Source organism: Paenibacillus sp. Y280 (assembly GCF_056786335.1).
The window spans coordinates 57,672-156,140 of the sequence record NZ_JBXCIW010000013.1 but is presented as its reverse complement, the minus strand read 5'-3'; the positions used below and the strand labels follow the sequence as shown (position 1 = coordinate 156,140).

The 98,469-nt window shown below is 46.0% G+C and carries 81 protein-coding genes, 1 tRNA gene and 7 pseudogenes (1 of these 89 cut by a window edge); 22 read left to right on the top strand and 67 right to left on the bottom strand.

The window, feature by feature from the left end; translation table 11 throughout:
* Positions 1–104: 104 nt before the first annotated feature.
* The 4 genes and pseudogenes from AC1TPC_RS17800 to AC1TPC_RS17785 form a co-directional block, all read right to left on the bottom strand.
* Positions 105–2,219, bottom strand: coding sequence for an ABC transporter permease (locus tag AC1TPC_RS17800; RefSeq protein ID WP_482068144.1), 2,115 nt, complete (start codon positions 2,217–2,219; stop codon positions 105–107).
* 2 nt (positions 2,220–2,221) lie between these two features.
* Positions 2,222–2,925: pseudogene (locus AC1TPC_RS17795) on the bottom strand (ABC transporter ATP-binding protein).
* A gap of 912 nt (positions 2,926–3,837) precedes the next feature.
* Positions 3,838–4,014, bottom strand: coding sequence for a DoxX family protein (locus AC1TPC_RS17790; RefSeq protein WP_482068143.1), 177 nt, complete (start codon positions 4,012–4,014; stop codon positions 3,838–3,840).
* Between the two features lie 101 nt (positions 4,015–4,115).
* Complete coding sequence (locus AC1TPC_RS17785; protein WP_482068142.1) at positions 4,116–4,949, bottom strand: hypothetical protein; 834 nt, start codon at positions 4,947–4,949, stop codon at positions 4,116–4,118.
* 154 nt (positions 4,950–5,103) lie between these two features.
* Here AC1TPC_RS17785 and AC1TPC_RS17780 point away from each other — a divergent pair, with 154 nt between their 5' ends.
* Positions 5,104–5,376: a DUF4372 domain-containing protein gene (locus tag AC1TPC_RS17780; protein ID WP_482068141.1), complete on the top strand. Its 273-nt coding sequence runs from the start codon at positions 5,104–5,106 to the stop codon at positions 5,374–5,376.
* Positions 5,373–6,254, top strand: a pseudogene (locus AC1TPC_RS17775) (IS4 family transposase). Before AC1TPC_RS17780 ends, AC1TPC_RS17775 begins: the two are co-directional and overlap by 4 nt.
* A 481-nt stretch (positions 6,255–6,735) precedes the next feature.
* Here the strand turns inward: AC1TPC_RS17775 and AC1TPC_RS17770 are convergent.
* The 8 genes and pseudogenes from AC1TPC_RS17770 to nrdR form a co-directional block, all read right to left on the bottom strand.
* A complete protein-coding gene (locus AC1TPC_RS17770) occupies positions 6,736–7,878 on the bottom strand; it encodes a hypothetical protein (RefSeq protein ID WP_482068140.1) in 1,143 nt (380 codons plus the stop codon).
* Positions 7,875–8,399 (bottom strand): RNA polymerase sigma factor, encoded by a 525-nt coding sequence (locus tag AC1TPC_RS17765; protein ID WP_482068139.1) that lies wholly within the window; start codon positions 8,397–8,399, stop codon positions 7,875–7,877. The genes AC1TPC_RS17770 and AC1TPC_RS17765 overlap by 4 nt, the downstream gene beginning before the upstream one ends.
* 667 nt (positions 8,400–9,066) lie before the next feature.
* Positions 9,067–9,405: a hypothetical protein gene (locus AC1TPC_RS17760; protein WP_482068138.1), complete on the bottom strand. Its 339-nt coding sequence runs from the start codon at positions 9,403–9,405 to the stop codon at positions 9,067–9,069.
* A 224-nt stretch (positions 9,406–9,629) separates the two neighbouring features.
* Positions 9,630–9,965, bottom strand: a pseudogene (locus tag AC1TPC_RS17755) (DMP19 family protein); the annotation flags it as partial.
* 573 nt (positions 9,966–10,538) lie between these two features.
* Positions 10,539–11,186, bottom strand: coding sequence for a hypothetical protein (locus tag AC1TPC_RS17750; RefSeq protein WP_482068137.1), 648 nt, complete (start codon positions 11,184–11,186; stop codon positions 10,539–10,541).
* A 152-nt stretch (positions 11,187–11,338) separates the two neighbouring features.
* A complete protein-coding gene (locus tag AC1TPC_RS17745) occupies positions 11,339–12,130 on the bottom strand; it encodes a S8 family serine peptidase (protein ID WP_482068136.1) in 792 nt (263 codons plus the stop codon).
* Between the two features lie 983 nt (positions 12,131–13,113).
* A tRNA-Ala gene (locus AC1TPC_RS17740) sits at positions 13,114–13,189 on the bottom strand.
* Positions 13,190–13,232: 43 nt separating this feature from the next.
* On the bottom strand, positions 13,233–13,715 hold the full coding sequence (gene nrdR / locus AC1TPC_RS17735) for a transcriptional regulator NrdR (protein WP_053377232.1): 483 nt from the start codon (positions 13,713–13,715) through the stop codon (positions 13,233–13,235).
* Positions 13,716–13,858: 143 nt separating this feature from the next.
* Here nrdR and AC1TPC_RS17730 point away from each other — a divergent pair, with 143 nt between their 5' ends.
* Positions 13,859–14,077, top strand: coding sequence for an alpha/beta-type small acid-soluble spore protein (locus tag AC1TPC_RS17730; protein ID WP_169085206.1), 219 nt, complete (start codon positions 13,859–13,861; stop codon positions 14,075–14,077).
* A 106-nt stretch (positions 14,078–14,183) separates the two neighbouring features.
* Here AC1TPC_RS17730 and AC1TPC_RS17725 read toward each other — a convergent pair whose 3' ends face one another.
* From AC1TPC_RS17725 to AC1TPC_RS17660, 14 genes and pseudogenes are all read right to left on the bottom strand, one after another.
* Complete coding sequence (locus tag AC1TPC_RS17725) at positions 14,184–14,750, bottom strand: lytic transglycosylase domain-containing protein (RefSeq protein ID WP_482068148.1); 567 nt, start codon at positions 14,748–14,750, stop codon at positions 14,184–14,186.
* Complete coding sequence (coaE, locus tag AC1TPC_RS17720; protein ID WP_482068135.1) at positions 14,747–15,343, bottom strand: dephospho-CoA kinase; 597 nt, start codon at positions 15,341–15,343, stop codon at positions 14,747–14,749. The genes AC1TPC_RS17725 and coaE overlap by 4 nt, the downstream gene beginning before the upstream one ends.
* Positions 15,344–15,358: 15 nt before the next feature.
* Positions 15,359–16,075, bottom strand: coding sequence for a sporulation membrane protein YtaF (gene ytaF, locus AC1TPC_RS17715; RefSeq protein ID WP_482068134.1), 717 nt, complete (start codon positions 16,073–16,075; stop codon positions 15,359–15,361).
* Positions 16,076–16,209: 134 nt separating this feature from the next.
* Positions 16,210–17,061: a DNA-formamidopyrimidine glycosylase gene (gene mutM / locus AC1TPC_RS17710; protein WP_482068133.1), complete on the bottom strand. Its 852-nt coding sequence runs from the start codon at positions 17,059–17,061 to the stop codon at positions 16,210–16,212.
* A gap of 48 nt (positions 17,062–17,109) precedes the next feature.
* Positions 17,110–19,788 (bottom strand): DNA polymerase I, encoded by a 2,679-nt coding sequence (gene polA / locus AC1TPC_RS17705; protein WP_482068132.1) that lies wholly within the window; start codon positions 19,786–19,788, stop codon positions 17,110–17,112.
* A gap of 97 nt (positions 19,789–19,885) precedes the next feature.
* A complete protein-coding gene (locus AC1TPC_RS17700) occupies positions 19,886–21,109 on the bottom strand; it encodes an EAL domain-containing protein (RefSeq protein ID WP_482068131.1) in 1,224 nt (407 codons plus the stop codon).
* Entirely contained in the window at positions 21,106–22,638 is a 1,533-nt protein-coding gene (locus tag AC1TPC_RS17695; protein ID WP_482068130.1) for a GGDEF domain-containing protein, read from the bottom strand. Before AC1TPC_RS17695 ends, AC1TPC_RS17700 begins: the two co-directional genes overlap by 4 nt.
* Positions 22,639–22,833: 195 nt before the next feature.
* Positions 22,834–23,493 carry a phosphate signaling complex protein PhoU gene (gene phoU / locus AC1TPC_RS17690; RefSeq protein ID WP_482068147.1) on the bottom strand — a complete coding sequence of 220 codons (660 nt, stop codon included), beginning with the start codon at positions 23,491–23,493 and terminating at the stop codon, positions 22,834–22,836.
* 79 nt (positions 23,494–23,572) lie between these two features.
* Positions 23,573–24,328: a phosphate ABC transporter ATP-binding protein PstB gene (gene pstB / locus AC1TPC_RS17685; protein WP_482068129.1), complete on the bottom strand. Its 756-nt coding sequence runs from the start codon at positions 24,326–24,328 to the stop codon at positions 23,573–23,575.
* Positions 24,329–24,369: 41 nt separating this feature from the next.
* Positions 24,370–25,245 carry a phosphate ABC transporter permease PstA gene (gene pstA / locus AC1TPC_RS17680; protein ID WP_482068128.1) on the bottom strand — a complete coding sequence of 292 codons (876 nt, stop codon included), beginning with the start codon at positions 25,243–25,245 and terminating at the stop codon, positions 24,370–24,372.
* Position 25,246: 1 nt separating this feature from the next.
* Complete coding sequence (gene pstC, locus AC1TPC_RS17675; RefSeq protein WP_482068146.1) at positions 25,247–26,110, bottom strand: phosphate ABC transporter permease subunit PstC; 864 nt, start codon at positions 26,108–26,110, stop codon at positions 25,247–25,249.
* Positions 26,111–26,300: 190 nt separating this feature from the next.
* Positions 26,301–27,305, bottom strand: coding sequence for a PstS family phosphate ABC transporter substrate-binding protein (locus AC1TPC_RS17670; protein ID WP_482068127.1), 1,005 nt, complete (start codon positions 27,303–27,305; stop codon positions 26,301–26,303).
* Between the two features lie 99 nt (positions 27,306–27,404).
* Positions 27,405–28,715: a methyl-accepting chemotaxis protein gene (locus tag AC1TPC_RS17665; RefSeq protein ID WP_482068126.1), complete on the bottom strand. Its 1,311-nt coding sequence runs from the start codon at positions 28,713–28,715 to the stop codon at positions 27,405–27,407.
* Between the two features lie 255 nt (positions 28,716–28,970).
* Positions 28,971–31,034, bottom strand: a pseudogene (locus tag AC1TPC_RS17660) (beta-galactosidase).
* A 58-nt stretch (positions 31,035–31,092) separates the two neighbouring features.
* Between AC1TPC_RS17660 and AC1TPC_RS17655 the strand changes: the two are divergent.
* The 5 genes from AC1TPC_RS17655 (at position 31,093) to AC1TPC_RS17635 (ending at position 35,672) form a co-directional block, all read left to right on the top strand.
* A complete protein-coding gene (locus AC1TPC_RS17655) occupies positions 31,093–32,010 on the top strand; it encodes an AraC family transcriptional regulator (protein WP_482068125.1) in 918 nt (305 codons plus the stop codon).
* 228 nt (positions 32,011–32,238) lie between these two features.
* Entirely contained in the window at positions 32,239–33,426 is a 1,188-nt protein-coding gene (locus AC1TPC_RS17650) for a M20 family metallopeptidase (protein WP_482068124.1), read from the top strand.
* 35 nt (positions 33,427–33,461) lie between these two features.
* On the top strand, positions 33,462–34,220 hold the full coding sequence (locus tag AC1TPC_RS17645; protein WP_482068123.1) for a threonine/serine exporter family protein: 759 nt from the start codon (positions 33,462–33,464) through the stop codon (positions 34,218–34,220).
* 27 nt (positions 34,221–34,247) lie between these two features.
* Positions 34,248–34,676 carry a threonine/serine exporter family protein gene (locus tag AC1TPC_RS17640; RefSeq protein ID WP_482068145.1) on the top strand — a complete coding sequence of 143 codons (429 nt, stop codon included), beginning with the start codon at positions 34,248–34,250 and terminating at the stop codon, positions 34,674–34,676.
* Positions 34,677–34,724: 48 nt separating this feature from the next.
* The gene (locus AC1TPC_RS17635; protein ID WP_482068122.1) at positions 34,725–35,672 is read left to right on the top strand and encodes a phosphotransferase; all 948 of its coding nucleotides are present in this window, start codon (positions 34,725–34,727) and stop codon (positions 35,670–35,672) included.
* Here AC1TPC_RS17635 and AC1TPC_RS17630 read toward each other — a convergent pair.
* Entirely contained in the window at positions 35,669–36,526 is an 858-nt protein-coding gene (locus AC1TPC_RS17630) for a lipoate--protein ligase family protein (RefSeq protein WP_482068121.1), read from the bottom strand. The two genes, AC1TPC_RS17635 and AC1TPC_RS17630, sit on opposite strands and share 4 nt — an antisense overlap.
* Positions 36,527–36,746: 220 nt before the next feature.
* On the opposite strand from AC1TPC_RS17630, the gene AC1TPC_RS17625 reads away from it, so the two are divergent.
* Entirely contained in the window at positions 36,747–37,613 is an 867-nt protein-coding gene (locus tag AC1TPC_RS17625) for a helix-turn-helix domain-containing protein (protein ID WP_482068120.1), read from the top strand.
* A 32-nt stretch (positions 37,614–37,645) separates the two neighbouring features.
* On the opposite strand, the gene AC1TPC_RS17620 is transcribed toward AC1TPC_RS17625, so the two are convergent.
* The 3 genes from AC1TPC_RS17620 to AC1TPC_RS17610 form a co-directional block, all read right to left on the bottom strand.
* Positions 37,646–38,368, bottom strand: a complete 723-nt coding sequence (locus AC1TPC_RS17620; RefSeq protein ID WP_482068119.1) for a response regulator transcription factor — start codon at positions 38,366–38,368, stop codon at positions 37,646–37,648.
* A 119-nt stretch (positions 38,369–38,487) separates the two neighbouring features.
* Positions 38,488–40,263, bottom strand: coding sequence for a two-component system histidine kinase PnpS (gene pnpS, locus AC1TPC_RS17615; protein ID WP_482068118.1), 1,776 nt, complete (start codon positions 40,261–40,263; stop codon positions 38,488–38,490).
* A gap of 66 nt (positions 40,264–40,329) precedes the next feature.
* A complete protein-coding gene (locus AC1TPC_RS17610; protein ID WP_482068117.1) occupies positions 40,330–41,307 on the bottom strand; it encodes a bile acid:sodium symporter family protein in 978 nt (325 codons plus the stop codon).
* 116 nt (positions 41,308–41,423) lie between these two features.
* Here AC1TPC_RS17610 and AC1TPC_RS17605 point away from each other — a divergent pair, with 116 nt between their 5' ends.
* Positions 41,424–42,566, top strand: coding sequence for a YfbR-like 5'-deoxynucleotidase (locus AC1TPC_RS17605; RefSeq protein WP_482068116.1), 1,143 nt, complete (start codon positions 41,424–41,426; stop codon positions 42,564–42,566).
* 514 nt (positions 42,567–43,080) lie between these two features.
* Here the strand turns inward: AC1TPC_RS17605 and AC1TPC_RS17600 are convergent.
* From AC1TPC_RS17600 to AC1TPC_RS17550, 11 genes are all read right to left on the bottom strand, one after another.
* Positions 43,081–44,697: a glycoside hydrolase family 3 protein gene (locus AC1TPC_RS17600; RefSeq protein ID WP_482068115.1), complete on the bottom strand. Its 1,617-nt coding sequence runs from the start codon at positions 44,695–44,697 to the stop codon at positions 43,081–43,083.
* A 55-nt stretch (positions 44,698–44,752) separates the two neighbouring features.
* A complete protein-coding gene (locus AC1TPC_RS17595; protein WP_482068114.1) occupies positions 44,753–46,372 on the bottom strand; it encodes a response regulator transcription factor in 1,620 nt (539 codons plus the stop codon).
* Entirely contained in the window at positions 46,369–48,180 is a 1,812-nt protein-coding gene (locus AC1TPC_RS17590; RefSeq protein ID WP_482068113.1) for a cache domain-containing sensor histidine kinase, read from the bottom strand. Before AC1TPC_RS17590 ends, AC1TPC_RS17595 begins: the two co-directional genes overlap by 4 nt.
* A 21-nt stretch (positions 48,181–48,201) precedes the next feature.
* Positions 48,202–49,047 (bottom strand): carbohydrate ABC transporter permease, encoded by an 846-nt coding sequence (locus AC1TPC_RS17585; RefSeq protein WP_482068112.1) that lies wholly within the window; start codon positions 49,045–49,047, stop codon positions 48,202–48,204.
* The gene (locus AC1TPC_RS17580) at positions 49,047–49,928 is read right to left on the bottom strand and encodes a carbohydrate ABC transporter permease (RefSeq protein WP_482068111.1); all 882 of its coding nucleotides are present in this window, start codon (positions 49,926–49,928) and stop codon (positions 49,047–49,049) included. The genes AC1TPC_RS17585 and AC1TPC_RS17580 overlap by 1 nt, the downstream gene beginning before the upstream one ends.
* A gap of 97 nt (positions 49,929–50,025) precedes the next feature.
* The gene (locus tag AC1TPC_RS17575) at positions 50,026–51,384 is read right to left on the bottom strand and encodes an extracellular solute-binding protein (RefSeq protein WP_482068110.1); all 1,359 of its coding nucleotides are present in this window, start codon (positions 51,382–51,384) and stop codon (positions 50,026–50,028) included.
* A gap of 197 nt (positions 51,385–51,581) precedes the next feature.
* The gene (locus AC1TPC_RS17570; RefSeq protein WP_482068109.1) at positions 51,582–51,770 is read right to left on the bottom strand and encodes a hypothetical protein; all 189 of its coding nucleotides are present in this window, start codon (positions 51,768–51,770) and stop codon (positions 51,582–51,584) included.
* An 8-nt stretch (positions 51,771–51,778) separates the two neighbouring features.
* Positions 51,779–54,682, bottom strand: a complete 2,904-nt coding sequence (locus AC1TPC_RS17565; protein ID WP_482068108.1) for a DEAD/DEAH box helicase — start codon at positions 54,680–54,682, stop codon at positions 51,779–51,781.
* On the bottom strand, positions 54,679–56,292 hold the full coding sequence (locus tag AC1TPC_RS17560) for an SWIM zinc finger family protein (protein ID WP_482068107.1): 1,614 nt from the start codon (positions 56,290–56,292) through the stop codon (positions 54,679–54,681). Before AC1TPC_RS17560 ends, AC1TPC_RS17565 begins: the two co-directional genes overlap by 4 nt.
* Before the next feature lie 133 nt (positions 56,293–56,425).
* Positions 56,426–58,180, bottom strand: coding sequence for a sensor histidine kinase (locus AC1TPC_RS17555; protein WP_482068106.1), 1,755 nt, complete (start codon positions 58,178–58,180; stop codon positions 56,426–56,428).
* 124 nt (positions 58,181–58,304) lie between these two features.
* Positions 58,305–58,979 (bottom strand): tetratricopeptide repeat protein, encoded by a 675-nt coding sequence (locus AC1TPC_RS17550; protein WP_482068105.1) that lies wholly within the window; start codon positions 58,977–58,979, stop codon positions 58,305–58,307.
* Between the two features lie 235 nt (positions 58,980–59,214).
* Here AC1TPC_RS17550 and AC1TPC_RS17545 point away from each other — a divergent pair.
* The 6 genes and pseudogenes from AC1TPC_RS17545 to ptsP all read left to right on the top strand — a co-directional run.
* Positions 59,215–60,768 (top strand): annotated as a pseudogene (locus AC1TPC_RS17545) (catalase); the annotation flags it as partial.
* Positions 60,769–61,033: 265 nt separating this feature from the next.
* The gene (locus AC1TPC_RS17540) at positions 61,034–61,594 is read left to right on the top strand and encodes a CAT RNA binding domain-containing protein (protein WP_482068104.1); all 561 of its coding nucleotides are present in this window, start codon (positions 61,034–61,036) and stop codon (positions 61,592–61,594) included.
* A 12-nt stretch (positions 61,595–61,606) separates the two neighbouring features.
* The gene (locus tag AC1TPC_RS17535; RefSeq protein ID WP_482068103.1) at positions 61,607–62,107 is read left to right on the top strand and encodes a PTS sugar transporter subunit IIA; all 501 of its coding nucleotides are present in this window, start codon (positions 61,607–61,609) and stop codon (positions 62,105–62,107) included.
* 45 nt (positions 62,108–62,152) lie between these two features.
* The gene (nagE, locus tag AC1TPC_RS17530; protein ID WP_482068102.1) at positions 62,153–63,604 is read left to right on the top strand and encodes an N-acetylglucosamine-specific PTS transporter subunit IIBC; all 1,452 of its coding nucleotides are present in this window, start codon (positions 62,153–62,155) and stop codon (positions 63,602–63,604) included.
* Positions 63,605–63,632: 28 nt separating this feature from the next.
* The gene (locus tag AC1TPC_RS17525; protein WP_482068101.1) at positions 63,633–63,908 is read left to right on the top strand and encodes an HPr family phosphocarrier protein; all 276 of its coding nucleotides are present in this window, start codon (positions 63,633–63,635) and stop codon (positions 63,906–63,908) included.
* Complete coding sequence (gene ptsP, locus AC1TPC_RS17520) at positions 63,909–65,654, top strand: phosphoenolpyruvate--protein phosphotransferase (protein ID WP_482068100.1); 1,746 nt, start codon at positions 63,909–63,911, stop codon at positions 65,652–65,654.
* A gap of 104 nt (positions 65,655–65,758) precedes the next feature.
* On the opposite strand, the gene AC1TPC_RS17515 is transcribed toward ptsP, so the two are convergent.
* The 3 genes and pseudogenes from AC1TPC_RS17515 to AC1TPC_RS17505 form a co-directional block, all read right to left on the bottom strand.
* Complete coding sequence (locus AC1TPC_RS17515) at positions 65,759–67,069, bottom strand: GHKL domain-containing protein (RefSeq protein WP_482068099.1); 1,311 nt, start codon at positions 67,067–67,069, stop codon at positions 65,759–65,761.
* A gap of 62 nt (positions 67,070–67,131) precedes the next feature.
* A complete protein-coding gene (locus AC1TPC_RS17510; protein ID WP_482068098.1) occupies positions 67,132–68,721 on the bottom strand; it encodes a sensor domain-containing diguanylate cyclase in 1,590 nt (529 codons plus the stop codon).
* A gap of 158 nt (positions 68,722–68,879) precedes the next feature.
* Positions 68,880–68,972: pseudogene (locus AC1TPC_RS17505) on the bottom strand (LuxR C-terminal-related transcriptional regulator); the annotation flags it as partial.
* Between the two features lie 188 nt (positions 68,973–69,160).
* On the opposite strand from AC1TPC_RS17505, the gene AC1TPC_RS17500 reads away from it, so the two are divergent.
* Entirely contained in the window at positions 69,161–69,421 is a 261-nt protein-coding gene (locus tag AC1TPC_RS17500) for a hypothetical protein (RefSeq protein ID WP_482068097.1), read from the top strand.
* Positions 69,418–69,807, top strand: coding sequence for a pepsin/retropepsin-like aspartic protease family protein (locus AC1TPC_RS17495; RefSeq protein WP_482068096.1), 390 nt, complete (start codon positions 69,418–69,420; stop codon positions 69,805–69,807). Before AC1TPC_RS17500 ends, AC1TPC_RS17495 begins: the two co-directional genes overlap by 4 nt.
* 427 nt (positions 69,808–70,234) lie before the next feature.
* On the opposite strand, the gene AC1TPC_RS17490 is transcribed toward AC1TPC_RS17495, so the two are convergent.
* From AC1TPC_RS17490 to AC1TPC_RS17455, 8 genes are all read right to left on the bottom strand, one after another.
* Positions 70,235–70,459, bottom strand: coding sequence for a helix-turn-helix domain-containing protein (locus AC1TPC_RS17490; RefSeq protein ID WP_006040330.1), 225 nt, complete (start codon positions 70,457–70,459; stop codon positions 70,235–70,237).
* 124 nt (positions 70,460–70,583) lie between these two features.
* Positions 70,584–71,240 (bottom strand): class D sortase, encoded by a 657-nt coding sequence (locus AC1TPC_RS17485; protein WP_482068095.1) that lies wholly within the window; start codon positions 71,238–71,240, stop codon positions 70,584–70,586.
* A 15-nt stretch (positions 71,241–71,255) separates the two neighbouring features.
* Positions 71,256–71,690, bottom strand: a complete 435-nt coding sequence (locus tag AC1TPC_RS17480; protein ID WP_482068094.1) for a GtrA family protein — start codon at positions 71,688–71,690, stop codon at positions 71,256–71,258.
* Positions 71,683–72,684 (bottom strand): glycosyltransferase family 2 protein, encoded by a 1,002-nt coding sequence (locus AC1TPC_RS17475; protein ID WP_482068093.1) that lies wholly within the window; start codon positions 72,682–72,684, stop codon positions 71,683–71,685. The genes AC1TPC_RS17480 and AC1TPC_RS17475 overlap by 8 nt, the downstream gene beginning before the upstream one ends.
* A 15-nt stretch (positions 72,685–72,699) precedes the next feature.
* Entirely contained in the window at positions 72,700–76,512 is a 3,813-nt protein-coding gene (locus AC1TPC_RS17470) for a phospholipid carrier-dependent glycosyltransferase (RefSeq protein WP_482068092.1), read from the bottom strand.
* 152 nt (positions 76,513–76,664) lie between these two features.
* The gene (locus AC1TPC_RS17465) at positions 76,665–77,393 is read right to left on the bottom strand and encodes a glycosyltransferase family 2 protein (protein ID WP_482068091.1); all 729 of its coding nucleotides are present in this window, start codon (positions 77,391–77,393) and stop codon (positions 76,665–76,667) included.
* A complete protein-coding gene (locus AC1TPC_RS17460) occupies positions 77,386–78,426 on the bottom strand; it encodes a glycosyltransferase family 2 protein (protein ID WP_482068090.1) in 1,041 nt (346 codons plus the stop codon). The genes AC1TPC_RS17465 and AC1TPC_RS17460 overlap by 8 nt, the downstream gene beginning before the upstream one ends.
* 73 nt (positions 78,427–78,499) lie before the next feature.
* The gene (locus AC1TPC_RS17455) at positions 78,500–79,258 is read right to left on the bottom strand and encodes a glycosyltransferase family 2 protein (RefSeq protein WP_482068089.1); all 759 of its coding nucleotides are present in this window, start codon (positions 79,256–79,258) and stop codon (positions 78,500–78,502) included.
* 350 nt (positions 79,259–79,608) lie between these two features.
* On the opposite strand from AC1TPC_RS17455, the gene AC1TPC_RS17450 reads away from it, so the two are divergent.
* Genes AC1TPC_RS17450 through AC1TPC_RS17440 form a run of 3 tightly spaced genes read left to right on the top strand, consistent with a single transcriptional unit; the run spans position 79,609 to position 83,156 of the window.
* Entirely contained in the window at positions 79,609–81,291 is a 1,683-nt protein-coding gene (locus AC1TPC_RS17450; protein WP_482068088.1) for a glycosyltransferase family 4 protein, read from the top strand.
* Positions 81,288–82,493, top strand: coding sequence for a glycosyltransferase family 4 protein (locus AC1TPC_RS17445; RefSeq protein ID WP_482068087.1), 1,206 nt, complete (start codon positions 81,288–81,290; stop codon positions 82,491–82,493). The genes AC1TPC_RS17450 and AC1TPC_RS17445 overlap by 4 nt, the downstream gene beginning before the upstream one ends.
* Before the next feature lie 18 nt (positions 82,494–82,511).
* Positions 82,512–83,156, top strand: coding sequence for a class I SAM-dependent methyltransferase (locus AC1TPC_RS17440; protein ID WP_482068086.1), 645 nt, complete (start codon positions 82,512–82,514; stop codon positions 83,154–83,156).
* Positions 83,157–83,339: 183 nt separating this feature from the next.
* On the opposite strand, the pseudogene AC1TPC_RS17435 reads toward AC1TPC_RS17440, so the two are convergent.
* From AC1TPC_RS17435 to AC1TPC_RS17365, 15 genes and pseudogenes are all read right to left on the bottom strand, one after another.
* A pseudogene (locus AC1TPC_RS17435) lies at positions 83,340–83,651 on the bottom strand (IS1182 family transposase); the annotation flags it as partial.
* An 84-nt stretch (positions 83,652–83,735) separates the two neighbouring features.
* Positions 83,736–84,365 (bottom strand): DUF1796 family putative cysteine peptidase, encoded by a 630-nt coding sequence (locus AC1TPC_RS17430; protein ID WP_482068085.1) that lies wholly within the window; start codon positions 84,363–84,365, stop codon positions 83,736–83,738.
* Between the two features lie 85 nt (positions 84,366–84,450).
* On the bottom strand, positions 84,451–84,999 hold the full coding sequence (locus AC1TPC_RS17425) for a GNAT family N-acetyltransferase (RefSeq protein WP_482068084.1): 549 nt from the start codon (positions 84,997–84,999) through the stop codon (positions 84,451–84,453).
* A 34-nt stretch (positions 85,000–85,033) separates the two neighbouring features.
* Complete coding sequence (locus tag AC1TPC_RS17420) at positions 85,034–86,164, bottom strand: DegT/DnrJ/EryC1/StrS family aminotransferase (protein WP_482068083.1); 1,131 nt, start codon at positions 86,162–86,164, stop codon at positions 85,034–85,036.
* A 24-nt stretch (positions 86,165–86,188) separates the two neighbouring features.
* A complete protein-coding gene (locus AC1TPC_RS17415; protein WP_482068082.1) occupies positions 86,189–87,337 on the bottom strand; it encodes a glycosyltransferase family protein in 1,149 nt (382 codons plus the stop codon).
* A gap of 21 nt (positions 87,338–87,358) precedes the next feature.
* Positions 87,359–87,619 carry a hypothetical protein gene (locus tag AC1TPC_RS17410; protein ID WP_482068081.1) on the bottom strand — a complete coding sequence of 87 codons (261 nt, stop codon included), beginning with the start codon at positions 87,617–87,619 and terminating at the stop codon, positions 87,359–87,361.
* A 5-nt stretch (positions 87,620–87,624) separates the two neighbouring features.
* On the bottom strand, positions 87,625–89,004 hold the full coding sequence (locus AC1TPC_RS17405; protein ID WP_482068080.1) for a glycosyltransferase family 2 protein: 1,380 nt from the start codon (positions 89,002–89,004) through the stop codon (positions 87,625–87,627).
* A gap of 22 nt (positions 89,005–89,026) precedes the next feature.
* The gene (locus tag AC1TPC_RS17400; protein WP_482068079.1) at positions 89,027–90,001 is read right to left on the bottom strand and encodes a GT-D fold domain-containing protein; all 975 of its coding nucleotides are present in this window, start codon (positions 89,999–90,001) and stop codon (positions 89,027–89,029) included.
* 25 nt (positions 90,002–90,026) lie between these two features.
* Positions 90,027–91,160 carry a CgeB family protein gene (locus AC1TPC_RS17395; protein ID WP_482068078.1) on the bottom strand — a complete coding sequence of 378 codons (1,134 nt, stop codon included), beginning with the start codon at positions 91,158–91,160 and terminating at the stop codon, positions 90,027–90,029.
* 14 nt (positions 91,161–91,174) lie between these two features.
* Positions 91,175–91,630, bottom strand: a complete 456-nt coding sequence (locus AC1TPC_RS17390; protein WP_482068077.1) for a dTDP-4-dehydrorhamnose 3,5-epimerase family protein — start codon at positions 91,628–91,630, stop codon at positions 91,175–91,177.
* Positions 91,631–91,656: 26 nt separating this feature from the next.
* Positions 91,657–92,643 carry a dTDP-glucose 4,6-dehydratase gene (gene rfbB, locus AC1TPC_RS17385; protein WP_482068076.1) on the bottom strand — a complete coding sequence of 329 codons (987 nt, stop codon included), beginning with the start codon at positions 92,641–92,643 and terminating at the stop codon, positions 91,657–91,659.
* A 2-nt stretch (positions 92,644–92,645) separates the two neighbouring features.
* Complete coding sequence (locus tag AC1TPC_RS17380; RefSeq protein WP_482068075.1) at positions 92,646–93,362, bottom strand: sugar phosphate nucleotidyltransferase; 717 nt, start codon at positions 93,360–93,362, stop codon at positions 92,646–92,648.
* Between the two features lie 165 nt (positions 93,363–93,527).
* Positions 93,528–94,841, bottom strand: coding sequence for a nucleotide sugar dehydrogenase (locus tag AC1TPC_RS17375; RefSeq protein ID WP_482068074.1), 1,314 nt, complete (start codon positions 94,839–94,841; stop codon positions 93,528–93,530).
* A gap of 157 nt (positions 94,842–94,998) precedes the next feature.
* On the bottom strand, positions 94,999–96,288 hold the full coding sequence (locus AC1TPC_RS17370; RefSeq protein ID WP_482068073.1) for a UDP-glucose dehydrogenase family protein: 1,290 nt from the start codon (positions 96,286–96,288) through the stop codon (positions 94,999–95,001).
* A 10-nt stretch (positions 96,289–96,298) separates the two neighbouring features.
* Positions 96,299–97,276, bottom strand: coding sequence for a sugar phosphate nucleotidyltransferase (locus AC1TPC_RS17365; RefSeq protein ID WP_482068072.1), 978 nt, complete (start codon positions 97,274–97,276; stop codon positions 96,299–96,301).
* Between the two features lie 207 nt (positions 97,277–97,483).
* Here AC1TPC_RS17365 and AC1TPC_RS17360 point away from each other — a divergent pair, with 207 nt between their 5' ends.
* Positions 97,484–98,469, top strand: the 5' portion of a protein-coding gene (locus AC1TPC_RS17360; protein WP_482068071.1) for a glycosyltransferase. 34 nt of this gene lie beyond the right edge of the window; 986 of the gene's 1,020 nt are visible here — the first part of the coding sequence; it begins with the start codon at positions 97,484–97,486; its stop codon lies beyond the right edge, outside the window.

The following is a 98,469-nucleotide window of genomic DNA, read 5'->3' as shown; positions in this document are numbered from 1 at the left end:
GAGAGCAAGGGTTCTGTTTTGAGTTACCCTGAAACAGCTGAATTTGGCTATTGGGTCAGATTGGAAGATGATCCATGTGCCATACGGTTGAGATTACTGAGGTGTCACGGATTCAGGATGAAGTTTTCAAAAAATATAAGTTTATTTATTTTATTTTTTTGGTAGCCTAATACCTTAAGTGTTGCAAGCTCACGATTCCTTTCATAAATGTTTATTGAAGATATCGTATAAATGGCGCCGAAGGAGAGTATACCGGCACAAATGATAAACATGATAAATACAAAACTGTTTTGTTCCAAAATATATTGAGCTGATTTCTTTAGATCATCCTTATCTGTAATAGTATCTACGTGAGGATCTTGTTCAAATAAGCTGCGAGCGCTTATAAGATCCGCAGAGCTATTTGCTTCAACTAAAATCGAGGTTGGATTGTAGTCGATGTCAAGGCTCTGTAAATAGTCCGGTGTGGAATAAAACGACGGATACGAATACTGTGTAGATATTTTTAAAACCTTCATATCTACAGATTTATTTTTAAGCTCCGGTGCTGTGAACTTTATTTTTATTACTTCCCCTTCTGAAATACGGTATTTGTCGGCGTAAGACTTGGGTACTAGCACACCGTTATTTTCTAATGATATTCTATTGTCATTTTCGTCAAAGAAATGAATGAGACTGTTTTCTTTTTCAGTAACAACTAGAGTAGCATTTTCTTTTTCATCATCTTGTATGAATTCAACAGGGAAGGTGGATAACAAAAAGCTGTTTTTAATACCAGCGGGTAGTTTTATCGTATCTGAAGCTGATCCCATCGAATAATCTACTCTTAGATCATAGGAGTAAACATCTTCTATTTGGTCAGCTACTTTTAGCAAGGACGCTCCAGTGCCAAAAGCAGTTATCAATAAAACAGTGCTTACAACAACACCAGTTGAGGTAGCTAAAGCTTTTTGTTTATTTAATAATATATTTCTCAAAATGAGTTTGTAGCTGTAGGGAATATGACTCCATAGACCCGGAACTCTTTCTATTAATAGCTTTTTCATCTTCTTTGGCGGTTTAGGACGCATAGCTTGAGCCGCATGTTCTTTTAAAATGGTTCTACCGCTTAAGTAGCATGACAGAAGTCCAAAAGCACTGGAGAATATGACGGGAGGAATGATCGAATAAAAAGAAAGCGTGAATCTAATGTCAGGCAGAGAGTAAGCCCTTGCATTTGATGCAGTTATTAATGGTACAAATACAAGAGCGGCAATGATACACCCTAAGATGGAACCTATTATACCTACCAGCACAGGGAATCCCATGTAATGAAGCATGATGCTTCTGTCTTTTACACCCAAAGCCTTCATAATACCTACTTGATTTCTTTGAGAATCAATAATCCTCGACATGGCAAGAAATAGGATAATCGCTTCAATCACAAAGAAAACGAAAGGTATAACCTTGCTCATCAAGTTATTATTTTGAATCGTTGCATTTATTTGGGAATAATTGAAAGTACGTTCTTTGCTTACTTGGTTTAAATAAGCAAGCTGTTTTTGTTTGGATTGCGCTTCAATTGATTTACCTATTTGGTCAATATCGTAACCTTCTTTAGCATCAATCATGATTTCATTATAGTAAAAGTCGCCTGCGATCTCAGGTATTGTCTCTTCGGCCATATAAGCTATACCGTAGGCTTTATGGTCTTGGATATCGTTCTTTTTTGTATGTTCTACATTCTCTCCCAAGCCGCTAATTTTAAGCTGAATCATTCTTTCATTTGCGCTTATACGGATTTGATCACCGACACGGTATTGATGCTCTTTCGCATAATGGGAATCTAATACGATCTCACCCTTTTTTGACGGAATACTCCCCTCAATCATAGTAAGCGTGTTTATTTCATTTTTTACAGGGATCGAATGAATTTTTAATGATGCTTTATAATCATCAAAGGCTTGCGCGACATCAAGGGTATAACGTCCTTCAATTTTATTTACACCTTCAATTTCGTTTAAACCCGCCACATCTTTTTTGGAAATTTGACTGTAATACACATTTAAGTCGAATAAATTATGTTCATTAAAGTAAACCTTCGAATATGCGCTAAGATTATCACTATAAGTTACCAGCCCCGCATAGAAAAAAGCTCCTACTGCGATAACCAAAACAAGGGCTATAAATTGCCCTATAGATTTTTTTATATCCCTTATTGATTTCAAAAATAATTTCATTATCACCACTCAATCCCTTCAACACTTTGTTTAACATCATTAATCGTAACGCTTTCTATCTTTCCGCTTTTAACCTTAATAATTTTGTCAGCCATAGGAGCAATAGCGGAATTATGCGTGACCAAAACGACGCACTTTTTCGTTTCCTTGTTCAAATCTTGAAGAAGCTTTAAGACGACTTACCTGTAACATAATCCAATGCTCCGGTTGGTTCATCACAAAGTAAGAGTGAAGGATTTTTTGCAACAGCTCTAGCTATAGCAACTCTTTGTTGTTCTCCTCCAGAGAGCTGGGAAGGGAAGTTTTTGATACGATTCTTTAATCCGACTTTGGATAAAATATCTTTAGCATCCAGATGGTTTTTACATACTTCAGCGGCAAATTCAACATTTTCAAGAGCGTTTAAATTCGGAATCAGGTTATAGAATTGAAATACAAAGCCAACTTTCTCACCGCGATATTGTGTTAATTTTCTTTCGTTTAATCTTGTTATTTCTTGATCACCAACAAATACTTGACCTGAGGAAGCCGTATCCATGCCGCCAAGTATATTCAAAATCGTACTTTTACCGGCACCGCTTGCGCCTAAAATAACGACGAATTCCCCCTCTGATATGGAAAAATCAACTCCATCCAGCGCCTTGATTGGCACTTCTCCGATTTTGTATTCTTTCGATACTTCTTTGAATTCGATTAACTTCTTCACTTATTACATCTCCTAAATATCGTATTTTTTGATATGTAAGACCGAAGAACAACATGAACCCCGTCAGTATGGCCAAACTGACAAACGGAATCCCACCCGCTTAGCTGCGGATGCATCATCGCCTCCCTTCCTTCTTCTTCTATTTCTGGATCAATGTTACTAGTTTGGTGTTAAGCTGATTATACGTAATGCTAAAGAATGAAAAAACCTTCCCGAAACTCTCCTACAGCTGGACCAAAGTCGGGTTCCTTCCCTAGGGGGTACGACTTGCATTAGCTCGTCTTTCCATCATGGGATGTCCGAATCTTTGATCGAATAGCTGACGAAGCGAATTCAAAGAGGACTTTTAGCGGTAGCTTTAGACGCCGTGCTCCTATATTAGATGTATTCCTTCGAAGTCTACTCACTTCACTACGTCCGCGCGGACTGAACCCTGGGGTCCGCCTCTTCTTGGGCTCAACCAAACACAAAAAACACGCCTGATTCGGCGTGTTTAAAATTTGTGTTTGGTGGAGGAGCCTAGAGGGATACAGCTCGTACTAACTCGCTTACCCATCACGGGATGTCCGAATCTTCGATCAAATGGCTGACGAAGCGAATTCAAAGAGGACTTTCAGCGGTAGATTCAGACGCCGTTCTCGTCCGTTTGGAGTTATTTCTTCGAAGTTTCCCTTCCCACTCCCTGTGCGCGGACTAAACACCTGACCTCATCGCTGTTAGCGATGCGCTCTCCCACCATTGGGTATTTCACTACCATAGGTATGAACTTACTCAAAAAGATGGGGTAGTTCGTCTGCATATAAGAATACTACTGCAATAGCTATCACAAGATTCAATAAGGCCGGTATCATTTTTCCTATCGATGTTTGACTCTGAAATGCGAAAGGCACGCCAATAGCATCATAATGACTATTAATATTCCCGTCCAAGTGGCAATCCCTGGATACAGTAGCCGCTAATGAGTCCAATGCCTCCAACAATTTGAACATAACCCGTAATGACGCAGAACCAATGCCGAAGATTAATCGAATCAAACAGTTCAATTTGATGCTTGGCTCCTGCAATATTGCTCCCGCCAAAGAATGTCATCGAAAAAAGCAGCCAACTTTGAAGAACGATGGATATAAAAAAGCTCCAGCATATATCGCTGGAGCTAACTAATAAATTACATAAAAGTAGTATTGGTGCTATTAAATATCCCCATCCGACCCTGTATCCGGAGTAATCCATTGCAATCCGTCATAAAGTGACCATTCTCCATCTTTATTAGATATTTGGATATGAAAATCAGTTTCTCCTGATGATGCTGCACTTAATCCTAAGAAGGACAGATTAGCCTTGTAAAATTCATATTGAGGAAGATTTTTTATTTCTATTGGTTCATCTTTTTCATATTTAGATATAATATCATCAATCTTTGCTTTAAGTTTTTCTTTTGCTGTATTATCCGCAAAAAACTCCTCAACAGTTAGGCCTTCACTGGTGGCTATTTCACTCCAATACTGCTTATTTAAATCCCTTCCTTCTTCCTCTGACAGAACTTTCCCTGTTGATTTCTCTATCCCTGCTTCATATACTTCTGGTGCTGGCGCTGAAACTAGAACGTACGTGACATTATCCCATGCAGTATCTCCAAATAATGATTGAACATAATTATGTTGTTCCTTTAATTTCTCTGAAAGATCCATATTTTCGGAAGACTTAAAACCCTCTTTTTCCGCTTCTTCTAACGTTTTTTGATCTCTATTAAATACTGACTCTGTATCAACCATACCTATTGGTACATTTGGATACTTATTAATTAATTCTGCGAATTTTTGGTTTTTCATAAGATCAATATACATTTTCACTACATCATCAGCTGTTGGTGTTTTCGTTTCACTAGATGGGGATTCTCCCTCTACGTTCGCCCCCCCCACGCTCTGTCCTAGTAGTGTATTTCGATTTATAATATAGAATAGAGAACCTATACAGATTACAATTAGAAGAAACACAGGAATTAAAAGTTTTAGTCTCTTAACCATTCATATTCCTCCTATACATTAAATCACTAGCGTTGCATTAATGTTCTCTGAATTTTCATAACTTTCTGTCTTATCTTAACTTGCGCATAAAAAAATCCTTTACAATATATATGGTAGGTATCCCTGTCCATAATCCACTGAAAAAGATCATCTCATGGACAAGCATATGCTATTTTCTTCGTTTGGTAAATGGTTATCGCCAATATGTACGAGAACGTTCACAGATCGGGTGTCTGAAACCCGGCAAGATAAATACACGAAAAAGTTAACGACATCTGCGTACTTAAAGCTGTTCTTGCATGTACATTTACAAGGCAGAGAAGGACTTCGGCATATCGCTGACGATGTGCTCAGTAAGGCATTTCAAGAGGAACTTGGGCTCACATCGATTTCGGCAGCTCAGCTCAGCGTAAGCACAAACAGGTGAAGCCAGAGTTGCTCCAGCAGGTGTTCGAGCGTCTCGTCAAACGGGTTTTTGCGACATACCACGCCCCGACTCATCGCCATTCGATCAAGATTATTGACTCGTCAACGGTGGTCCTATGCTTGCAAAAGTACAAATGGGCAACGTTTCGCAAGACGAAGGCGGGCATCAAACTCCATATGCGATTGGCATTTGTCGGCGAACATGAAGTTATACCGAATAAGGCGACGATCACGGCTGCTAAGAAGAAAGACCGCACCCAGCTTGATGAGCTTGTCGATGAATCAGGCGTCACTTATGTGTTTGACCGTGGCTAAATCGACTATGCAGCATTCGATCGCTACTGCGAAAGCGGCATTTCTTTCGTCACTCGGCTCAAGAACAACGCTTGCTTGGAGCCACTTGAATTTCTTGAAATCAAGGCAGAAAGCAGGGTCAGCGAAGACGTCATCGTACGTGTAGGATCAAAGCAGAAGAAAATGAAACACAAGCAGCGGATTGTTCAAACCGAAGACTCGCAAGGCAATCTGCTGTTTCTGGTTACGGATCGATTCGATCTCTCTTGTGACGAAATTAGCGACATGTATCGAAGTCGCTGGGCGATTGAAACGTTCTTCAAGTGGATGAAGCAACATCTGCGGATCAAGCATTTTCACGGCCAAAGTGATCGTGCCGTGCACAACCAGATTTGGATCGCACTGATCGCCTTCTGCTTGCTCTTGCTCGTTAAGCTAGAGACAAAAGTTGACCATAGCTTGTTGCAACTGAGTCGCTGGCTGACGAAATTATTGTGGCAGCCTTACGCCGAGTGGCTCCAGCGGATGAAGCAGAAACCGAGTCGAATATCTTTAGGGAGACGACGAAGACTGACCGTCGACTGATCGACAAGCGCAGCTGTTATTTACTCATGTGAACATATTTGTATAATTAATCCAAATGGATAGAGCTACCTCTAATAGGCGCTCGACCTTTTGGATTTCGGATCAAAAAAAAATTGTCTTCATTTTCAGACAGAAAGTACATCAGAGTTTATGCAACGCTAATGAGCTTTTAAATGCTTTCTTAATTGCTTTCTTAATTGCATTCTCAATAAAACTACGGTTAGTGCTATTTGATAGATCTGATTGCCAAGAATAAAAAATAGTAGCTTTCAATGAAGCCCCTCCCTTTGTAGTTATTAACGTAACAATACGTTCCTCCAAGTGCATAAAAACCCGAGCTTCGTTTGCGCTCGGGCTTAGTGGCTCCAATATGCTTTTTCCTGATAAGCGACGCACAGCACACCGCATTCTTCGTTTCATTCAACAAAAAAATATCAATACAAAAAACCGGCAAAAGCAAAATTACTCTTGCCGGAGTATACTAATTCAATTCAATTACTTTGCCAGTAATAACACCGTATTCATCTCTGGAAAATTGAAGCGCCCTGTAATTCCCCTCGCCCCCATAGATGTTAACGGCCTCGGACGAACCCGTTTGGCCTTCTTCAAATAACATATCTGGTAATATCTTAACGACCTTTCCATCATGCTCATAGTTGATTAGACCTTTATCGTCATAGGTAACTTCTTTAACAGATCCGGGGATGACCGTTCCATCAGGTATTTCTTTCTTTAATTGCTCAAATTTGTTCGTCCATTCTGCTTCCTCATCATCAATAGCGGCCTCTTCATTTGCGGTGCCGACTGACGGTTCTTTCAACAACTCCTGCAAATAAGCTTCAGCCTTGGCTGGGTCTGCTTTGGATAGGTCCAGCGGAAGATCGAATACAACCGAAATTCCTTTTGCATCCACATTAGGGCTTATTTCACCTGTGGCTTCGTTATAAGCAAACGATTGGTTGTTATAGAAATTGTCGCTGCTGATAGCCATATATACTCCTCGATCGGCAAAAATCTCCACTCCATCGCATTCAATCAATCTGTACACAATTCCGTCTCTCACAATTTCATTGTAACTGCCATTCATCGTCATGATGTTTACCTGCCACGGCTTCTGACCTTTAATAAGAGGTGAAACTAAGAACGACTCCTTTACGTATTCCGGGTCGTTTGTATCCGGCATTGGGCTACCGTCCTGTCTGGCGATGGATACAACAGCATACGTTCTGTAGGGATAAACATCTTGAGCAGAACTGCTGAATTCGCTCAGCCGTGTCCCGGAGACGATGCCGTGCAATGTAATCTTGTAGTCGCCTGAAGCGATCGTTTGATTAATTTCGACTGCATCTCTGCTTTCAAAGGCTTCTGCCAGACTACGATCTCCAATATGTTCAGCAATCTCCTTGGAACTAAAAAGCTGCGTGGCCGCGAAAGCCGTTATGGACATGACAAGTGTCAGTACGACAACCAACAACCCTACGGAAACCCGCTTTCTATTACCACGTTTCATATGATTTCTCTCTTTAAATCGGTTTATAATACTTTGATTTATTTCCTCTTCGGGCTCCATGGTCGAAGCGAGGGCTTGCTTGAGCAGCCGATCCCATTTTTCAGAATCATTCATAGGGATTCAACCTCCAATATCTTTTTCATAACTTTTCGTGCTTTAAAAAGCCTGCTTTTGACTGTTCCTGACGGAATCCTCAGTACTAACGAAATCTCATCGACAGACATTTCTGCAGTATAATACATTAGTAGCGGAATTTTCGGCTTATCATCCAACCTCTCTGTAGCAGCCTGAACCATACTGCGAAGCTCATTAGATAACATCACTTCCTCAGGCGTTGTTTCTTCATTCGTGCAGCAGACCTTGTTCACAGACTCGTTAAGCTCAGTTGTAGGCACAATCCTTTGCCTCCAAGCAAATTTTCGGCGTTTGTTTTTGCGTAATCTAATTGCAATAGTGATGAGAAACCCCTTTGGATTTTTATTCATATCCATTTTATGACGAACCTCCATCGCTTTGAGGAAGGTTTCCTGATAGAGATCATCCGTATCCGCCTTATTTCCCGAAAGCTTATAGCAGAATCCGTAAATCGCTTTACCATGCTGCTTTACTAGATCACTCAACTCTTCAATATTCAAGTAGCTACTCCTCTCCGAATGATCATTCACTTATATATTGTAACAACCTTGTGATTGGTTCACTAGATTGCAGCATTTTTCTAGATATGTATAATATGATAAAAACCCACCGAAATACAAAAAATCGCAGGAGTATAATTACTACTCAGGGCAACCCGCCCCATTAAGCATGGACCAATTCCAGTCCGATCCAGGAATAACGATTTCGGGTGCGTACTTCATCAGTAGGTTTCGTAGTGAACTTTTCGTTCAAAGCATTCATATAAAAATCCCCCCACCTAAGGTTTGTAGATGTTACCTTGGGTGGGGGGGATTTATTATAAACTCAAAAACAGCTAAATCGATTACCTCTTTAGAGCCACACTGCCAAATCTAATCTATATCAGTTACGAGCCATTAATATTAAGCTCTCCGCATGAGCAGAATTCGGAAACACAAATAAAAAAAACGACATTTTTGTCGTTTATGATTTGGATATTGGTGGAGCCTAGGGGGATACAGCTCGTACTAACTCGCTTATCCATCATGGGATGTCCGAATCTTCGATCAAATGGCTGACGAAGCGAATTCAAAGAGGACTTTCAGCGGTAGATTCAGACGCCGTGCTCCTCCGCATTCGCTCCGTCCGCGCGGACTGAACCCCGGGGTTCGCTCCCTGGCTCTCCACCTATAAAACAGAAAACCACGTCAGAGGACGTGGTTGATTTGTTTTATTGGTGAATTTTTCATCAACAATTCCATTTCTATGAGCATATAAATGCCTAATTTGAAGTATTTTTTCTATTTCATTCTGTGTTCTTTTATCAATAACACCCAAATCACTAATTTGTTTATTTTCCTTAATAAACCCTTTAACGCTTCCCTTTTGTAGTTTTGCAAGCTTTTGCAGCGACCATAGCTTCCTTCTTGAGTTGATATAGCCGAATGTTTTCCATTTCGGTAGATGGCCTTCGTTGCGCTTTTGAATCTGATACTGGTTGATCAGGACGATCGGATCAAGGGGCATCTGCTTCTTCGAGTGTTCCCCGGAATTTATTATAGATATATGCCGCTACCTCCAGCAGCCGATAATCGCCTGACTGATCATAGACGCTTACGCATTTTAGACAAAACTCGTTGGTCTGGTTGAATGCCGCTTCTTGGAGAAAGGGATCAAATTGATCGAATGATTCACAAATCTAATTAGGATCAACGTTGATGCCACGGATCAGCGACTCTACGACCAGCTCTCTATTGGATAATTCGTTGTACAACTGAATCTAACTTCAATTCTAAGTCACTTTCCAATATATAGAACCGTTCGTCTAATGTTTCAAATAAGTCTTCATGTTCTCCATCCCATGAGTCAATTATCTCATTTCTTTCATCAACATCATTGGACGGTTTTCCATTAGGAAATAAAACATTCACCTGTTTTAGAAGGTTAACTACCTCAGACGCATTAAGTTTTTGTAGGTCTTCCATAGTATCATCTAATGTATCCGCACCATGATTATAGTAAAAACTGATAATTCCACCGTTACCAATACTATCAATTACTCCTCTTACGTTGTACCATGTTTTTTCATCAGGGGTAAGTCATTCATAACCTTCCGCATCAAGTTTTTCAAAAAGTTTTTGCCAATGTTTTTGCCAATCTTCATACTTTAATACGCCCATGAAAGCACCTCATTTAAAAGAATTATATATATTTCTACGTATTTTCTCAATTCCCTTCTTAACATTAGTCTCTGACTTAATATACGTATGGTTCAGAAAAGCGAACCGTAGCTGTGCCAAACCACAATTCGCCTGAGTGTCTTGCTGAGACTGTTTGAGGCTGGTTAGAGTAGGCTTGCTTTATCTAATCTTCTTAAACCATTCATAATCTGTATTATTATATATATCTTTTACTGTATCTATCAAAGTCTGAATCATAAAAGCTGAGTAATCTCGTTTTGTTATTTAGAAAATTTTCATCAATTTTTTTCAAGATATCATTAAGCGGCATTTCTTCAAACCTCCAGATTTAAATTAAGCCCTCATTTTTGTCTTTATGGTGGGTGCTGTTTGATACTTACCTAAATAATATACGTTATCAGAGTCAATATTAACAAATAAAGCCCGTACATCGATGTACGGGCTACTAGGAAACTAATTTTATTGAGCATTCACTTCTTGGAAACGCAGACCTGTCAATTCGTGATTATTATACAAATCGACAAAATTTTCAGTACAGAATATTAATTCCGAGAAATTTTCCACAAGAAAAAGATCACTTCCATCCCAGGACTTTAAATCAATAATTTTAAGAGTTTCACACGAAACATAATCCATTCCCAGAGTATACGGAGCATGATAACCACATTCCTTACACTCCATAACACCAATCTGTGTATCAGGATGAAGTCTAGCTGCTTTATGCGTTCTAAGCAAGTAGTAAGGGGGAGGAGAAATAGCAATTTTCTTGACATTCTCACCTTCATTACGCAAATCTTTTAACTTTTCAGGTGAAATCTCTTCCCTTGACAAAGTTCGTACATCAATAAACTTAAAAGAACTTAATTGTGCCTGATTAAGGATGCTCTTTGCCCGTTCTGATACGAGAATATAAAACATATGTCCAGCAAAGTCTGGAAAATTATCATTTGTCATTGCTATTATTAATTCCTTGTCAAGATGATGCCGTCCCCAAGTACCTCCGCACACGTTACAGTGAATAGGCTCATACACAAAGCCCTTTATTTCTATCGCGTACGCATATTTTTTCTTGCGCCCTTCCTCAATTCCCAAGGTATAGAATTTCATACTTAATCTCCTTTAAAAATGAATAGTTAGATTGTACTTAACTGCCAAATCCCTACCCTTTTGTAATACTTGAGCTGCAGTGGCATTCAGGTTACCTTGGATATAACTTTCCCACGCCAAGTTATACTCGTAAGCTTTTGATCGATGGTGACTCATTTCCCACCAGGTACCGTAAGTTTCGAGTTAAGCGCGCTAATCTGCTGATCAATTTCCCGAATATTTAATTTCTTCTCTGCGGAAGGTAGTTCATATACACTTTCTATAGGAGTATTTATTATCCCAAGTGCCTTTGCAATGTTGATTAAACCGTAACCATACTCTTCTCTGCTACCAAGTGGAGTTGCTGTGTGGTATAGCTTTTCAATAATATTTTGGGAAGACCAACTTGGATGCTCGGTCATAAGTAAAGCGATCGCCCCCATGACATGGGGAGCCGTCATAGAAGTACCAGACTTATTAAGAAAATCATTGTTTAACCCTGTGCTGAAAATCTCAGAACCTGGAGCAACTAAGTCCAATTCTACCCCTGTACTAGAGAAATCAGAGTGAGCGTGGTATTTCGTAACAGCACCGACCGATACTACTTCCGGATATTTTGCGGGATATGTAATCATATCACGACCGCTATCATAGTTACCTGCTGCTGCAACTACAATAATACCTTTGTCAACTGCGGTCTTTATTGCAGAGTGAAGCAAATGACTATCAGTAGTGCCACCTAGACTCATAGATATAATATCATTGTTATTTTCAATCGCCCAATCAATGCCTTCAACCAACTGACTGTAGCTGCCATTTCCATTTTGGTCGAGGACTTTTACTGAATAAATATTCGCTGAAGGTGCAATCCCTACAATTCCAGCATTATTGTACGTGCACCTATTATACCGCAACGTGTGTCCCATGACCATTGTCATCAAAATAAGAAGGATTCCCTTCAACAAAAGATACCCCGCCTTTTATCTCCAAATCGGAGTGGGGAGCTATTCCTGTATCGAGAACAGCTATATCTATCGGCTTTCCATTAAGGTTGTTACTATTTAAGAGATCGACACCAATAGAGTGTAAGCCCCAGGGCACACTATCCACATTACTATCATTAGTCTTTTTTCTCTCACTTTTTCACAATAACAGAATGATCACTAAGATTAAAAATAAGTGAAATTGCTAAAAATAAAGAAATAATCCCCTTAAGTTTACCTTTAACTAATCATTCCTTTATCTATGAGCAATGCTAATAAAAACCATGAGGACTAGGATTCTTGAGGCTCAATCTGTTGGAAACAGTCATAAAATTAATACTCATGTTGAGCCAGAAAATTAATCCTAAGATACTTGATAATTCGATGTTCGAACCACTCTGGAATACGTATAGCCATGTTTTACCTAGTGTCCACCAAGAGACCGCCAAACAATTTGGCGAAATGCTCTTTGATGAATAAGTAAAAACAATCGCTCTGTCAGCAATTTGTGACAGAGCGATTGTTTAAAACCTCGATAACGCTAATATTAAGAATCCTCGAACAACCAAAAAACATCAAATAAACCTCAATAAAATAGCAACTGTGACCAGAAGTGTGACCACATACCGTATTCGGAGTTAATTTTTTCTTCATAAAAAACAAAAAACGCTTGGAAACCCAAGCGTTACGCGGTTGTTTTATGGTGGAGCCTAGGGGGATACAACTCGTATTAACTCGCTTATCCATCATGGGATGTCTAAATCTTTGATCAAATGGCTGACGAAGCTTAATCAACGAGGACTCTTAGCGGTAGATTCAGACGCCGTGCTCCTACATTAGAAGTAATTCCTTCGAAGCCTACTCACTTCACTACGTCCGCGCGGACTGAACCCCGGGGTTCGCCCCCTGGCTCTCCACCAATAAAACAGAAAACCACGTCAGAGGACGTGGTTGATTTGTTTTATTGGTGGAGCCTAGGGGGATCGAACCCCTGACCTCATCGCTGCCAGCGATGCGCTCTCCCAGCTGAGCTAAGGCCCCAAATGACGACAAGATTGATCTTAGCATAGGGGCGCCAAAATTGTCAATCTTTATCTATCATACCGTTCAGCGGGTGTTTGGATAGCAGGTTGTTGAGCTCCTTCATGAACATATCGATGTCCTTGAACTGACGATAAACAGATGCGAAGCGGACATAGGCTACCTCGTCGACGGGATAGAGCTCGTTCATGACGATGCCGCCGATATCGCTGCTGTCTACCTCGGCGTGTGCCGTTGTGCGAAGCTCCTTCTCAACCTCGGATACGATAACTTCGAGGCGTTCCACCGGTACGGGACGCTTCTCGCAGGCGCGGATAAGACCGCGTAATATTTTGTCGCGGCTGAATTCCTCGCGGCTTCCATCTTTTTTGATGACGATTAGAGGCGTTTCTTCAATCATTTCGAAGGTCGTGAATCGGCGGCTGCACTTTTCACACTCACGGCGGCGACGAATAGATTTGTTTTCGTTAGCCGGCCTCGAGTCCAATACTTTTGTTCCGGCATAGTCGCAATATGGACATTTCATGCTGCAATTTGCCTCCTTTCTTAGTTAGCAAGAGCCTTTGAAAGGGGCTCTTCTCAAATTAATTTAATTTCCAACTAATTCCTGTAATGAAGTTTTGATTTTTGCACATAATACTTTTACCAACCGCAAGGAGGTGAACATACATGAGCGCATCCCGCAGCAGTAACCAACTAGTAGTCCCACAAGCGACAGCTGCACTTGACCAAATGAAATTTGAAGTTGCTCAAGAGCTAGGCATCGCAATTCCGCAAGACGGATACTACGGCAACATGGCTACAAAAGACGCTGGCTCCATCGGGGGTTACATTACCCGTCGCCTAGTGCAAATTGCCGAGCAATCCCTTGCTGGTCAATACAAATAATTGATTCATTAAATGTTGTATGAATAAAGGATGCTTTGGCTGGGCCCGTCCAGAAGCGACGGGCCTCCAAGGCTTCGTTGTATTTGCATATTCATTATATCTTTTATCAGAAGCTCGGGTATAAATCCTTATACTTATTATAATAGTATATGACCCGCTGTACATAGTGCCTAGTCTCGCCAAAAGGTATTTCCTTCACCGAGTCTATTGTCCCGTCCCACAAACCAGAGTCAAGCCACTTCCTTACATTTCCTGGTCCTGCGTTGTAAGCGGCTATGGCAGCGATCTTATTATGATCAAATTGTTGGTCCAGCGATTTCAAATACCACGCGCCAACCTCAATGCTGACATCTGCTCGATGCCTAAGCATATCCTCCGTTACTTCTGTAAAACCCGCTTTTTGAATAACCCAATCAGCCGTATCAGGCATAATTTGCATCAATCCCAAAGCGCCCTTTCTCGATTCCTGGCCTGTCCGATAATTTGTTTCACTGCGAATGATCGCAGCTACCAAATGCGGCTCCACACCGTAATTAGCAGCACTCGCACGAATATCATCCTTGAAATGAACCGGATACATCATAGTTGCCAGCCAATCCGATTTGAGAAACAAAATCGTTATGAGACCCAGCAGCAATACAAGCAGAATTCTTTTCTTAAGGAGCACTCTCATGGCAAACACTTGCTTTTCCAAAATTGTTCAACCTGACGCTCCGTCTCTGCAAGCGTTCCGCTATTGTCGATGACCCAATCCGCTTTTTCGCGCTTCTGCTCGATATCCATCTGAAGTGCAACCCGGCGGCGTGCTTCTTCCTTGGTCAAATGATTTCTTTCCATTAAACGCGCTTGCTGCACCTCAGCCGGTACGTAGACAACCATGATCCCATCGTACAAATGCTCCTGCTTGGTTTCATACAAGAGCGGTATATCCGCTACGACTAATCGCTCCGGAAACTGCTCCTCATACGTATGTATGCGCTGCTGCATTCTCTGGCGTATAGCCGGGTGGGTGATCGCTTCTAGCTTTGCCAGCGAGGCTTTATCTTGAAATACGATCTCGCCGAGCGCTTTGCGGTCAAGAGATCCGTCTGCCGCAAGGACAGCTTGTCCGAACGTAGAGGCGATTGCCTCTAATGCTGACTCTCCGGGTTGGACAACCTCCCTTGCAACTTGATCGGCATCGACCAGCAGCGCACCGCGCTCCACGAGCATTTTAGCGATTGTGCTTTTGCCGCTGGCAATACCGCCGGTTAATCCGATTTTCATCCATATCACCTCAAATTATAACAACTTCATGATTCCCATCATGATTAATAATATGCCTGGCAGCAAAGATAATGTTTGCATGCCTCTCCAAGCGGAGAAACGAAAGCCAAAGCGGATGCCGCCTACCAGGAAGATCGCGCTCGCTGCGGCAATGGTCAAAGCGGTAATCAAGGAAGGAAGACCGATCAATGCAGCTCCAAGACCTGCTCCGAATGCATCAAGCGATAGCGCAACGCCGAGCATGACCGCTTCCGATGCTGAGATCGTTCCCGACTTATCAACGTCTGCCGCTTGCGGTGTCCGCAGGATTTGGATCACTAGTCCTAATCGCTTCAGCTCCACCATCACAACAAGCGCTGTACTTGCCATTTCTCCTACATGCGATTTCGACTGGCCTTCGGCCTTTTCCACGCTTCCTTGACTTGCCACCTCTGCTTCTTCGCTCGCTTCATCGTTTTGTCTACCACGCTTTAGCTGCAGCAGCGCCCAGCCACCAATTAAGATAAGGACGCATGCGCCAATGAGACGCGCAACAAACTCGGATAGAAACCCGGTAAGCCAGCCTCCGACCTGCATCGACAAATAAATAATGAGGCCGGAACAGCATGCAATAATAAACACCGACAATAACGGAATGCGAATTCTTCGCAAGCCATACGTCACACCAACGCCAAATCCGTCTAAACTAACGGCAAAAGCAAGAACCAACAGTGAAGCAACATGCGCGAACAATACTTTAGTCCCTCCCCGCACAGCGGCTGCCCGGCTCACACTTCATTGCTGTGAGTAGTCATCCGCCCATTGTTCGTAACACAACTATCATATGCGGGGAGTATTTGTCTGTGCTTGTCGATAAGGAATTGGCGCTAAGCCTTTACTTTGCTCGGCTTGGCTAGCGGCTGGCATTTGCTGCAAATATGCGTCCCTCTGCCGCCAACTGTAAATTTCTCGATAGGTCTTGCGCAAGCCGGACACGGCTCGTCTTTCTTGCCATAAACGAGGAGCTGATGCTGGAACATGCCCATCTCTCCTTGACCGTTTACATAGGATTTGATCGACGAACCGCCTGCTTCAACGGCATGCGCGAGCGTGGCGCGGATCGCCTCATATAAACGCTTCCACTCAGCCGGCTTTAGCGTATTCGGCGTTCGTTCCGGATGAATTCGTGCTTGAAACAACGCTTCATCCACATAAATGTTGCCTAGTCCAACGATATGCTCTTGATTGAGCAGCAGCGGTTTGATCTTCGTCGAACGCTTCTCCAGCTTGCTGCGCAGCGCTTCAAGCGTAAAGGATGGCTCTAGCGGCTCAATGCCCAGCTTGTTTAACGGAGGAAGCTCTAGCTCAGAACCCGCTTGGAACAGATGCATCGTGCCGAATTGGCGCACATCCTTATAACGCAGATCCGTACCATCGTCAAAATGAAAAATAACATGCGTATGCAGCTCTAGCGGCTCCTCGGAAGGAAACACGCCATAACGCCCTTCCATGCGCAGATGCGACACGAGAACAAGGCCGTCTAAAATAATTCGCAAAAACTTGCCTCGTCGCTCAACCGTTTCGATCGTATGTCCAACAAGCGCATCGGCGAACTGCTCGGGCTCTGCGGGCCTTTGTATAATACGCGGGAGTCTAACGGTTACAGACTGTATTCGTTTTCCCGCTACAAGTTCAATTAATGTTCGTCTTACCGTTTCTACCTCTGGCAATTCAGGCATTTCTCCTCACCTCAACAACCATTATACCCGAAACTGCCCGCCAGTGGGCTACTTTGCTTCATACCAATTGTCACCGAAACTCATGTCCGCCTTGAGCGGAACATCAAGCTTGAGTGCCCCAGCCATAATCTCAGGCACCAGCGTCTTCATGAGCTCAAGCTCATCCTGAGGCACCTCGAATACGAGCTCATCATGCACTTGAAGCAGCATTCGGCTCTTCAGCTTGCGCTCGCTCAGCGCAGCATCCATATGCACCATCGCCAGCTTAATAATATCTGCCGCAGTGCCCTGTATCGGCGTGTTCATCGCAGTCCGCTCAGCGAAGGAGCGGATATTGAAGTTGGACGCTTTAATATCGTTCAGATATCGTCTCCGCTCAAGAAGCGTTGTCACATAGCCGTCGCGACGGGCATCCTTGACGACATCGTCCATAAACTTCCGCACGCCTTTAAACACCTCAAAGTATTGCTCGATAAAATGGGCAGCCTCTTTGCGCGTAATGCCAAGGTTTTGTGATAGTCCAAAGTCGCTGATGCCGTAAACGATTCCGAAGTTAACCGCCTTCGCGGAACGCCGCATGTTGGAGTCGACTTGATCGGCAGCTACGCCGAATACGTCCATCGCGGTTTTCGTATGGATGTCCATATCGTTAATGAACGCTTCCTTCAAATTCTCATCACCCGAAATATGTGCGAGTACGCGCAGCTCGATCTGTGAATAATCGGCTGCTAGAATAAACCAGCCTGGCTCTGAAGGAACAAAGGCTTTCCGAATTTGACGGCCTTCCTCCAGCCTGATCGGAATGTTCTGCAGGTTAGGGAATTGACTGCTAAGGCGTCCGGTCGCGGCAATCGTCTGACGATAGTAAGTGTGTACCTTGCCCGTTTCCTTGCGAACCTCCTTCAGCAACCCCTCTACATAAGTGGACTGCAGCTTCGAGAGCGAGCGATAATGCAAAATAAGCGGAATAATCTCATGGTAAGGAGCCAGCTCCTCCAGCACCTCTGCATCGGTCGAATAACCGGTCTTCGTCTTTTTCTTGGCGGGCAGTCCGAGCTTTTCGAACAAAACCTCACCCAGCTGCTTCGGCGAGCCAATATTGAATTCCATCCCAGCAAGCTTGTAAACGCTGCTGATAATTGTCGTGAGCTGGCGTTCCAGATTGCGTCCAAGCGCCTCAAGCTCTTCCTTCTCAACCTTAATGCCGAGATGCTCCATGCCTGCAAGAATGCGGGACAACGGCTGTTCGATGTCAAAATACAGCTTGCTCATGCTGGTGCGGTTCAGCTCTTCGGTCAATAGCGGCACTAGCTGGCGAATAGCTTCTGCCTTCAGCGCCAAGTGCCGGTAAAGCGTCTCTTTACCTGGCACCTTGAACTTCGCGCCTTTGCCATAAACGGATTCATCAGATGGCAAGGTAGACAGCCCTTGCTTCTCATTAATTCCGCTAAGCGTTTGAGTTGCTTCGGTAGGATCAAGCAAATAAGCGGCCAGTTGCACGTCGAATGCTGCCCCTTCGAAGCTGATCCCGCTCCATTTTAGCGCGAGCTCTATTTTATGCAGATCAAAACCGTACTTCGGCTTGTCCGCTTGCTCCAGCCAAGCGCGCAGCTTAGCTGCGAAAGGAGACTTTAAAGCGGAGAACGGCAAGGAAAACACCGCTTCCTCCGTAGCAATCGCCAGACCGATCAGCTCCGCTTGATGGGGGTTCTCGCCTATTGCTTCAACATACAAGCCATTTTTGTCTGTTTGCTCGAGCAGTTGAACTAGCTTATCGAGCGCATCCGCATCATTTTCCGACTCGATCACGTGAATATTGAGATCAGCAGCCGCAGCCTGTGCTTCCTCTTCCATATCGCCCGCTTCCGCTCCCAATTGCAAGCGCTCGATCAGCGACTTGAACTCGAGCTTGCGGAACGCCTCAGCCAGCTTCAAGCCGTCATAACCGTCGTAACGAATCTCGTCAATGTCTCGCTCGATCGGCACCTCGCGGAATATCGTTGCCAGCCTTTTGCTCATCGTGGCGTCATCCTTGTGGTTCTCGATGTTTTCCTTCAGCTTGCCCTTCAGCTTGTCCAAATTGTCCAGCACGCCCTCGACCGATCCATGCTCGTGCAGCAGCTTAAGCGCAGTCTTCTCGCCAACGCCCGGCACACCAGGGATATTATCCGACGTATCGCCCATAAGCCCTTTTAAATCGATAATTTGCATCGGCACTAAGCCGTATTTTTCTTGTATGGCTTCAGGCGTATAAAGATCGACATCACTGACCCCTTTGCGCGTGACCGCTATGGTCACCTTGCCCGATGCAAGCTGGAGCATATCTTTATCCCCGGTGACGACGACCGTCTCGACACCCTTCTCGTCAGCCGCCTTCGTCAGCGTACCGATAATATCATCAGCCTCATAGCCGGACAGCTCGAACTGTGCGATGCTGAACGCATGCAGCAGCTCCTTAAGCACTGGGAATTGCTCCGAAAGCTCAGACGGCGTCTTCTGTCTTCCGCCTTTATATTCGGTATATCCTTCATGACGGAACGTAATTTTGCCTGCGTCAAACGCGACTAGAACATGAGTCGGATTTTCTTGCTCTAGCAGCTTCAGCAGCATCGTTGTAAAACCAAATATTGCATTCGTATGCTGGCCTGCCGAATTCGTGAGCGGGGGCATGGCGAAGAACGCGCGGTAAGCTATACTATTGCCGTCAATTAGCATCCATTTTTCCATATGGAATCAACACCTTCTTTATGTAGCATTCATTCCCATAAGTATACCACAAAAAGGGCATTTCCCAAGCATCGCTGCCAAAGGAATGCCCTATCTGTTACTGAAAGTTGGACTTGAAAGCGGCTGGTCTTCCAAGCAAATACCCTTGGGCGTACGCTATGCCCATCTCGCGCACCTTGGCGAGCTCCTCTTCAAGCTCGATGCCTTCGGCGATGATCGATATGTTCATTTTGTCAGCCAATTGAACTAATGTATTCAAAATATGCTCCTTCACCTCATCGAGATGGATATTCTGAATAATGGACCGATCAACCTTCAAATAATCAGGACGCAGCTCCACAATCGATTGCAGCGACGAATAGCCTGCTCCAACGTCATCGATTGCAATTTGATAGCCTTGGCTTCGGTAGTGCTCCAATGCCTTCTTAACGGAGCCAAAATCAGTAATCGAGCTACGCTCCGTTATTTCGAATACAACATGATGTGGAGACAGCCCATGCAGCTCCAGCAGGCTTAATGTTTTACCTGGCGAGAAGCATGGATCCTCCATAATTTGCGCTATGACGTTTATGAACAGCTTCTGCTTCTGCTTTAGCGGCCTGCAGCCCTCAATTGCCTTCTCTCTAGCCAGACGATCGAGCGGATAGTTTAGTCCCTCTTCGTCTGCAAAAAGAAACAGCTCCGTCGGCCCTGGAAACCAAGTCCGGTCTAGCGTACGCGAAAGCGCCTCGTACCCGAACACTTCCCCCTTTTGCTGCAGCGAAACGATAGGCTGATATACCGTGTAAAGATGCCTCTCTCTTATTAAACGCTCGATGGCTCGCCGCTTCAAGCTGTGCTCCATAGCACAGGCTGATTTACCGTGCAATATCGCATTTTTCATCGCATCATACCAAAGCATGCCATCCATACGCGAATCAGCTGCAACAACAGCTATCCCCGCATGCAGCTTTCCTCCTAATATCCTCCAGCTTTGGTTGCCGAGCTCTTCCGTAAATTGACGCTCCCATTCCGTCTTATGCCTATGAGCTGCCTCAAGCAGCCAACCCTCTATAACAGACTGTCGTCCGGCAGGGAGTCGCAATTGAATGAACAAATCATCCCTCATCCAGTGCATGCCCTCATAAATCAGAGAATTTTTTAAAATAATATTCGTCTCACGTTCGGCGAATACACGCCAATGCTCCTGCAAAGAGGGGATGCTGCCGCTCTGCTTGTCAGACCCAAACTGCCATGATAAATATATGATTCCGAGATGGTCTAAGCTCTCGTTTTCCACGTCCTTTATCTGCTCTAACTCCAGAAGTTGTCTCAATATCAATGTCGTTCCTCTCCACGAAGCATACCTTTTATATGATCCTTTATATAGACGCTGCCCTTCACTGCCTTTGCTTGCTTCTTCAGCTTTGCTGCCATTACTGGAATATCCTCGCTCGTTAACGGCACCTTGCCGTCCCAGATCATGAGCGACAGCGAGAGGGTAACGCCTTCCTGCTCGATGAGCTCGCCATGTCGATCTTCCACCGTTTTCACTTCGATGCCGCCATAGAATGGCTTTATTCCAGCATCAAATCTTTTGATCAATGCTTGACAAAGCTGCTCTCCAGCATTGGCATTCATCACCACTATGAAATCGTCCCCGCCTATATGTCCGATAAAGTCGCTATCGCTGCCAATCAGGCTTTGCTTCTCGCATAATATTTCAGCTAAATAGCGGATAAGATCATCTCCTAAACCAAAACCGAAAAAATCGTTATACCATTTAAAATAGTCGAGGTCCGCATAGATGACTGCAAAGGGGGCTCCTTGTCCGATACGGCGCCGCAGCTCAAGCTGAATCTCCTCGTTTCCCGGCAAGCCAGTAAGCGGATTGGCCCCTCGAGCAGCCTTCGTTCGAAGTGTCGTTATACATTCCAAAATCGACCTGATCGAAGCCGCTCCGGCCATCTGGCCGTCCTTCGTTATGAGCACCACATCATAAAGCTGCGAAAAATCCCTAGCCATAGCAAGCTGGGATACTTGTTCAACAGGCAGCTGTTCGTCTACGATAAGCGGTTGATTGTTCATAATGCGCTCCACCGGTCTATTCCAATAAAGCGGAAGTCCAAATTGTCCGGCCAGCATTTGATGCAGCTTCTCTTTCATCAAGATGCCGATCGGCCGGCCTTGTTCGACGATTACCGCCCCTTGTGCTTTGGCATTTGAATCGAATAAATAAGCAACCTCAGATACTCTAGTCTGTCCAGAGATAATCGGAAACGGAAAGGCCAAATCTCCTATTCGCACAGTCTTTCTCTGTAGACTAGGAGAGTGAAGCAGACTTCCAGTATCGCTCGCTTCCGCTAGCTGAGGCGTTACTGCGCTATCTAGTAAGCCCGTCACTTTTGCGTGACTATGCTCAGTACTGTGTGAATCATTTAACACACCCTGCTTCATCGCATCCAGCAGCATCCGGTAAATAACCGCTTCGGAGGATCTGCCTGTTGCTGGCGGAAACGCAGTTGAGATGCCGATGGCGGCCTCAAGCTCATTGTCAACGTTATGCTCGATCTCACTTTTGACCCATGCCTTTCGCAGCTCCTCAGATAGCCGCTTCACCGCTTTTTCGGTAAGCGTGTCGATCGGCTCATCCCGCTTCTTGCGATAAAACAAATAAAAATAATCCCACTCCAGCCGATGACGCCAAAAAAGTCTCCGCTCCCCGCTTTCCCATAGCTGCAATGCCGATTCAGAAGCCGCATTCCCTACTCGGAAGCGGACATAAATAACGCTGATGCCGCCATCATGCCAGCGCTCTTTAATGCTGCGGATCATATCTCGATTGAATAAACCAACCCCAACCTCATCCATCCGTATCCCCTCGATCAACCATTGTCTATTTCAGTTGCAATAAGAATGACTTTAACAGTCATTTGTGATTGGAGATGCATAAAAGAGTAAACTTTAGGTAAAATTCAACAATTCATCAGCGCTTTTGGCCTATATACGCAAAAAAACCGTCAAAGCATCACCGCTTCGACGGTCTTTATGTATCATTCGTTAAACTTATACATTCAAATCCGGTCTGTTGCCTGTAACGAGGTAAACGACGCTCTCACCGATGTTCGTTGCATGATCGCCGAATCTTTCCAGGTAACGCCCAACGAAGCTAAGCAGTGACGCTTGCGTAATGTTGCGAGGATTTTCCAACATTAGCGAATAAAGCTCACGAGTAATCTGTCCGAAAAGAGCATCGACTTGATCATCGTCCTTCGCCATTTTGTAAGCCAAGTCCACATTCTCTTGAATAAACGATTGAATCGCTTCGTAGGTCATCAGTTGAACGATTTCTGCCATCCGCGGCAAATCGATCAATGGTTTAATGAGCTCTTGACCCTCTAAACGCAAGACGACCTTCGCAATATCGACCGAATTATCTCCCATCCGCTCCAAATCGCTTGCGATTTTGAATGCGGACAAAATACGGCGCAAATCTTTGGCAACCGGCTGCTGTGTCGCGATAAGCTTCGATCCGATTTCCGTAATTTTTTCTTCCATTTGGTTCAACGTTGGATCATTCGCAATAACTTGCTTCGCACGGTTAGTATCAACCGCCTTTAATGCTTCTATCGATTCAGAGAGCGCCTTTTCAACAAAGGTACCCATATCGATAAGCAGGTTATGAAGATGCTCAAGTCCTTGATCAAACTCTTTACGCGTGGTCATCACAACAACATTCCTCCTATAGGTTCATGAGACAAGCTCAGGCCTGTAAAAACAGGCTCCATCAATTAGCTCGCGAGGATTAGCCGAAGCGTCCGCTAATATAATCTTCCGTGCGCTGATCCGTTGGATTGGAGAAGAGCTTCTCCGTATCCGAATACTCAATGACCTCGCCATTTAAGAAAAACACGGTTTGGTTGGATACACGGGCTGCCTGATGCATGTTGTGAGTAACCATTACAATTGTGTACTTATCCTTCAGCTCTTGAGCAAGCTCTTCAATTTTCAGCGTAGAAATCGGGTCTAGTGCTGATGTTGCTTCATCCATTAGCAAAATATTCGGATTCACAGCAAGCGCACGCGCGATACATAGACGCTGCTGTTGACCACCGGATAAACCAAATGCAGAACGCTTCAAATGATCTTTTACCTCATCCCACAATACGGCAGATTTCAAGCTCGTTTCTACAATTTCATCAAGTTCACGCTTGCTGGTAATACCATGCAGACGCGGTCCGTATGCTACATTGTCATAAATGGATTTAGGGAATGGGTTAGGCTGTTGGAACACCATACCTACTTTTTTGCGGAGCGTCTCGACATCTACTTCATTCGAATAAATTTCTGTACCGCCGATTGCAATGCCGCCCTCGATCCGAGTACCTGGAATCATATCATTCATGCGGTTCAGCGTACGCAGCAGCGTCGACTTTCCGCAGCCTGATGGTCCGATGAATGCCGTGATCGCTTTCTCCGGTATCGTTAGTGATACATCCTTTAAAGCGTGGAAAGCGCCGTAAAACAAATTCAGTTTGTTAATATTAATAAGTGCTTCCATATCGTTATCCTCCTAATTGTGTTCACTGCTTACTAATCTCTTTAAACGTTTTTTTGGTACTTGTTGCGAAGCAGAATAGCTGAGAAGTTCATTAGCAATAGCAGTGCGAGTAAAACGATAATACCGCTGGCCGCAAGCTCCTTGAACTCAAGCTGAGGCTTAGACAACCAGTTGTACACTTGAATCGGAATAACGGTAAACGAATCCTTGAGACCATTTGGCAAAAATGCGACGTAGGTCAATGCACCGATCATAACGAGCGGCGCTGTCTCTCCAATTGCCCGCGACATCGCTAGAATGACGCCGGTTAATACGCCGGGAAGCGCAGATGGCATAACCGAACGGGCTACGGTTTGCCATTTGGTCGCGCCAAGCGCGAACGAGGCATCGCGGCGAGATTTGGGAACCGCGCGGATAGCCTCCTGTGCAGAGACGATAATAATCGGAAGCACAAGCAGCGTCATCGTCAACGCACCGGCAATGAGACTGCGGTCGAGCGCTAGTAATCGGACGAACAAGGTTAATCCCAAAATACCGTATACGATAGACGGAACACCCGCCAGCGTACTGATATTAAGCTGAATTATCCGAGTAATGCGGCCCTTCTTCGCATATTCCTCCAAATAAATTGCTGCTCCGACACCAAAGATAAAGGAAATCGGCGCCATGAGAAGCAGCATGTAAATCGTGCCGACGAGAGCTGACTTCATACCGGAACCTTCCGCTTTGCGCGACGGGAAGTTCGTGAATAAGTCAGGCTGCAGCCGGGAAATGCCATCAATTAAAATATCTACGATTAACGCGCATAGCGCGAGAACGCCGATTGAGGTAGCTGCGACGAACAGAATATGCAGCATCCAATCCGTCTTCCGTCGATTAGCGATTTGTTTTCGGTTCGCGTCTTGAAATATGTTCATCTTAGTACTCCTCTCTGAATTTTCTTGCGATGTACTGGGCAAGAATATTGAGCAGGAACGTAATGACGAACAGCGTCATGCCGACCGCGAAGATCGATCCATACTCAACCGTTCCGTGCGGCGTATCTCCAAGGCTGACCTGAACGATATAAGCGGTCATCGTCTGGATACTATCGAGCGGATTAACGGTCATATTAGGCGTGGAGCCTGCAGCAACCGTAACGATCATCGTCTCGCCGATTGCGCGGGAGAATGCGAGCACGGCCGAAGCCACGATACCGGAGAAGGCAGCGGGCACAACGATTTTCAAAGCGACCTCGAATCTTGTTGCGCCAAGCGCGTAAGCACCGTCGCGTAAGGTGCGAGGCACCGACGACATGGCATCCTCGCTTAGAGAGCAAACCATCGGAATAATCATAATACCGACTACGATACCAGCACTTAACGCATTGAACACGCCAGCGCTGTGGAAAATGCTTTGGATAAACGGAGTAACAAGGCTAAGCGCGAAGTATCCGTAAACGATGGTTGGAACTCCTGCAAGTACCTCAAGAATAGGTTTAATGATTTTGCGAACCCGCTTTGGCGCATATTCGGATAAGTATATGGCACTTGCCAAGCCTAATGGAATAGCAACTAGGCAGGCAATAAACGTAATCATAAGCGTACCTGACAAGAGAGGTAGAACGCCGTAGCTCTTTGGAGGGATTAACGGTGACCATTTTGTCCCAAACAGGAAATCAAAAATCGGTATTTTCTGAAAAAACTGATACGTTTCTGAGATGAGTGTTATGACAATCCCTATTGTTGTAAGAACGGAAACAGATGCACATAGAAACAATAGGACTGGCATCAATTTATTCATGATGCTAACTCGTTTATTTTTAAAGTTATATAATTCCTTGCTTGCTGTTTGAGCCTTGCTGGCCGATTGCAGCCCTTGCGTTGGCATTGCGGCGTCCTCCTTCTTACCTTTACAATTCATTTACATATGATTCGTGAAAAATGTGATGTCCCGCAAGACACCACATTTTATCATCCAGCAGTTAGGCTGCTTATTGAATTTTTGCAGCTTCCGTAGCGTATTGCTCATCAGGAAGAGATACATATCCAACTTCACCAGCTAATGCTCCAATGTTGTTGATATAATATTTCGCGAATTCTTTCACTTCTGGACGCTCAAGCTCTTTGTTGCTTACATAGATGAAGAGCGGACGGGACAATGGCGCGTAGCTGCCGTCTTTGATTGTGTCATAAGTTGGAGTAATTGCGCCTTTGCCGCCATCAACTGGAACAACTTTCAATTTGTCTTGGTTCTCTTCGAAATAAGCAAAACCGAAGTAACCAATACCGTATTTGCTGCCTGCTACGCCTTGAACTAGCGCATTGTCATCTTCGGAGAAGCTAATCATTGATTCATCATTACGGATACCTGCTTTATCAAGAATAGCTTCGTTAAAATAGTCATAAGTTCCGGAATCTGCACCTGGCGAGAATATGATGATCGGTTCTGCAGGGAATGTATCGCGAACATCTTTCCACGTTTTAACTGTGCTGCCTGTTACGAAAATTTTGTTAAGCTCTTCAACAGTCAAGTGATCGATGAAGTCATTCTCTTTGCTTACGACTACAGACAAACCGTCAAATGCTACTGTAAGCTCTGTGTATTCAATGCCAGCTGTTTTACAAGCTGCAGCTTCTTCTTCTTTGATTGGACGGGAAGCATCTGCGATTGCGATCTCGCCTGCGCAAAATTGCTTGAAGCCGCCGCCAGTACCAGATACGCCTACTGGAACACGTACGTCAGTGTGCTCTTTGTTAAACTCCTCAGCAGCTGCTTCTGTAAGCGGGAACACTGTGCTTGAACCGTCAATTTTAATTTCGCCTGACAATTTTGCAGTTTCCTCAGCTGGAGCGTTTGTAGCTGCGTTATTTGTAGTACCTGTATTTGCCGTTCCATTATTTCCGCCATTTGCATTGTTACCGCAAGCAGCTGCGAATACTAGTCCCGCCACCATCGACAACATCAAGATCCCCTTAAAGCTTTTTTTCTTTAACAAATCTATCACTCCTCTTTTCATATCTGCTCAGGTTGACCCTGTGCCTCTTATACTAATGCTCGTTTGTAAACCTCGTATTCTGTTTTTGTAAACTCCATGTTAAAAGTATGATTGCTGCAATTTTTTCATTTCGTCGGCAACATGAATGGATTGTAAATGCGCCTGTTCGGACAAAGATCCTATCTGCTTCGCGCTGTTTCGGTTGTTCGCTGCCGCTTGGAACAAACGATTAAACGCCTCGACAGCCTCATTGACATGGGCTTCGCTAGCTGTGGTCTCAAAGCGGCCAGCATGCGCAAGCGCAGTCGTTTGCGAGATGGAATGAACGATCGTCTTCGTTAAAGTCGTAATTTCGTTCGCGAATTGCTTCGTTTGACCAGCCAGCTTCATCACTTCGCCAGCTACTACGGCAAAGCCGCGGCCATGCTCTCCTGCACGCGCTGCTTCAATAGAAGCATTTAGAGCAAGCAGATTGCTTTGCTCCGCCAGCTCCTTGATTAATTGAGATACTTTGCTGATGGAGCCGGCCTCCGCTTGCAGCTCGTTCATCCGATTCTCCTGCATCTGCGAATTCCCCGCGATCGCTTCAAAAGCCATCATTACTTTATCAAGCTCGTTCTTCCCAGTCAGCGTCAAATCTACCATCTCTACCGACATGGTTTCTCCCTGCAATGACGACTCTAGAACACTATTAACAGCTTGTTCAATTTCATTTACACGCAGCTCTGCCGAGCGTATCGTTCTCATCTGAACATCAATGGCTTCCTGCTGCAGCAATCTGGAAAGCTTGAGCATATCGGATACAGTCAAAATGCCTGCGAGCCGGCCATTAAACGTTACAATGACACAATCGTAAAGCACGCTTTCATGACGGCTTAATGCGCTGTCAATAAGCTGCTGCGGCGCAAAATGCAAATCGACCAGCAAAGGGTTTGCATCCATAAGCTTCGAGATCGGCTTGTCGTCAAACAAATCTGCGCTAAAGCGATGCCCCAGCTTCAAGAAAAAACGATTCCGCATCATCAGACCGATAGGAGCCCCTTGCTCCCCAATCACGACAACGCATTCGCATTCTGGATGCTTTTTGAAGACAGAAATGGTTTCCCGGCATGTTTGGTCCGCTGTAATTGTCGGTGTCTGACGCAAAAAATGTTGAAGACTCGCCTTCTGAACGGCATTTGATGCCGCGTGCTCTAGAGCTGGCGCCGCCTCAATCTTGCTTTGTTCTTGCTCGACTAATGCAGCTGCAACTGCACCTTCATTAGCTGTAACTTCTTCTGCAGCTTCTGCATCTATAACTACTTCAACTATTTGTTCCAACTCTTCTCCGTTAAGCGGTGCGTTCGGATCAGTACTTTCAATCTTCTGGTTTGCCGAGTGTTTTTCTTTGTCAAGAACAGTAGCTGTCACTCACCCTCACCCTTCCTACTATTTCCTCTTGCAATTACTATAGGTAGAAAGCATCAACAGGAATAAGCAGAAATGTTATCGCAATGTTAAATTCGACATTTATCTTCTTTTATTCGACATTTTTTTCTTTTACGTATAAATCCAGACAAATTTCTATACTTAAGAGAGAGACAGCCTTTTAAATAGGCACAAAAAAAGCTGTGCGCAGCGTACATGATCTTGTACGTTTCACACAGCTATTTATTGAATGAAAACTTAATTCGAATCGCGCTTGAGAATACGGCAGCTATATCCTGCCAAATCCAAGCCAGCGGCAACAGCATCGCCTGTTAACAAATCGGAATAGCTCCGTCCATCAAGGTTAACCGAAACCTCATTTGCACTAAAGTTGGATACGAATACATAATCGTTTTTGCCGTCTGTCCGGAGCTGCGCGGTTATGCTATCAGGCAATTCCGAATCGAGTACTCGTTTGATGGCCTCTTGCTTCAAGATGCTTGAGAGAAAATCGTTTGTAAATACAGCATCATTGCGTGAAGCGATGTAATAAGCTTTGCCCGCACCCAATTGATTAACCGTTAATGCTGGCCTGCCAGCGTAGAAATCTTCCCCATACACCGCAAGCGCCTCCGCTCCTTCAAGATGGATGAGATCACAAAGCTCTCGCGCTGTATACTCGCCGCTTAAGCCTAGTGCATTTCCGTCCTTCATGACGACGCGATTCGAATCATGATCATGCAGTGAATCGATTTCCTCGGACCATATGCCAAGCGTCTTCCGAAGCGGTCCCGGGAAGCCGGTCAGGAAGCATAAGTCGTTCTCGTCTACGATGCCCGTCCAATAGGTCGCCACGAAAATGCCGCCATTTTCCACGAATCGCTCAATCCGCTCGCCAACGCCTGGCCGAACCATATACAGCATTGGGGCAACAAGCAGCTTGTAGCATTCAAAATCGCATTCCGAATCAATAATATCGACTGGCACGCCAAGATCCCAGAACGGGCGGTAGTGGTGTTTCGCCGTTTCTTCATAATGCAAGCCGCTATTGCGAGGGCCCTGCGAATCCTTTACTGCCCAGCGGTTCTCCCAATCAAAGATAAGCGCAACCTCCGGCTTCACCGTTGTGCCAACTACCTCGGTCAGCTTCTCAAGCGTCGCGCCAAGCTCAGCAACATCGCGGAACACGCGTGTATGCTCATGGCCAACATGGTCGACTACCGCGCCATGCAGCTTCTCGCTCGAGCCCCTGCTTTTGCGCCACTGGAAGTATTGCACCGTATCCGAGCCATGCGCGACCGCTTGAAGCGAGGACAGCATATGCATGCCGGGACGCTTAACCTTGCTGATCGGCTGCCAGTTCGTCATGCTTGGCGTGCTTTCCATCAGCATGAACGGCTTGCCGCGGCCAAGCGAACGGAATACATCATGATTGAAGCCGATCCAAGCAGCTAGCTCGCTGTCGTCTCCGCCTTTGTCATGCCAGGTTGGGTATGCGTCCCATGAAATGACATCAAGCAGCTCGGTAAATTTCCAATAGTTAAGCGGCTCGAAATCAAGCATGAAGTTTGTCGTGATCGGAAGCTCGGAATTTGCAGCGCGCAGCGGATCAATTTCATGCCTGCAGAAATCAACCGTCTGGTCGGTCACGAATCTTCTCCAGTCTACATTTTGACCGTGAACCGCTTTCTCGCCGCGGCTGGTTGGGGATTCGATTTGACTCCAATCCGTATATGTATGGCTCCAAAACGTCGTCCACCAAGCATCGTTAAGCGCTTCGATCGTTCCGTATTTATTTTTCAGCCAGCCGCGGAAAGCCTCTTCGCAATACGAGCAGTGGCATTCGCCGCCGTACTCATTCGAAATATGCCAGCCAATGACCGCTGGGTGATCGGAATACCGCTCAGCAAGCTTCGTATTCATGATCGATACCTTCTCGCGATAAACCGGCGATGAGAAACAATGATTATGGCGAGCGCCATGCAAGTTGCGGATGCCATTTGGTGCAACGCGCAGCACCTCAGGGTATTTTTGAGACATCCATACAGGACGCGCTCCGCTTGGAGTTGCCAGCAAAGCATAGATGCCGTTAGCAGCAAATTTATCCAGCAGCGTATCAAGCCAATCGAACGTAAATACACCTTCCTCAGGCTCAATAGCCATCCATGCAAAAATGCCAACCGACATGACATTGCAATGCGCAAGCTTCATCAGCCGGATATCTTCCTCCAGCACCTTAGGATATTTCTGCTATTGATCCGGATTATAATCTGCACCATGCAGCATTTGCGGTATTTTTGGACTTATCGGGGCAAATTTCATATTCGATTCAGCAACCTCCAGTTTAGTCTTGATTGTACTTATCTTTGGATTTACTATAATGATATTCATATTATATCTCGTACATCGATCCAACTATATAATAGTATTTTCGCATCACTTTAAAAATATGAATCTGGGGGCTGCTATTATCGACACGATGGTTTTTCCGACTTTGACAGAGACGGACACGACACTTCCGGTTTACCTCACCAGCATCGGGCATTGGAGCAATCAAGAGCCGATCGACCGCCCAAACGGCTACCCCCATTTTCAGTGGCTGCAGGTGATAGCTGGATCAGGCGAGCTCCGTGTCGGCAATCAGATCATGACTGTTCGTGCCGGTCAAGGCTTCTGCCTTTTTCCAAACGAACAGCATGCCTACTATTCTATTCAGGAGCCTTGGGAAATCATTTGGATGAGCTTTCGAGGGGACTTGTCCGACAAGCTATTCAGGCAAGCAGGAATTACACAATCTGGTGTCTATTCTACTGCTGATCATGATATGATTGTTACCCATATGAAAAATATTTCCGCGATGACACAGTCCGGGCGCTCCTTTCTCGGACTCGAATGCTCGAAGCTTGTTTACATGTTTCTGCTCGATTTGATGAAGGTTATTCTTGTAAGCTCTCACTCGGTGGAGCAAAATTATTTAAAGCTTCAGCCTGTGCTTCTATATATTGAATCGCATTACAGCGAGCTGATCGCAATAAAGGATCTTGCAGGCTGTATTGACGTAACGCCGCAGTATTTATGCTTGTTGTTCAAGAAGGCGCTGAAAATGCGGCCTATGGAATATGTGAACCGGGAGCGCGTCAATCGGAGCAAGGAGCTTATGTTCCGCGAGAGTGATATCAAAATGCACGAGATCGCATATCGCGTCGGCTTCGATTCACCCAGCTATTTCAGCTCTGTTTTTAAGCGGCATGAAGGCTTAAGCCCCGAGCAATTCAAAAAAATACACGGCATTCGTTAGAAGAACGTCGCTACCGGTAATAGGCGTCCTAGCATTTTTCACTAATGGGGCTACTGTTTTTTTTGCCGATTGCCGAGTGTTGTTCGGCTGGCTGCCAAGGGGAGCTTTAAGCACACGTTGGTGCTTAAAGACGCCAACTGAGGTTGCTTTTGGTGCTGTAAGAACACATATGCGCTTATAGAGAGCTATCATATGTTTCTCAAAAATGTAGGAGGTTTAAATACGACTATGTCCGATAAAGAACTGATTTTTAGCGAGATTGACCGATACGCCGAGGATTTCCGTTCCATATCACTCGCCGTTGGCAGCAGGCCGGAGCTTGGCCATCAGGAGTTTTTCGCATCCGAGCTGCTTTGCAGCGAGCTGTTGAAATACGGCTTCGAGGTGGAACGCGGCATCCTTAACATTGAAACATCCTTCATCGCTGTCTACGATACCGGCAAGTCAGGACCGACAGTCGGCTTATTATGCGAATATGATGCATTGCCGGAAATCGGACACGCTTGCGGGCATCATCTTATCTGCTCGATGAGCGTTGCCGCAGCGGTCGGACTAAAAGCCGCACTCAGAGGCAGCGGCATCGGCGGGAAAATCCGCATCTATGGCACGCCTGCCGAGGAAACGCGCGGCGCTAAAGTTCCAATGGCCGCTGCCGGCTTATTCGATGATTGCGATTTTGCGCTAATGGCGCATCCCTACCATACCTTCGAGCAATCTGGAGAATCACTGGCGATTGATGCGATCCAATTTGAGTTTCATGGCATAGCCGCACATGCTGCAGCGAGCCCCCATGAAGGCATAAATGCGCTTGATGCGGTGCTCCAGCTATTTAACAGCATCAATGCGCTTCGCCAGCAGACACGCAGCGATGCGCGTATTCACGGAATAATCGACAATGGCGGAAAGGCGCCTAATATCATTCCGGACTATGCATCGGCAAAATTTTATATTCGTGCGTCAACACGCACCTACTTGGAGGAGCTGTCCGCCAAGATGATGCGATGTGCAGAAGGGGCAGCCTTGCAAACAGGCTGTACACTCACAACCAACGCATTCGAGTTCTCCTATGACGAGCTTATTACGAACGATGCGTTATCCGAGCAGTTCAATGCCAATCTCATTGACGCGGGTATCCGTCCGGAGCAGATCGAGATCGGCAAGGATCACGGCTCGCTTGATTTAGGCAACGTCTCCGTTCGCTGCCCGGCTATCCATCCTTTCGTCAAGGTTGTCCAGGATCGGCTGCTGCTTCATACGGAGGCGTTCCGTGATGCTGCAATGGAAGACTATGCACTCGAAGGCATGATCTTCGGGGCCAAAATGCTCGCCGCCACAGCATTCGACGTATTTGCAGATCCTGCCCTGCTCGCCCGCATTCGCTCCGAATTCGAGCTGCAAATGAAGAGCAGGCAATGACACTGACTTCGCTCGAATAAGGAGGGCTGGCCAACGTGAATAAATCCATCATCAATAGCCACGAGATTACTCAAATCTGTTTGTTAGCCGGCAAAATCATTTTGCAAAACGGCGGCGAAACCTATCGCGTCGAGGATACGATGGTGCGAATTGCGGCTGCCTACGGCATCGAGAATTCACATAGCTTCGTAACGCCGACCGGCATTATTTTCGCTATCGATGGTTCATCCCAAATGACGAAGCTGATTCGGATCTCCGAACGCTCGACTAACTTGCTCAAAGTGTCGTTAGTCAACGACATTTCCAGAAAAATAAGCACGGGCAGCCTTGCAGCAGGCGATGCGCATCGGCTCCTTCAGGAAATAGACTCAAATGCCTTCATCTATCCAGCATGGCTAAAAGTGTTGGCTGCTGCAATAGCTAGCGGCTGCTTTCTCATCATGTTTCAGGGCAGCTGGCGCGACTTTATCCCAGTCATGCTGATCGGCGGCATCGGCTTCGGATTTCTGGTGCAGCTGCACCGAATCGTGCCCATCAAATTTTTCTCGGAATTTATAACCGCCCTCCTCATCGGTACGCTGTCTGTTCTCTTCGTTAATAATGGGCTTGGGGTTGACTTGGACAAAATCATCATCGGATCGGTCATGCCTCTCGTACCTGGCTTGCATATTACGGCTGCAGTCAGGGATCTGATGGCCGGGCATCTTGTATCGGGGCTGTCGAAGGGGGCGGAAGCATTTCTTACCGCATTCGCCGTAGGCGCGGGCATCGCCGCAGTGCTGTCTTTTTACTAATGAGATAATCGGAGGTGCATCACGTTGATGATGCTGGAACAGCTATTCACGAGCTTCATCGCCTCAGCGGCTTTCGGCCTCATCTTCAACGTACCGAGGCGAACGCTTCTGCACTGCGGCGCTGTAGGTATGATCGGCTGGATCATTTATGTTTCCTGTACACAGCTTGCAATAGACGTCATACCGGCAACGCTTATTGCCGCATTTGTTGTAACCGTGATCAGCCAGCTTTTCTCTAAGCTTTACAAAACGCCAATTATCGTCTTTAGCGTTTCGGGCATAATCCCTTTAGTACCGGGCGGACTTGCGTATGATGCAATGAGGAACGTCGTTGAAGATAATTATGATATTGCGGTACAGCTTGCTGTCAAAGCTTTTATGATTTCAGGAGCCATTGCAATTGGACTTGTATTCTCAGAGGTCATTAATCAGATCATACGGAAGACCGAGCGCTAACGAAATGTGGATTTATACATCCGCTGCTAGGGAGGAGGATAATCATGCATGCATCAGATCGTAGCGCCTGACGGAACAATCAACGAAGAGAAAATATGGCGGAGAGAGCCGCTTTACAAGGGGATGAACGGAAGCTGCGTCGAAAGGATCTACATCACGCCTTCCGATACGCTAATCTTCAAGCCGCTCACGAATAATGAGCAATTAGGCAAGGAAGTATGGGCATATGAGCATATAATGCCGACCCTTCCGCCCATCTATCCGCAAATGCTTGCCTACTCCTCGGCTATTGATCCCGCATCCCATTGGATCCTGTTCGAAGACTTAGGAGCATTGAAGCATACTTTCGACGCGGATACGGCAGTTGATTTAATTTCATACATAGCTTACTGGCATTCGCTTCCGGTCAGCCACTTGCTGCAAGCCCCGCTTCGCGGTCCAAAGCCCAAAGGTAAAGCTATACTTGCAGAGCTGCTGAATTGTGGGATTCAACCCTCTGAACTCGCGGCCCAGTGGCCAAGTCTGCCAATCCCTTTACTCGAGTCCTTATTTACCCTGCTTCGGCAAGAAAGCTTCGCAGCGGATGATCTTGTGCTCTCGCACGGCGATTTGCATCTTGGCAATTATGCTAAAGTGGAAGGACAACTCAAAGTACTTGACTGGGAGCATGCACATCTGAACAGCCGCTATTGGGATTTGTATCATGTTATCGACCTCTCTCATCCCACTTTTCCGAAAGAGATGACAACAGCTGTACGCGAACGTTTGCTGGACCGTTACCTGCTGCTGATCGTGCAGCAAGGCAACGTTACACACGCACTCGATTTCAAAAGAGGCTATTATTTATTTTCATGCCTTTTCTCGTTGTGGATGATGAAGCTTGTCGCAAGCGATATTCAAGCAAACAAAGGTACATGGCCAATCAATCATTTGAAGCAGCAGCTTGAAGAGACGACGGTGAGCCTCCAGCAATGTGCGAGAAGCTTACTTGTTTAATCCGCGCCAATTTTTCGGATCGCATACCTTGCGCGCAAACTTTCTGCCATTGTGAAAATCTGCTCTGAGGTCGGCATCACCAGCTTCTCCTCCGCTTCTTTCATGCCGGGCTCCGTCTGCTGGGAGATGATGATTTGTTTGATTGCATTTGCAAAAGCCCGTCCAGCGCTAGGCCCGAGATTCGTCAACTGCTCCAAGCTAGCCGTGCTTTCATCAGCCACCAATGGATAGTCGCTCTTGCTATTCCACCCCGCTCTATCGTAGAAGGAGCGTACGAAGCTTGCCCGCTCCTGACCTGAGCCCTCCGCTACAACAAAAGCTTGCACAATGAAGGCATGTGTCTGCCGCCGCTGCGCGATCCCGCAAAACTTAAAGCCGCCAATGCTCAAATCAAATTCACCCGGGCAATACGCTCCCTGGATTTCGCCCTTATCCACTTGGCAGCCTGTCTCCTTCAAGGCGTGCCGAATCAGGCCATACATCCTCTCGAAATCATCATGAAAATGAAACCAATCCACACGAGGCTTTGGCATAATAAGCGAAATATTAATGACTCCAAGGTCAAGAGGTACAGCGGCTCCGCCCGAATTGCGGACAGCTGTCGACCACCCCTCCGCTTGGAGCAATCGCTCTGCTTCCGCAGCACCAGGCAGCCGGCTATCTTTGAGGCCCATAACAAAGCCTCTCGGATGACGCCAAATATGGCAAATTGCAGGCCCGCCTTGACCCGTTCTTCTGCAAAGCAGCTCATCAAGCGCAAACGGATGCAACACGTCCAGCTCACCAATCTCATTCAACCGATCCAGCAGCAATACATTATCAAGTCCTAAAGCTTTTATTGAATCCCATTCCATTCGTCTTCTTCCAACCTCTCCTGCGAATCATTCCGAGTACTTGCTCCAACATCTATTTTACCGATAAACGAGCATTAACGCATCTTCTATCGCTATTTAACACAAAATACGAAAGGGGAATGGGACAATCCCGTTTATATGCTTCCACCTTATTGCTAATGATCTGCGCTTTCACTACAATAAGGATATTGTCATGCAGCGCCAAGGGGGAAGCAATAAAATGGAAGCCTTTAATGAAAAAGTCGCATACGAGAACCCATTGCTTTCGCTGCGCATCTTTCAAACCGAGCGCAATCTTGATGGATTTACGAACTGGCATTATCATAAGCAGCTTGAGCTTTTGCTCATTCTAAAGGGTAATCTGGACATTTACGTAGATGAGGAATGTTTCCATCTTGCGTCAGGGGATGTAGTGTTAATCGGAGCCTCTGAGCTTCATCGCGATCGCAGCCTCAACACGCTCGATTATATCGTGCTCCAATTTGATCTTGAGCCTTTTTTCGATCAGAGCACGATTCCTTATATGCGTTATTTCTCAGAGACGCAGCTGCCGCTGAGTAAAGCGAATTACATTTTCGAGGAAAATAACGCCGTTAAGCTGCAAACCGCGTCATGCATACAGCAGATTTTGAATGAAGCAACCCGCAAGGAAACCGGCTACGAGCTCGCAGTCAGCATTCTCATCAGGCAAATACTGCTGCTCTTGCTTCGTCATGACACGCGCAAGGTGTTGATCGAGCAGGATAATTTTGACCGCATTCGCCTGAAGCCCGTGCTTGATTATATTGAGAACCATTTGACCGATCGGATTCAAGTGGAAGAGGTATGCAAAATCGCCAATATGAGCTATTACTATTTCGTCAAATATTTTAAGAAGACGATTGGCTTATCGTTTACGGAATATGTGAACTATCGCAAAGTAAAATGGGCGGAGCGGATACTGCTGACGAAGGATTTAAGCATTTCGGAGGTTGGCGAGCGAATTGGGATGCCGAATATGGCCCATTTTTATAAAATGTTCAAAAAATACAACGACTGCTCGCCGAAGCAATTTCAGCGCAAAATGCTCGTGTGGAATCGGCAATAGCTTATCCGCATATTAAAAAAAGCTCGTCCGCCCTATAACTTCGGGGTAACGAGCTTTTTTGGCATAACGAGTTTGTAGCCTACGCCGCGAATGGATTCGATTTGGACCGATTGCTGCCCAAGCTCCAGCTTTTTTCTCAGCGAGCTCACATGAACATCAACCGTACGCTGGCCGCCGATATAATCGAAGCCCCATACGACGTTCATCAGATCATCCCGCGTAATGACCATCCCCGGGCGCTGTACAAGATAAAGCAAAACTTCGAATTCCTTCGGTCTAAGCGGAATGGCTTCTCCGTTTAATATAACCTCATACTTCTCTGGATAAATCGACAGGTCACCGGCTGTTATAACCTTCTCCGTCGATTCAATCGGCTTGCTGTCATCCAGCTGCGTTCGGCGCAGCACCGCAGATACGCGTGCGAGCAGCTCGGCAACGCCAAATGGCTTTGTAATATAATCGTCAGCGCCATGCTTCAAACCTTGCACGACCTCTTCCTCTGCATTGCGAGCTGTCAAAATAATGACTGGCGTTCTGACACCGTTCTGCCGAAGTCGGTTCAATATTTCGAAACCGTTCATCCCTGGCAGCATGATGTCGAGAATAACCAAATCGAAATTGCGCTGCAATGCGGCTTGCAAGCCTTCCCCGCCATGATCGATAACGGTCGTTTCGTAGCCCTCTTGGGTCAAGTTGTACGACAATAGTCTTGCTAATGTCGGTTCGTCTTCAATGACGAGCACTTTGTGCGACATGTTACCTCCATTCCAACCTAGCGAATAGCAGCGTTATGCACGCTGCAGTCCACGTATTTATAGCTTAGCTTTTAAAGCTAGTTTATCATGGTTTCGTAAAGAATAGGTAAATCTTTTTTCTATTGCAGGACAGGCAGCTCAATTGTGAAGGTTGAACCGACTCCTACAGAGCTTGTGACCGATATTGTTCCTTTGTGAAGCTCCACGAGATGCTTAACAATGGAGAGTCCAAGCCCCGTGCCGCCTGAGCTTCTCGACCGCGCTTTATCCACCCGATAAAACCGTTCAAAAATTCGGGGCAAATCCTTCTTCGGAATACCGATACCGGAATCCGTAATTTGGATGCGAATGTGATCATCGCCCAGCCCTTCAACCTTAAGGGAAACCCGGCCGCCCTCAGGCGTATAGTTGATGCCGTTGGAGAGCAGGTTCATAATAATTTGGCGCAATCGATCCTCGTCTGCCTCAACATACAAGCCTGGCTCGATGCTCATCGAAAGCTCGATGCTCTTGCGGGAAGCCTCCGATTCCATAAGCTTGACTGATTTGTCTACAAATGTGTCCACCTCTACCGGCGAGAATACGAGAGGAACGCGGCGCGACTCGATTTTGGACAGCTCCAATATATCTCCGATCAACCGGTTAAGACGATCGCTCTCATCGAATATAATTTGCAAGAACGAACGGGCCGTTTCCTCATCATTAACAGCGCCGCCTAGCAGCGTCTCGGCAAAGCCCTTCACTGCCGTAATCGGCGTCTTCAGCTCATGCGATACGTTTGCGACAAACTCGCTGCGCATCCGCTCCAGCCTGCGAATGGCCGATACGTCCTGCAAGACGAGCAGCACGCCGGAGAAATCATTTCCCTCCGGATGAATCGGCACCAAGTTGAGCTCAAGCAGCCTCTCCTCCGGGAAATAGAATGTGATTTCCTCACGCAAGTGTTCTTTGCTCTTTAGACCTTCTTGAATCATTTGCGACAGCTCAAACTGCTGCTTTGCTTCGGCAAAATGGCGTCCGACCAGCTCGCGTGCGGAGAAGCCAAGCACTTCCTCGGCACGTCTGTTCATCAGCACGATTTTGCCGCCGCGATCGATCATGACGATACCGTTTATCATATTATCAAGCACGCTCTCGAGCTGATTCTCATTTTGCTGAATACGTGTCATTTGAACGAGAAGGCTGTCAGCCATCGCGTTAATGGCGTTTCCAAGCTCGCCAATTTCATCCTGCTTTGTTACCTTAACCCGAGCATGGTAATCCATGTTTTTAATCCGTTTCGCAACCTTCGTAATTTGCTCCAGCGGACTAGTCAAGCCTAGTGCAAGACGATAACTGATTACGGCTGCGATTAAAAATAGCACGAGCAAGCCTGCCGCCAGCAACATCGTCAATTTGTTGATGCTCTCCTCAACCTCATTCAAGCTCATAGCAAGTCGAATGACATCTGGCTCTTTATTCGGTATGACCTTAACAGGAATGGCTACGTACATCATATTTTGCCTTACGGTTTCACTTGCCCGTATCGCTCTTCCGATTCCTGTCTTTAACGCTTCCTTTATTTCAATTCGGTCAAGATGGTTGTCCATTTCCTTCGGATCCCCATCCGAATCGCCAAGCACGACACCATCATTGCGGATGAATGTAACGCGTGCGCCAGTATAACGCTTGAGCTCATTCGCCTCAGCCGAATAATAATTGTACAACGAAGATAATTCACCTGATTTCCATTCCATTTTTGCCGAAATGATCTGCATCTCGCGAACCATATTATCTTCAAGCGCGTTTATATGGTTTTCTTTAAATGTTTTGACCATAAATAGGCCTGCTGCACTCACTGATAATGCGATCATCGCGATCATAATGAGCGTCAGCCTGGTGCGAAAGCTGTTCATCCGGTTCACTCCTTACTGCGTCTGGTCAGTCTTTTTACCTATTGTTGCGACGTTAACATTCATCGTTTATCGTACATGCGGCACTGCACTTTCGCCAGACTTGTTTTTGTTAAGTTTCTGTAAAACGTAATGATGCACAGTAGCTAACGGCTGCTGAATAAGTATCGACAATACGACGGGCACAGCCGCAAGCGGGCTGAAGTAGCCTAGCGCAAGCACGATGCCGAGCGAAATATTGCGCATCCCGGTCGCATACGACACCGTCACCTGCTGCTCGTTATTGCGAAGATAAGCCGTTGCGATATAGCCAAGGGCGTAACACAAGCCAACTAGCACAACAACAAGCGGCACGAGCAGCACCATATCCTGCTTCAGCTTATCCAGATGAGGCGCAATTGCTGACGCATTCAGCGAGACGACCGCAACGAAGCAAAGCTTGGAGAGCGGCGAAGTGAACGGCTGAACAACATGCTGAATGCGACCCTTGCTCATTTGATTAAGAGCAACACCGATAATAGTAGGAAGGACGATAATGACAAGCAGGTCAATGATGATAGGCCCAGCCTTCACCTCAACCGCTGATTTAAAAAACAGATGAATGCCAGCTGGCACGACAAGCGGACTAAGCGCTGAATCAAGCACCACCATTGCCAGCATAAGCGGAACGCTGCCGCCTGACATTCCTACCCAGAGAACGGTCGAGACGCCGATTGGAATAATAGTAAACAAAACGAGTCCAACGACGTACGGAGAATCCGCTCCGAATACGAGCGTGCCAAGAGCGTACGCAGCAAGCGGGGACAGCACATGTGCGATCACGAAGGTGAGCACCATTATGCCAGGCCTTTTCATCACAATGCGCAATTGTCCCAAGCCGCAGCCGATAGCCATCGTTAACGTTATATAGGCGAATAAATAAGGAACGGATTTAATAAAAGGCTGCAGATGCGAAGCGAATATAAAACCAAGTATCAAGGAGCATGGAATAATGATAAACATCCATCTTTCAAAATGCCGATTAAAGGCCAAACCAAATTCACGCATGCTATTTCCCTCATTTGCCTTATCTAGTCGTTTTTATACATAAGCTTTATAATAGCATAGACACTCCTGTTCATGAACGGAAACTCTTGAATTAATGGTCGGCAAAGGAGACAATGATGAAGAACGGTAAATTCACCAATACGATCATTCGCATGCAATACGTGCCTAGATGGAGCGAATACGCGCCTCGTTTCGAGGACAATGCCTCCACCCATAGCTTTAGATGCGCTGCTTTGTCCATTCTAATTGGGATCATCGAGGAAAAAGTTTGCAACGAGCCGCTCGACAAATTAAAGCTGCTCGCCAGAAGTCTATGGGGCGATTTAAACAATACGGGAACCGGCTCCATTAAGCATGTCACCAAGAAAGAATCGCTCGTCATGAATCATATTCGACACTTCGAGGCGGAGCTCAGCAAAGAAATTGTCTCCTATCTCTCAAAGTCGCTCCAGCCGCAGGCCTATGATTATATCGTCAATGCGCAGGATGACACACATATCGGAAGGCTAGTTGATGCGATTGATACACTGGATGCTTATCTGTATTGTCACCGGGAAGCCAAATACGATACGAACCCATTCTTCCATGCAAAGCATAAGGAGCTTAGGCAGGCTCTGCTTGATACGAGGCTTGAATCCATCGAGTGGCTGCTTAGCGAATACGACAAGCAGGACGGCTTCTACGAATTTATCCAATACATCGTCAATCTGGACACGGTTAAGCGCTGGAACGGCAGCTACAACCTCGTTCCAGACAATGATGCCACACACTCCTTTCGAGTAGCGTCGCTTGCCTTATTTAATGGCTTACTCGAAATCGAGCGCTTCGGAAGCACAAACATCGATCTTTATAAGCTGCTGGCTAAGGCTGCGCTGCATGATTTGCCCGAAGCGTTGTCCGGCGATGTCGTCGCGAACTTCAAGCACAACAACCCAGACATCAAGCATGCGTTCGAGCAGTATGAGAAGGAAACCGCCCGTTTTATGATCAATAAGCTGCCAGAGATCTTTCATGAGGACATGATCGAGTTTATCGCGCACAGCAAATCCGATGACTATGTCGGCGAAATGGTCGATATTGCAGACAAGCTGGACGCTTTGATCAAGGCCAGTCTCGAGATGCGCAACAATCCTCATTACGCCGACACCTACTATAACCAGCTCATAAAAATCCAGCATCGCTACGAAAATCCATGCGTTATTTTTTTCCTAGCGTATATATTGCATGATTTGACCTACTCGAACCTGATTGGACAGTAGCTGATTCCGAGGATAGCATCACCTGCTGCACTTTATGCAACAGAAACCTGACATAACTAGCAATTATTGGAGCTGCATTGCAGAAATGCAGCAGAAAATGCATACCCACTCCTAAATGAGCGGTAACAGATGATTCTGTTGCAGAAACTGCGGTGTAGCTCTCTATTTTCGGCTCAAACGGCTTTTCTGTTGTACTTAGTGCAGTTTAGTTAGGTGTGTGTTTGAGAGAAATTGATTGGACAGTAACAGCAGCTGCAGTGGAGTGAATTGAATATTGGTGTTTGAGATTGGTGTTTGAGATTGGTGCTTGAGATTGGTGTTTGAGATTGGTGCTTGAGATTGGTGTTTGAGATTGGTGCTTGAGATTGGTGTTTGAGATTGGTGCTTGAGAAAATAGATCCTCACTTGTTCGCTCTCATGGTCTTTCCAAACCGCTAACACCAAATAGCACCTCAAGCAAAAAAAGACCGCGAGTATCATTCACTCGCAGTCCAATATTCTTACCCTAGCCAAGCTAGCTGCCTGCAACCGCGCTCCAGCCGAATGGAAATGCAGCCGATATTTCAAGCGGCAGCTTGCCTTCAGGCTTCAGATCGCCGAGCAAAGCTTTCGCCGCTGCAGCAAGCGCAAGCGGTCTGCATTCATAGACAGCAACATAAGCTTTCACCTCTGGATAAAGCAATAAATCAAACGGATTCCGAACCGAAACAGCTGCCGTTCGATCCGGAGCAAGCCTTACGACTTCGCGTGCAATATCACGCTCTAGCGGATGTTTGGATGCATCGTAGGTGACCACGATAATTTGTGCAAAACTTGCTAAATCAGCAAGCGGATTGTCGCTGTTCATCTGACGCTCTACCACATTAGCTCCAAACTCGCTTAGGAACTGGCCTAACGATCCATCGCCGGACAGCATTTCGTCAGCTACCGATACAGGAACGATGTCTGGCCACAGCACGAGGGTGCTTTCGCTGCGACTCAGAGGCAGCAGGCCGCCTTCATTTTTCACAAATGTGACTGACGCTTCGCTCCAGCTTCTCGCAACCGCTTTATTCGCTTCCGTACCAATTGCGGGTTCAACCTGATCCCAAGGCAGTAAAGGCTCTTCCAGACCAAGCTTCACCTTAAGCGACATTATCCGGTTAAGAGCTTCGTCAATACGGGCTTCGGATAGCTCACCATTCTGAACTGCAGCGATTACTGCTTCAAGTGCAGCCCATTGCTTCTCGAACGTATGGCTAATAAGCACCATATCTGCTCCAGCTTGCAGCGCTTTAATCGCACCCTGCTCGGGACCATATGTTTTATCGATCGCGTCCATCTCTAGGCAGTCGGTGACGACGATACCGTTATAGCCAAGCACTTTGCGAAGCAAGCCCGTAATAACCGGCTCGGACAAAGTCGAAGGTACGCCGGTCGGATCAAGAGCAGGCAAGCAGACATGCGCAGTCATGATGCAGTCCGTCCCCGCTTCAATTGCCGCACGGAACGGCTTTAGCTCGATCGCTTCCAACCGTTCACGTCCATGGAGCAATATAGGCAGTGCATGATGGGAATCGACTGCTGTATCTCCATGTCCCGGAAAATGCTTGACTGTCGCAGCCACGCGAGCAGACTGATAGCCAAGTACGGCTGCCGCGCCAAGCTCAGACACCACCGACGAGCGGTCGCTATATGAACGCACATTAATAACGGGATTGTCCGGATTGTTGTTGACGTCGATACATGGCGCATAATTCATCGTTACGCCTAGCAGGCGCAGCTCCTCGCCGCATACGCGCGCCGTTTCACTTGCGCCTTCCGCAAGGCCCGCCGCTCCAATTGCCATATTGCCCGGCATCAGCGTGACGCCGTCAACCAGTCGTGCCACCATGCCGCCCTCCTGGTCAATCGCAACGAACAAGGGCGGCTGTCCCGCATTCCTAGCAATGTGCTGAAGGTCTCCGCTAAGCTTATGTACCTGCTTCGCATTCTTCACATTACGCGAGAAATAGATCGTACCGCCAATGCCGTTCGCTTCAATTAACTGCTTAATTTTTTCGGTTGGCTCATATCCATGAAAGCCAAATACAAATAATTGCCCGATTTTCTTATTCAGGCTCCAGCTTTGCCATTCACGCTCTAACGTCATTACCTTCCCCATCCCCTCAGCACTTGAAACCCTCATACGCCTGCACAACCTTATATTAGCTGTTTCCCATATTATCCTGTCGCCTGCTGCGGAAGTCCGTCGGATTCTCGCCCGTATATTTCATAAATACCTTCGTAAAATAACGCCGCTCCGCATACCCGACTTCCTTCGCGATTTGCGCTACGCTCTTTGGTGTATCCGCCAGCATCGCCTTCGCACGCTCCATCCGCTGGCGCGTTATATATTCGATAAACGTTTCTCCAAATGTCTGCTTAAACAACAGACTGAAATATGACGTACTTAGCCCAACATGCGTTGCCGACTCCTCCACGCTAAGATCGCGATAAAGGTTGCGATCCAGAAACGCCTTAGCCTCGGTCATCGAGCGCTCCGATTGCTTCTTCTTATCCAACGATTTCTCGGAAACCGTATTCGTAACCTGACGAATAACCGACAGCAAATCCTTGATCCCAAAACGGCGATCCAGCCTGCGCCAAAGCATATCCTCTTGCTCGCGCGTGAATACCCCCATCTCCTTCATCTCCCGCATGAGATGCAGGACGAAAAAATGCAGCAGCGGCTTGACACGATTAAGCGAGGGCTCGTTCATTCGCTGCAGCAGCTCAGTAATGCCATTAAGCTCGAAGTCTACGCTTTTTGTATCACCACGTTTGACTGCTCCGATAATTTTTTCTGCCGTTTCCCAGAACGCGTGATCCGCTTGCAATGATTTTTGCTGTTCGGACGGATAGAGTGTAATGACGTCATGTACCGGCGTAATTTGCATCCCCTGCTGAACCTGCTTATAAGCTTGGGACAAATCGGCAACCGATGCAAAACCCCGATATATGCCTGCAAACAAAGACAGCTTCACATGGCTCTTTATCGCATCCAGCAGCATTTCGGCCCATGTGTTAATGTGCGAAAAGTTAAACTCAGCTGCTTTCTCCACTTCAATTAGTACGCACCATTCGCCATCGCGAATTTGAATGACAGCATGATGCAGCCCATTTTGCTGCAGCTTCTCGCGAAGCACGTTGCACACAGCAAAATTCCACAGCTTTCGTTCCTTGTCTGACCAATCGCGCCAATCCTTCGTTTTCTCAGAGCTAACGTCTAGATCAAGCACAATTAAGACGAACTGCTGCTGCTTCAGCTCCTGTTCATCGCCGGTCAATAGCCAGTTATCTGCGGTAACATCGGTGTAGTCCATAATGATGTCGTATAAAATCTTCTCGCTTGCCAGATCAATCATTCTGCCAAGCTTCTGCTTCTCTTCTTGCTGCTGCTTCTGCTTGCTTCGCTGGCTCGACATCACTCTAGCAATGACACCGGTTAATTCATCGTACGGAATGGGCTTCAAAATATAATCATTGACGCCAAATTGAATAGCCGTTCGCGTATATGCGAAATCTTGATACCCCGACAGCATGATAATGTCGCAAGCCATCTCTTTCTCGCGTATTTGACGTATCAGCTCCAAACCGTCCATAACTGGCATCCTAATATCGCACAGCAACAAATCGAACGTCTGCTTCTCCATCAATTCCAGCGCTTCGACGCCGTTTTTGGCCGTACCGCCAACCGTAAGTCCAAGCATTTCCCAGGGAATAACCTTTTCTAGATTTCTCGTAATATGCGCTTCATCATCGACTAAGAGAACCTTCCCGGTCATAACTGATCACCTCTGCTCTTCGGAATTACACAACGAATAACGGTACCGCTGCCCTCCTGGCTGCAAATCCATATGCCATAAGCCGGGCCATAATGAATGCGAAGTCGATCAGCTACATTTTGCAGGCCAAGCCCTCTTCTTTCCCCCATCTCAACAGCATTTGGCTGCTTCCTGGAAGGATTCAACCCATTCGCAAGCTTAGTTAGCACGCCATTGCTCATACCGAGTCCATTATCACTCACCATTATGACGATGGAATGAGGCTCGGCGGCAACATCTATCGAGATGATGCCTTGACCATCCTCATAACCGTCAAACCCATGCTGAATGCTGTTTTCGACAAGGGGCTGAAGCGTCAGCTTCAATATTGTATATTCAAGCGCTTCTTCTTGAACGTTCAGCACATAGCTGAACAGCTCCTCGAAACGGTACTTCTGAATTTCCAAATAACTGCGAACATGCTCAATTTCTTGATGTATCTTTATTTCTTCTGAATGATGCATGCTTGTGCGCAGCAGATTGCTTAATCTACGCACCATCAGCATAATTTTTGCACCTTCGTTTTGCGCGGCGAGCGCGTTGATCGACTCCAGTGTATTAAAGAGGAAATGCGGCTTAATTTGTGCCTGCATCAGCATCATCTCTGCATGCTGCTTGCGAGCCTGCTCTGTGCGCACTTCGCTAAGCAAATTTCCGATTCGCTCCACCATACTGTTAAAGCTGTTTGCGAGCAGCACCGTCTCGTCTTTGCCCTGCGCGGTCACGCGAATGTCGAGCAAGCCCTGCTCGACCAGCCTCATTTTGCGGACGACCTTGATGATCGATTTGGCTACGCGGTTCACGAAGAAGACGTTGAAGAGAACTGCCGAGAGCAAGCCAAGAACGGTAATCATGCCAATCCATTGCATGAACCGTACATTCTCATTCGTGAGCGAATTCCAAGGCTTAACCGAGACGAGAATCCATTCATTGCGATCGAGCTGATAGGAGGAAACAAGACTGTCTACACCCTCGAACTTCACCCTAGCGCTCATATAGTTATTCGTCTGCTGCGGAAGCGCATTGGTCTGTTCATTAATGTTATGACCGTCATATTCGCTTTTGCTGTCCAGCATAATAAGACCTGATTTGTTAACGATTAGATATCTGGTTTCAGCAGCATCGGCTTGCGGATTTTGGAACGCTTTGAGCATGCTCGAAATCTCTTCTGTCTTATACTGCGTAATCATGACACCAAGATCGTTAAACGACTCGATATCCTTTACAACGCGCATCTGTGTAAACAGCGGCGGCTCAACACCTGTCAGCTCCCGCTGCTCATACGGACCGATCCATAACGGACGACCGCCAAGCTCCATCACTTCTTTATAAGTGGAATGCGCCTTCAGCATATCGAACGATATAGGCTTGAACGTCGTCGGATCATTGCGATAGGAGCGGAACATCGTCCCGTCCTTCGCATACATCACGACAAAGCTTACAGCTGGATGCTGAAACAAGATCCGTTTCATTTCCTTCTCCGCTTGGTTGATGGCAATAAGCGTGCTTGCGTCATTATTCGTGTACGTGCTGTATTTGAGCGTATCCTGCACCTCTGAGCTTGTCAGATTACCGTCGGAGAGCTGATCCAGCTCGCGAAAAAAGTAACGAATGTTTCCTCCTACCGCCTTGAGCGAAATTTCCGTTTGCTCACTATATTTTTTCTCGAGCAGCGTCTCTGAATTTAGAAAAGAGAATATGCCGAGGCCAATCATCGGAATGATAATTAGACAAATAAAAGCAAGCATCAATTTCGGTCTCAAGTTCATCTAGTAGACTCCTTCTTCTATTTACCCTTTTACGCTGCCCGCCGTCATGCCTTCTATGATTTGACGCTGCAAGAACATATACACGACTAGAACCGGAATGATGCTTATAATGACCGCCGCGGAAAGCGATGCAAAGTTGGTGCGATAGCCATCATTAAAGGTAGCCATGCCGGTAGGCAGCGTTTTGAGCGATTCAGACGTAATAAATAGCTGGGATAAAATATATTCGTTCCAATTGGAAATAAAATTTAAAATAAATACGGTTACAAGCGCTGGCAAGGAGATCGGAATAATAACTTTGAAAAACAAGCCGGTCGCGCCAAGCCCGTCCACAATTCCCGCTTCTTCCAATTCATTTGGAATCGATAACATAAAAGCATATATAATAAACACGGTAATCGGCAATGCATATGTGCAGTATACCAAAATTAGCGACCAATGCGTATCATATAATGGATGACCAAACACCTTGATGCCTTGAACCAAACGGTACAACGGAATAAATAAAGCACCCGGAGGTACGATCAGGCCGAGCAAAATAAATTGGTAAATCGTTTTGTTCATTTTCTTGTATTTCATGCGCGCAATTGCGAACGAGGTCATCGCGGCAAACAGCAGCGTAAGCACACATGCGATAACCGTGACAACCGTACTATTCCAAGCATATTTGCCGATATTTGCGGTTTGCCATGCGGCAACGTAATTGTCAAAATTAAAGCTGGTTGGCAGTGCCCATGTATTGACTGTGATCTCGCGATTCGTTTTGAAGGAAGACATGAATAGCCACAGCAAAGGGAAGAGCAATACGACGACATAGCCAACTAAAAAAGAATGCATCCACCATTGTGAATTACCGGAACGTTTCATCAGTATTGCACCTCCTCGCTTTTCGTGATGCGTTGCAAAATACCTGTAAGCACTAAAATAATGATGAACATCGCTACCCCGATTGCACTTCCATAACCAAGCTCGAGCGAACGAAACCCTACTTTAAGCATATAAGTCGACATAACCTCCGTGGATTGAAACGGACCGCCATTCGTCATAATTTGCACGATATCAAGCACCTTCATCGTTCCCGAAACGGTGAGCAGCAGCATAACGAACAGGATAGGTCTGACGAGGGGCAGCGTAATAGACCATGTTTCTTGCCAGCCGTTAACGCCATCGAGCTTGGAAGCTTCGACGATCTCTTTCGGAATGTTTAGAATCGCTGCCAAACATAGCACAATGAAGAAGCCGATATTTTGCCATGCGTTCGCAATTAGAATGGAGAGCATCGCAAGCTTGGGATCGGACAACCATTCACGCGCCCAGCTCTCAGGAGCAGCCAGACGAATAAACTGATTGATCATACCCGAATCATAGTTGTACAGCACGCCGAACAATATTGCGACTGTAGCTGTCGATATGACAACCGGCACAAATACGGCCGATTTGTAAAAGTTACGCATCCGTCTAACTTTGCTGATAATGATCGAGATCAAGAAGACGAGCGGAATGTTCACAATTAAGGAAAAAGCCATAAAGTAAAAATTGTTCAATAGTGCTTTTCTAAAAACCTCATCCTGCCACAATCTCGTAAAGTTATCGAAGCCGATAAACACCTTCTCGGTAATGCCGTCCCAACGAAAGAAGCCATAAACAAACGATACGATGACGGGGTAAACAAAAAACAAAGCGTATAAAGCAAGCGTCGGAATAATGAACGCCACGTAAGTAATTGGATTTTTGAGAGCTTTGTTCATAATGTCCTCCTTTTATGCTGACTGGCGTTAAAAAGGGTGTCCTCCTGGAAGGAAGGACACCCTCTCGTCCATCAGGAACGATTGTAATGTCATACAATTACTTAGCCGCGTTAGCCTTATCTTGCGAAGCTTGAATTTTTTCTGCTACTTTTTCCGGAGTCGATACTTTACCGATCAGCTCTTGAATGCCGACGTTAACGTCAGCGCCAACTGCTGGTTGAACGATTGCATCGTAAGCTTTCCAAGAAGAGGAAGCGTCAGCCATTACCGTCAAAATTTCAGTTGTAAGCGGGTCTACGCCGGACAGATCGCTCAGCTTCATGGAAGGAAGCAATTTGTCTTCAACCAACGTACGTTTTTGCACTTCTTCTGTGAAGAAGTTCGCGATAAATTTCTTAGCTGCTGCTACTTGATTTTCATCAAGGTTTGCAGAGAAGCCAAAACCATTTGAATACGATGCGTTGATAGAAGTTTGGTCGCCTGCGCCGCCATCGATGGATGGGAATGCGAAGTAACCGATTTGACCTTTCAGATCACCTGCTTCGTCGCCTGAGAAGCGGTTCGCATCCCAAGTTCCTGTGAACACCATAGCTGCCTTGCCGGAAAGCAATTGTGCACCTTGGTCAGCATAAGCAAGACCTAGAGCGCCTTTTGTAAAGAAATCCTTATTCACAAGCTCTGCGTAGGAAGCAAAGCCTTTAACGAAGTTCTCGTCTGTCCATTTCGCTTCGCCGGATACCACTTTGCTGAATGCATCGATACCAACGTTGCGTTCCATAACGGTGTTCCACAACATGCCGTTAACCCAGCCGTCTTTGGCAGCCAAACCGAATGGCGTGTAGCCGGCTGCTTTGATTTTCTCAGAAATATCAAGCAATTGAGCCCATGTTTTAGGAGTTTCCAAGCCTAGCTCGGTGAAAATTTTCTTATTGTAGAAAATGGCTTCGCTGTATCCGCCGAAAGGCAGGCCGAATACTTTACCGTCTACCGTAAACTCGTCCAAGCTCGCAAACTTGTCTGTTAGGCCAAGCTCTGCAATGATTGGAGTCAAGTCCAGCATGCGATTCGCTTTTACATAAAGATTAAGGTCAGCACCTCCGAATACTTCGAAAATATCAGGAGGATTGCCGGCTGCCATCTCAGCTTTCAGCTTTTGATCGCGATTAACGATCTCGTCAATGCCTTCAAGCTTGAAGGTAAGGCCTTTGTTTTCTTCCTGTGTTTTGGCAACGACGTCTTCTAAAATTTTCAAACGAGTTTTGCTCGTTTCTTTAATTTGCGTATGGCGCAGGGACAAGGTAACGTCCTTAGCATCTGCAGGTGTCTCAGCAGGTGTGCTTGTACTGTTTGCACCTGCGTTTTTGTTCGTCCCTGCATTGTTGCTCGTACCGCATGCCGATGCGACCAACATGATCGATACTAAAAGGGTGGCAAGTAGTGTGTGTTGCTTTTTCATTGGGAAGACCTCCTCGTTTATAGTGCTTCTTGTTTACCTCGCATCCTTATTATAGTCGCCCTTGAACAAACGTAAGGAGGTCCAAATACCGACGAGTTAGGGATACTATCCTCTTATTTTGGATTAGAGGGATAAAAATTTAAAGCCCGCCGGGTTACTTTTCCCAGGCAGGCTTATGTCATGTAGTCTAGCTTATTTTAGCGCATATCAAGCGTTATTTCTTTAATGACTTCGTAAAATCTTCGCCATTCCGGATTAGCGCCTTCATTTTGACCATACGCGGGCGACTTTTCCACTTCCGTATGTGAAGTTTGGGACATTAGATTCGCTTTTGTCTTCTCGAGCGACAATTTCTCCTGTTTGGCCCGCAAGCTGCCGTCTAACATTTATATCATCATCCCTTCAACCAGCTTTTTCGCAGTGCAAAAAGCTCCCTCAGATCGGCGGTAGACATCTCCGTTATCCACTGCTCTGATTGACCGACGACTTGGTCGTTCAGCGACTGCTTCCGATCGATCATCTCGTCGATCTTCTCCTCCAGCGTGCCAAGTGTAATGAACTTATGCACGTGAACCTCTCTTGTCTGGCCGATTCGGAATGCCCGGTCGGTCGCTTGATTCTCGACCGCAGGATTCCACCAGCGGTCAAAATGGAACACATGGTTCGCAGCGGTCAGGTTAAGCCCCGTGCCGCCCGCCTTCAGCGAGAGCACAAATGCGCAGCAAGGCTCCTCTGTATTTTGGAATTGCTCGATCATTTGATCACGCTTCGCCTTTGGCACTCCGCCATGCAAGTACGGCACAGGCAAGCCAAGCTTCTCCTCAAGCAGCTGCTGAAGCTGATGTCCCATTTCGATATATTGCGTGAAGATGAGACAGCGCTCGCCTTCGGCAGCGATCTCCTCGCACATTTCAAGCAGTCTAGCCACTTTATTAGAACGGTCGATTTCCCATAAAGCGGTTTTTTCCTCATCGGCAAGCAGAGAAGGATGATCGCATAACTGCTTCAGCTTCGTTAATGCGGCAAGAATAAGTCCTCTGCGCTGCATCGGTCCGAGCTTATCGAGATTTTCCAGCAGATCAGCCACTAGGTTCTCATACATGGCGCCTTGCTCTGCCGTTAACGTCATATAGGTTTTCGATTCATTCTTATCCGGCAGCGACAGCTGGATCGCAGGGTCCTTCTTGATTCTGCGCAGCATAAATGGCTTCACCCAGCGCTGGAGTCCGGCGATCAGCTTCTCATCCCGCGTTTTCTCGATGGGCGTCACGACTTCCTTCCGGAATTCGTTAATATTGCCCAAATAACCGGGATTAATGAAATCATAGATCGACCATAGCTCAGTCAGCCGGTTCTCCATCGGTGTGCCCGTCAGCGCAATGCGATGCCCTGCCGGCAGACGCCTGATTGCTGTTGACTGCTTGGTATATATATTTTTAATGTTTTGCGCCTCATCAAGGCAAAGCGCATCCCAATCGACCAAGCCTAAATCCTCCTCGTCAAGCTGTGCGAGCGAGTAAGAGGTTATGACCAGATCAGCACCCGCAACCGAATCGCGGAATTGCTCTCCTTTATCCCGCTTATTGCCATAATGCAGCATCACTTGAAGCGACGGCGCAAACTTTTCAAGCTCCTTCTCCCAGTTGCCAATAACTGACGTCGGACAAATGAGCAGGGATGGGCCGCCAGATTGCAGCTTTCTCTCCTTTATATAGACGAGATAAGCCATAAACTGAATCGTTTTGCCAAGACCCATATCGTCCGCAAGCACACCGCCAAGTCCGAATCTCCTTAGAAACAGCAGCCAGGATACGCCCTCCAGCTGATAGGGGCGAAGCTCGCCCAAAAAAGTTGGCGGTATTTCGGCAAGCGGTATTTGCGAGGTTTGCTGCAGCTGCGCAAGCCAAGACGTTAAATGCTCATTCAGCTCGACCTCCGCTTCCAAGTCATGGTCCAGCTCGCCAGTATCATCGAGTGGAATGCCACCTTTGAGATGCATTTCCAGAACGTCACGGAAAGAGAGTCCTTTGCGCTTGCCCATTCGCTTCAGCCATTGTTTGATTTGCGTCACATCCTGCGGGTCCAAATGAACCCATTCGCCGCCAATATTGAATAGTCTGCGGTTCTGCTCCGCTAGATGCAGAAACTCCGCCTCGGTCAGATTGACGTCGCCAAGCGCTAGCTTCCAATCAAATTGCACGATTTGATCAAGCCCAAACATCGGCTGCGCAGCTGATCCCACTGATGACTTCATCTTGGCTCTTAACCGCAGCTTCCGCGAGCGAACCGCTTCCCACCAGCCTGGCAGAAGCACCGGACAACCGGCTTCGAGCAGACGAACGCTTGCTTCCTCTAAAAATTTCCACGCTTCATTGTCGGACAGCTGTTCCCTAAGCCTGCCTTCATCATGCGTATCTTTCAACTCCGGCAAAGCCGTTGTCCATTTCAGCTGCTCCTTGGCAAGCTTCCCGTCTAGATGCGGCAGCCACTCTGCTGGAATCGTACGGTCATCCTCCGTTTCCGCCTCCCAGCCATCCCCATTTTCGTTGAAGCGTATAGGCAGCCACGAGCCTCCCTCACGATCCTGAAGCACGGGGCGAAGCCGCCAGAGGGACGACTCCATAGGCTCTACGAGCTGAAGGGCAGTGCGGAAAGGAAGAACATCCTTGCGAAGACCAATAGCGATCAGCCAATCTTCCTCATCGGCTGATTTCCTTCTAAGCACCGCTTCGCCTGAAGCCATGCCAATATCTTTCCATGCCCGTGCAGCCTGCTCGTTTTCTACGATCATTTGCTCGACAGCGCCGCTTAACCAATTCTCAATTCCTTTATCGCCATTTTGAAGGGCGGCCTGCACATTGTCGTTCCATGCCCGGTTTAAATCGATCTCCTGCTCGGGAATGGCCACTCGCCAGCTCCGCACATCGTCCGTCCAGCGGTCCCAATCGGGCATAAACCAGCCATTGATCAAGACAGTACGTATTTGCTCTGCCATCCTCATCAGTACGGACAATCGATCCGTCCATTCCAATTGAAGCAGACGCACATGCTGCGGCGAGGACAAATAATCCATAGCGAGCAGCGGCGGCACTTTGAGAAGCTTGCGTTCACCTAAGCTAATCTCTTCAATATCCGCGCCGAACCAGGATGCCTTATGCCATGCAAACAACAAGGAGCGCAGCTTGCCATCGGCCGCATCCTTCCGATCGACTGCGCTTAACAGAACGGAGGCATCGCCCTCATCTTCGTTCCAAAATCCGTCAATCATTAACTTACGCGCGCCAATGTATGTTTTCATGTAACGATTTTCCCTTTCCACAGCTCTTCCTGAAATGCTCTAAGCCGCTGATGCTTGCGTACAAGTCCTGCTATATATTGATCCCATCTCGGTACATCCTTATCGGCTTTATACAATCGCTCTAATTTCTTCAGCTGCTTCACCGCTATTCGGTAACCCTGCCGATTGCGAGTCTGAATGGATGCCTCTACCGACTGATGATAAAGCGGCATTAACGCTCGCGGCGCAAGCTTGGCAATTTCACGCAGCGCAGAAGCGCCAACATCCTCCGGACGGGACCCTACGAGCATCTGCAAATCCGCCCATTCCTCATAACGCTTCTGATCCAGCCAATGGTCAGATAATTCTGAATAGGAATGAGGCAGCAATTGCGTCATATAATCGGTCCATATCTGCAAATCAGGACGGTCAAGATCGGCTCTGCGGCACAGGGTTAGAAACGGGCCCACCGATCGGCCATTTTTCACTTTGTAGACACGCTCGAACAGAAAGCTCATCCAGTGCTGCACATGATCCCATTTTCCTTCTTCCATCCGCTGCGCCGCGCATGGATACATCACCTTCTGCGAACGCTCAAAGCTCGTCAAAGAAAAATGATGGATAGCTTGTTCGTCTTTCCGATCAAAAAAGTACATAATGCCAATCGCGGTATGCAGAAAAGCCTTGTTGGCGCCCTCCGCTTCTTCAGCCTTCGACAGCTCAACCATCGCAGCCAGCTCGCGCTCAAACCATCCGCGGTTTTCCGAAAGCTTCTCGCAGAAGACCAAGTAAATATATTCCCAATCAAAGAGCTGCCGCTCCGTGCTCGATGCCCAAATTTTCACATGAGCGATCAATGCATCCGCCCAAGCCTCTTCCTTCGGCTCCATCTCAGCTGGCGTTAATTCGGATATTAGCGTATATAGATGCTCCACCCATGGCTCTGCCATGCGGATGAACGACATTTCATGATAATATCTGCTGAACGAATCCACTGTATTAATGGCCCGCTCCGCTTGCTCCAGGACAAAGAGGATGGCCGTTGACCAGTGCAATCGCTGCATCGGCTTCTCCCAATCCTTGGACAGCCCCTTCAATGAAGATAATAGCGGCTGAAGGGCATGCAAAGAATGCCGGCACTTCCGCCATACTTCGCCATGCGTCTCTTCCATCCAGATCAGCCACTCTTCAGCGGTTGCGAGAGTACCTGGATCACGGGGAGCGACTGGCAATTGCGGCTGTACTTCAGCCCTCGCAGTCTGAGAAGTGTTAAGCAGCGAACTAGCAGATGAGAGTCCTAATAAGCGAAAATAGGATCGTTCCGCAAGGCTATGCCCTCCTTCCTGCTGACTGCAATATTGAAAATAAACAGCAGCCATATGCTTGCAAAAACCGGTATATGGACAGGTACAGGAGCTGTACCGCAAATTACTGGCATCCAAGATGACAGCGTAAAGATCCGAGCCCTGAACGACGCCATACAAATGATCAGAGCTGCCCTCATTTGCGCTGTTCACTTTGCCTTCCATGTAATATAGCCAGCCTCGCTTCATAATTGTCGTCTCGACGTGAACGTTTAACTGTTGTTCAATCAGCGCGTGCAGCTTTTCATTGAGGCGCATTACAGACATTCACCCGCTTCCTTTCCGTTCACTTGCATTCTTTCTATTATACCAAGCGGAAACGGCTGTTGCCATCATTTGGCGTCAAAGAAATAAAAACGCCTTCCCGACATTAGGTTCAGTCGGTATGGCGCTCTTTGTATTATAATGGCATTTTCACGATGAAAGTCAATTTCCCGGCAGGCTCCGCTGTTACGTATACGTCTCCTTTGTACTGCTTCGCGATCGATTTGACGATGGAGAGCCCTAAGCCCTGATGGTCCTGCTGCTTAGTCGAATAGCCAGCTTCGAAAATCGGCTTCGCTATCGCTTCATCCGCATTTTCGCATGTATTCGTCACCGTAAACTCAAGGAAATCGGCCGTCTGCTTGCCGGCAAGGGTTACGTGGCGGCTATCCTCGGCATATTTTAGCACCTCGTCAAACGCATTATCGATCAAGTTGCCGAGCATGCGATTGACATCTAGCGTCCTAACGCCCATCTCCTGCATATTAAGTCCTGTAAACGAGCAGCTGAACTGAATTTTATTGCTTTCCGCTTGCGAAATTTTCGAGCGCACAAGCGCCGCTATGGCCGGATTTCCGATATTGATAATATCGTTCATCATCCGAATATCGCCGGTCAGCTCCTTCGTATACGCAACGAGCTCCTGCGATTTATCGAGCTCCGCCAATGAATGAATCGTCTGTACATGATTCAAGAAATCATGTCTTTGCGCCCTTATCGATTGGAACATTTGATTGATCTCATCCACATAGGTCTCTTGCGTGACACGAACGACCTTATCGCGCGAGTGTCTGTAGTATCTCATCGCAACAACGGCAATCAACAAGCTTAAGAAGGTTACGATAACAATAATAATGCCTAAATTAAGAAACTGTGAATCCAGCTTTTCTTGAATAACATGATAATCAGAAGTAAGCATCAGTACGTAGCTATTCATCGGCCGGCCATCTCGATCCGTTATGTTGATGCCTTTTTCGTTAACGAATGTCGGAATGTACATTTTGTAAATTTCTTTGCCATTGACATTTTCCCTAAGGGTAACTGTCTTTTTTGAGAAATAAGCTTTGCGCACCAAGCTCGTATCCTGCGCAGTCTTTATCGTATACGAGCCATAAAAGATCGGCTCTTGTACTTTATGACCTTGCACAAGGCCCTCCGGATTAATCGTTTCTTTCCCATCCGGGAACGTTTCCGGGTTAATGAATGCAATTTCTAATAAGGAATCGCTGGTTTGGACCGAATTTTCGATCATGCGATGAACGCCCGTGGCGTTCTCATACGCTTCCTGCCGCTCATAATCCACATACGGGTCTATAATATAATTGGTCGCTCCGTCGTAATAGTAGCCCCATTTGTTGAGCTTATCCACATTGGTCGTAGATACCTCGAACGGTCCGCTCCAGAAATTCGGAAGCGATTGCCCAAGCCAGTCCACAGTAGCGTTCTTGTTCTCGAACAGCTGGTTAAACACCTCGTACCACGGCTTCCACGTTTTGGTACTCGTGTTCACTTGCTTCTCGTTTGACGATTTGTATAACACGATGTCATCGGGCAGCTTTTTTAGAAGCGTGATGTGGCTGAGGTCCAGCTTGTCGCGCAGCTCCATCAGCTGCTCTGACGTTACTTTCTCGATATCGGGATCAAGCGCATATTGGATGGCAATCGAAGCGGTACGCAGTTCGCGTCCAAGCTGATTTTGGAATAGCTCGGAGCCTTCGCGAGATTGCTCAAGGGAAATTTGAAGTCGATTCGCATGATTCAGGAGTTCTTCGTTAAAAGAGTCTTCCAGCGTTTTTTGGGTAAGAAAATAATAAGCCGTATTATTCAATAAAACTAAAACGACGATAACGCTGATCGCCACAAGCCATATGTTGCGTTGCATCTCCTGCATCTTGCCCTTCTATCTATATTAGCTTTCATTATGTAGCATCCTAAACCAAACGACAATACTATTTCGACTAACAAATGATAACAAATGCGCGAGCAATCGAAGAGAAGGATGCGACAGCTAACGTTTAACCGGTGATCTTCTTCCAAAATAAACGAACGGCCCATTTACGTTCCTGACGCTTCTTATAACGCGGAAGCATGCGGTAAATTCGCAGCCCTTCCTCGGTAGTACGCTTTGCTTCCTGCGTGTTTCCAAGCTTCTTATAAATAGTGGTTAGCTGATCATAAGCCTCGCAGGAAGAGGAATTGATAGCTTGAAAATCTTTTATATACGTTAGAGCCTTGTCTATCTGATCCTTCGAATAATGGGACGCAAATCGTAAATAGGGAGCGCCGTATTTGACACGCGGATTAAGTTCAAGCCCGCGAAGCATGCTGGCTACGCCCTTATCCTCTTCACCTGTATACAAGTAGCTCATGCCTAGGTCATCCCAGAACTCAGCGGAATCGTCCAGCGTATGCTGCAGCGGTTCAAGCCACCGCAATGCTTCGCTGTATTTCTTCCTCTCAAGCAGCAACCGGGCGAGCTCATGCTTTGATGACACATCATTTGGCGAGCTGTCTATTTGTTGTCTCAGTTTTCTTATTCTCGACATTCTCTTTAATGGTTTAAAAAGGCTTGGCGTCAATCCAACAAAGCGCCGATCCAGCATATAAAGCAGGATAAGCATAACGAGGATAGCGATAAATGGGTTGCCGAACAACCAAATCAAAAATACGAATAGACTAAATTTTAACATCTTATCCCCCTATAAATTCGGTGATCACTTTCACCTTGCACTCAAAAAACGGCGATTTATTGTCCAAATATGGTTCTATTATACCATAATTTTAACGATTATTGAGCAAAACTAGCAAATTATCACTATATCCAAGAGATGAATAATAAATAGGCTAAAAACTCAAACTAGTTGCGTATTAAGGCATTTGCATAAAATGGAGGATGAAAATGTTATGACTTCAAATGATACGCCAGATCAAACACTTACAACCAGGCAGGGCCATCCCGTAACTGACAATCAAAATATTCGGACCATCGGCAACCGCGGCCCTTCCACGCTTGAGAACTACCATTTTATCGAGAAAATCTCGCACTTTGACCGCGAACGTATTCCTGAACGTGTCGTGCATGGCCGCGGCGCTGGGGCACATGGCTATTTTGAAGCCTACGGCAAGCTGGGCGATGAGCCAATAGCAAAGTATACGAGAGCCAAGCTCTTTCAGAAGGCAGGCAAGCAAACACCTGTATTCGTTCGATTCTCAAGCGTCATCCACGGCGGCCATTCCCCGGAAACACTTCGAGACCCGCGCGGCTTTGCCACAAAGTTTTATACGGAGGATGGGAACTGGGATTTGGTCGGCAACAATCTGAAAATCTTTTTCATTCGCGATGCGATGAAATTTCCCGATATGGTGCATGCCTTCAAGCCTGACCCCGTCACGAATGTGCAGAGCATGGAGCGCTTCTTTGATTTTGTCTCGCAATCGCCCGAAGCTACGCATATGATTACGTTTCTGTTCTCTCCATGGGGAATACCGGCTAATTACAGGCAAATGCAAGGCTCTGGCGTCAATACATACAAATGGGTTAATGCCGAAGGCAAAGGCATTCTCGTCAAATATCATTGGGAGCCGTTGCAGGGCATTCGAAACCTGACCCAGACTGAAGCCGAGCAGCTTCAAGGCAAAAACTTCAATCACGCCACTCAGGATTTATACGAGGCAATCGAGCGCGGTGAATATCCGGAGTGGGAGCTTCAAGTCCAATGGATGAGCGACGACACGCATGAAGAGCTTGATTTCGATCCTCTCGACGATACGAAGCTATGGGATCCCGAGCAGTTCCCGATGCTGCCGGTCGGCAAGATGGTGCTGAACAAAAACCCGGAAAACTACTTCGCGGAGGTGGAGCAAGCGGCGTTCGGTACTGGCGTTTTAGTGGACGGTCTCGATTTCTCCGACGATAAAATGCTGCAAGGCCGCACGTTCTCTTATTCCGATACGCAGCGGCACCGCGTTGGCACCAACTATCTTCAATTGCCGATCAACGCGCCGAAGAAGGCAGTTGCTACCAATCAGCGAGACGGACAGATGGCTTTCTATATCGATATCGCGCCAGGTCAAAATCCGCATGTCAATTACGAGCCTTCTACGATGGGAGGCTTAAAGGAAGCAGAGCGTTCTGGAGAGCCGCATGAGCCGTCCTACTCGGCTAAACTAACTAAGGAGCCTATAGATCGCCAAAACAATTTCAAGCAAGCCGGTGAAACTTATCGCAAATTCGAGCAATGGGAGCGCGACGAGCTCATTGAAAACTTAGTAGACGCGCTCAGCAACTGCAGCACGGTCATTCGCGAGCAAATGATTCGGCACTTCTCGGAAGCCGACAGCGAATATGGCAGTCGTGTAGCAGAAGGTCTTAAGCAAGCGGATTCGAATCTTAAGGATAAAGGTCATGTCGGCACAACGCCAGCCAACGAAGGAATGGAAATCGCAAGCGAGCTTGGCCATTCCACTGACGGCTATTGAAAAAAAATGAAAGTGTAATTTTTCAAGCGATCAGCCTCTTGACGAAAGCGCTTCAAATTAATATGATGTTAATATTCAATTGGGTGATCACAAAGGTCATTCATTTGAATTTAACGATTATCCATAGTAATTGGCGTGTTACTCAACCTATGAGGCATGAGCCAAGAAGAGACTACCATCTAATTTTGAATTAGATCGGTTTTCTTTTCTTGGCTCTTTTTTTTGCCAATTGGGCATCTTACTAACAAAAGGAGGGATTTCAAGCATGGCTCGCGCATTTCGGGTAGAACGTGCGATCGGCAACAATGTACTATTGACGGCCGACCTGGAAACCGATAGAGAATACGTCATTTTCGGCAAGGGACTTGGCTTCTCGCTTAAAGCCGGCCAAACCATTGATAGTACAGATCCCCGCATTGAGAAGCGATTTCGTCTAGACGATACCGAGCAGATGAAGCAGTACCACTCCTACCTTGAGGAGATTGATCCAGGGATCATCGAAGTGACGGAGCGGATTGCGGAGCATATCAAACAGAAAACTGGCGTTGATGTGAATCCAAAGCTATTTTTTGCCTTGCCGAGCCACATCCAGTTTGCCGTTTATCGGCTTCGTAACGACATGGATATTGTAAATCCTTTTCTAAACGAGACAAAAAAGAACTTTCCGATGGAATATGAAATCGCTGCTCAATTAGCCGAATGGATCAGCAAGCAATTCGAGATTGAAGTACCCGAGGATGAGATCGGATTTCTATCGTTCCATATCCATTCCGGCATTCACAACGTGCCTGTCGGGCAACTAATTAAGCAAGCAGACCAACAATAGGAGGACTTACACATGCTATCCAAACTTTTTGGAAAATCAAAACAAAAAACGATTGAGATTTTAGCCCCTTTAACAGGTAAGGTCGTGCCTTTAACGGAGGTGCCGGATGAAGCCTTCGCAGGCAAGCATATGGGCGATGGACTCGCGATTGAGCCAGCAGAGGGTAAAATCATCGCTCCGTTCGATGGTACCGTATCCCATCTCATCCATACGAATCACGCCATCATCATTGAGCATGCGTCCGGCTTGCAGCTGCTTATTCATATCGGAATCAATACTGTCGCTTTAAATGGCGATGGCTTCCAAGCAAAAGTAGGCACAGGCGACACCTTCCAAGCAGGCGATACGCTTATAACCTTTGACCTGACCAAAATCGCGGCTGCCGGCTATCCCTCGGTCACGCCAATCGTCATCGCCAATCAGGATGATGTGAAGCATCTCGAGCATATCGTCGCTAGCGGCAACGTCTCTGCAGGGGAAGAGACCCTTCTTCGAGCAGAAATGAACAGCTAGACCAATGCCCCATTACATCTAAGTAGAAAAGAGGACGATAAGAACATGCTGGCCTTTCTTCAAAAAATTGGTAAAGCATTAATGCTGCCGGTTGCTTCGCTTCCAGCGGCTTCCATCCTGCTCCGCTTCGGCAATATCGATTATGTGAACGACTTCCATATGGGAAGCGCAGGACAATTTATTAATCAGTACATCGCGCCGTTTCTTGCTGCTGGCGGCTCCGCCATCTTCGATCACCTGCCGCTGATCTTCGCTGTCGGCGTAGCGATCGGCCTTGCCGGCGACGCCGTTGCCGCGCTCGCTGCCGTCATCGCTTATCAGGTGCTGATCACGGTTCAACTGAAAGTCCCTCTCGTCTTCACGGGCCTCGTGGGAAAAGATGTTGTCCTGAATATGGGCGTTCTAGGCGGTATCATTGCAGGTCTTATATCTGCTTACTTATATAAACGATTCCATACGATAAAGCTGCCTGATTGGCTGGGCTTCTTCAGCGGCAAACGCTTTGTTCCGATTATCACTTCGCTTGTAATGGTTATTGTCGCCCTGTTGCTTGGTCTTGTATGGGGGCCAGTGCAAAATGCGTTGGATTCATTCGGTCGCTGGATCGTCGATTTTGGCGGTATCGGCTCCTTCGTTTTCCTTACGGCAAACAGACTGCTTATTCCAACCGGTCTGCACCATGTCCTCAATTCGATCGCTTGGTTCCAAATTGGCGATTATACAGATGCCTCAGGCAAAGTTGTGAATGGCGACTTGACCCGTTTCTTCGCAGGAGACAAAACAGCGGGCATGTTCATGACCGGCTTCTTCCCGATCATGATGTTCGCTCTGCCAGCCGGCGCGCTTGCGATCATTCGTTCGGCACGCAAGGAGAAACGAAAGATGGTCGCCTCCATATTTATCGGGACCGCCTTCGCCTCCTTCCTGACCGGGATTACTGAGCCGCTTGAGTTTGCCTTTATGTTCGCAGCGCCGTTTCTGTTTATCATCCATGCTCTGTTAACCGGTTTGTCAGGCTTCATCCTTTATCAATTAGATGTGAAGCACGGCTTTGGCTTCTCTGCCGGATTTATCGATTACGCGGTTAACTTTCCGCTTGCGACAAATCCGCTGCTGATCATTCCTGTCGGTCTTGCGTTTGCGGTCGTGTACTATTTGTTATTCCGCTTCATGATCATCAAATTCAACATCAAGACACCTGGCCGCGAGGACGAATCCGTTGAAGAGAAGAAAGCAGCAAGCGCAGCATCTCCAGCTGATGGCGGCAGCAAAGCAGCAAACGTGCTGCATGCGCTTGGCGGTTCATCCAACATCGTAGGGTTGGATGCTTGTATCACTAGACTGCGCTTAGTTGTGAAGGACGAGACTGTTGTCAACGATTCACAGCTTAAAGGGATGGGTGCAGCAGGCGTTATTCGATTAGGCAAAGGTGCCGTACAGGTTATTTTCGGCACGCAATCCGAACAGCTCAAAGATGAAATTAAAAAAATACTGTAACTATACAGCTATTAGGAGTGGAAAACCGATGCAAAACAGCTTTATGATCCAAAACCCATTCGGCATTCACGCAAGACCGGCACGAAAAATCGTCGAGGCTGCAAAAACGTTCGCAGGTGCCGTTACGCTTGAGAAGGATGGCAAAAGCTTTAACGCGAAGAGCCTCGTTCATGTTATTACAGTTGGAGCTAGGCAAGGTGACAGCATTACGGTAGCTGCTGAGGGCGAACATGCAGAGGACGTTATCTCAGCAATTGGGGCGATCTTGGTTTCAGTCGAGCAGCATTTGGAAAAGGGGCAATAAATGATGCTTCTTCAAGGAATTGCCGCATCGCCTGGATATGCCATTGGAGTGGCTAGAGTATTATCGGCAAAGGCAGCGCAAATCGTAAAGGTACACCTCGCTGACAGTCAATTGGCTGAAGAGCTCAGCCGCTTCGATGCTGCAATTGCAGCATCCCGCGAGGAACTTGAAGCGATACATGGCAAGCTCATCGCTCAGCAGAAGGAGTCCGAAGCCGAAATATTTGAAGCGCATCTTATGCTGCTTGAGGACGAGGAGCTTGTTGACCGCTCGAAGGAGCGAGTTCGGGAAGAGCGGATAAATGCCGAATACGCCTTCTTTACAACCTCCGAGGAAATTGCCGAAATGATCAGCGCATTGGAGGATCCTTATCTGAAGGAACGTGCAGCCGATATTCGTGATGTAAGCCGTCGCGTGATAAATCAATTGCAAGGCATTTCCTCCGAGTCTTTAAACGATGTGACAGGTAAAATCATATTGTTTGCCGAGGATTTGACGCCATCAGACACTGCGCAGCTTGATCCAAGCAAGGTTGTTGGTTTTGCGACGCAAGCTGGCGGACGTACGTCTCATTCTTCCATTATTGCAAGATCAATCGGCATTCCGGCGATCGTTGGGATCGGCGGCTCGCTGGAAAATGTGGTAAAGGACGGTCAAACGGTCATTATCGACGGTGCGGATGGACAAGTCATTATCGATCCCGATGATGCTGCGCTTTCTCGTTATTCGCAATTGCAGCAAAAGCAGCTTGAACGTGAGCAATATTATCAAACGTATTTGAACCAGCCTTCCGTAAGCGGCGACGGCGCGCAGGTGGAGCTGGTCGCGAATATCGGCTCCGTGAAGGATGCAGAGCAAGCCGCTAAAGCTGGCGCTGAAGGCATCGGATTGTTCCGTACCGAATTTCTCTACATGGATGCAGCAGAGCTGCCGTCCGAAGAAACACAATTTGTTGCTTACCGCAAAGCAGCCGAAGCGTTTGGCAGCGATGCGCCTATCGTTATCCGCACCTCCGATATAGGCGGAGATAAGGAAATACCCTATATGAATCTTCCGAAGGAGGACAACCCCTTCCTTGGCTTCCGCGCGATCCGCATCTGCTTGGATCGGCCGGATATGTTCAAGACGCAGCTTCGGGCGATTTTGCGGGCGAGCGCTTTCGGCAATTTGAAAATCATGTTCCCTATGATTGCATCGCTTAGCGAATGGCGTCAAGCGAAGGCTATGCTGGAGGAAGTTAAGGTCGAGCTGATCGCAGCTGGCATAACATTCAACCCAAGCATCGAGGCCGGCATCATGATTGAAATTCCGGCTGCAGCTGTCCTCGCGGACAAGTTCGCGAAGGAAGTTGATTTCTTCAGCATCGGCACTAATGATTTGGTTCAATATACGATGGCAGCCGATCGCATGAATCCGAAGCTCGGCTACTTAAACGATCCGCTCCATCCTGCCATCTTGCTGCTGATCGAGCGCGTCATCTCGGCGGCTCATGCGAACGGCAAATGGGTCGGCATGTGCGGCGAAATGGCTGGACAGAAGCATGCTCTGCCGATCTTGCTTGGCCTCGGCTTAGATGAATTCAGCATGAGCGCAAGCGCAATATTGCCAGCGCGAGCTTTGCTGGCCAAGCTTTCCCAGCTGGAGATGAAGCAAGTCGCGCAATCGGTTCTTGAGCTAGGCTCGGCAGAAGAGGTTAGAGCTTATGTTGAGGAGCATGTTCAAGCGTTGAAGCAAGCATGCACATAAAGCGGGGCTGTTCAAACAAGGTTATGTACCTTGTGAACAGCCCCTTCTTTTCGCATGCTATATCCTAAACCTATTTCAAGTATAATAACGTGGCGCTGTCATGATTATATCGTAATTTGAAAAAGAAGCTTTTTCCCTTCATAGCGAAAATCAATATGTCCCTTATATTTCTCAACGGTTCTCTTTACGATAGTGAGGCCGTTCCCTCGCAAGGACTGCCCATCCTCCTTCGTAGTAAACCCATACTGAAAGAGGCTGCTTAATTCTTTATCCGTAAGCAAGGCAGCATTCTCGATGGCAAATTTATATTTTCCTTTATCGATTTTGCAAATGACACGAATTTCCTGCGGCAGCTCGCCGAACGACGCTTCTACGGACTCGATCGCATTATCCAGCAAATTTGAAAATAGCTTAACCAAATCCATAGACTCCATTTTATCAAAATCGATAAAGTCCGTATCAAAGGTGATGTCTATATTTTTCGAATGAGCAAGCTCCCACTTACTTTGGAACAACACCATCAAAAACGGATTTTTTACTCGGAGAGACAAATCCATTGTTTTGGACTCAGTCGTAAGCTGTCTCAAATAATCATGCGCTTTATCGTACATTCGAATGTCCATTAAGCCATTCAACACCTGCAGATGATTCATCAAATCATGCCTGCTTGATTTGATGGTGCCTACTATTTTACCGAGTTCAGAGATGTATGTCTTCTCCGATTCCTTCAAATCCTGCTTCAAACGTGCCTTGTACCATTTGTTCAACAAGTACACGCCTGCTAACAATAACAATGCGAACAAGACATCCAGTCCGAAGATATGCGAATTGCTCTTGATGACATGCTTGCTGATAAGACCTAAATCCTCAGCAGCTATATCGATTCCTACTACACCAATCATTTCGCCCTTCTCGTCGAATAAAGGAACCCCTATGGACATATAAGAGCCGGAAAGTTCATCATGAATAATGCCCGTGTAATAGTTCACCCCGTTCTTCGCACGAATCACCTCAGCAGGAGGGGCCGTACATGGAAATCCAATCGGCAAATCCTCCACAGCAGGCGGCCCGGCTGCCACCATGACCTTAGAGACTTCACTTTCATCCAGAAGCAAAGTATACACATAGAGGGCATTAATTCGTTTCCGATACTCTTCCAGATAAAGCTTCGTTTTCTGAAAATGCTCATCTTCCGATTTGGACAGGAGAAATTTCTTATAACTCTCTTTATCCAAGCCATTTGCCACTTCTATTGCAATTTCAGTATATTGCTTTGCCAGCGCGATTTCAGCGGATTTGCTCGTGGTCTTATAAGAGAAAAACAGCTTTATCCCGGTGAGCAAGCACATAATGGCAATTGATATGACGATAAAATAAATCATTTTTTTTTTTGTAGATAAAAGATTTGATATCATTGAAATAATCCCTTTTCAGCAATTATGTATTAGATTTAATCGGCGTTACTGCCGGCTTTCCTCTAGTCAGCTATTACGGTTTGGTTTCTTCCAGCATTTTTGGCCCTGTACATCGCTTGATCCGCCAGCATGAACAGCTCATCCGCATTTCTCGCCTGTGACGGAAAATGAGCCCCGCCAAGTGAGACCGTAACGGTTTGTTTGAGATGATTTTCGCTTTGCTCCATAATTAGCCGAATGCGTTCAGCTGTTTCAAAAACATCATGCGCCGTCGCATAGGGCAGAAGAACAACGAACTCCTCGCCTCCATAACGGCTGCATACAGCCCCTGCTTTTACGGATTTCCTTACAATCTCAGCAAGATGCTGCAAAACTCTATCTCCCTCTTGATGCCCAAAGTTGTCGTTAATAGATTTGAAACGGTCAATATCAAGCACGAGTATGGAATAAGGCTTCTGCTCCTCGACCCATTGCTTCATGATCGCCTCTAACGTTCGACGGTTGCTAAGTCCGGTCAGAACATCGGTCATCGCCGCTTGGGTCAACAGATCGTTCTGAGCTTTAATGCCGCTCATTGCACGTACAATCGTTCTAGTCAATAAATCAGCTTCACTGTTCCAGTGGTGCTCCACTGTCGGCAATGCAGTATCTTTCTCCCCGATTTTTCTCACAAAGTTCGCAAGCGTTACGAATGGCATTGCTAATCGGCGCGCAAACCAAATCGTCACCAGCAATAGTAGAATAAATGGAATGATCGTATACAGCAAGATTGAACGAATATACTGGCTTAATTCCGCATTGACGATGTCCATCGGAGAAAGCACGACGATTCCCCATTTGCTTTCCGGTACGAATGAATACCCTGCGAGCAGCGTTAATCCTTTTGAAGCTTCCGTTAGCTCTTGCCCACTTTCGCCTTGTGCCAGCTTCTGGACGATAGGGTCGGCGCTTACGTCTTGACCTATACGAATGTAATTGGGATGGTAAAGCAAATGACCATCGGAGCTTGTTACAAAGAAGTATGAGCCATTATGATCCAAGCTGTCGTTGCCAAAAATCATATTCAAAACGTTATCTTCTTGCAGATAAATGGAACCGCCGATAAAACCTCTGTAAACGCCTTTCTGATCAAATATCGGCTCGCTGACAAATACGAGAAGCCGTTTGGACACTGCGCTTATATACGGCTGTGATATGTAAGGCTTTCTAAGAGCCAATGCTTCCTTAGGAGGCTGTGTTTTCACTTGCTTGCCTATCATTCCAAGTGAGGGAGGAGACATTACACGCATAATACCATTCTCATCTACTACTATAATGGAACTAAAATAATTACTGCTTTTGCGTATCAATTCAAGGTACTTGTCCGAATCCGACTCATTTAATCCCCAGTTCATGGAATAAAATGCCGCAGCGTTTTTTAGACTGCTGCGCATCGATATAAATAAAGAATCCATCGCCTGACTCATCTTAGTTGCGGTGGAGAGATTTAAGGTAAGCGTCGTTCCAATTAATGATTGCCTTTGGGATTGATAGGATGCGAAGAGCAACATCGTTAATGTGAGAAGAACGGATATCGTGACCAAGCCGGTAAGCAGCGTCGTTAGACCTATTTTATTCCTTTGCGAAGCTTTTATCACACGTAATATATGCATATAGACCCTTCCTAAACATTATGGTACTAGTAATATTCGACGATATTCGACATTTTCCTTCTCCTATTTTACTTTATTACCATAATTAGAATAATTCTAACTCTTGATGACAAAAAATAAGACAGCATATCGCTATGCCGTCCGATTAGGTTGTTATGTTAGATTTGTAATTCACCAAGCTTGATAAGCTCGACAACCGCTTGTGAACGACCTTTTACGTTCAGCTTTTGCATGACATTGGAGATGTGGTTTGAAGTACGCCAAACTTAATAATCGTTTTCCATTTCACAGTCATCGCACAAATTCCCACTTAGCTCCCCTTCATCGAATGCTGTTCCACACATTAAAAACATATAATGTCAATCCCCGCACCTACTTCCAACCCTTCGGGGCAACTATGTTATAATAGAAATACTACAATCCAAGCGAGGTGAAGCCGATGAAATGGGGAGAGATTACCGAACTGCATCCAGGTCGTTTTGTGCTGGTCGAGGCAATCAAGGCAAGCTCCAACAATCATGTGCGACAATTAGAGGATATGGCGGTTATTCAGGACTACAACAACCCTCAGGAAGCCTGGAGCGGCTATAAAGAGCTGCATAAGCTTCATCCGACACGCGAGCTGTATGTATTCCACACGAGCAGAAGTGATGTAGAGGTCGTTGAGGAATTTTTCTCAGGGATAAGGCAGCGGACATGAAAATACAACTCCAGCACGGCTTGCCTATCATCTCCTTAACTTTAACTCACAACAATCAAACGATTGTTTTACAGAATGTTCTATTTGATACAGGATGTGCTGCAACGGTTTTTGATACCGATGCACTTGCTGGGATTAGCATTGACATTGACTTTATCAATGGACGAGCCAAACGAATGTATGGGGTAGGGGGAACGAGCGAAATTTGCTATGAGCAACACATTCCCGATCTTCATATTGAACACATTGCTTTAACTGATTTTCCGATTCAGCTTGGTTCTATACAAGAGCCTTATGGCTTTGATGGGATTCTTGGCATTGATTTTATGATGAAAGCCAAGTGCAAAGTGGATTTTGAATCGATGGGAATTGATTTTAATTATTAGACCAAGCGATGCCTTCATTCAAAGGCAATTACTTGGTCATTTTTTATCTATGGAATCTCAACGCAATGTTGAATATTCGATAACGATAAAGCAACTATTCACTCTAGTCACTCTTTCTGACATATATTGCTCGACCAAATTTACCTTCAAACAATACGCTCCCAACCCTAAAGTGGTGGATCAGGGTCTCTGAATGGCATATCTAATAAGAGAGGTCCTTGCAGAAACTCTGCATCCATTATTATTCAGATTTATACTTTTCACATTCAATTTATCAAAGCTTGACGTCGTCACTACAAGCTATTCTTTCTGACGTTTTGTTTCCTTCTTTTGGTCGCTACCCTTCAATGTTTGTTACCATTCGTACAGATAAGCATACAAAAAAATAAGACAGCATATCGCTATGCCGTCCGATTAGGTTGCTATGTTAGATTTGTAATTCACCAAGCTTGATAAGCTCGACAACCGCTTGTGAACGACCTTTTACGTTCAGCTTTTGCATGACATTAGAAATATGGTTGCGGACGGTCTTCTCGCTGATGAATAGTTGCTGTGCAATATCTCTTGTTGTCTTGTCCTGTACCAACAGCTCGAATACCTCGCGTTCACGATGCGTCAATAAAAACTTGCTCTTATGGTCGCTACCCTTCAATGTTTGTCACCCCTCCTTGCGCGGGTTTTTATGGTTTAACAAGGTTAAGGGATACAGTCAACTTATACTATGAAGGGGCGATACCATTGGTGCTGTTGCGTAGCGAAAATGGGCTCTGCTGCCGTTACAATTTTGCGTGAATGATTAAGCGGTGAGTGGGGTTCACGATAGGGTCGCAGGTGATTAAGGTGAGCAGCTTATCTTTGTTATTGTAATTCAGAACGGACACGTCGGTTGGCTCTACGATCGATACTTTATATACCGTATAGGTATAGGTTTGTTCCTTCGTCTCCAATACAATTTTGTCTCCGACCTCAATCTCTCCAAGTCGATTAAACAACCTGCCCTTTGAACGCATCCGATGACCGGCGATAGCCGCATTGCCGACCTTGCCTATTGCTGTCGTTTCCTTCAAATGCGCAGTGGCTGATTTCAAGTTTTTCTGAGTTGCTCCCTCTACGACAGGCAGCTTAAGTTTAATTTTGTCTATTTTGAGCGTTGCGATGGATGTGATTTTCTGTACGGTCGGAGTCGCTGCAGGTGCCTCTGTGGGTGTGTTTGCAGGCTGGGCCGTCGAAGTTGTCGATTCCTCGTTAAAAAGATCCGTCAGCTGCGCATACTGCTCCTGCGCCTGCTCCTGGGGTATTACATCGAAGCTTGCTTCTTCCCATTCCTCCATCAGCTTATTTTGCTGCCGATTGTCATACCATTCATTTGCTTTTGGATAGAGTAGTATGAGAATGCCAACGATGATTAATGAATAGGACCATATTTTTTTCATTTTCCCCACCTTCCGCTAGCTGCTCTCGGCCTGTGTCCCCTTCGATGTGAAAACCCATTTTTTACTTCCATAAAAATTAAGCATAATCGTAACCGCCGTTACGATTACCTTTGCAGCAAGCTCATTCCATTCCCACCACTGCGTTAAGGCTGCAAGAAGAAGCAGCGTGATGCCAAGTAAAATGCCATTCCAAACGATAAATCTGACGCTTAAGCTCAGCTTCTTCGTCCCGCCCGCTGCGCTCCCGCCTTTATTAAACGTATATCGGCTGTTAAGCACAAAGCTGTTAATCATCCCCGCGCCGTAAGCGATAACCTGAGCAAGCAAATAATAAGTGCCAAACCAGACCAAGACGGTGTACATCAAGAAGTCGACAGCCGTATTCAGCAAGCCAACGATGTTAAAGGTTATAAATTGGATGATGAGCTTTTTTCGTGCCTCGTTAAACATACTCTTTCATCCGATCCGTTTGCCTTGCTTCCGCAGCTTTGCTCTCTTCCTCATCCGCAAAGCCTTTGACCTCACGCACGATATAGAGCGGCCGATTTTTGGATTCGTCATAAATCCGTCCGATATATTCGCCAATGATGCCAAGGAGCATAAGAATGATGCCGTTAAATAATAGATTAACTGCAACGATAGAAGCCCAGCCCGCGATGGTGCTGCCCGTGAACAGCCTCTGGAAAATAACGACCAGCAAATACAGAAAACTCGTAAACGATAAGGTAAATCCAATATAGGTAGCAATCTTCAGCGGCTTGTAGGAGAACGAGGTAATGCCGTCAATTGCAAACGCGATCATTTTCTTAAGCGGATACTTGGTTTCACCCGCATACCGTTCCTCCCGCTCATATTCGACCATCGTCTGCCGAAAGCCGATCCAGCTGACCAGCCCGCGCACAAACCGGTTTTTTTCCTTTAAACTACGAAGCACGTCGCATACTTTGCGATCAATCAACCGAAAGTCTCCCGTATCAACGGGAATATCGACATTCGTCAAGCTGCGCAGCGTCCGGTAAAAAAGTTTCGCAGTCAGCTTCTTGAAGATGGTCTCTCCCTTGCGTTTCAGTCGTTTGCCGTAAACGACCTCAAAGCCTTCCTTCCATTTGGCGATCATATCGAGAATAACTTCTGGCGGGTCTTGCAAATCCGCATCAATAACGACGATCGCATCTCCCTTCGCATAGTCCATGCCTGCCGAAATGGCAATCTGATGCCCGAAGTTGCGAGAGAAGTTAATGAGACGGACATTTGGATCAAAGTCGCCAATCATCGAAACCAATTCAACCGTACGGTCTTTGCTGCCGTCATTGACGAATATAAGCTCATACGGTTCGTCTACAGAATCCATCACAAGCTTCAGCCGCTCATACGTATGCTCGATAACCTCTTCTTCGTTAAACATAGGAACGATAATGCTGTATTTTACACCCGATTTGTTCATCCGAATGCCCCTTTCTTAAAATAACCAACTTGGGAACCAGCGCAGCACATGCTCTACATACCAGCTTGGCACGGTCATACCGGAAAGAGCGGGATAAAAAACAAAAAATAATAAAATGGATGCAGCCAAGAAGACGTTCCGCACCAACTTGAAGCTCGGCTGCTTCTCTTCGATTACTTTAAACATATACACCATGCTCAGAATAATAAACGGAACCATTGCAAAATAGTGATAGAGGAACGTAAGCCTCGGAACGAGCATCCACGGGACGTATTGCGCCAGGAAAGCGATCCAAATCGTATACATCGCTTGGTCTCTGCGTTTGATGCTGAGCCAGATCGTCGCTGCCATCGCAAAAATACCTGCCCACCAAATGAGTGGATTGCCCATCGCTGCAATCGTTGACTTCATGCCAGCAGCCATGTTGTCGCCTGAATAGTACCATACCGGCCGCTTCATGAATGGCCATTCCCACCAGGAGGAGGAGAATGGATGCGTCGAAACGAGATTGCTGTGATAGCTAAACATATGCTTCTGATAATTAATAAGACTCTTCACCGTATACCCTTCATCCATAACGGTCAGCACCGGAATATAGGATAAAGCGTAGATTGCAAGAGGAATAACGATATAGAAGACGAGACATAAAGCGAGCGTAATGATCGTATAGCGCGGGAATACGTTCACGATATGCTTCAGCTTGTCTATGCTTAATGCTGAATCCGTTGGAGCGCCGCCTTTTCGCAGCACGCGCTTTGCGGCCGCATATTCTTTGCAGCGCTCAAATAAGGAAATGGCTAACATGATCGCGAGGCCGGCGCCGCCATAGAGCACGATCCACTTGGAAGCTACGCCGATGCCAAAAAACAGGCCTGCCAAAAATAGCGGAAGAAGCGTGATGCTAAGCTTGACCCGATAAAAATTTAACGAATAATATTTGTGCATGAAATAAAACATCAGCATAATGAAAAACACGCCATAGACGTCGATTGTCGCAATTCTCGTTTGCGTAAAGTGCATGAAATCGGCAGCAAACAATGCTGCGGCAAGTCCAGCGTAAACGCTGCTTTTAAACAGCCTTCTTGCGAACACATACATTAAAGGCAGCATCGCAATGCCGAACAGCACGCCCATTATGCGCCAGCCGAATGGATTAAGGCCAAACAGCTTAATGCCAATGGCGATGATGATTTTGCCAAGCGGCGGATGCGTGTTCTCATAAGCGACGATATGCTCCATATGCTCATAGGCTGTGCGCGCGTGATAAATCTCATCGAAATACGATCCATTCATAAAGGTCGCATCAAACTTCGCAAGGTGCTGCTCATCGAACAGCTGCGCTACGCTGCCTCTTTTGGCATTCTTCGCTTGCTCGTCATTAATGCCAACGATCGTCAAAGGTATTTTGTTGCTTTGCTCATAGATCGCGATCTCATGCATGGAAAATCCGGTTTGAACAGAGGTCAGCCGAATATAACGCGCTTGCAGCGCTGCTGGCTGACTCGTCCAAGTAAAGACAGCGACATGGCTGCTGTCTATTTCCATCACATTATCAAAGTCCGTCCCATTTTGACTGAATTCGTATTTGAATTTACCGGTTCCGACACCGCCAAAGCTGTTGATGCGGTCAAGCTGCTTTACTCCACCCAAATCAACGATAAAGCTTTCGCCTGTCTCCGCAGGCTGCCATGGAGTTGTCGGACCCTTCATCTCGCCTAGCTGGCAGAGAGCGACGATGGCGTATATGAGCGTAATCGCTCCCATCCAAACCCAGTCCTTGCGCTCCAGCCGGTTTGTTTCTTGTTTCACACTCGAAGCGGCTTCCGTCTTATAAGCCGATAACGCGTTGTCGTCCGCCTGCCTCAGCTGTTCCTCCAATAGTGGATTTACGAGCTTCACTCTGCCGCGTACATATTTATCATATCCGATATAAAGCAAGTATAGCAAAAGACCTGTATTTGCTAGCGAGCACATTAAAACGATGCCGTTAAACGGTACATTTGTGGTCACTTTGCTGTAATCAAGCACATAAGCAATATTGATGTAGCTTGTGAGGCTAAAGCCTAAATAGGCCAGCAGCATTCTTCGGTCGAGCGATTGTATAAATGCAAAGATTGAAAGCAATAGAACGGGAAACAGATAACGCTCATGCATTTTGGTTACGCCCATAAACACAACGACAATCAGCACCATGCCGACAAAAAAAGCTCGCTTCGACGAATCGCCGTCCTGCTTCTTGAAAGAGAAATAAACCGCTAACGCAACTGCCGCCAAAATAAAGATCGCGCCCCAGGCTTGGAACGAAAACAGCAGCCATGTATCGGTAATCGGCTTCCAGTTATCATTGCTTAGCGCATAAAGGTTAAAAGCGTTTAGAGTCGCATACGGGTAAGAGGCTAACGTACCCCGATATAGATTAATAAGACCTGACAGCCCGCCATTGCCCCAAAAGAATGGCAAAGCTAACAATATAAACGTTGTAAAGCCGTAGAAAGCACTAACCGGGATTTTCCTCCAGGCTTTGCGATAAACGAACCAGACGAGCAGCACCGGCATAAAAATGAATGCTTGCGGCTTGATAAGCGCCGCTATGGCGAACCAAACGGAAGCGCGTTCGATTTTATTTTCCGCGATTCCGTAAATGGTCAACACTAGCGCAAGCGCAAATATGGAATCCACTTGCCCCCATGCGGCTGAATCCACAATAACTGCTGGATTGAATACATAGAGCAGCGCAAGAGCAAGCGCCACTGAATAGCCCGATTTCTTATGTGCTGCTTTAAAAATAAAATAAGCAGCTCCTAGATCAGCTAGAATCGCCGGCAATTTAAATAACAGCAATGCGGCATTAGAGGATGCGTCAAGCGCAAGCATATTTTTGATGGCGCCTAGCACATACAGAATATAAATATAGCCCGGAGGGTAATCTACAAACATATCGGTATGGTAAAAACCGGAGAGACCCTGCTTTACCGCATGATCGGCCCAAGCCATAAATAAGGCGATATCGTTGGCATAGCCCTTGCTTGCAATGGCAATCCAGAGTCGCAGAGCAAGCGCCACAATAAGAACAAATGCGAAAATAATAGGATGCAGATGCGGCTTCTCATCCAGCCAGCTTCGTTCGCGAAGCAGCTTCCTGTAAACGAGCGCGAAAAACAAGGTAAACAACGCAGCGAACAAAATTAAAGGAAATATCGATGCGCCTGCACCAGTTGCTTCCGTATTCTGGCTTGTTTCCGTCGGAACCAGGCTGAATACTTCCACGCCGGCAGGAGCCTTCGATACCTTCTCTACACTAACATCATCGAAATAGGCTTTGCCTGTATTGATGCCCCCATAACCGCCAAGACTCGCGGCAAACGTAATGCTCTTCTGATCCTTGCCTGTCTTTGCGTAAAAATGAACATACACCCATTTTCCGTTTGTATCCTTTACTTCCGGGTATGTAACAGCAACGCCGTCAACGAAAAAATGCGCTCCTATTGCTTCTGGGCCAACTTGCTCTGTCTTCACATAGCCAGACAGCTTGTAAATCGTTTTTGGTTTGACATTTATGACTTGCATCCAGCGCGAATGATTGGCTTCCAAATTCTCAAGCACAGCAGAATACGTTCCTGTATGCGCCTCTGTACCAGAGATTGAATATGTAGTAATATGGTCCTCTTTCAAATAAGCATCATGGTTCCAGTCTGCCGGAGCTCCGTCCGCTGCATCTTCAAAGCTAGCATTTTTTAATAGATTAGTCGCAGCATGACCAACAACAGCAGGCCATAGAAGGGTAAGGAGAAGGATGGTTATAGTAGCGCGAATAAACTTGTTCATCATCGTTCCGATTTCCACCTCATATCAATTAAAGATGCATAATTATAGCAAAATACACTATCACTTTAAAGGATTATAGATCAAGGGTCAATCATAATAAAATAGAAAAGGACCACGCCAAGGGCTATGGTCCTCTACAGAATCGATGCGTCCTCTCACATAAACTGCTCCGGGCTTATTCCCCACTTATCAATAAATTGCTGACGATTCACGGCCAGCAGCTGCTTAACCTGCTCCATCCCCTCTTTTTGGAAGCTTGCGCTCCCATGATGGTATATAAATATATCGCCGGCAATCATCAGCTTATAGCCTGCTAGACGCGTTCGGTAGCAATAGTCATCATCTTCAAAATGTCCCGGTGAAAAACGCTCATCCAGCATACCGACCTCATCAACTATTTTTCGCTTAAATAATAAGCAGAAGCCGATTAATCGATTGACTTCCTTCCATTTTCTCGAATCCGGTATATTCATCCTCTGCGCCATGTCGTCAATATTGGTAAATGGCTCTACGATTTGCTGTTGACCGCTTGCATAGTTGGTCATCGGCCCTACCATTCCGATATCCTCTCGGCTGTTCAAGCAGCGAAGCATGTTGTCCAGCCAGCCTGCTGTAACGACCGTATCATTATTCAGCAGCATTAATGTATCGCCGGTTGCCATGCTAAGCCCCCAATTACATGCAGCTGGAAAACCCGTATTATGCGGCAGCGATACTAACCGAGTCCTTTCGGCGATGCAAAGCCTCGTAGATTCATCGTGCGAGCCGTTATCAACGACGATAATTTCGTATGGCGAGGTCGTATGTCTGCGAATGGAAGCCACACATTCCTTAAGGACTGAGCTGCCATTATAGTTGGGAATAATGATACTGGTCTTACTCATAGCCTCTTCCCCCCTGCAGCCTGCTGCGCATGCGATACGGGTCCGGGAAAGACAACCGCTTGGTTTTTAAAGACATGGATAGACGCAATGCTTCGACGTGATCGCCGATAATCATTTCTGCTACTGGATTATTGATACTGGCGTTATGAGCGCGGCGACGATTAGCTGCAATAACATTTACGCTAAACGGCGCTCCCACTTGAAGCTGTTCCAATATAGCCCTTGCGTGTGCTTTAGGCGGAACCGCTAGATGCGCATAACCGATACGATCTACTGCCCGTCTGGAAAGCGCGTGAGGCACCGTTGTTAAAGAATTGGCCTTCAAATCCGGCCGCCTCAGCGAGCGATTAAGAAATTCCTTCACATGCGATACCGCATCTCTCCTGCTGAATATCGGAAGATATGGATTTACGTTATTCAGCGCCACATCCATGCCTTTTTCAACCGCGTAGACAAAAGGGATCAGCTGCTCCGCCTTTAGCGGAATATCGCCGTCAATAAACACAAGAATGTCGGATTTCGCCACCTTTGCTCCTATGCTTCTTCCTACATCGTGGCCTAAAGGCTCAGGATAATATAATATGGTCGCCTTCGAGAGCTGCCGCGCCTTCATGAATGACTGATCCTTCGAGCCGTTTACGACAATGATCAGCTCGTCAATAACTAGCCGGTTCAGCTCCATCAACAGAATTGGAATCGTATCCTCTTCATTCATGACCGTCATAATGACAGCAACGGATTTATCGGTCGGCATAAGCACTCTATTGAGATATGGAAGCCCATTTTTCTGACAGATGCCTTGCAAATAACCTTTCGCTGCTGCATGATATCGCGTCCATGCCATAGGACTCCATGCTCGTGTGCGCATTCGTGCTGCCCACAAACGATTGATGAGCTTGCTCGAATCGCCCTGTCCAGTTAATGGATTGGCAGCTGCGTCCTTCTGCCCGGCCTCTCTCCCCCAGCTTGCCATTCTCCCAGCCTCGCGCGGTATACGCGGTGCGGATGCCCGCAGCTTTCCTCGTTTGTTCATTCTTCTTTTATGCTTATTACTAGGTTTGACTCTTGGTAGTAATCTCTTTCTGCCATCCTGCTTGATCACCTTGTCACCTCGCGTTCTCCCTTTGCCTCATATAGTCAGTTAAATTCCCTCTTTCATTCGCATGCTCGGTTAGCCAGCCAATCGCCTCTAAATGGTCACCGACAATAAGGTCCTTCAATGGATCCTGACGGCCTCTTCGTTTTCTCTTTATCGGATTGGATCCTACGTTAATAAATTGCACCGGCTTTACGTTTAATCCATAAAATAATGCTTTTAAATGTGCAAGAGGCGGTACAGCAAGGGAATCCGCACCAATAACCTCCAGCGCCTTTCTGTTCATCGCATGAGGGATGGTCGTCAAGGAAACGCCTCGCAGCTCTGTCTTATTCGCCATTGCATTCAGCGCATGCTTAGCAAGGATAACGCTATGAACATCTGACTTCAGAGTCGGTCCCAAGTAGCTGTTAAGCGCAATATCGACCCCCTGACTAACGGCTCTTACAAATGTTCGCAGCTTATGCGCAGGTATGATAATGTCGGCATCTAAGAACAGAAGAATATCCCCATTTGCCTGATTGGCTCCGATTGACCGGCCAACATCATGACCAAGCGGCTGCTCATAATAAATAACTCGTGCTCCTGATCGTTCCGCAATATGCTTAGAACCGTCGGTAGATCCGTTAACGACTACAATTACTTCCGATTGAGCATCGACTCTATGAGCCTCGCGAATGACGCGGGCCAATGTTCTTCTCTCATTCATGACAGGAATAATGATAGATACTTTAGGAGAAGGGTCGTTAGAAGAAAAAACTCTTTTCATACGTAAACAACTCCTGATTATTCTGAAATTTACTTGATCATATAATCTATTCATCTATTAGGAGCGTGGATAGGGCTTAAGTTGAGTGGGAAGAAAAAAGGCGTATTCCGTTGTTAGGTTTCATTCAAATATCTCACCCAAAACGACAAACGTACAAACGTAAACAACAATTCACACATATCATGTACTAAGGTGGATTTTGTAGCCAAAAAATCCAACTTCGCTTAACTAGAAAGAACTTCTAATAGAAAGGACTGATATTTTCATTGGGGTCTACTCATAAAACGTGCACCATCATTGTACTCGCAATAGGAGATTACAAGTTCGTCGAATTAGATCTTATTCGTACGATGGAATCCATCAATTCAATACCTTCTGATTTGGAAGTAATTCTATGTTGTGACGGACCTATATGGAGATCAACGCCATATATACAAGTAAAAAAACTTGACCCTCGCATTAAAATTTTAGAAACAGATGATGAAACCGGGCATCCCGGGATATTATTTAATCTAGGCATAGAACAAGCCTTGGGGAACAACATTACATTTGCATGGCCCGGGGTCATTCTGAATGTTAATGAGCTCCTCAACTTGAGCCGTTCAATGGAGAATCTCTCAGAATTAGATGGTTATTTCACTGAGTCAAATGGGTCTCAGGATTTACATTTCAAGCAGAGGATTAATTATGGGCTGCTGCAATATTTAAACTTAATTAAACTATGCGGGGCAATTATTAAAAAGAAAGCAATAAAAAGCATTGGAGGTTTTGACACAGAAAGTATATTTCAACGTTATCCTGAATGGGATTTGTTTATACGACTAACCAAATACCATTGGATCCTTCATTCAAACCATCAAATTGCACAGAATAAATGGACATGGGATGCTTACCCTTTTATACGAACATTTCCTTATTCATTTAACTTCATTCATCGGGCAATAGTTGCTAAGAGAGAGAGACGATATTCTGATCATAACAAATTAAAAGTTGTAGTTACGGGGGGTTACTGGGAGCCTCATCATAATCAATTATGTTTTTATAACTATTTTGAAACACTGAAGGGACAAAAGGATTTTTCTTGGAAACCACTATTAGATGAAGCTGCCGTTTTTGAAGACTTACATGATGCTGATCTAGTCATCATTTCAAGAGGAAAACATCCGAATGTACTGAATATTCTTCTTACATGTGAAAGACTCGGTATTCCAACACTATATATGATCGACGATAACTGGTTCACTGTTGCAAAAGATTGGCCAATCTATGAAGGTATGTTTTCACCAGGAAAACCTGAATTTGAAGTGTTTTTACAATGCCTCCAACGTTGCACTGCAACCGTAGTATATTCGCCTATTTTAGAAAACTATATCAGACCTTATGCAAAAAAAATAATTCGACTAAATCAAAACGTTGCCCTAGAACAGTTCACCCCTCATCAATCAAAGAATAAATCAAAAGCCCGAAAACTTATTGGCTATGTTGGTTCTCATCGTCATAATTCAGATGTCGCTTTTGAAGCGATGCGAATGTTTATTCATCAAAACAGTGAATGGGATATTATCATTATGGGCATGCAAATTCCTCACCAGCTCTCTTATTTACAAGGATCTGGAAGGCTCTTCCTTTTACCTTTCTCCAATTATTTACAATACGCACGTACCATTTCATCGTATAGTCCTGACATCTTAATCGCGCCGCTAGACAACACAATAACTTCGCAAAGTAAATGTCCAAATAAGTTTTTAGAAATTACGGCTGCAGGCGCTGTTGGGATTTACTCTCAAGCTTCTCCTTATACTGATCTCATACAACATGGTGTTCACGGTCTATTAATTCCAGTAGCACCAGAAGAAAATATGAAATTATGGTATGATGCCATTGCTGAATTAGCTCATAATCCGGTAAAAAGAAAGAACATGTACGACCGATCTTATAAACTTATAACCAGTCAGTTTGATACAACCGTTAATTATGACGCTTTCTTTCGAGTTATTTGCCAAATAACTAGAGTGGATAGGAGAATACGATGAAAATAGCTCTAGTATCGCATTCACCACATTTACGTGGTGCCGAAGTCATGTTGACTAACTTGGCTATAGGCCTTCATCAGAAGCATGGACATGAAGTAACTGTTATTGCCCATGGAAGCGGCCCAATGGCATCAAAATTACTAGGAACAGGTGTTAGATACTACCCATTACAGCATTTACTGCCCCTTTACCTTCTATTTGAAGATAATAGTGTACAACTATCCGATTATTTCAGGCTAACTACTAATAGTATGAATGAGATGACTACACTTTTTCGTATACTGGGCATTCAACTCGTATTAATCAACACCCTTACCTCTATAGCGGGAATTCTTACAGCCTACAAATTGAACTTGCCTAGTATCACTTGGATTCATGGCATATTAGACCATATGCTTCTTCCAAACGGCGGAGTAAACTTTAAATCAGCTTGCGACGAATTATTGGTTAGGGATGCTACTGAAGTCGTTTGCTGTTCGACCTGGAGCAAAGATCACTACCAAAACCTTCGAAAAGAAATTAAAGTCATTCCTAATTTCACTCATGTTCCCAACCAACCGTTAGCTTATCCAGATGGGATTACTACATTTTCCTGTTTAAATGCATGGGAGACTCATAAAGGTATTCCTTGTTTAATTGTTGCAGCTAAAATATTAATGGATCAAGGCCTACCCTTTATATTAAATTTGTACGGACAAGGCCCACTTAAGGGTCACTTACAATCATTAATTGAACAAAAGAACTTACAAAATCACGTTTTTCTTAGACCAAGAATGGATCAAACAGACGAAATATTCAAGCATACTCATGTTTTAGTGAATGCATCTCTTATCGAATCTTTTGGCATGACTTTAATCGAAGCAATGGCTTATGCAAGACCAATAGTAGTCTCAAATATTCCTGGTCATGTACAAACATTGGAAGAATGTGGTTTTGGTACGTTTGCAGACTCAGAATCGCCGGCTAGTTTCGCTGAAAAAATGAAATGGTTCATCCTTCATCGAGAAGAATCACGTAATCTCGGCATACAGGCTCATTCAATAGCAAAAGAACATTTTGATGGAAAAGTTTCTCTTCATAAATTCAATAATTTAATGAATTCTTTAAAAGAACAGGAAGAGCAACTAACTCCTTACCTCCTTAGAAATAGATATTCTTACAGTCAATTAATACACGGCATTATGCGATCTTTATCCAATTAATGAAAGGCAGGAAAAAAAATGAAGCTTGATATAGGGTGTGGATATAACAAACTCCCTGGCTGCATAGGCCTCGATTCCATCCGTACGCCGCAGGTTGATATTGTTTGCGATATAAACAAAGGTATACCCTTGGGAGATAATACTGTCGATTACATTGTGTCCTCCCATTTCTTGGAGCATGTAGATGATTTAATGAAAGTCATGAAGGAAATCTATAGAGTTTGCAAGCATTTTGCTACCGTATGCATTGTAGCACCGTATGCGCATACTTCACTTAATATGGCGAATCCTTACCACAAGCAAATGTTTAATGAGCACACTCCACGTTTTTTCACAAAAGATTCATATACCCCACTGTCACCAAATGATTATTATTTTCCCAATTCTCCGTATTGGCCGTTAGGCGAGAGCGATAACAGCAAATTAGAAATTGATTTTAGATTGCTCCGGCTTGAATTTTTTTATTTCCCTGAATTTGTGGGACTAAGCGATGATCAAAAAAAAGAACTGAGACAAAGCAGGCTAAATATAGTTGATCAGATCATGTACCATTTGGTTGTCATAAAGCAACCAACCTCCTCAAAGGAAATTGATATGATTAGGTTAAACCCTTTAGAAGAACCGCCTTATATTACTATTAGACGTCAACAAGACATAAAATAGGGGATAAAGATGATTAGATGATTAAGGGGCTGTCTAAAAAGTAGTAAGCTCGTTGGAGAGATAGCTCGCTTTGAATTGAAATATTTGAAAACATGAAAAAATAGCGGTACAAGGAGCTATTCCTGTACCGCTATTTTTCTAATCTGGTCTATCGTTGTTTGCTTCATGAGATTATGGGCAATGTTCAATCATTCGTCTCACTGACAGCACATAACCTTCCTCGCTGCGCAGCTTTTCTCGCACCTGCTGCTTGTAGCGCATTTTCTGTCCACTCGCGCATGTCCATTTATCTTCTTCCTCATCGTAATGCCAATTGTCAAGCTTACTAATGTCCGTCTGCCACTTCTTCGATTTTTCCTTATGGTACGTGCTGTATTTGACCAATGCCTCAAGCTCTTCATTCTCTAGGTAAGCATAGTTCTCTTCTCCGCCATATCCAGCATCTGCGATGATGTTTCCCGGCAGCTTTCCAAGTGCGGCTTTCACTTTCTCTAAGGCTTTCATTCGCTCGGAACGAAACCGGTTGATCGTGCGGAAGTCTGAGAGGGAGCTGTAAGTAAGCTCCCCAACCTTTGACTTTTAAACGATCGTAACCCCTTTAAGAATCTCATGCCAATAATTCGATTTAATCGTTTCATCAATGTACAACGGAACCTGTAAAGAGCATATTCGTTCTGATGGCCAAGAACATTCCATAATTCCCAACTGAGGATTGTCATTAACAAGAAGCACATAAAAGTGATGCTTTACTAATCGTGATAGTGTCTGCTCAAGCTCAGCTGCTTCCTCTACAGTTCCTCCTATTCTAATAAAGAGAATCCAGTGAACATGATCCGTATAGTCCAAAAATCTAGCAATTCTTCGATCCATCTTGTTTTTAAATTGAGGATAACTATACCAGTCAGCCGGCGTATTCTCAGAAACCAAAAAATCATGCGCAGAGTAGATATTATATTTATTGTCTTTTATTAGGAGCTTCTTTCCGTCGTCGTAGTATCCTTCGAACGTCATGTTTGACTTCTTCATAAATCCAGCAAAACGATGGTTTAGTAAGTTGCATACATCAGGCAATGAATATGAAATCATCCAATCTAAAACACCGCTGAACGGACGCAAGTTATTTTGAATTAAATAGCTGCTCGGATTACAATTTCTTCCTAAACTGAAAATAGCATTATACGGTCTCTTAATTTGATTTAATGATAACATCTTGTCCACCTCCCAAATATAGATCGTATACCTGATTATTCTCAAGCAAGGAACTCTCTATTCGAGAGTTCCCATACAAGGTTGCTTACTGAGGATTACTTTCATTGATCATTTTCCATTGTTCTCGTGTTATCCCGAATACGACAACATCATGATACGCACCATTGCTGTAGTGATGCTCCCGAAGCGTTCCTTCCACCAGGAAGCCGCTTTTCTCTTTGGCGCGAATCGAGCCTGTATTCGTATCGATCGCGTAAGCATATACGCGATTTAATCCCAAATCCTCGAACGCGTAGCAAAGTGCGACGCCTATCATTTCAGACGCGATTCCTTTTCCCCACATGGAGCGGTCGCCGACAATGGTTGTGCCGATTTCTGCCTTCTGATTCACGTAATCGATATCCACTAAGCTGATCATGCCGACCGGTTTGCCGGAATCACGTTCTATGCTCACAAAAAATTGTTTGCTGCGGTCATCGAGCAGCCGATCGTACCATTTCCGCTGTCCCGAGGCAGCTAGCAGCGACTTATTGAAAAAAGCTCTTCGTATTTCCTGTTGATTGCGCCAAGCTGCGACCAGCGGCAAATCCTCCGCCTCTAGCGCGCGAAGACTGATTCGTTGTCCCTCCAGCATGCTTTCCCCTCCGTGTCGTATATTGGCTTGCCTGTTAAGGCTGAAAGCTCTTCACGCAGGCCACAATTCGCTCCAAATCCTCATCTGTCAGGTTGGGATGAATCGGCAGCGTCAAAATCCGTTTCCACACCTCATTCGACACGGGTACCTCTGCCTTAAGATGGATATAGCTAGGCTGCAGATGACATGGGTAGTAATGGACGCCCGGCGCAATGTTATGATCCTTCATATGCCCAATTAGGCGATCACGGGATTCCTCGTTTGGCAGCTTTACTTGATACAGATGCCAGGAGCTGCGGGCATAGGCTTTCTCCTTAGGCAGCTCCAGCCATGCGACATCCTTAAACTGCTCGCTGTAATACTCTGCTACCTCACGGCGGCGGCCGTTCAATTGATCGAGCTTTTTCAACTGCACGATGCCAATGGCCGCCTGCATATCGCTCATATGATATTTGTAGCCAACCTTATCGACAAAATACTGCCAAGCATAAACGCGTTCGGCAGAGGAACGCATCCACGTATCCTTCGATATGCCGACCCAGCGCAGCTCCTTCAGCTTGCGTACAACCCAATCCTGATTGCTCGTAATGCCTCCGCCTTCGCCGCAGGTCAAATTTTTGACGGCGTGATAGCTGAAACAGGTCAAGTTGCCTGAAGCTCCGATCTTCTTCCCTTTGTACTCCGCGCCGCAAGCATGAGCTGCGTCTTCAATCACTTTAATGCCCTTCGAATCGGCCAACGCTTGAATCGCATCCAAATCGACTGGATGTCCTGCCAAATGAACGACGATGATTGCCTTTGTTTTATCCGTTATTTTACGTGCGATGTCCTCTACGGAAATATTCATCGTATCGGGCTCGACATCGGCAAATACCGGTGTAGCGCCCACATAGCTCACTGCATGTACCGTTGATATGAAGGTCATTGGCGGGACGATAACCTCGTCGCCTGCGCCAATATTCAACACCTCAAGCGCGAGATGCAGCGCAGCGGTCCCAGAATTCATCGCAACCATGAAGCGGGTTCCCGCATAGGCAGCAAATTCCTTTTCAAATTGCTCGGTTTTGGGCCCGAGTCCCAGCCAGCCGGAACGCATAACTTCTACTACAGCATCAATCTCTTCTTGACCAATGCTTGGTTGTAACACAGGAATGTGCTTATCCAAAAATCATTCTCCTCTCAAAGTGAGCTATACATGCAAAATATGCTGGCGCCAATTCGCCACTGATTGCTCAAGCGAAAATTGACTGCGGCTGTACGCTCCTGCATGCTCCTTAATCATATTGCGCAGCGCTTGATCATCGATCATCCGCTTCATGCCGAGATACCAGCCTTCCGTCGTCTGAGGGACCAATAGCCCCGTTGCCTCATGGGTGATACAATTCGAGTAGGCGGGTGTATTCGTATAGATGCCAGGAATTAAACAGCCTGCATACTCTCGGAATTTATTGTTCGTTTTGCATAAGTTGAACAAGGAATTAGATAATGGCGCCAAACCGAAGTCCCATGTCGTGCTATACAGTGACTGCATGAATTGGCGATAATTATGGTCATAAGGAAGAAAAGAAACGCCCGGCAAGCCTTGCAGTCCAGATGGAATAAATCCCATAAATTCGATTCTCACCCTTGCTCCATACTCCTGCAATATTCTTATGATCGCAGGAACGACCGGCTTGAAGTCCTCCTCCTTGACCGTCCCTTCATAGCCGAATACGATGACGCCATCATTGCGAACTGGCTTTGGTCCATATTCATCAAGCCATCTAAAATCGACGCTTGCCGAGAAGCAAACGACACGAGGATTGAAATGAATCCTTATATAATCAGCAAAGTAAGGTGAAATAACCTGTATGAGCTTTGAGAAAGTAAGGAAACGAATGAATGTTTCCCGGCGAATAGGATCTTTATAATAGTCTGAGATTGCGCCGACTGAAGGGATCTCAAGAAAATTATCATCGATGACATAGACGGTTGGTTTACCCATTTCATGAGCCATTTCAAGCGCGGCATACGCTTTCGGCTCAACATTGCGGATAAACACAACGATTGCAGCCTCCGCGATATGCTCTCTCGTTGCTTCTTCTTCTGTTACAACCCGAAAGTTGTAAATGCCAAGCTGCTTCATTAACCGAAAAGGCTGGAGCAAAATAATTTCAAGCGATGGAAATGACTTTACTTGCGCGATAATAAGGGCAATTGGCCATAATGTGTTCTGTTTGCCGGCCATAATGCCGTCTTGAAGACCACGATTATGTCCATCTACTCGACCATTTCGCAATCCTTTGCGGTAAGACACAGAAGGACCTATAGATTTTGCCCTGCGAGCCTTGAATCTCACTTTTCTTGTCCTCCCCTCCGTTTAAAGCTCTGAGCTGTTAATTAATTGAGCCTGCTCCACGCCCTGCGCGTAACCTGTGTTGAAGCCTTCGTTATAGGCTTGATCAAAGGCTTTGCTATAGCCCCTGTTGTAAGCAGTAGAACGATAAACCCTTTTCGCTCGACCAACCTTCGATTTCTTTTTTCTCAAACGCGTATTGGCAATGCGTCGTCTTTTTCGGACAACTGTTGTGCTCTTATGCTTCTTTGTTCTTGTCATCTTGCGTTTTGTTCTACGAATCATTATGATCACCTCCAGGAAAGTGTACGGATAGCCGGACATGGGATAATCGGATTTCCGAGCGCATAACGGCTCTCTGTCTCATGAGTGATCGGAATGGCGGCCCTTTGATGCAAATGCCATACATGCAAGGCTGCACTTGACAGGACAGATCGCAATTTGCCTTGCTGCAGCTGGTATAACAGTCCGGTTTGTGCAACGACGATGGCGCCATCCGCCAACGTCTGCTCTACATGAAACACATTGTTTAGTTGATTTAGCTTAACCTGCACATCATCCGCGCTTAGCGGAGGACCGAGCGGCCAGCTCTTCAAATCCAGCGAAGACACTTGCGTTATAGGAAGGGAGATGGGTGTCATAATCGGATACCGGATCCCATTTTCGACCCAGTAGGCTGTTGGATCTGCACCTTTAACGATGATGCAGCTAGGGTAAAAGCGATTCATTCCTGTTGAAATGCGATCCTCGCTATTTGTTGCTTCTTGCAGCGCACGGCCTGGATCGCCCCATTTGTCATAGTAATAAACCTGATTTTTCTCATAGACCGGTGCAAATTTTTCCTTTAGATGCTTCATCGTCATACTGCCATAGTGGTGCACAAACGTATCTCCTGCGATGACTAGCTTGAATCCGAGCATGGACGCACGCAGTCCGTAGTCATCATCCTCGCAGTTGCCGATCTCAAAGCCTTCGTCAAAATATCCGATTCGCTCAAAAACATCCCTGCGCATCAGCAAGCAAAAACCAGTAATACGGGATACTACCTGATAACGGGCAGCGTTTTGATGATTGTAGCCAAGTGCAAATTGCTGCATGCCTTCAACCGAATTATAGTTTGTTGGAATATATTGATCACCGCTAATATAGTTGCTGACGGGTCCAACCAAGCCGATTTGAGGATCAGAGCTTGCGCAGGCAAGCAAATTGCTCAGCCAATTTGGCGTAACGACCGTATCGTTGTTCAGCAGCAGCAAACTCGTTCCCTTCGCCATTTGCATCCCTTGATTAACAGCACCCGCGAAGCCTAGATTCGTATTATTTAAACGGAAACGTACGCCATCTGTCTCTGCCATCAGATACGGAGCCGTACCATCTGTCGAACCGTTATCTATCACTATGATTTCATACGGCTGATGCGTATATTTCCGGATGCTTTCGATGCATTCAATCAGAAACAATTTTTGATTCATAGTGGGTATAATGATGCTGGTTCCATCAAACAGCTGTCGTTTGCCTTCCATACCGTCACGAAGCCCGCTATTTAAACCTTCCTCGTAGCCGCGTTGAAAGCCATCCCCGTAGCCAGCCTTTAATCCTTTATGAAACGCTGGATGCGAATTTCTGGACTTTAAGGCTTTCTTGCGAGGTCTAAATTTGACTGCTCTCATTGCTTTTCTCCTCTCTTAATGGCTACAGAGGCGCTTCCCCATTGCTGATTTTATTCGCAAGATGACCAAAATCGATTGCTACCTTTCCCATCTCTGCTGCAATTCGCTGAACGAGAATGACAGCCGGTACCCCTGCCGATACAAGCGCAATATCGAAATCCCACAGCAGAATCTCATTCATCACGCGAGGAACATCATGAAAACCTTGTACCGGTGCGATCGCATCCACAACATGAATGCCTTTGGCCGCTAATTTCTCGCGCAGATTCGGCGCTTCGTTCCCTACAAGGAGCACCTTTGCTCCCCCAAGCAAATCGAGCAGGAAGCCTTCTAAATATAAAGAATAGTTAATGGTGGATTGAGTGAGAGCCATTTCTCGATAGGGGATGCCATAGTGGTCAAATATAGAAATGGCAAGCGGTGAGAAGGTGCGGTAGCGTGATTTTGGAATGCCTACGACAGAGGATTGGAGGATAGCTTGCAGCAGCATATCTCGCGCGTTGAAGTCAGGCACATCAATTCCAGCATAGTGAAGAAAGCTTCCATCCTTTTGAATTTGCTCAATGCTTTGCAACCCTTGAGCCATAGTGAGCAATTCTCCATCACCAAGCCTCACAATGGACAACGGTTTTCGGAGAAGCAAGGCATCACGTATAAGAACATAGACATCTAAAGTTGGGAGCAGCGGCAGCATTTGCTCCTCGTAATGCGCTAAGCCGGCTGCAATAATAGCTGTGAGCGGTACGTTTGGTAAAATAACATGCGCAGGAAGCTGCCGATCTACAATGGCATCGCCGCCCTCGAACACCCCTTTGTCAAAAGCAAGATCATAGCCTTTGTTATAGCCATCGTTGTAACCGGTGTTATAACCTGAATTAAAGCTCGCATGCTGTCCGTTCACTATTTTTTTTTTACTTAGCTTACGTTTGCCTTTCAATCTGCGTCTAAGCTGCGGCAGTACTCGCCTCGATTTGCGCTGTAGCGCTTGCTGCTGCATAATTCACCTCCAAAGCTTCATTCTTTTAGTGTTGACTGAGTATAGCGATCATTTGATGCAATCTATGAACATACGTATGCTGCTGCAATGTTCGCTTGTAGCCTCTCAGAGCAATCTCTCGCCGTTCTTCTTCGTGCGTCAAGTAATACTCGAGCTTATGGCGAAGCTCCTCCGGCGAATGAAAAATGACGATCTCCTTATCCGGCTCATACATCTGTGCAACCTCTGAACGAGCGTCAACAAGCTGAAGCGTTGCACAGCCATTAATTTCGAAAGTCCTTGGATTTACGGAACTTGCTTGAATAGGCATGCCAATTCGATTCATCTCATCAACAACGGGCCGATGAAGATTAATGACGATTTTAGCCCCATTATAGTAACGCGCAGTCTCTTCCGGCGGCATCCACTCCCCAAGCTTTATATAGGATGAAAGCTGGCGATAATTTTTCAAGCGATCCCACCACAAGCCTGAGATAAACGTACGCTTGCCTAGGAGATAAGGCGTGAGCTGATCGATGTATTGGACTCGATTCCAGAAGGCGGTACCGATAAAGCAAATATCTGTCTGCATGGCAGGTTCGACGGCAGTTGGCTGATAAAGCTTTGGACTAACCGCAAACGGCAAGTAATAAACCTGCTTGCACCCAAGCGATTGATAGAATGGAACACAATTCAACTCTAAAGTAAATACGACGTCGTAATGCGGCGCGATGTTGACCGTCCATTCCGTATAGTAAGGATCGTCAGTAAACCAAACCGCGGTTCGGAAGCCGCGCGCTCGAAGCTCATCGACCCGATCAACCGATAGGGACACTCCATTAAGCACAAGCACGATATCCGGTTGGTGAAGCTCTGCTGCTGCTAAGACCGAATCTGCGGGGCTCATCGAAAATACTTCCGTAACGACTCCGCTTAAGCCGTCGATTATCGCTTGATCCAGCGCTGGATAAGGATCGCCAATTCCGGCTGTCACATACAGTACCCTGTAAGCAAAAAGGGGGACGGCTGCCTCTCCTATTTTCGCAAGGATGCCTTGTGATCGTCCTAATCGATAGCCGGCATTCCACCCTTTGGCAAGGCCATCGTTGTTGCCGGCTTGAAATCCCTTATTCCATTTGGAATGATAGCCTGGCTTTCGCCCGGATTTCACGCGCATCATGTTCTCCCCATTCCTTAACGATTTTTCGTACTCCAATCAAATCCGATCGCTGGATCATCATAAGCAAAACGATACTCGTCAGGGTCTGCCGGATCATAAGCCATATTAGTCACATACATAATATAGGCAGGCTCCTGCCCCAGCACGCGATAGCCATGAGCTACACCGCGAGGGATGAACAGCAGAAACGGATCTTCTTCCCCCATGTAATAAACGTCGGTTTGGCCAAATGCAGCCGAGTCCGCTCTCATATCATGCAGAACGACCTGAGCGCTGCCGAATGGAAAATACCATATATCATCCTGCTTCTTATGGTAATGAAAGGCTTTGATGACTCCCGGAAAAGATTTGGACAATGATGCCTGACCAAATTCTCCAAAAATGTCATCGTCCTTGCGCAGAAGCTCCATAAAAAAACCACGATCATCGCTATGCTTTTTAAGTATCTTTTTCCGTACGCCTTCGATCACGTTTATTCAAACCTCCCTAAAAGCAACTAAATGTTCTTGTTATTCGTACCTGCAGCAATTTTGCTCCGCCACTGCAAATTGTCCACATACCATTCCACCGTTTTCCGAATTCCGCTTTCGAATGGATAATTCGGCAACCAGCCGAGCTCTTTTCTAATTCTCGAAGCATCTATTGCATAACGGCGATCATGGCCTAATCGGTCCTTCACATAGTGAATAAGCGATTCCGGCTTGCCAAGCTCGGCAAGAATGCGGCGAATAATCTCAATATTGGTATACTCGTTATGCCCGCCGATGTTATACACTTCCCCGGGGGCGCCTTGATGAAGAACAAGATCTATAGCGCTGCAATGATCATCCACATAAAGCCAGTCCCGAATATTCAGTCCGTCTCCGTACAGCGGAATCTCTTCAACGTTCAGTGCGCGTAATATCGTAAGCGGAATAAGCTTCTCTGGAAATTGACGCGGCCCGTAATTATTGGAGCATCTCGTCGTCATGACAGGCAGGCCGTACGTGTGAAAGTAAGCTCTCGCCAGCAGGTCCGCGCCAGCTTTGCTGGATGAATAAGGGCTATTCGGCGCAAGCGGCGTCGTTTCGGAGAAATAACCGCTTCCTCCAAGCGAGCCGTATACCTCATCCGTGGACACCTGTACAAAACGCTTTACCTTATGCACTCTGGCAGCCTCAAGCAGAGCAAGCGTGCCCTGCACGTTCGTTTCCACAAAGGCGAACGGATTCTCAATGCTTCTGTCGACATGCGACTCAGCCGCAAAATGAATGACGGCATCTATGCCCTCGTTCATCAATTGGGAGAGGAGCAGCTTATCGCAAATGTCTCCTTGGATAAAATGATAGTTCGGTAATGAAGCCACCTCTACTAAATTGTCGATATGGGATGCATAGGTAAGCAAATCCAAATTGTAAATGTGGTAGTCAGGATATTGGCGCAGCATATGCAGCACAAAATTGCTTCCAATAAACCCCATGCCCCCGGTAATAAGCAGCCTCAACGTTATTCACCTTCCTTCAACTTTGCTCCAGCCTCATGCAGAGATTCCATCGTCCCTGCATCCGTCCACCATCCGTTCATCACGTTATAGGTCAGAACGCCTTTGGCAGCGTACAGATTGTTGACATCCGTAATTTCGAGCTCGCCTCTTGAAGAAGGGTCTATCTTGGCAACAAGCTCAAACACTTGATGGTCATACATATAAATGCCGGTTACGCAGTAGTTCGAGGGTGGATTTTCTGGCTTCTCCAAAATGGACTTGATGATCGTGCCTTCAATGACAGGAACACCATATCTCCGTGCATCGTCGACCATCTTTAATACGACCTTTGCTCCCTCTGGCTGTAACTGAAACTCTTGAACGAATGGCAGCAAACTATCGGTAAACAAATTGTCACCGAGCAGCACGACGAACTTTTCATTAGCTTCGATAAAATCAGATGCGAGTGATAATGCCTCAGCAATTCCGCCTGCTTGATCTTGAATTTTATACGTTATTCGAACGCCAAAATCATTGCCGCTTCCCAAGTAATCCACATACATACCGGCGGACTGCTTGCCAATAACGAGTAAAATATCTTGAATGCCAGCATCAGCTAGTTTTTTTATTGCATAGTAGATCATCGGGTATTTTCCAACGGGAAGAAGATGCTTATTCATCAAGCTAGTAAGGGGACGCAGACGCGTTCCTGTACCTCCTGCTAATATGACTCCTTTCAAAGGGTCATCTCCTTTCAGCTTCTATTTTCATAGCGTGCTCATTTACTACTATCAGATGCTCCACCTATTACCGGCAAATGTCATAGACAGTTACTTGCCTTTCTCCTCTCTTGACTTATACTATGTTTGCCTAGTTCGCTAGGAAACCCTACATTTTGTCTAAATTCAGCCATCTCCTCCTCCAAGTCTCACGATTTTCGCTTTGCCCGATATGCCTTTGCTAACGTTCCGCGTATCGAATATAAACGAGGCATGCTCTATTAAATAAGACAAGGGCAAGCTTGAATGATTAGTAGCAATAATGACGCAATCCGCTTTCTTGAGCGACTCTTCTGTCAGCTCTGTGCTCTGAAGCTTAAGCCCTTCAAGCTGCAAGGTAGGGACGTAAGGGTCATGATACGAAACGATCGCTCCCTCTTGCTGCAGTAATTGGATGAGCTTAGTGGATGCCGATTCCCGGTAGTCAGCTATATCAGGCTTATACGCAACGCCATAAACGAGTAAATGGCTGTTCGACAACGTTTGATGGCCAAGATGCTTTTCGAGCTGCTGAACGATATATTTGGGCATCGTACGATTAATGGCATTTGAAATTTGTATAAAATCAGAATTAATTCCGGTTTGTTTGATTTTCCATACCAAATAGGAAGGATCGACAGGAATACAATGTCCGCCGATTCCAGGTCCGGGATAAAAAGGCGTATAGCCAAAAGGCTTGGTGCTGGCAGCATCGATAATTTCCCATACATTCAGCTTAAGCTCATCGCATATCATCGCCATCTCATTCATAAAGGAAATGTTGATCAGTCGGAACGAATTTTCCAAAATTTTTGTCATTTCTGCTGCATCTGTTGAAGAAACCGGATGAATCTGGTCAAATACCTGTCCGTATAGCTCTTCCACTCTAGCTTTGCAGCTGGATGTTATACCGCTGATAATTTTAGGAATGTTCTGCACCTGATACTCTTCATTGCCGGGATCCAGCCGCTCAGGCGAATAGCCTGCAAAAAAATCCGTTCCCGCCTTTAAACCGAATTGACTAAGAATAGGAACCAATACCTCACTCGTTGTGCCTGGATAGGTGGAGCTCTCCAATATGACAAGCTGTCCCTTGTTCAATCTATAGCTTATTTCTATCGCAGCTTGAGTCAAATAGCTTAAGTCAGGCGTTCTATGCGATGTTAGCGGAGTCGGTACACAGATGATAATAGCTTCAGCCTCATGCAAGCCGTTGTAATGATTGGAAGGCATGAAGCGCTTTGATGACAGGGCTTCCTGGATGACTTCATTTTGAATATCCGTTATATAGCTAATTCCTTCATTAAGCAGCTTCGTTTTTTGACGATCCAAATCAATGCCCAGCACATGAAACCCCTTTTGAACAAATAGCAACGCCAGCGGAAGGCCAACATAGCCCATCCCAACAACTGCTACCGTTCGCCGCTCTTCTTTGGTATTAACACATTGTTCCTTGCTCATATTCTATGATCTCGCCCTCTCTCTAGCTGCTTTAAATAACTTAATTACTATATGAACAATAAATAGAAATGGATTGGACAGTTTGCTGTCTGAATTTACTTTTGTACAGCATTCCTCAATAAAAAAAAGAAGAAGCTTGATTTCTCAAGCTTTCTCCTCATAACCCTATCCCTTGATAAAAATATCCGAGAGTTCGCATGTCTTGCGCATCCAGCATATTACGTCCATCGAATACGTTCGGCTGCTTCATCACAGCTTTCATTTGAGCCCAATCCAGTTTTCTGAAAATCGGCCACTCCGTGCATATGATGACGGCATCGGCATCTTGCAGCGCTTCCTCCAGCTGGGAGCATTCGTTTACCGCATCATATTCGGTGTTGTCAGGCAGGACGGCAACTGGATCATACAGCATAATATGAGCATGTTCGCTTAGCAGGCTTTCGATTACACGGAGTGCCGGAGCCTCCCGGATATCATCTGTATCAGGTTTGAAGGCCAAACCTAGTATCGCTATCTTTTTATTGGCAATGCTTCCCAAGCGCTCTCTCGTTTTATCGATCAAGTAAGCATGCTGCGTTTGATTGACCTGAACGACCTTCTCCAAAACAGACAGCTCGATACGATTTTGCCTTGCCGTCAGAATTAAGGCAGAGACATCCTTCGGAAAGCACGAACCTCCGTATCCGATCCCGGCTTGCAGAAAGCTATCGCCAATTCGGGGATCAAGTCCCATTCCATTTGATACTTCCTTCACATTGACGTCAATGGCGTCGCAAAGTCTAGCAAGCTCGTTTATAAAAGATATTTTGCTCGCTAAAAATGCGTTTGAAGCGTATTTGATGAGCTCAGCTGTTCTAGGCGTAGTTATGACAACGGGGCATTTGACGGATTGGTAGAGCGATTGAAGCAGATTTGCGGCTCGTTTGCTATTGGAACCGATAATAATGCGATCAGGATTTAATGCATCAACCACTGCTTTTCCTTCACGCAAAAATTCCGGGTTTGATGCTACGTCGAAAGGATACGATTGTTCCTGCGCGGCGCCGATCCAAGCGGTAATCTGCTCCTGCGTCCCTACTGGAACGGTGCTTTTGGTTATAACGAGCTTATAGCCATTCATCTTCTGTCCGATATCCTCGGCTACCTGCTTCACATAGCGCATATCTGCGCTGCCGTCGGGACGAGATGGCGTTCCGACGCAAATAAAAATGATATCATTGCCTTTAATTGCCTCGTCGTTATTAGTAGTAAATTTGATTTGACCGGACTGTATATGCTTACTGAGCAGCGCTTCGAGTCCTGGTTCGTAGAAATGCAGAAAGCCCTGCTCTAGCTGCTTAATTTTATGTGCATCGGTATCAAGTCCCGTCACTTGCCAGCCTAGCTCGGCAAATACCATAGCAGTGGTTGACCCTACATATCCCGTGCCAATTACCAATATATTCATTGGTTTCCCCCTATTCCCTTACATGCAATCCTGCCATAATGGATCGATTGCCAATGACCGTATCTTTTAATAAAGTAGAGATGTGCAGCAAATGTACGCCGTTCAAAATAATGCTGTTCTCTATTCGGCAATTCTCAATATGCGAATCTTCACCGATCGAGACATACGGCCCAATGACACAATCCTTCAATATACTGCCTTTAGCAATGGTTACAGGCTCAACAATCGTGCAGTTGCTTAAAATGACCGATTCATGAATCGACTTCTTGCTTGGCATCTTATCCAGCATTTTTTGGTTGGACTCCAACCACCTCTTTAATGTGCCAACGTCCATATTCAGCTTATCCGTCAAATGATAGGTAACCGTCAGGTTTTGATCGATAAGCCATTGAATGGCGTCCGTAATTTCGTATTCGCCTCTTGCTGAGGGCTTAATATCATTAACCGCAGCGAAGATCGAACCTTTAAAGGCATACGCGCCTAAGACGGCGAGCTTGGACCTTGGCAAACTAGGCTTCTCTTCGAGCCGTACGATACGATCCTCCAGCACCTCCGCAATGCCGTAATCCTGCGGATTCGCAACCTCCGCGAGCATCAGCGACGCCTCACTCCCCCGTTCCTCCACGTCATTCTTCAATTCGGTTAAACGATCAGAAATTAAATTGTCACCGAGCAACAACAAAAAGGCTTCATCTCCGATAAACGGTTGTGCCTGCTTCAACGCATCCGAGATGCCCTTCGCCTCATACTGGTAAATATAAGTGATCGTGACATGCATTCCTTCTCCCAAGCCAAATTGTTCACGGATATCAAATTCCTGTGACGGATGGATGACAACCCCGATCTCCCTAATCCCTTGCTCTGTCAACTTCTCAATACAGGATTGCAAAATGGGAGTGTTAGCTACAGGTATGAGCGTTTTCGGATGTTTGAGGGTGAACGGATACAGCCTAGTCCCTTTGCCGGCACAGAGAATAAGTCCTTTCAAAACGCATCTCCCCTATTAAAAAAATCAATTTCTATCATCCTATGAAATGGAGCTGCTATTGGTGTAGGCCGAGCTTATAAAATGAATAGATTAAGAGCGGAAAAGAACTGCTGCCATCTAATGAAAACGCCGTGCCAGGAACAGTTGACCATTCATATTCTACGGTGTGATGTCTTATAGATACTAACCTAAAGGAGCAGTGCGACTTTGAAAATTGCACAAATATCTACAAATACAATAACGGTCCCTCCTAAAGACTATGGCGGCACGCAGCGTGACGTACATTATCTTACCGAGGAACTGGTTCGTCGCGGACATGAGGTCATCTTGTTCGCCAAGCAAGGCTCTACATCCAAATCTACTCAAACCTTTGAATATCCATCCAATGATCGCAAGAAGCAGCTCGATTTTATAATAAAAAACCTCCCAGACGACGTCGATTTTATTCATGATCATTACGGTATTGTAGCTAAAGCCAATCCGCCAATCCCTACGATCCGGAACTCCCATTCAAAGGGCGTCGCCGGCGTGCAAATTCCGATCTATGTAAGTAAAACGATTTTGAGAAAATACGGTAAAAATAAAGGCTATTACGTGCATAACGGCATCCGGGTTGAAGATTATTATTTTCAAAAGGAGAAAGACGGCTATCTGTTATTTTTGGGCCGGTTAATCGAGCAAAAGGGCGTCCATCTCGCGATCAAAATCGCACAGAAAACCGGAAAAAAATTGATCATTGCTGGTCCTTTAAATGATAGAAAATATTTTAATTCTAAAATTAAGCCTCATTTAAATCATAAAATCCGCTATGTAGGATCAGTCGGCGGGAGCAAGAAACAAGAACTGCTGGCCGGTGCAAGCTGCGTGCTGTTTACATCCATCTGGGATGAGCCGTTTGGCCTTGTGCTGATCGAGGCGCTCGCAAGCGGTACGCCTGTCCTTGGCTTCAAGAAAGGCGCCGTACCGGAGGTTTTAAAGGGGATGCCGCAGCTGCTTTGCAGAAATACCAAGGGGATGATCTCAAAAATCAGAAACCTAAAAAAGCTGCCCTCGGCCTATAAATGCAGGCGGTACGTCAAAACTCACTTCTCCGACAGCGTCATGACCGATAACTTTCTCAAGCTCTACAAAAAAATTATTAAAAGTAAAAAATATAAGCTTGTGAAAAATTCCTTATGGAATAGGCGCAAGGC

Coding starts and splice junctions, on each gene's coding strand:
- AC1TPC_RS17400 (WP_482068079.1), bottom strand. CDS start 90,001: ATGCAGCAGCAAGCGCTACAGCGCAAATCGAGGCGAGTACTGCCGCAG.
- AC1TPC_RS17445 (WP_482068087.1), top strand. CDS start 81,288: ATGAAAATAGCTCTAGTATCGCATTCACCACATTTACGTGGTGCCGAA.
- AC1TPC_RS17410 (WP_482068081.1), bottom strand. CDS start 87,619: ATGATTCGTAGAACAAAACGCAAGATGACAAGAACAAAGAAGCATAAG.
- AC1TPC_RS17800 (WP_482068144.1), bottom strand. CDS start 2,219: ATGAAATTATTTTTGAAATCAATAAGGGATATAAAAAAATCTATAGGG.
- mutM (WP_482068133.1), bottom strand. CDS start 17,061: ATGCCTGAATTGCCAGAGGTAGAAACGGTAAGACGAACATTAATTGAA.
- AC1TPC_RS17425 (WP_482068084.1), bottom strand. CDS start 84,999: ATGCTGGAGGGACAACGAATCAGTCTTCGCGCGCTAGAGGCGGAGGAT.
- coaE (WP_482068135.1), bottom strand. CDS start 15,343: ATGAAAATCGGATTAACCGGCGGTATTGCCAGCGGCAAAAGCACAATC.
- AC1TPC_RS17510 (WP_482068098.1), bottom strand. CDS start 68,721: ATGCATATATTACGTGTGATAAAAGCTTCGCAAAGGAATAAAATAGGT.
- AC1TPC_RS17555 (WP_482068106.1), bottom strand. CDS start 58,180: ATGCAGGAGATGCAACGCAACATATGGCTTGTGGCGATCAGCGTTATC.
- AC1TPC_RS17790 (WP_482068143.1), bottom strand. CDS start 4,014: ATGACATTCTTTGGCGGGAGCAATATTGCAGGAGCCAAGCATCAAATT.
- AC1TPC_RS17540 (WP_482068104.1), top strand. CDS start 61,034: ATGGCTCGCGCATTTCGGGTAGAACGTGCGATCGGCAACAATGTACTA.
- AC1TPC_RS17605 (WP_482068116.1), top strand. CDS start 41,424: ATGAAGAACGGTAAATTCACCAATACGATCATTCGCATGCAATACGTG.
- AC1TPC_RS17760 (WP_482068138.1), bottom strand. CDS start 9,405: ATGCCCCTTGATCCGATCGTCCTGATCAACCAGTATCAGATTCAAAAG.
- AC1TPC_RS17590 (WP_482068113.1), bottom strand. CDS start 48,180: ATGAACTTGAGACCGAAATTGATGCTTGCTTTTATTTGTCTAATTATC.
- AC1TPC_RS17475 (WP_482068093.1), bottom strand. CDS start 72,684: ATGAACAAATCGGGTGTAAAATACAGCATTATCGTTCCTATGTTTAAC.
- AC1TPC_RS17655 (WP_482068125.1), top strand. CDS start 31,093: ATGATATTCATATTATATCTCGTACATCGATCCAACTATATAATAGTA.
- AC1TPC_RS17695 (WP_482068130.1), bottom strand. CDS start 22,638: ATGGATGAGGTTGGGGTTGGTTTATTCAATCGAGATATGATCCGCAGC.
- pnpS (WP_482068118.1), bottom strand. CDS start 40,263: ATGAACAGCTTTCGCACCAGGCTGACGCTCATTATGATCGCGATGATC.
- nagE (WP_482068102.1), top strand. CDS start 62,153: ATGCTGGCCTTTCTTCAAAAAATTGGTAAAGCATTAATGCTGCCGGTT.
- AC1TPC_RS17495 (WP_482068096.1), top strand. CDS start 69,418: ATGAAAATACAACTCCAGCACGGCTTGCCTATCATCTCCTTAACTTTA.
- AC1TPC_RS17375 (WP_482068074.1), bottom strand. CDS start 94,841: ATGAGCAAGGAACAATGTGTTAATACCAAAGAAGAGCGGCGAACGGTA.
- AC1TPC_RS17640 (WP_482068145.1), top strand. CDS start 34,248: ATGATGCTGGAACAGCTATTCACGAGCTTCATCGCCTCAGCGGCTTTC.
- AC1TPC_RS17560 (WP_482068107.1), bottom strand. CDS start 56,292: ATGTCTGTAATGCGCCTCAATGAAAAGCTGCACGCGCTGATTGAACAA.
- AC1TPC_RS17405 (WP_482068080.1), bottom strand. CDS start 89,004: ATGAGAGCAGTCAAATTTAGACCTCGCAAGAAAGCCTTAAAGTCCAGA.
- AC1TPC_RS17650 (WP_482068124.1), top strand. CDS start 32,239: ATGTCCGATAAAGAACTGATTTTTAGCGAGATTGACCGATACGCCGAG.
- AC1TPC_RS17500 (WP_482068097.1), top strand. CDS start 69,161: ATGAAATGGGGAGAGATTACCGAACTGCATCCAGGTCGTTTTGTGCTG.
- pstA (WP_482068128.1), bottom strand. CDS start 25,245: ATGAACATATTTCAAGACGCGAACCGAAAACAAATCGCTAATCGACGG.
- AC1TPC_RS17730 (WP_169085206.1), top strand. CDS start 13,859: ATGAGCGCATCCCGCAGCAGTAACCAACTAGTAGTCCCACAAGCGACA.
- AC1TPC_RS17725 (WP_482068148.1), bottom strand. CDS start 14,750: ATGAGAGTGCTCCTTAAGAAAAGAATTCTGCTTGTATTGCTGCTGGGT.
- AC1TPC_RS17430 (WP_482068085.1), bottom strand. CDS start 84,365: ATGTTATCATTAAATCAAATTAAGAGACCGTATAATGCTATTTTCAGT.
- AC1TPC_RS17620 (WP_482068119.1), bottom strand. CDS start 38,368: ATGTCGCACAAAGTGCTCGTCATTGAAGACGAACCGACATTAGCAAGA.
- AC1TPC_RS17635 (WP_482068122.1), top strand. CDS start 34,725: ATGCATCAGATCGTAGCGCCTGACGGAACAATCAACGAAGAGAAAATA.
- AC1TPC_RS17370 (WP_482068073.1), bottom strand. CDS start 96,288: ATGAATATATTGGTAATTGGCACGGGATATGTAGGGTCAACCACTGCT.
- AC1TPC_RS17630 (WP_482068121.1), bottom strand. CDS start 36,526: ATGGAATGGGATTCAATAAAAGCTTTAGGACTTGATAATGTATTGCTG.
- AC1TPC_RS17625 (WP_482068120.1), top strand. CDS start 36,747: ATGGAAGCCTTTAATGAAAAAGTCGCATACGAGAACCCATTGCTTTCG.
- AC1TPC_RS17770 (WP_482068140.1), bottom strand. CDS start 7,878: ATGAATGATTCTGAAAAATGGGATCGGCTGCTCAAGCAAGCCCTCGCT.
- nrdR (WP_053377232.1), bottom strand. CDS start 13,715: ATGAAATGTCCATATTGCGACTATGCCGGAACAAAAGTATTGGACTCG.
- AC1TPC_RS17780 (WP_482068141.1), top strand. CDS start 5,104: ATGGACAAGCATATGCTATTTTCTTCGTTTGGTAAATGGTTATCGCCA.
- AC1TPC_RS17535 (WP_482068103.1), top strand. CDS start 61,607: ATGCTATCCAAACTTTTTGGAAAATCAAAACAAAAAACGATTGAGATT.
- AC1TPC_RS17610 (WP_482068117.1), bottom strand. CDS start 41,307: ATGCGTGAATTTGGTTTGGCCTTTAATCGGCATTTTGAAAGATGGATG.
- AC1TPC_RS17580 (WP_482068111.1), bottom strand. CDS start 49,928: ATGAACAAAGCTCTCAAAAATCCAATTACTTACGTGGCGTTCATTATT.
- AC1TPC_RS17450 (WP_482068088.1), top strand. CDS start 79,609: ATGGAATCCATCAATTCAATACCTTCTGATTTGGAAGTAATTCTATGT.
- AC1TPC_RS17575 (WP_482068110.1), bottom strand. CDS start 51,384: ATGAAAAAGCAACACACACTACTTGCCACCCTTTTAGTATCGATCATG.
- AC1TPC_RS17595 (WP_482068114.1), bottom strand. CDS start 46,372: ATGACCGGGAAGGTTCTCTTAGTCGATGATGAAGCGCATATTACGAGA.
- AC1TPC_RS17600 (WP_482068115.1), bottom strand. CDS start 44,697: ATGACGTTAGAGCGTGAATGGCAAAGCTGGAGCCTGAATAAGAAAATC.
- AC1TPC_RS17465 (WP_482068091.1), bottom strand. CDS start 77,393: ATGAGTAAGACCAGTATCATTATTCCCAACTATAATGGCAGCTCAGTC.
- phoU (WP_482068147.1), bottom strand. CDS start 23,493: ATGACCACGCGTAAAGAGTTTGATCAAGGACTTGAGCATCTTCATAAC.
- pstB (WP_482068129.1), bottom strand. CDS start 24,328: ATGGAAGCACTTATTAATATTAACAAACTGAATTTGTTTTACGGCGCT.
- AC1TPC_RS17395 (WP_482068078.1), bottom strand. CDS start 91,160: ATGATGCGCGTGAAATCCGGGCGAAAGCCAGGCTATCATTCCAAATGG.
- AC1TPC_RS17515 (WP_482068099.1), bottom strand. CDS start 67,069: ATGATATCAAATCTTTTATCTACAAAAAAAAAAATGATTTATTTTATC.
- AC1TPC_RS17585 (WP_482068112.1), bottom strand. CDS start 49,047: ATGAAACGTTCCGGTAATTCACAATGGTGGATGCATTCTTTTTTAGTT.
- AC1TPC_RS17460 (WP_482068090.1), bottom strand. CDS start 78,426: ATGAACAAACGAGGAAAGCTGCGGGCATCCGCACCGCGTATACCGCGC.
- pstC (WP_482068146.1), bottom strand. CDS start 26,110: ATGAATAAATTGATGCCAGTCCTATTGTTTCTATGTGCATCTGTTTCC.
- AC1TPC_RS17455 (WP_482068089.1), bottom strand. CDS start 79,258: ATGAAAAGAGTTTTTTCTTCTAACGACCCTTCTCCTAAAGTATCTATC.
- AC1TPC_RS17565 (WP_482068108.1), bottom strand. CDS start 54,682: ATGAAAACATACATTGGCGCGCGTAAGTTAATGATTGACGGATTTTGG.
- AC1TPC_RS17785 (WP_482068142.1), bottom strand. CDS start 4,949: ATGGTTAAGAGACTAAAACTTTTAATTCCTGTGTTTCTTCTAATTGTA.
- AC1TPC_RS17470 (WP_482068092.1), bottom strand. CDS start 76,512: ATGATGAACAAGTTTATTCGCGCTACTATAACCATCCTTCTCCTTACC.
- AC1TPC_RS17750 (WP_482068137.1), bottom strand. CDS start 11,186: ATGAAATTCTATACCTTGGGAATTGAGGAAGGGCGCAAGAAAAAATAT.
- AC1TPC_RS17480 (WP_482068094.1), bottom strand. CDS start 71,690: ATGTTTAACGAGGCACGAAAAAAGCTCATCATCCAATTTATAACCTTT.
- AC1TPC_RS17550 (WP_482068105.1), bottom strand. CDS start 58,979: ATGTTAAAATTTAGTCTATTCGTATTTTTGATTTGGTTGTTCGGCAAC.
- AC1TPC_RS17485 (WP_482068095.1), bottom strand. CDS start 71,240: ATGAAAAAAATATGGTCCTATTCATTAATCATCGTTGGCATTCTCATA.
- ptsP (WP_482068100.1), top strand. CDS start 63,909: ATGATGCTTCTTCAAGGAATTGCCGCATCGCCTGGATATGCCATTGGA.
- AC1TPC_RS17525 (WP_482068101.1), top strand. CDS start 63,633: ATGCAAAACAGCTTTATGATCCAAAACCCATTCGGCATTCACGCAAGA.
- polA (WP_482068132.1), bottom strand. CDS start 19,788: ATGGAAAAATGGATGCTAATTGACGGCAATAGTATAGCTTACCGCGCG.
- AC1TPC_RS17570 (WP_482068109.1), bottom strand. CDS start 51,770: ATGTTAGACGGCAGCTTGCGGGCCAAACAGGAGAAATTGTCGCTCGAG.
- AC1TPC_RS17440 (WP_482068086.1), top strand. CDS start 82,512: ATGAAGCTTGATATAGGGTGTGGATATAACAAACTCCCTGGCTGCATA.